This window comes from Sutcliffiella sp. NC1 (genome assembly GCF_027594365.1).
GTDB lineage: Bacteria > Bacillota > Bacilli > Bacillales > Bacillaceae_I > Sutcliffiella > Sutcliffiella cohnii.
The window spans coordinates 3,545,522-3,660,864 of the sequence record NZ_CP115153.1 but is presented as its reverse complement, the minus strand read 5'-3'; the positions used below and the strand labels follow the sequence as shown (position 1 = coordinate 3,660,864).

The window sequence follows — 115,343 nt, the reverse complement described above, 5'->3', positions numbered from 1 at the left end:
CAGGTTTCCGTGTAGACTACGGCTGTGCGCAAGGCTATTTTGGTGTAACACCTGATTTAACTTGTTTAGGAAAAGTAATCGGTGGCGGGCTACCTGTTGGTGCTTACGGTGGAAAATCAGAAATTATGGAACGAGTTGCTCCAGCTGGGGACATTTATCAAGCTGGTACATTGTCGGGTAATCCGTTAGCAATGACAGCTGGCTATGAAACATTAGCACAACTAACTCCTGACACATACAAAGAATTTGCGAGAAAAGCAGATCATCTAGAAGATGGACTACTTTCGTTAAAAGCAAAATATGATATGCCATTAACAGTTAATCGTGCAGGTTCTATGATTGGTTTCTTCTTCACAAACGAAGAAGTTACAAACTATGAAAAAGCAAAATCATCTAACTTAGAATATTTTGCAACCTACTATCGTGAAATGGCTAATAATGGTGTATTTTTACCACCTTCCCAGTTTGAAGGATTATTCCTTTCTACTGCCCATTCCGATGAAGATATCGAAAAAACATTACAAGCAGCGGAAAAAGCATTTGCTGTTATAAAAGGTTAAATAAAAAATGCCAGGTACTTTTTCATTTAAGTATCTGGCGTTTTTTTTGTGGATGATTTGAAAGGAAATCATGGCACATCTAGTCTCGAACATGATGCAACGAGCGGTTAAAAGTCAGCATCTTAGACCTAGTGGTGCAATGAAGTCCATAGTTGGTGCAACTCGACCCTTAATTTGGTGCAACATCAAAGCGAAATGGTGCAATGCCTGTTCAAAAGTCAGCAAAAAAGACACTGTGGTGCAACGAAGACCAAAGTTGGTGCAACTCGACCCTTAATTTGGTGCAACCCGCACTTAATTTGGTGCAACACCCATCCAAAAGTCAGCAACCGACAAAGACACCGTGGAACCACGAAACTGATCTTCCCCTTCAGACGTGTTTAAATAAAATCAGAGTTTTTTTCTCTTCTAATCAAACATGATTTCGTATTTTATTCATATTTTTCAATATTCCTTCATACATCTTAAATGACATAGTAAAATTTTTTTAGGTTGGAAAGGAGGAACCCCTTTGTCTTCAGAACAACAATCGTGCTTACGCTTTTCAGTAGAAGAATCGGTTTGGTTTCAAAAGGGACAGGAAGTTCGCGAGCTTATATCGATATCATTAGATCCAGAAATTCAAATCTATGAACAAGACCAATACGTTTCCATCAGGGGAGCTTTATATTTAACTGGTGAATATTATTCAGAAACGGAAGCGGATGATGATGAAAATGAGACGTTTGCACAGGCTCGTTACGTGGAAGGAGTAGTGGAAAGAGAGGATGGCACATTTGAATTAGAACATCGCTTTCCAGTAGATATAACAATCCCGCGTAATAGAATTCAAAATTTAGATGACGTGTACGTTGCCATCGATTCATTTGATTATTCCACTCCTGCGCGAGGATGCCTTCAATTAGATGCAGAGTTATCCATATCGGGTATTTATGGTCAGCAACAAACTGTTCCACCGGTAGAAGAAAAAGAAGAAGAGCCACAACAATTTCACCGTGATGGACAAGAAGAAGAGGAAGAATATGATCCATTTAAATATTACTTAGAGGATCGCGCTGAAGAAGAGGTTCAGGTAACGAACGAAACTGCATATGATACTACAGATTTCCAGGAAGAAGCAGTAGTGTCCGAGCAAACAACGGAACAGGACCAAGATGAAGACGATGATGTATATGAGCCATTTCAAGTAGAAGTAAGAAAAGATCCTACTTTAGAAGAGGAGCCGGTAGAAGAAGTGGTGGAGCAAGAAGCAGAAGCAGAGGAAGAAAGAGACGAGGAGGAAGAATCTTCGTACACTGAAAATGTCGTTCAATCCCCAGTTGTTGCTCTTCAGGCTAGCTCTGCGGAAGAACCAAAAGATGAAAATAAAAACATCGTATCTTTTTTTGCTAAAAAAGAAGAGCGTGAAGATGTAGAAGAAAAAGCACCTGTAGCAAAGTTTGATGGAAAACAGGAAGAGGATGAGGAAAAAGTACGCGATGAAAACAACCTTTCTCTTACAAAAATCTTTGCAGAAGAAGATGGATCAGACTTTACTCGTTTAAAGATTTGTATCGTACAACATGGCGAGACAATTGATTCAATCGCGGAAAGATACGACGTAACCATTCAACAACTAATTCGAATGAATGGCCTAGCATCAGATGCTGACGTCTCAGAAGGCCAATTAATTTATGTACCAGCTGCGGCTTACTCTAATTCTTAACAGTACATTTTCAAGTGAGTGAGGATTTCCTTCCTCACTTGTTTTTTGAAACAACTATACAAATAAAATGATTTAAGCTGTACACAAAAACTAGCTTGAAAGAAAGTGAGTTAAGTGTTATGCAAACAACGAATGAACAATATGCTGAAAGTATTTTAAGGCAATATGGGGTAGTGCCAGAACTTTTACAATCATATAGTCATAACGTTTGGCGTGTTGGAACAAAAGAAGGCAATTATGCTTTGAAAAAAATTAATAAAAATCGAGCGTATGCACTCTTTATGAACATTCATTCCCTATCACAACGAGGGGTTTCTTCTGTTGTTCCTATTTATAAAACACAACAAGGTTTTTATTTCATAGAGAATCAAACAGATTCCTACTATTTAATGCCTTGGGTCGAACATCAAGAGGAAAGAGAAGCTGATTTTAAAGATAGTCTAATGTTTAAAGAATTGGCAAAGCTTCATAACATAACCGTTAAAGAAAAAGATTACGAGCTTGATGATATTACTTCTTTCTATGAAAAAACAAAAATAGATTGGAGACAAGACGAAGAGCGCCTAAACCAATTTGTAGACGATTGTGAGAAGAAAATTTACATGTCACCATTCGAGCTACAAGTATGTTCCTTCGCAACGGAGATAGGAAGTGCGTTAAGGTTTGCTCTGCAGAAGCTAGATAGTTGGTATGATGAGATTAAAGAAGCAAAAAAGCACCGTACTGCCATCACTCATGGTGCAGTATCCTTTCATCATTTTTTAAAAGACAAAGAAGGTCGTGGATATTTTATTAGCTGGGAGAAAGCCCGTAAAGCAGCACCAGCCAACGATTTAATTGCTTTTTACCATCGTTACTTACGAACATATCCGATGTTTTGTGACGATTGTGTTGACTGGTACTTTGAATATAGCAATGCTTTTCCGTTAAAAGACCATGAAAAAGCATTAGCCCTAGCATACTTAGCGTATCCGCGCCAATTTATTTCAGTGCTAAATAAGTATATAGAAGAGAAACGATTAAAAAGAAGAAAAGGGGAGCGCAAACACGTGACCCACATTTTAGAATCGTATTGGCTCGCGAAAAACATTGAATATGTAGCAGGTCGCATAAGTCAAATTGAAGAACAGAAAAAAATGCAAAGTACCCAGTCGTCATCATAGTGACGCTGGGTACTTTTTCGTTAAAGCCATTCAAGATGAAAACAGACAGCTAATGTTATACATAGTGCTAATATAAGGACGTCAAAGGTAGTTGGTAAAAAGATTGTTCGAATACCTTGAAAGATCGAAATTGGAATAATAAACTGGGCGCAAACTGCCCGAACTTGACGCAACCACGGTGGTAACGAGTATGGATTGTATTTTCTCATCAATTCTTCCCCTTTCGTTGTTTCCTACTACTATGTTAGAGGTGGAAGAGGGAGTTAGCATTAGCCCCCAGCCAATGTGCCTGATATTACAACGTATGATATTAGGCGATAAATAGTGCCCATTTTGACACGAAATTGTTTTGATTTGAATAAATTATGAAAAAGATGGAGAAGCTTATTGACGAAATCATTACTTATTAGGTAACATATATAAGTAAATAAATTAAACGAAATACAGTGACAGGGAAGAGTACAATCGAAACCCCTTCAGAGAGAGAAGCCCAAGGCTGAGAGGCTTCTTAGGAAACGTTTCATTGGAATGTCGCCCTTGAGTAGCTTTGGTGAAGTAAAAGTAGTCAAAGCCGGTGAAGAGCCGTTACTTCATTTAAGAGTACTAGGAGTAGTCTATCTATTTCTAGTAAAAAAAGGTGGTACCGCGAAACTAACTCCTTTCGTCCTTTTATTGGATGAGGGGAGTTTTTGTATTTTTCAGGAATTTTTCAGCACCACCATTTAACAGTTCTTAAGATAGTCCACATAAAGGAGGAAACAAAATGGAATTAAAAGAAGTAAATTTACCGACGAAGTACGATCCGAATGCAGTTGAAGCGAACCGTTATCAATATTGGTTAGATGGCAAGTTTTTTGAAGCGACAGGAGACAAGGAAAAACAGCCTTACACAATCGTTATTCCACCCCCAAACGTTACAGGGAAACTACATTTAGGTCACGCTTGGGATACAACATTACAAGATATTTTAACGCGAATTAAACGTATGCAAGGTTATGACGTTCTTTGGTTACCTGGGATGGACCACGCAGGTATCGCAACACAAGCGAAAGTAGAAGAAAAACTACGCAGTAACGGTGTATCTCGTTATGATTTAGGTCGTGAAAAGTTCGTAGAAGAAACGTGGAAATGGAAAAAAGAGTATGCAGGACATATTCGTGAGCAGTGGTCAAAACTAGGTTTAGGAGTAGATTACAGTCGCGAGCGTTTCACATTAGATGAAGGTCTTTCTAAAGCTGTTCGTGAAGTATTCGTTTCTCTTTACAAAAAAGGCTTAATCTACCGTGGTGAGTACATTATTAACTGGGACCCAGCTACAAAAACAGCTCTTTCTGATATTGAAGTTATTTATAAAGATGTTCAAGGTGCTTTCTACCATATGCGATATCCGTTAGCAGACGGTTCTGGCCATATTGAAGTTGCTACAACTCGTCCAGAAACGATGCTTGGAGATACAGCGGTTGCCGTTCATCCAGAAGATGACCGTTATAAACATTTAATCGGTAAAACAGTTAAGCTACCAATTACTGGCCGTGAAATTCCTATCGTTGGAGATGACTATGTTGATATGGAATTCGGTTCAGGTGCAGTCAAAATTACACCAGCTCACGACCCGAACGACTTTGAAATTGGAAATCGTCATAACCTAGAAAGAGTTTTAGTTATGAACGAAGACGGTACAATGAACGGTAACGCTCTACAATATAAAGGACTAGATCGTTTCGAATGCCGTAAACAAATTGTAAAAGACTTACAAGAGCAAGGAGTTCTTTTCAAAGTAGAAGAGCACATGCATTCTGTAGGTCATAGTGAGCGTAGTGGAGCGGTTGTAGAGCCTTACCTTTCTACACAATGGTTCGTAAAAATGCAACCACTTGCGGACGAAGCTATTAAGCTACAACAAGGTGAAGATAAAGTAAACTTCGTACCGAACCGTTTTGAAAATACGTACTTACGCTGGATGGAAAACATTCGTGACTGGTGTATTTCCCGTCAATTATGGTGGGGACATGGTATTCCAGCTTGGTACCATAAAGAAACTGGAGAAGTTCATGTTGATCATGAACCACCAGCAGATATCGAAAACTGGGAACAAGATAATGACGTATTAGATACTTGGTTCAGTTCTGCATTATGGCCGTTTTCTACAATGGGCTGGCCTGAAACAGAATCGATTGACTATCAACGTTACTACCCAACTTCTGCATTAGTAACAGGGTATGATATCATCTTCTTCTGGGTATCTCGTATGATTTTCCAAGGTATTGAATTTACTGGTCAACGTCCATTCCAAGACGTACTTATTCACGGTCTCGTTCGTGATGAGCAAGGACGTAAAATGAGTAAGTCACTTGGTAACGGTGTGGACCCGATGGATGTTATCGCACAATACGGAGCAGACTCCTTACGTTACTTCTTATCAACTGGAAGCTCACCAGGTCAAGATTTACGTTTCAGTATGGAAAAAGTAGAAGCGACTTGGAACTTTGCCAATAAAATTTGGAACGCATCTCGTTTCGCATTAATGAACATGGGCGATATGGCTTATGAGGATATTGATTTAACAGGTGAAAAATCTGTTGCAGATAAATGGATTTTAACTCGTTTAAATGAAACAATCGAAACAGTGACAAAGCTTGCAGATAAATATGAGTTCGGTGAAGTAGGTCGTGCCCTTTATAACTTCATTTGGGATGATTTCTGTGACTGGTATATTGAAATGGCGAAAATTCCATTATACGGTGAAGACGAAGCAGCAAAGAAAACAACTCGTTCTATCCTTGCTTACGTATTAGACAACACAATGCGTCTATTACATCCGTTCATGCCATTTATTACAGAAGAAATTTGGCAACAACTTCCTCATGAAGGAGAGTCTATCACAGTTGCAAAATGGCCAGAAGTTCGCCAAGAGCTAACTGATCAAGAAGCAGCAAGTGATATGCGTTTATTAGTAGATGTGATTCGCGCTGTACGTAACGTTCGTGCAGAAGTGAATACTCCAATGAGTAAGCAAATTAAAATGTTTATTAAAGCAAAAGATGACAGCATCGTAGAAAAATTAGAAAGAAATCGCTCCTACTTAGTTCGTTTCTGTAACCCAAGTGAATTAGAAATTGGTACGAACGTTCATTTAGAAGAAAAAGCGATGACTGCGGTTGTAACTGGAGCAGAAATCATCCTTCCACTAAAAGGATTAATTAATATTGACGAAGAAATTGCGCGTTTACAAAAAGAATTAGATAAACTTGATAAAGAAGTAGAACGTGTACAGAAAAAACTATCGAACCAAGGTTTCCTAGCAAAAGCACCACAAAACGTAATTGATGAAGAAAAGGCAAAAGAACAAGACTATGTTGAAAAGCGTGATAAAGTTCGAGCGCGTATAGAAGAGTTAAAAGGTTAAAATATGTAAGGAGGATGACAAACTTGTCATCCTCTTTCCCTGTTAAGGTTGGATGGAGAGGAGAATACAAATTGGTAAACACATATGAAGAAGCAGTAGATTGGATACATAGCCGTCTTCGATTTGGCATTAAACCAGGGGTAAAAAGAATGGAATGGATGATGGAAAAGCTTAATCATCCTGAAAGAAGATTAAAAACCATTCATATAGCAGGAACGAACGGAAAAGGTTCCACTGTGACATATGTTCGGAACATTTTACAAAAAGCCGAGTATAAAGTTGGGACATTTACATCCCCTTATATTGAACAATTTAATGAACGAATAAGTGTTAATGGGCAGCCGATAGGGAATCAAGAACTTGTCGATGTAGTTAATATAATAAAGCCGTTAGCAGAACAATTAGAAGAAACAGACTTAGGCAGTCCGACAGAATTTGAAATAATAACGGCAATGTCACTTTATTATTTTGCACACATTAATATAGTAGATGTTGTTGTATATGAAGTAGGGCTAGGTGGTCGTTTAGATTCTACTAACATTATTTATCCACTCGTTTCTGTTATTACAAATATCGGTTTTGACCATATGGCTATTTTAGGAGAAACAGTAGAAGAAATTGCCTCTGAAAAAGCGGGTATTATTAAGCCGGGAGTTCCTGTTATTACTACTGCCTCCCAAGAGAATGCTTTGCGGGTCATACGTCAAATTGCAAATGAGAAAAAAGCAAAGATGTATGAACATAATATGCAGTTTACAGTGACGGACTATAACCAGTTAGAGACGGGCGAACAATTTACGATACAAACTCCTTTTATCACGATCGAAAATATCGAACTATCGATGAAAGGAAAGCATCAAGTAAATAATGCTGCACTAGCGATTATGACAGTAACATATTTAAAAACCTTTTATTCCTTTTTAATAGAAGAGCATCATATAAAGGCAGGATTAAAGGATGCTTTTTGGCCGGGAAGAATGGAGGAAGTAGTAAAAACTCCTTCTATTTATTTAGATGGTGCTCATAATGAAGAAGGAATTGCTACTCTAGTGGATACGATTAAAACTAGATTTACTAAAAATAGAGTTCATATTTTATTTAGTGCACTATCAGATAAACCGTTAAATAAAATGATTACAGAACTAGAGTCTGTTGCACATTCGATTACGTATACAACGTTTGACTACGAAAGAGCATTATCAGCAAGGCAATTAGCGGAATTAAGCACGCATAAAAATCATTCGTATGATGAGAGTTGGGAAAATACTCTTAAAAATATAAAAGCTTCTCTTACAGATGAGGATGTTCTTATTGTAACAGGATCGCTTTATTTCATCTCAACTATTCGATCGTTTCTTAAACAATAGGCTAACTTATAGGTACAATGTAAATTTTACTAGATAATAATGACAAAAGTTAGAAAATTTGATAAAATGAATGTACCAATTTATAGTACTAAAGTACGTTGGAGGGGAGGGCGAAAAATGGGATATCGCGGAATAAGTTTTCAGAAAAATGTGTACGTTTGGCTTTTATTTGCTATTTTCTTTCCGTTATTAATATGGGGAGGTTATACAATATCTCCAATAAGTTTACATGATATCCCTACCTCTCACATCGTAGCTTTTCTCATATTAATCGTTGCACTCTCATTAATGCCTATGGTCGTCGGCGATATTCATATCTTTCTTGCCCAAGGTATATCATTAGCGATTTTCCTTTCCTTTGGTTTGTTTGCTGAAATGGTGATCACGTTAATTTCTGTCATCACACTCATTTTATATGTTCGACTTAGTAAGCATGAATTGTACCGATTGCCTATTAATCTATTAATGTTCTCGACAGCTTCTTTTATAAGCGGATTTGTATTTTACCTTTTAGGTGGGGAGCATGGAAATACGAACCTATTATCACTGCAAGGAATACTACCAATTTTAATGTATGTCGTCTGTTATTTTGCCGTAAACCAAGTATTCTTATATTCGATTTTTAGGTATTTACATAATAGCAAACGTGGTCTTATCACTTCCGATACGAAATGGGATGCTGTTACTAGTATTCTTACATTCCCAGTCGGGCTCATCATGTTTATGTTATATGAACAAGTTGGTTTAGTTGCCGTATTATATGTTGGTATCCCATTCCTCATCTTAACACTCATCTTGAAGCTTTATCATGCAAGCCAAAAGGTGAACAATTACTTACAGCGTGCAGCCGATGTCGGGCATGATTTAACAGAACGGTTAAATGTTTCCAGTGTTATTGATGTATTTTTAGAAAGAGTATCAACGCTATTTCCAGTAGATTATGCAGCAATTATTGATATTAAAGAAGATAGATTTCATTTATTGAGACAAAAGTTTAAAGGTGGAAACGGTGAATTAATCGTTCATCCTGAAGATGAAATATGTAAAATGGTCAAGAAACAGAAACGTGGGGTAAGCTTTAGAACGAGAAAGGAATATAGCTATTTACCGAATATACATATTCCACCAGGTATTGAAAGTGTGATGTGTGTCCCGGTTATTCGTAACCAAATAGTAGAAGGATTTGTAGTTGTAGGTACATCGAAACGACGTGCTTACGACAAATCACAATTGATGATTATGGATATATTAGCCTCCCATTTCGGTGTAGCATTAGTAAAAGCGAAACATTATGAAGATACGAAAAACAGAAGTGAGCGCTGTGCGTTAACAAATCTTTATAACTTTAGATTTTTTGAAACAGTGTTAGAAAAAGAATATGAAAAGCTAGAAGTTGGAGAGAGCGAATCTCTATCATTAATACTGTTAGATTTAGATCATTTTAAAAGCATCAATGATACATATGGGCATCAAAGTGGAAATGAAATATTAAAACAAGTTGCCGATCGATTATCGCTCCTTATCGGTGAAAACGGTATCGTAGCTAGATATGGCGGAGAGGAATTTGTAGTGTTACTTCCAAATGTAGACCGGAAGAAATGCTACGACTTCGCAGAAAAAATTCGTGTAAATCTAGCGAATCGATCGTTCACATTAAAACAACATATAAGAGATACAGTTAAACCACAACTAGTAAAAGTAACAGCTAGTATCGGCTTTGCAACAGCACCAGAAGATGCCGAAGATTCACTAGACTTAATTCGCCATGCGGACCGCGCGATGTATGTTGGAGCGAAGCAGGCTGGAAGAAATAAGGTTGCGGAGTATCGGAAAATATCCTGAAAAGTAGTGACTAATCTATAGTAGAGGTTACTGCTTTTTTTATATAATTTTCTCCAAAAAGTTTTTGAAAGTTACAATTACATACATTTCCTGTGAAGTTTATGTAGTAGATTATCTTTGTCTAATGATATAATCATCTTGAAATATGATACTAATTTACTATTTGAATTGATTAGAGGTTTTAAAATGAAAGTATTTAATGATAGCAATAGTGAAACAGGATTAACCTTGTTAGAGGTACTTTTATCAATTGTCATTTTAAGTGTAGTGGTAATTGGACTTTTAGGTTTTTTTGCTCAGACTATTTTACTATCTTCTAGAGTAGAGGATCGAATGACAGCTTTGAATATTGCAGAAGAAGTACTGCTAGAATATAAATTGAATAAAGAATATCAAGAAGAAGTTATTATTAATAATAAGACATATTACTCAAGAGTATTTGAATTAGATAATACCTCTTCTCTTGGGCTTACTCCACTTAAAGTAGAAGTATATTCAATGAATGATTTTTCCTCTTCCTCTTATATTACGGGTGTCTATGGGTATTTCGAGGAGGATGAAGAATGAAATATGTAAAAAAAGATGAAGGTTACGCTTTATTATTAGTATTACTAATTATTGTCTTAATAGGTTTGTTTTTACCTGTTATATACTCATCATTAACAACTAATTCTTTACAAATAAAAAAAACAGAAGAGACTATCCAACATAATAATTTAAAAAATATGGGAACGCTTCTTTTTGAAAAGAAAATAATAGATACAATAGAAAATTGGAAATTACCTGAAGAATGGGTGCCACCTGTGGAGTGGAAAGATTTAAACGAAACCTTAAGAAATAACCAGTATATAAAACCCTTAATATATCAATCCTTACAAGCAGAACTTTCACAATTAGTATCTATACATCCTCAATTTAGTCATGAGGGTTATGAATTTGGATTTACATCTTTTAATATAAATTCATCTACTAACAAAATTGAACTGAACATTTATACTACAATTGATGACGGAAACCACTCGGAATCACATTTTGAGGTGATTGAAATACCTGTTATTAATTTTAATTATCAAGTAAGTAATTAAATTAAATATTCAATAGGGAGTATGTGTTATGTTGAAGAGAGTGAATATTAATAATGAATCAGGTATTACCTTAATCGAAGTCCTAGTAACACTGTTAATAGTCACTATTGTTTCAGGTCTAGTTACAGGTGTTATGATAAGTTCGGTAAACTATAACAAAAAAGCTCATTCACATATAAATTTAAGGCAAGAAGCAAATTTAATCATTTCATCACTGCGAGAAAAATTAAAAGAAGAAGAGTTTACACTGTGCTACCAAGACTTATTAGGACAAAGTGATATCACTTTTGAGGATATATCATTACAAAACCAAACTATAGAAATAGACAAAGAAACTCCGTGTGGTACTATAAAAACGGATCAAGACTTAATAATTGAATTTACATTGAAAGATAACTTGAATAATAGCTTTGATGTAGATATGACTATACAAGGAAAAGAGTCACTTACTTCTTCTAAAGAAATAATAGTTGAAATACCAGAATTTACGGAAGAAGATGATTATTACGATATTATAAAAAATGAAAACGTTTTTGTTGCGAGCAAACAATTTGAATTTGCAGGGAGTACTATTAATGGAAATGGATCTACGATGCTAATAAAAGGAAACTTGTTAGGAAATAAAATTAATGGTGGGGCATTAATTAATGTTTCAAATATATATGTTGAGGGAGATGTCGATGTAGATGGTGGATCAGCTGGTTTAGGTTCTGAAACCAACCCTGGAATTATTGTAGTTGGTGGAAACTTAAATCTTTGGAATGGGACACGCCCTATAAATGGTGACGTATATGTTAAAAAAAATATGAAGTTAAAAGATGGGAAAGTCAATGGTAATGTTTATGTAAAAGAAAACCTTGAGTTAGGTTGGACGCCTCAGCTTGTTGGTAATTCTAAAATTTTTTACGGTGGTTCCTTAACACATCCAAATAATTATAATCAAAGTATATTGTCGAAAGTCATTAATCAAAATCATATAGAATCACAGGAAATGATTAAGTATGACATTCCTCCATTAAAAGATGACCATTGGTTTGTCCAAAACGGATATAATTTAAATATTGTACCAAACAATATGAAACTATTTGGAAATAATATAAATATATCAAGCGGTAATATACCTAATCATGGCTACGTAAGTAATTTTCATAATGCAATAATTATAAGTAAAGGCGATGTTACGATAAGAGGCGGTGACTTAAAATTTAGTGGGGTTGTCATTGCTCCCTTTGGAAGTGTCACTTTTCATGGATCTACCTTTGAAGGAACTGTAATTGCTAGAGATGGCTTCTATGTAACAAGTGGAGGCTCAACTGTCACTTTTAAAAATATAGATAATTATATTAATAATAAGAATGATTCACCTTTTAATGAAAACTTTTAAGATAAAGCTTCTTTTATTTTGATCTTTTTTATTATTGTCTTAAACAAAAAATGTAGCACTAACATTAAAATATAAGGTGCTACATTTTTAATTACACAATGATTTATATACTACCAACAATAATTTACAATTAATAACATAATTTCGTTTTAAAACTGTTAGATTTATTATAAAATAGCACTAAGGCTATAATTATAGTGAAAATGGGTTGCCTTGTATAAATACGCCTATATATTAAACTATTCATTGAGTATATTTTAATATTAAATCTATTTCTATAAATATTAAAAATTACTTGAAAAGTAAACATGTTAAGCTTTATTAATAGATTCCGTTGGGGGTTAAAGAATGCAGGGGATGAAATGGTTAGGAGTTTTTGTTGTAGGTGCCTCGTTAATGTACGGAGGGGTAAAGGGGTACGATCATTTTTGGGGAGAAGAAAGGTTCACTCATGAGACGATGATTGCTAATCAAGTAGTGGCAAACGTATCAAAATCAAATGCCGAGGAGCAATTAGTCCAAGCGATATCTGATTGGAAAGAAGATGGTTTCCTGTACGTGGAATGGGCAGGACAATTAAATGTTGTCTCAAAAGAAGACTTTGAATTTGATTTACCTTCCTCAATAAATGCAGCTCAAGATGGTACTAGTAATACGTTACAGGTAGCACTTCCGTTACAAGTAGTGACTAGTGCGATTCAAACGATTACGGATGATTCCTTTATTCAACAAGTAGATGTACCAAAACTTCAGGAACATCTTGTGGACGTCGCCACTTCGTTAGAAAATGGCACTTTTACTTTTTCATTACAAGACTACTTTAACGAAAGTGCAACTGTCGAAACAATTGAAGAAACAGTCATTCAGAATGGTTTATCCTTTTCAGTACAGCAAGAACTTCGCGAACTATTTAACACCGACAGGGAAATAAATGTGTTACCAATGGATATTACTTCTTTAGCTAATTGGTTAATGAGTGAAGAAATAGAAATTTCCGATGAAAGCGCAAGTGTCATCGCTTCTTTAGTCAATCAATTAATCGCTGCCACCAATTTTGAAATAAAAGAACGACATATTTCTCCAACACTACCTACATACGCCACTTTAGGTTATGAAGCAAGATTTGAAAAAGAGCGTATGGACTATAAGTGGTTAAATCCGAATAATTCGAAGTACGTTATAACCCTTTCATTTGTTAACAATATGCTTAGAGCAGAATTAGTAGGTGCTGCCCTTCCAACAGAGATTACAGTGGAAACGAATAGAAACGAAACGTTTGCTCCGAAAAAAATTGTCCAATATTCGCCAACCGTACGCACAGGTCAGACAACTGTGAAAGAAGTTGGAGAACAAGGGAAAATAATTGAACTAGTACGTACGGTGAAGGATAGTTCTGGTGAAGTAATAAAAAAGGAGACTATATCATCCGATTTTTACCCACCAGTACATCGAGTGGAAGTAAAAGCCTTGGTTGCTTCTACTAGCACGACACCACCAGGGAACACTGACAATACGAATAACACAGGCGAGCAGCCCAATAATACTGGCAGTAATAATCCGAACGGTAATAATACAGGGACTAATCCACCACCGAACAATAATAGTGGAACAGGATCCCAACCGCCTACAGGTGGCACGTCTAATGATAATAGTAATAAACAAGAAGAAAAATCGGATGCTGATAAAGAAAGAGAATCTCCAGAAGGCTTATACGAAGGGAAATAATGATGAAAAAGGATGAACGTAAATGGCTGTAATTAGAAAGCGTTTAGGGGATTTATTAGTAGAAGCAGGAATTATTACAGAAGAACAATTGCAAAAAACGCTAGAAGAGAAAACTTCTTCTCAAAAACTAGGGGATGCACTTTTACAAAAAGGATTAATTACCGAACAACAGTTAATTGAAGTTTTAGAGTTCCAGCTTGGAATTCCACACGTTAGTTTATTCCGTTATCCATTTGATGAAAATTTAATGCATGTTGTCTCAAAAGATTTTGCTAAACGTAACGTGCTAATTCCGCTAAAAAAAGAACATGAAAAACTTTACGTTGCAATGGCGGATCCAATGGACTTTTTCGCAATCGATGATTTACGATTATTTACTGGGTTTGATATTGAGCCGGTTATTGCGACAAAAGATGATATATTACGTTCTATTAATAAATATTACGAATCTACAGACCCGATGGATGAATTGCTAGATGGGTTCGAAAAAGTAGAGCAAGTGAATATAAGAGATGAACGAATAACCGAAGACGACTCACCTATCGTTCGGTTAGTAAATCAAATGTTACAAGCTGCAGTTGAACAACGGGCTAGTGATATTCATATTGACCCACAAGAAACGAAAGTAGTTATCCGGTATCGTGTGGATGGCGTGTTAAGAACGGAACGAACATTACCGAAGCACACGCAAAATGTGTTAATTGCTCGTATAAAAATTTTAGGAAGTATGGATATTACGGAACATCGTATTCCACAAGATGGTCGAATTAAAACGACGATTGATTATCTCCCAGTAGATGTTCGTGTTTCAACATTACCAACTGTTTTTGGTGAAAAAGTAGTAATGCGTATTTTAGATATGAGTAGCTCTCTTAATAATATCGAGCAATTAGGTTTTCACGATAAAAACTTCGGTCGCTTTAAAGATTTAATTCATCGTCCAACAGGAATCATTTTAATTACGGGACCAACAGGATCAGGAAAATCTTCTACTTTATACGCTTCGTTAAATCATTTAAACGAAGAAGCGGTTAACATTGTGACAGTAGAAGACCCTGTGGAGTATCAGTTAGAAGGAATTAATCAAGTACAAGTGAATAGCGGAATTGGAATGACTTTCGCGAAAGGATTACGGGCCATTTTACGACAAGACCCTAACATTATAATGGTAGGAGAGATTCGAGATCGTGAAACGGCAGAAGTGGCGATTCGAGCTTCGTTAACAGGACATTTAGTATTAAGCACGCTGCATACGAATGACTCAATTAGTACGATTACGCGTTTAATGGATATGCAAGTAGAACCGTTTTTAGTAGCTTCCTCTTTAAATGGAGTATTGTCTCAAAGGCTTGTGCGGAAAGTGTGCCGTGATTGTATGAGTATGGAAGAAGCAACTGAACGTGAAAAAGAAATTTTTGCAAATCGTGGGCTGGATGTGGAGAAAGTAGCTAGAGGAAAAGGCTGCGGTACGTGTAATATGACTGGATATAAAGGTCGACTTGCCATTCACGAGCTATTAGTATTAACGAGTGAAATGAGAAAATCGATTATGAATAACGAGCCGTTTTCACGTATAAGAGAGCTTGCAATCGAGAATGATACTGTATTTTTAATAGATGACGGTTTAAATAAAGTTTTAAAGGGACTAACAACTACAGAAGAAGTTCTTCGAGTAGCACTGCAAGGATAAGGGGCTAAGTGTAATGATTAATGAATTTCAGCAATGGCTATATGATGCATATTCCTTGAAAGCTTCGGATATCCATTTATCGGTAGGAGTTCCTCCGGTATTCCGTGTTAATGGGGAACTTAAGCGGCAAGGAGAAACGATATTACTTCCTGACGATACGAACGAAATTGCTAAACATATGATCCCTACGCACCTTTGGGAAGTTTTTCAGGAGCGAGGAGAATTGGATTTCTCGTACAGTTTACCAGGAGTTTCAAGATTTCGTGTTAATGCATATCGGCAACGTTCATCGATCGCATTAGCGATTCGGATTATCCCAACTAGTGTTCCATCAATTGAGGAACTTCAACTACCGCCAACAATTAAAAAGTTAGTGGAACAACCTCAAGGTTTAATACTAGTAACAGGGCCTACTGGTAGTGGGAAATCTACTACACTAGCTTCGATGATTGACTTCATGAACCGAACGAAGAAAAAGCATATTATTACGTTAGAAGATCCAATAGAATATTTACACAAACATAAGCTATGCATGATAGATCAGAGGGAAATTGGATTTGATACAAAATCGTTTGCTAACGGATTACGTGCGTCGTTACGACAAGATCCTGATGTCATTTTAGTAGGAGAGTTACGTGACTTAGAAACGATTCAAACTGCAATTACAGCTGCTGAGACCGGACATCTTGTGCTAGGTACACTTCACACAACGAATGCGCCAAGTACGATTGACCGAATTATCGATGTGTTTCCAGGTCATCAGCAGGCACAAATCCGTCTACAGCTTGCATCTGTTTTAGTTGCAATTGTTTCGCAACGATTGTTTCCATCTATTGATAAGCAAAGTAGAAAAGTAGCAACAGAAATACTCATTAATAATGCAGCGGTTGCTAATCTCATCCGTAACGAGAAAATTAATCAGATTCAAAATGTGATGCAGACAAGCCGTGCGCAAGGTATGCATACATTGGCTATGAGTATACAAGAACTTGTCCAAGCAGGTCTCGTATCATCTCAAGATGTTCAAAGTTATTTACAGGAGTCGGTGTAGACGATGCCAAAGTTTAAATATACAGGTCGTGACCGTACTGGGAAAAAAGAGGGGGCTGTCACAAGTCCTAATAGACGGGAAGCCATTGTAAAGCTAAAAGAAGATGGAATAAAAGTTATTAATATCGAAGAGATGCCAGAGTCTTTTCTAACGAAAGAAATAACGATAGGAAATCCAGTAAAGCAACAAGATCTCGTTATTTACTTACGTCAGTTCGCCACGTTAATTCGTGCTGGAATTTCAGTTGTAGAGTCAACGAAAATATTAGCAGCACAAACAGAAAGCAAACCGTTAAAACGAGTATTAACGGAAGTAGAATACGAACTGCGCCAAGGAAATCCATTATCAGTAGCGGCGTCTAATCACCCAAAAGTGTTTAGTTCGATGTTTATTAACATGATTCGTGCTGGTGAGGCGAGTGGAACGATGGAAGAAACGTTAGATAACCTTGCTACTCAATACGAGAAACAGCACGAAACGAAACAAAAAATCGTTTCTGCCTTAGCTTACCCTCTCGTATTAGCGGTCGTCGCGCTAGGTGTTACGATTTTCTTGTTAGTAGGAGTAGTTCCTACCTTCGTGTCCATGTTCTCAGACTTCGGTGCAGAATTACCGGTTATTACAAAATTTGTCCTAGCGATGAGTGAATGGATGCAATCGTTTTGGTGGGTCATTATATTATTAATGATTTTATTTGCCAGTTCTATAAGTGTCATAAGATCAAGAAGAGAATGGAAATATTATTTAGATTATTTTCTATTAAAGATGCCAATTTTTGGTGGTCTTTTAAAGAAAGCTGCGATTGCTAGACTAACGAGAACGTTAAGTTCCCTATTTTCTAGTTCGGTGCCAATCTTACAGGCAATATCGATTGTAGAAAAAATAGTCGGTAATGAAGTCATCGCTAAAGTACTTGTAAGCTCAAGAGAGTCGTTAGAACGAGGAGAATCACTAACAACTCCAATGAAGGAACATTGGGCATTTCCGCCCCTCGTTACCCAAATGATTTCAGTCGGGGAAAGTTCTGGGTCTTTAGACATAATGCTAGAAAAAGTAGCACACTTTTATGAAAAAGAAGTCGACGCAGCGACAGATCGATTAAAGAGTTTAATAGAGCCGTTAATGATTGTCGTACTAGCTGTTGTAGTTGGGACTATTGTCACATCGATACTAGTTCCAATGTTCGATATTTTTAACCATATTCAAATGTAAAAAATTGTAGAATAGTATTGTATTTAGTAAAATAGTATAATATGATTATGCTAGAAATTGAAAAAAATAGGATATTTGGAGGAGATAATGTATGTTAAAAAAATGCCGTAACATTTTACGCAACGAAAAAGGTTTAACTTTAATCGAATTACTTGCAGTAGTAGTAATTTTAGGGATTATTGCAGCGATTGCTATACCGAGTATTGGGAATTTGATACAAAATTCTAAGAATGATGCGCATGTTGCAACTGGTCAACAGGTAATGAGTGGTGCTAGACTGGCTATTCTAGGAAGTACTGAATTAAGTTCATCTGAAAAAACACTAGATTGGGACGCTTTAGAAGATTACGTTGAAATTAATACAAATAAATATGATACTACTGGTATTATGGTTTACATTAAAGATGGTTCTGTAGTTGGTGTTAAAGTAACACCGAGTGGTGGTTCCGCTTTATTCTTTGATTCAAATGGTGATGTTTCTAATGAGACAGCATTAAAAACAGCAGCAGGTATAACAGATTAATTTATGATATGGTTTATTCTATTGATTTACGCCCTCCTCCTCGGCTCCTTCTACAACGTAGTAGGCTTACGAGTACCAAAAGGGATGTCGATTGTCACACCGAGGTCGCATTGTACAAATTGTAAACAGACACTGACGGGAATTGATCTAATTCCCGTTCTTTCATATGTTTGGCAGCGAGGAAAATGTCGATATTGCGGAGTGAAAGTTTCTCCGATTTACCCATTTTTCGAGCTCCTTACCGCTATTCTTTTCGTCCTAGCGCCACTTCAATTAGGCTGGTCATATGAGCTAATTGTCGCATGGACTTTTATCTCGATGCTTATTATTATAGTAATTACAGACATACACTATATGTTAATACCTAATAAAATATTACTATTTTTCTTTATCCTTTTTATCGCGGAAGCGGTTTTAATACCTTATTCGAGTTGGACCGGCCATTTTTTAGGGGTCGTTGTCGGATTTTTAGTTCCTTTCCTAGTGGCACTTCTTTCCAAAGGTGGAATGGGAGGCGGAGATGTGAAGCTATTTGCCGTTATCGGTTTTGTGATAGGGTGGGAGCTTGTTCTCTTAACGTTCTTCCTCGCATCTTTCATTGGAACTGTAGGGGCGTTAGTCGGAATGAAATTAGGAAAAGTAGAAAAAGGGAAGCCATTTCCGTTCGGTCCGTTTATCGCTATTGCAGCGTGGATCGCCTATTTTTATGGTGAACATTTACTAGATTTATATATATCTTTCTTTTTACTGTAGAATTTAGCCCATTGAAGGAGCTCTCATTATGGATTTATCGTTCTTACCTTCGAAAAACAATTATATCAATTTAATTATTCGTGACCATTGTATTCGGTTAGTAGAATTAAAAAGTACGAACCCCTTACAAATAAAAAAGTATCATGAACGTTTTTTGCCACCAAACATTATAAAAGACGGCAAAATAGAAGATGTTACGACACTTAAAATTATTTTAGAGCAATGTGTCGATGAATGGGGATTAAAACGGAAACAAGTTCGTTTTGTCGTTCCAGACTCTGTTTTAGTGACGAGAAAATTATCGATTCCTGCTGATATTATGGACGATGAAATAATCGGTTACTTATATTTAGAGTTAGGTTCAACCATTCATTTACCGTTTGAGGACCCTGTGTTTGATGTGCATGTGTTAAACAGGTCGGAAAAAACGGACATTATCCTTTTCGCTGTGCCAGAGGAAGTAGTAGCAAGTTATTCTTCTTTACTTGAAGATGTGAAGCTTAAACCTGTAACGGCAGACATTTCTCCACTTTCCTTATATCGTCTCTACTATGAAAATGGCCAACGAAATGAACACGAACATTTATTAGTCGTCCATTTTGATGTAACAGGGATTACGTTAAGTATTTTTGTTCGTCACGTGCCGATGCTTGTCCGTACCGTTGCACTTACTCCAGATTTGAAGCATTGGGAAGTATCGGAAGGAAACAGTCGATTACAATGGTCTGGTGATATTGTTCAGTTTAATCTGTTCGTAGAAGATTTTATTACAGAGGTAGAACGAGTAATGGGCTTCTTTCAATATTCCATGCACCAAGGGAACGAAAGAGTGCAAAAAATATTATTGTACGGAGATCACCCTAATCTTCCATTAGTGACGACAAAATTAAAAGAAAAGCTAGAAGTGAAAATAGATACAATTGAGCAAGCGATAGAAACGATAAATGGAGATACGTTACCAAATTCTTATTATTTAGCATTAGGTTTAGCGTTAAAAGAGGGGCGATAATATGTTAGTAGAAATAGATTTATTACCAAAGAAACAAGCCCGAAACGTAACCGTACCTATCGTTATTGCCATTTCAATTGTTTTAGCTTTAATTGTAACTATTTCATTATTCGTTTTTCAATCTACTTTAAACAAAGAGATTAGTGAAGTAGAGTCTGAATTAACGGTAGTATCGCAATTAAGAGAGGCAAAGGAAGTTAATATGCGTTCGCCACAACAAACTACTTCAGCTCAAAAGTTAGAGACGACTGTACAATGGGCAGAAAGTTATCCGACAGAAATGGTTCCTATTTTAAACCACCTTGTTGGTTTACTACCAGATCGTGGATTAGTTCAAAACTTTTCCTATAATGAAGACAGTTCCGTTAATGTAGCTGTTCAGTTTGATTCTTCTAGAGATGCTGCTTATTATTTAAATCACTTAAATGAATCGGACTATTTCAAAGAAGTAAATCTTTCCTCAATATCTACAACGAACTTACAAAATGAAGAGAATAATGACGTATTACCACGATACGTTGGTCAATATTCGATTATTTTAAATAAAGAGTATGCGAAGGAGCAGCAAGGGCAGGAGGATGAGGAATGAATATTGAACTACAAAAAATACATTACATCATTCTCGGCTCGGTTGTAGCTGCTCTCTTACTTGCTATTTTATTATTTTATTATGCTCTATACTCACCAAAGCAAGTAGAATTAAATAGTTTACAGTCTCAGCTTCAAGTGGAAGAGCAATTATTACAAGTGCTAGAAGAACAAGAAAGAAATATCCTTGCTAATCTTCTAGATAGTACGGTTGAGCTACAGCGTAAAGTTCCGGTTGCACCTTTTGTGGAGCAAATGATATTAGAGCTAGAAAAAGCAGAAACGATTTCAGGAGCGTTAATTACGAATACGACCTTTGGTGAAGAAGCAGTAACTACTTCGACTTTAGATGAGTACGTACAATCGGAAGAACTAGCTGAAGAGCTACCTGGTATTCCGTTACCAGAAGGGCTTAAAAAGCTTACGATGAACTTAACTGTTCAAGCAGAAACGTACGAAGATTTAAAAGCGTTTCTATCAGAAGTAGAAAACTTAACGAGAATAACGCAAATAGAATCAGTTACTTTCTCAGGAACACCGGAAGTAACGTCTCTAGAGCAAGAAGCATCTACTCTTACGTTTTCTGTTTCACTATCCGCTTTTTATCACCCAGAATTGCAAGATTTAATAGAAGATTTACCGCCAATTTTCGTGCCAGAGCCTAGCAATAAATCGAACCCGTTTCGAGGCTCTTGAAAAAGCGAAAAATATGTCGGAAAACAATTAGAACAAGACGACAAAAGTCTTGTTCTTTTTTTTTATCAGTATGATAGGATGGAAAAAATCGACATAGTATGTGGAGGTGAAACTTTCGTGAAAGAGCAAGAAGTAAAAATTAATATAAACGGAAAAAAAAGAGTTGTGGAAGAAAAGAAAAATATGAAAAAAAATGACGCACCGACTTTACAAGACGAAACCGACGAAGGAAGACCAATTATTATCGTCGATGAAACAGCTGCAGCGATCGAAAAGGAAGAAGAATTTGATTGGGTTCTCCCTGATAAAGAAGTAATCGAAAAAAAAGAAGAGAAGGAACAGAATAGTACTTCTACCTCTTACATAGAAGATTTACGTGCATTAAATCAAGGAAAACCTAAAGGGGGGAAGCCTTCCAAATCTAGTTGGAAGAAAAAGTCCTCATTTTCCCCATCGAAACAATGGATTATTTCTATTATGTTGGCAATCGGAGTAGGTTTAGGATTTGGTGGTGTCATACTGTATGCGATGAACATTGCATCAACTCCTACAGAACCGAGTGCCCCAGTATTTAATCCGATTCCAGATGGAGAAAAAACAAACGATAATGAAGGTGGCGATCCTCCAGCGGGAACTGGGCAGTATACGTTTCCTGCCCTTCCGGTTGCGGTCCTACAAGGTGGAGTGTTTTCTTCAAAAGATGGTGCGAATGAAGTGGCTCGTACTTACGAACAAAAAGGAATGGCAGGAGTTACGATAGAAGATGATAACGTTCGTGTATATGTTGCGATTGGTGACAGTGTAGGTGTGATGAAAGCAATTGGTGATAGTATGGAGCAGATTGGAACAGAGAAAGAGTATGCAAAGGATTTTCTTATTCCAGAAAAGTCTTGGACTGGTTTAACAGAGCAAGACGTTACGATGATGGAAGAGGCACAGCCTTTATTTGCTGAACTCGTAACTCTATCTTCCAAGCTACTTTCAGGCAGCTCTGTAGACGAACAAGCATTAGCAGCCTCAAGAGCTCGTGCAGAAAAGATTGCGAGTGTTTCCAATGAATCATTATCAGAAAGTATGGTAAAAATAAAAGAAGATATCGTTGGAGCTTTTACAAACGTTCAAACATTTGCATCTAGTCAATCAAAAGAAGAACTTTGGAAAGCACAACAAAAATTATTAAACATAACATCCATACTAACAAATTAAGGGAGCTTCTTTTCGCTCCCTTTTTTGGCTATTATAAAAGGGTAGATACCCATCCTAATAAAAATTAACTGGGTTAAGTTTTTTCTATTCACGGTCCAGAATTGTGAGTGGAACGGAGCGGAAGACACTTGACTCCAGCGGGAGGTAGAGGGAAGGTCGAGACCCCACAGGCGAAGCCGAGGAGGCTCGACTCCCTCCCCGCGGAAAGCAAGTGTCTGTAGCGAAGTGCAACGGACTAACTAAAAACGTATAATAAAATAATAATTGATGTGTACCTCATCACACTGACCTGTAAAAAGCAAATATTCTAATGAAAATATTATCCATAATTGTCCAATACTTATTTTTTTGGTACGATAGATATGTATCTCTCATTTCTGAAACTAATCCCAATATAGAAAGGTGAACAAACAGATGAAACGCCTCATTTTAGCCTCAGGGTCTCCACGAAGAAAGGAATTGCTCCAACAAGTAAATCTCTCCTTCGAAGTGAAAGTCAGCTCTATTGAAGAAACATTTGATCCAAACGAATCTCCAGAAAAACTTGCAATGAGTTTAGCTTTACAAAAAGCAAAAGATGTATGGAAAGATGAAAGTGATGCAATTGTTATAGGTGCAGATACAATTGTTGTCCTAAAAAATAATATTTTAGGAAAGCCTAAAAACGAAGCGGATGCTTATGAGATGCTATCTAGTTTAAGTGGACAAACGCACCACGTTATTACAGGTGTCGCAATATGTTCTGCACAACAAGAAAAAGTCTTCTACGAAAAAACTTCTGTTACGTTTTGGGAATTATCCAGTCAAGAAATTGAACAATATATAGAAAGTAAAGATCCGATGGATAAAGCAGGTGCATATGGAATTCAAACGTTAGGTGCTTTATTCGTGAAAAAAATTGATGGTGATTATTTTTCTGTTGTTGGACTACCTTTGGCTAGAACAGTGCGTGAATTATCTCAATTTTAAATGGACGTCTTGCCCTTATCATCGTATGTAAGGAGGATAAGAGTTGAAAGCTTTACCATTAATGATAAGGGATTATCCAGAAGATGAAAGACCGCGAGAACGACTTATTAAAGAAGGGCCGAAAAGCCTATCTAACCATGAACTACTTGCCATACTACTTCGAACCGGCTCACAAAAAGAATCCGTCATTCAACTAGCAAACAGGTTATTAACGTCTTTTGAAGGTCTTCGGCTATTAAAAGATGCATCAATTGAAGAGATGACCAATATTAGAGGAATCGGAGAAGCGAAAGCTGTACAAATTTTAGCTGCGGTAGAACTCGGAAGACGTATACATCGTCTACAATATGAGGACCGTTACGTTATCCGCTCTCCACAAGATGCAGCAAACTATGTAATGGAAGATATGCGATTTTTATCCCAAGAGCATTTTGTATGTTTATATTTAAATACAAAAAATCAAGTGCTTCACCAACAAACGATATTTATCGGAAGCTTAAACGCATCGATCGTACATCCTAGAGAAATATTTAAAGAAGCTTTTCGTCGCTCCGCTGCTTCTTTTATTTGTGCTCATAATCACCCGTCCGGAGATCCAGCACCAAGCAGAGAAGATATCGAAGTAACAAAACGTTTAAATGAATGTGGGAAATTAATCGGTATTGAACTGTTAGATCATATTATCATTGGTGATCAAAAATTCGTTAGTTTAAAAGAAAAAGGGTACGTGTAATACTATGATTTTTTGCTACTGTACGCTATAATATTATTCATGAGTTTTGAGAGGAAAAGTCCTCATATATATTTTTAAATTGGAAAGTATAATTAGAACGTATTGTGGATGAACGCATGAGTCCACATTCTCAATTCTTTTTGTTTTTACCATCATTAAAAAACAACATGGAACGAACAATATAGATGGGCAATTTCGTCCATACATGATCACCTCTCAAAAATATCAGTCATCAAAGAAATAATGGAAATAGTATCAGAAAGGGAGATACAATAATATGTTTGGTACGAGAGATCTTGGTATAGATTTAGGAACAGCTAATACGTTAGTTTTTATAAAAGGTAAAGGTATCGTTGTAAGGGAACCGTCTGTTGTCGCTTTACAAACAGATACAAAAAACATTGTCGCAGTCGGTAATGATGCAAAAAACATGATTGGTCGTACGCCAGGAAATGTAGTAGCATTACGTCCTATGAAAGACGGTGTTATTGCTGATTACGAAACAACTGCAACGATGATGAAATATTACATAAAAAAAGCGCTCAAAAACAAAGGAATGTTTGCTCGTAAGCCGTACGTAATGGTATGTGTACCGTCAGGCATTACAGCTGTAGAAGAGCGTGCAGTAATCGATGCAACGAGACAAGCAGGAGCACGTGATGCTTATACGATTGAAGAACCATTTGCTGCAGCAATCGGTGCTAACTTACCGGTAATGGAACCAACAGGGAGTATGGTTGTTGATATTGGTGGAGGTACAACAGAAGTAGCAATCATCTCTTTAGGTGGTATCGTTACGAGCCAATCGATTCGCGTTGCTGGAGATGAAATGGATGACGCGGTTATTTCATACATCCGTAAGCATTACAACTTAATGATTGGTGAACGAACAGCTGAGCAGTTAAAATTAGAAGTAGGCTCTGCTGGCGACACGGAAGGCATTGAACCGATGGATATTCGTGGACGTGACCTATTAACTGGTTTACCGAAAACGATTGAAATTTCTGCTGATGAAGTGGCAGATGCATTAAAAGATACAGTAACAGCTATTGTTGACTCTGTAAAAGCGACGTTAGAACGTACACCGCCAGAATTAGCAGCAGATATTATGGACCGTGGAATTGTCCTAACTGGAGGCGGTGCGCTACTACGTAATTTAGACAAAGTAATAGCAGAAGAAACAAAAATGCCTGTTTTAATTGCAGAAAACCCATTAGATTGTGTTGCAATCGGAACTGGTAAATCGTTAGATTATATTGATCAATTTAAGAAAAAAGCAAAAGATTATCGTTAAATAAAGAAGGTGTGAAAAAGTGCCACAATTTTTCCTTAACAAAAGATTGATCATCTTGTTAGTGAGCTTAATTTTTCTAGTGGCATTAATAGGTTTCTCTTTAAAAGAACGGGACGGATTAACATGGCCTGAACAATTTTTAAAAGATACGACCGGTTTTGTCCAAAACATTTTCTATAAGCCCGCACATTACGTCGCGGGTTTCTTTGAGAATGTTGATCAACTGAAAAACACTTACGAGGAGAACAAAATTCTTCGTGCTAGACTAGAAGAATACACGCTCTTAGAGACGCAAGTTCAACAGTTAGAAAAAGAAAACAGTGAATTTAGAGAGCTAGTTGGTGAAGTAGAAACGTTGCGTGATTACGATCCTACTCCAGCAACCGTTATTGGGCGTAACCCAGACCAATGGCGCGAGCAAATTATTATTAACAAAGGGAAACAAAACGGCATCGAGCAAAATATGGCCGTAATCACGGCAAACGGACTAATTGGTAAAGTAAAAGCTACCACACCATTTACTTCTACTGTTCAACTGTTAAGTTCGTTAGACCCGCAAAATAGAATCTCTGCCTACGTTCAAACAGAGGGAGAAACGGTTTTCGGTTTAATTGAAGGCTGGGACGAAGAGCGAGGGGCTTTACTATTAAAACGAATTAAGCATGATATGGATATTGAAGAAGGTCAAAAAGTATTAACGTCAGGTCTTGGTGGGATTTTCCCAGAAGGGTTATTCATCGGTGAAGTGTTAGAAGTAGTTCCGGATGAGTACGGTTTAACAAAAATGGCATACGTGCTTCCAGCTGCAGATTTTTACGATATTAGACAAGTGATGATTGTGAAAAGAAACATGGTATCAGAACTTGATTCGTTTGAGGTTGAAGAAGAAGTTGAGGAAGAGGAAGAAGACCTAGAGGAGGAAGCGGAGTGAGGAAATATTTCTTACCACTTATCATCCTATCGCTGTTCATCTTAGATAGTATTTTCATTGATGTCACTCCTCTCCGTCAAATGAATGAAGAATGGATTATCGTTCCAAGATTAATCATTATTTCTCTTATACTAGTAACCATTTTTGCTAACGAGTCGTATGGACTTGTATATAGCTTTCTTTTCGGTTTATTGTATGACGTTGTATATACCGACATTATTGGAATATATATGTTTGCTTTCACCGTTATGTCTTATATTGTTTCTAAAATAATGAAAATCGTACACGCAAACGTTGTCGTTGTGTTTTTTGTAACACTAATAGGGATTACACTTGTCGAATATTTTGCATATGGAGTTCATTCCATTATTGGTAGTACAAGGATGGTACAGCAAGAATTTTTGCTATTACGTTTAGTACCAACATTAGCGTTTAATGGAATAGCGACAATTCTCCTAATGTATCCTTTAAAGAAATTTTGTGAAAAACTTATTTATTATGAAAATGAAGATTAATATTATTTAGTTTAAAACGAAGTCTTTCTTTTTTTTATTTTTTCTATACAATTAAATTAGGAGTAGGAAAAAGGATTTACGATTCCTTGTGTCGAATTGGTTATACGTTGAGGTGAACGTCGTGAGTAAACAAAAACAACAGTATGTAACAATAAAGGGAACAAAAGAAGGACTTACGTTGCATCTCGATGATACGTGCTCGTTTCAAGAATTAGTAGAAGAAATAGAACGGAAGCTAACATCGAATAGCAACCAAGATGATTCTCCATTGCTAGGAGTCCGGCTGAAAGTCGGTAACCGATATGTAACAAATAAACAAAAAGAAAAACTACGAGATATTATACGCAGCAAGAAAAATCTTATTGTAGAATCAATTGAGAGTAATGTCGTAACAAAGGAAGAAGCATTAGCGTGGAAGCGTGAATCTGAAATTGTTACTGTCGCGAAAATGATTCGATCGGGGCAAGTTCTGGAAGTGGAAGGAGATCTTCTATTAGTAGGAGATGTAAATCCAGGAGGAACGGTGAAAGCAGGAGGAAATATATTTGTAATGGGCTCCTTACGAGGAAGTGCCTATGCTGGACAAGCTGAAAAAGATGATGCCATCATAGCAGCAAGTATTATGAAGCCAACACTGCTTTCCATTAGTGATACGATTAATCGCGCGCCAGACTTATCGGAACAGCTAGAAGGATCGAATGAGATGGAATGCGCCTATATTCTAGATAAGAATATTGTCATTGACCGCTTACAAATGCTTTCGCATCTAAGACCGATGTTAACAAGGCTTGAAAGGAGAATGTAACAAGTGGGAGAGGCTATTGTAATTACTTCTGGTAAAGGTGGAGTCGGTAAAACGACGACAAGTGCAAATATTGGAACAGCTCTAGCATTATCGGGAAAAAGAGTATGTTTAATCGATACAGATATAGGATTACGTAATTTAGACGTAGTCATGGGGTTAGAAAACCGCATTATTTACGATTTAGTAGACGTAGTAGAAGGACGATGCAAAACACATCAAGCCTTAATTACAGATAAACGTTTTGAATGCTTAAAGCTTTTACCAGCAGCCCAAACTAGTGATAAAACTGCTGTAAAACCGGAGCAAATGAAAAAATTAATAGACGAATTAAAGCAAGACTATGATTATATTATTATTGATTGCCCAGCTGGTATCGAACAAGGATTCCAAAATGCTATCGCTGGAGCGGACCGTGCCATTGTTGTAACAACGCCAGAAATATCTTCTGTTCGTGATGCGGATCGAATTATCGGTTTACTAGAAAAAGAGGACCGTATCGAACCTCCAAAACTAGTAATCAATCGTATTCGTAACCATATGGTAAAAAATGGCGAAATGTTAGATGTAGACGAAATCGTTTCTATTTTAGCAATTGATATTATTGGAATTGTCGCTGATGACGATAGTGTTATTCGTGCATCTAATAGCGGGGAGCCAATTGCAATGGACCCAACGAGCAAAGCGTCCATCGCATATCGAAACATCGCAAGACGCATTTTAGGTGAATCGGTTCCACTACAATCGCTAGAAGACGACAATAGAGGCGTTATGTTCAAACTCAAAAAATTCTTTGGTGTACGATAATACAAAAACAATTAAAAGCGACTTTCACATTTTGTGAGAGTCGCTTTCTTTACGTCCTGTAAAGGCAATTATTTAAAATGGATAGGTGCAAGAGAAAGAATAGCATGCCGTGAATAAATTTGCATCAGGCGAGATGAAATAGGTGGTTCGATGTGAATTAAAACAGCGAGTGAAACGGACTAGCTAAACGTATAACAATAATCAATGTTGTCTATAATTAAATGCTATTTTTCTAAACACGTCTATTTTCAGCTAGACCCTCATCCAAACAAAACAAAATTTCCTCCAAGGCTTGGTCATATTAGAGCCGGACAAGTCATATGATGGTACAAACAAAGCGGGGGGAAGGGGTCTATATGAACGATCGAGTTAAAGAATTTAAAAAAAGAGCGGCGAAACGAAAACACGATCGCTTAAACAACCGTGTCAAACAAAAACAAATAACGTCATACGTCATGAAAGAAGACGAAAAATATGGAGGACAAACATCGTACACTTCCGTATACGAAGGTGGAGGCTCGAACGAACATCCGCTCTTTCATAAAGAAGTCTTTTTATTTAAAGTATTAGCTTCCGCAATTTTAGTACTAGTTATTGCTATTATGTTCAAACAACCACAAGCAGTATTAGATAAACCACGTCAATTTGTGGAACGTTCCATGGAAGAAAGCTTTCAATTTGCAGCCTTTACGAATTGGTATGAAAATCAATTTGGTGATGCTTTAGCACTCTTTCCTGGAACAGGTTCCAAGTCAAGTAACGAGCAAACAGACATTCAATATGCCGTGCCAGCATCAAGTAGAGTGATGGAAAATTTTGAAACGAACGGTCAAGGCATTATGGTCGAAACAGACGTGCATGCTCCCGTAACTGCTATGAACGAGGGCTGGGTTACATTTGCAGGCAATAAATCAGATACAGGAACAACGGTTATTCTACAACATGTCGACGGCTCTTACAGCTGGTATGGACAGTTAGGAAGTGTCGATGTAAAACTATTTGACCTTGTACCAAAAGGAACAGAAGTAGGAAGAACGAGCGCATCAGAAGATGGAACGAAAGGTGTTTTTTATTTTGCCATTCAAAAAGACGATCAATTTATCGATCCTACACAGGTGATATCATTTGAATAGATACGTTAACGTATTACGAAAAATTCATATTCATCCGGTTTTTTGGGCGATTATCGGATTATCCATCTTAACTGCGAAGTTTTGGGAACTACTTCTTTTGTTTTCAATCGTTCTTGTTCACGAACTAGGACATGGGTTTGCAGCAGCTCATTTTAAATGGAAAATAAAACAAATATTACTATTACCTTTCGGCGGTGTCGCGGAAATGGAAGAACACGGGAATAGACCAGTTAAGGAAGAAGTTATTGTTATCTTAGCTGGTCCATTTCAGCATGTGTGGCTTGCTATTCTCGCATATTTCCTATATATCGGGGAAGTCATTACCCTACAAACATTTGAAATGTTTTTTAGTTTTAATGTGATGATTCTCGTCGTAAACTTATTGCCAATTTGGCCGCTAGATGGTGGAAAGCTATTATTTATTCTCTTAAGCAAGTACTATGCCTTTTCGATTGCACATGAAAAAGCATTGCGCTTTTCTTTTTTCTTTCTAATTGCTTTTTCTATTTTATATTTAATCGTTGCACCGCTACACTTAAACGTTTGGATTATCGTAGCCTTCCTTCTTTTTTCATTAATTCAAGAATGGCGACAGCGTCATTACGTGTTTATTCGTTTTTTACTTGAAAGGTATTACGGAAGGAAAAATGAGTTTACGAGCTTAAAGCCAATTGTTGTAGATGAAAAGGATAAGTTATTGCAAGTGCTGTATCAGTTTAAACGTGATTGTAAACATAGTATCGTCGTTATGAAAGGAAACGCGAAACAAGAACCACTTGATGAAAATGAATTATTACACGCTTATTTTGCGGAAAAGTTGACGTCGATTAATATTGGAGATATTCTGTATTCATATTAATCGAGGTAGTGAGGAACTATGGAAAAAGAAATTTGGATGAACGTAAGTGGAACGGAAAAGCGTATTGCAATAAAAGAAAAAGATAAAGTGGTAGAATTTTTCATCGATCGACCAACGTTAAAAAAGACAGAAGGAAATATTTATATAGGTCGGGTCATAAAAGTATTGCCAGGGATGCAAGCAGCCTTTGTCGACATTGGGGGCAAGGACCCTGGCTTTCTTTATCGTGATCATATCGCATCCTATCAAGTTTCTACTCTTAAAAGATCTGAGAAGGAAAAGACGAGTATTTCAAAATGGATACATGAAGGAGAAGCGGTTGTCGTTCAAGTTGTGAAAGAGGGAGAAGGAACGAAAGGCCCTAAATTAACTGGGTTAATTGAGTTTCCTGGGGAATATATCGTTTACCAACCATTTGGACGATTCAAATCAGTTTCTAAAAAAATGAATAAGGATGAACGAGAAAAGTGGCGATTGCTAGCTAATTCTTGGTGCACGAAAGAAGAGGGCATCATTATTCGAACTTCATCTGAGGGGAAACAAGTGAACGTTGTGGAACAAGAGCTACAACAGCTTCAACAGGAGTACATAGAAATTCAAAAGAAGGCGGACTATCCTTCCAAAGTGCCTCAACTTTTAAAAGAAGACCAAAATATCGTAAAAAAGGTTATTCGTGATGTCCAAAAGGAAGAGATTAGCCGAATTGTAGTCGATGACAGTGACACGTTTCAATGGTTAAAAAAGCATGAATACAATGTCCAGTTTTATTCTGGCAAGGAAAATATTTTTTCAAAACATGGAATAGAGGAAGAGTTAAATAAAGCACTAAAGCGAATCGTTTGGTTGCCGAGTGGAGGCTACATCATTATTGAACATACGGAAGCGATGACGGTAATTGATGTTAACTCTGGAAAGTATACTGGAAAAACAGAGCGAGGGGCGACCTTTTTAAAAGTAAACGAAGAAGCCGCTCGAGAAATCGCCAAGCAGCTTCGTTTACGTAATATCGGTGGGATTATTATTATCGATTTTATTGAAATGAAACATGAAAGTGAACGGGAAAAGGTGTTAGCTGCTTTTAAAGAAGAAATAAGAGCAGATCGCGCAACGGTCATTCCTGTCGGTTTTACACAGTTAGATTTATTACAAGTTACGAGAAAAAAAATTCGCGAACCGTTAACCCAGCTGTTAATGGATAAATGTAACTGTTGTAATGGTGCTGGAATGGTTAACTCCGTAGAGACCGTTGTATATAAATTAGAACGGGAAATTGCAGAGCAAAAAGGAAAAGATATAGAGGCGTTTGTTATTGAAGCATCAACAGACGTAATTAAAATGCTTCCTAAACAAGTTCTACCGTACCAAATTTACTTTCACCCAGTGGAAAAAAATCCGTTTTACAACATTCGCTTTGTTGGTAGTGAAGAAGAAGCAAAGAATCGAATACAATCGTTGAAACATATTGACTAAAAGCTTTATATTATGCTATGATGTTCTTTGTTAGTTTGTAGCGCACCGTGCTACAACCGCTCAGTTAAGGTTTACAAGGATAACATTCGTGTTAGACACCTGACACTGGCGAGTCTGAGTCTATGAGGAGGTGCAAGTATGTACGCAATTATCGAAACTGGTGGTAAGCAAATCAAAGTAGAAGAAGGTCAAGTAGTCTACATTGAAAAGCTTGATGCTGTTGAAGGTGATACAGTTACTTTTGACAAAGTTCTTTTTGTTGGTGGCGAAAACGTTAAAGTTGGTAGTCCAGTAGTAGAAGGAGCTTCTGTAACGGCTAAAGTTGAAAAACAAGGTCGTGCGAAAAAGATCACTGTATTCAAATACAAAGCGAAGAAAAACTACCGTAAAAAGCAAGGTCATCGTCAACCATACACGAAAGTTACTGTTGAAAAAATCAACGCGTAATGTGGTGTAACTAATGGTTAAAGTAAAGATTAGACGAAACGAACATAATGAAATCGAATCGTTTACAATCAGTGGACATGCTAATTTTGCGAAAAAAGGATCAGACATCGTATGTGCTGGAGTATCTGCTGTTTCATTCGGAGCAGTAAATGCTATTATCTCCTTAACCGGAATAACTCCTGCCATTGAGCAAGGAGCAGACGGATTTCTTCACTGTTTGATTCCTACAGATTTAGATGAATCAACAAAAGAAAAAATTCAATTGTTACTTGAAGGCATGCTTGTCTCTCTAGAAACAATTGAACGTGATTATGAAAAATATATAACCATTTCTAAATAGGAGGTGGATCTCAATGTTAAGATTAGATCTTCAGTTCTTCGCTTCCAAAAAGGGAGTAGGTAGTACTAAAAACGGTCGTGACTCTATCTCTAAACGTCTAGGCGCTAAGCGTGCAGACGGTCAGTTCGTTTCTGGTGGATCAATTTTATACCGTCAACGCGGTACTAAAATCTATCCAGGTGAAAACGTAGGACGTGGTGGAGACGATACGTTATACGCTAAAGTTGACGGCGTTGTTAAGTTCGAACGTTTAGGTCGTGACCGCAAACAAGTTAGCGTATATCCTGCAGCTCAAGAAGCTTAAACACTATGATAAAACTCTAGCCGTTTTGGTTAGAGTTTTATTTTTTGCTCTGCGAGATTGTACAGGGGTATATGCAAAGGGTTGAGATGATAAGGCACAGCTAGCGCAATGAATAGTTGTATAGCTAGTTTAGAAAACGAACAAAGGGCTACTATTCTTATAATACATATATTTTTCTTCCCCTTTCTTTGTTATAATTTGAATATACATAGACTTCGAAAAAAGTAGGAGAAATTTTATAATGACTAAACGGGATACAATAGAAATATTGCGCCATACAAGGCACGATTGGTTAAATAAAATCCAATTGATTAAAGCTAATTTAACGCTACAACGATTTGAAAGAATAGATGAATTAATTGAAGAGATCGTGATGGAAGCGCAGCATGAATCATCACTGTCTAACATTAATGCTCCAAAGTTAGCGGAGTTGTTTTTGACGTTTCATTGGGACCCTAAAATGTTCAAGCTAGAATATGAAGTATGGAATAGTGATATCAATCTTGGAGAATTTGATGAAGCGCTATATTATACGTTTATTTCCATGTTTGATATGCTAGAAGAAGTTTTGGACGAAATAAACGATAATAATCTTTTAGTAAGTATTCAAAAGGATGAAAACATAATCCGTTTCTTTTTTGATATAAGTGGAATAATAAAAAAGAAAGCTTCAGTAGAGAAGTGGTTTGCTGAGCAGTCTTTATTCAATGTAGAAAATAAAACGATAAACGAAAAAGAATGTACGTTTGAATGTATATTACACAGTAAGTAGTTTTTTTAATAGTAGATCGGAGTGAAAGAAATGTTTGTCGATCAGGTCAAGATTTATGTTAAAGGTGGCGACGGAGGGAACGGTATGGTTGCGTTCCGTCGTGAAAAATATGTTCCAAAAGGTGGACCAGCTGGTGGAGATGGCGGAAAAGGTGCGGATGTCATTTTAGAAGTAGAAGAAGGATTACGTACGTTAATGGATTTCCGTTATAAGCGCCATTTCAAAGCACCAAGAGGTCAACACGGGATGAGTAAAGGGCAGCATGGTCGTAATGCGGAGCCGTTAATTGTTAAAGTTCCACCGGGTACGGTTGTACTAGATGAACAAACGAAAGATGTAATAGCGGATTTAACGATTCATGGACAACAATTCGTAGTAGCAAAAGGAGGCCGCGGTGGTAGAGGGAATTCTCGATTTGCAACTCCGGCTAACCCAGCCCCGGAAATTTCAGAAAATGGGGAACCCGGCCAAGAGCGAGATGTTATTTTAGAATTAAAAGTATTAGCGGATGTTGGACTAGTCGGATTTCCAAGCGTAGGAAAATCTACATTGTTATCTGTCGTTTCATCAGCGAAGCCTAAAATTGCTGAATATCATTTCACGACAATTGTTCCTAACTTAGGAGTGGTTGAAACAGATGACAATCGAAGCTTCGTCATGGCAGATTTACCAGGACTAATTGAAGGTGCGCATTCTGGTGTCGGTTTAGGACATCAATTTTTACGTCATATTGAAAGAACACGCGTTATCCTACACGTAATTGATATGGCTGGCACAGAAGGCCGTGATCCATACGAAGATTACGTGACGATTAATAAAGAACTGGAAGAATATAATCTTCGCTTAACAGAAAGACCACAAATCATTGTAGCTAATAAAATGGACATGCCAGATGCTGAAGAAAAATTAGCAGAGTTCCGCGAAAAAGTAGGAGAAGATATAACAATATTCCCTATTTCTGCAATTACTCGTTCTGGTGTTCGTGAATTGTTATTTGCAGTGGCAGATGAACTTGAGGATGCGCCAGAATATCCGTTACATGATTTAGAAGAAATTGAACAACGTGTATTATATAAGCATGAAAAAGAAGCTCCACAGTTTACAATCACGAGAGACCCTGCTGGTATATGGGAGCTTTCTGGATTTGAAATTGAAAAGCTATTCCAAATGACGAATTTCGAACGAGAAGAATCGATTCGTCGCTTTGCTCGTCAAATGCGTGGAATGGGTGTTGATGAGGCACTACGTGGAAGAGGAGCGAAGGATGGCGATATCGTTCGTATCATGGAGTATGAGTTTGAGTTTATAGAGTAGAGAAACAGGAAAGAGGGGAGCTTTTGTCCTCTCTTTTCTTTCATATTGTTTATGAAGGGGGGATGGTCATGCTAGATGAAAAGTTTTACTTAGTACGTGAAGATATTTTACCAGAAGCAATGAAAAAGGCAATCGATGCGAAAGAAATGTTAGCGCGTGGAAAAGTACATTCCGTTGCTGAAGCGGTAAAAAGAGTAGATTTAAGTCGCAGTGCTTTTTATAAATATCGGGACGCAGTATTTCCTTTTCATATGATGGTAAAAGAACAAATTACGACTTTGTTTTTTCATTTAGAAGATCAAAAAGGGGCGCTATCTCAGCTACTATCTATCGTAGCTAACGCAGGCTGTAACGTTTTAACCATTCACCAAACGATTCCATTACAAGGAAAAGCGAATGTGACGTTATCTTTAGATATGTCTGGATTAAATGAAGATATAAATTCATTACTAGGAACATTAAAAAAGTTAGAATTTGTTGATAAAGTAGAAGTTTTGAGCTCGGGTGCTTAAGGATGTACATATCCTTAAGCATTTTTTATATTAATTTCCCTCATAGGAAAATAGAATGAAAAGTAAAAATATTATTGCTTTATTAATAGAATCATAGTAATTTTAATATAGAATGATAGCGTTTGCATAAATATTTTTTTTTTGCTGATAATAGCGGTTTTCTTTTATTACTACAATTTGCGCAAACGTTTTCACGATAATTTAAAAATGGAAGGGGTACACGTATGACTAGCAAAAGGTTTCGTAAAGCTTTCTCGATTTTTTTATCGCTTTTATTGTTAATCTCGATGATTCCAAGTTACATACCTACTGTAACAGCGGAAACAGTAAAGAGTCCTGTTATTAGTGAAGATGGGACGATAAGCTTTTTCTATGAAAATAGTGAAGCCGAAAGAGTTCGAGTCGCTGGCAGTTTTACTAACTGGGCAGCCGACGCAATTGAAATGGAACAAGTTGAAGGTGGAATATGGACGAAAAGTATTCAGCTTCCTCCTAATACGTATGAATATAAATTTATTGTAGATGAAGACGTTTGGATTACTGATCCGTTAAACGAAAGTTATCAAAATGGGAACAGTAAGTTCGTTGTATTAGGAGAAGGAAATGAAGAAGAAGACCCCTCTTTACAACGGTATATCGAATTTACTTATGAAAGACAAGATCAAAACTACGAAGGCTGGAATCTTTGGGTTTGGGGTACTGGTGTAAAAGATGACGAAATTCTCTTTTCAGAAATAAAGGATGGGAAAGCGATTGCTAACATTGCTGTCAGTCCTTCCGCTGATAATGTTGGATTTATCATTCGAAAAGGTAATTGGGAGCAGAAAGACATTGATGCTGACCGAAATATTGTATTAAGCAAAAATGAAAACGTTACGAAAGTTCGTGTGCAGAGTGGACAAGAAAGCTTTTTTACCGTTCCAGATATAGTTGGACCTTCGATTGAGAATGGCGATGCGCATTTCTTTTATCGAGATTCAGAGCTTTTTAAAGCAAATGAAATGGAAAGTATAGAAAAAGTGGAGCTTTCTCTATTAGGCGAACGGTACGAAATGACAAGAGATAGCGAAAATGAGTGGTTTCACTTCATTTATGAAAATATCCCACAAGGGGAGCATGAATACAGCTTTTTTGTCACGAAAGATGGCATAACAGAGGAAGTTCTGGATCCTTATAATACTATTGATGGAAAATCAATTATTACACATGGGCAAGTAGATGTTCAATTGACGGGATCTGTACAACCGGATTCAATTAACTATAACGAAAATGCGGTTATAGCTGTCCAAGTGGAATCCGATGAGGAAGTTACATTTCGTGAAGTTTATGTTGATTTATCTAGTATTGGTGGAAGTAATAAAGTAAAGATTGATCGTGAATTAATGGAGATCTCGATTGCGGTGGATCAACATGTTACAGCTGGCACGAAAACATTGCCGATAGTAGCAACAGACCAATTTGGAAACAAACATGAAGCAGAAGTAACACTTGAAGTGAAAGCAAGAACTTTTACAGGTGAAGAAGCTGACTTTGATTGGGATGAGGCAGTTATTTACTTTTTATTAACAGACAGATTTTTTGACGGCGATTCCTCTAATAACGACCCGTACGGAATTGGGTACGATACATCCAAACGAGGAACGTTTCAAGGTGGAGATTTTAAAGGAATTACCCAAAAGCTAGATTATTTAGATGAGTTAGGTATTAATACGATTTGGATTAATCCAATAGTAGAAAATATTAAGTTTGATGTGGGGACTCCAGTGCCAGGAGAACCGTATTATGGCTACCATGGTTATTGGGCTAGTAACTTTAGTGAGTTGAATCCACATTTTGGTACAATGGCTGACTTCCATGAGTTAATTGATGAGGCACATGCACGTGGAATAAAAATTATGGTGGATGTTGTATTGAATCATGCCGGTTACGGGTTAAAGCAATCGGATGCAAAAAATAGTAGTATACCACATTATCCAACAGAAGAAGACCGTGCTCGATTTAGCGGGATGCTCCGTGAAGGGGATAATGTAGGTGATGCAACGGTACGTGGGGAACTGGCTGGATTACCGGACTTTATTACAGAGGATGCGGCTGTAAGAGAACAAATCATTCAATGGCAAGTAGATTGGATTAATAAATCAAGAACAGTTAATGGAAATACGATTGACTATTTCCGTGTCGATACGGTCAAGCATGTAGAAAATACGACATGGCAGGCTTTTAAAAATGAATTAACGAAAGATATGCCACAGTTTAAATTAATTGGAGAATCGTGGGGCGCACATATTAACGATGACCAAGGATATTTAAAGAACGGCATGATGGATTCGTTACTAGATTTTGATTTTAAAAATTATGCTCGTGATTTCGCGAACGGCCAGTTAGAAGCTGTACAAAATCAATTGGAAAATCGTAATAATAAACTATCCAACACAGCTACTTTCGGTCAATTTTTAGGAAGTCATGATGAAGATCGCTTCTTGAAATTAGTAGATGGTGATTTAGGTAAATATCAAGTAGCAGCATCTCTACAAATAACAGCAAAAGGTCAACCAGTTATTTACTATGGAGAAGAGCTTGGCTTACCAGGTGAAAATGATTACCCATACTATACAAATCGACCAAACATGCCTTGGGTTGAAGTAGAAGGTAATGAAGTATTAGAACATTATCAAAAGTTGCTATCCTTCCGAAATGTTAACTCGCAAATTTTCGCAAAAGGTGATCGACAAAAAATAGCAGGGTCTGATCGTGACAAATATTTAATGTTTTCTCGAACTTATAATGATGAACACGTCTTAGTAGGCTTAAATGTTGATAATACGGAAAAACAAGTAGCTCTTCATTTCGACTCAAGTGAAGCTGTCGTAACAGACCATTATGCGAATAAAACGTATACAGCTTCCGAGGAAGGTACTGTAACGATCCCGATTCCAGCTAAAGAGGATGGCGGAACGGTGTTACTTACTTTTAATGGTGACGAATTACCAGTTCCTCTACCGAACGATGCAGGGGAAATAGGTGAAAATACACTTCGTATTCACTATCAACGAACGGACAATAGTTATGAAAACTTAGGGTTATGGTTATGGGGAGATGTACAATCCCCATCTGATAATTGGCCATCTGGTGGGACACCGTTTTTTCCAAATAACGTAACGGACTATGGAGTTTATGTAGATGTACCGATAAAGAGTGATGCGTCTAATATAGGGTTCTTAGTTCTAAATAGAACAAATGGGGATAAAGATGGTGGAGACAAAATAGTACAATTATTCTCATCTGAAATAAATGAAATTTGGATTAAAGAAGGCTCTGACGAAGTATTTTTATACGAACCAGTTGACTTACCAGCAAACACTGTTCGAATTCACTATGATAGAACGAACAGCGACTATGATGGTTGGGCAATGTGGAATTGGGGAGATGTTACTATCCCTTCAGAATCTGCAGGTTCATGGCCGAATGGTGCAACTGATGCAGCTGGTGTAAATAAATATGGTGCATATTACGATATTTCATTAGTGGAAAATGCAGAAACGATTGGCTTCCTTTTTGTTAATAAGGAGACAGGAGCTCAAACTGGTGATATGTCGTTTCAATCACTCGCTCAGCATAAAATGCTCTTCGTAAAAGAAGGAGAAGATGCAGTTTTCACTGACCCTTACGGTGCTATTCCAATTACCCTACAGTCGGGTGAAGTAATTTCTGATAAAAAGATTTCTTTAACGTTCTCTAAAACGGAAGGTCTTGATGTAGAAAAACTTGCGGAAGAGTTGAAGATAAAAGATAACGAAGGAAATGAAGTCTCTTTCACACATATTACGGTTGTAGATAGTAGACGTGTAATCGTGCATGGAGAATTTGATTTAGAAAAAGTTCCGTACGAAATCACATACGGTGAACGTACAATCATCGCAAAAACAGGTTGGCGTCTAATCGATGAGATGTATGGATATGAAGGTAACCTTGGCGCGACATTATACGCCGACGGAACAGCGAGACTAAAAGTATGGTCACCAAAAGCAGATGATGTAACAGTAGTGTTATACGACAAGGATGATCAATTTGAAATAGTAACAGAAATACCGATGGAATTAGGTGACCGAGGAGTATGGTCTATTACTCTATCAAGACAAAATACAGGCCTCAGTAGTCATAAAGGGTATTACTATCACTATCGAATTACACACGGCGAGGAGGCTAAATTAACATTAGATCCTTACGCAAAATCGATGGCTGCATGGAGTCACGAAATGGACTATCCAGTCGGAAAGGCTGCCATTGTGGATCCATCTAACATTGGTCCAGAATTAGACTATGCAACTATTTCAGGATTTGAAAAACGTGAGGATGCGATTATTTATGAAGTTCACGTTCGTGACTTTACGTCTGATCCTAATATTGCTGACGAATTAACTGCACAATTTGGTACATTTGCGTCATTCGTGGAAAAATTAGATTATATCGAATCGTTAGGGGTAACACATATTCAATTGTTACCGGTAATGAGTTACTTCTTTGGTGATGAGCTTAGTAACTATGAAAGAATGTTGCAGTACGCTTCGACAAACACGAATTATAACTGGGGTTATGACCCACATAGTTATTTCTCCTTATCCGGTATGTATTCTGAAAATCCGAATGATCCAGAACTAAGAATAAGAGAGTTTAAAAACTTAATAAACGAAATTCATAAGCGTGACATGGGTGTTATTTTAGATGTAGTATACAACCATACTGCGAGAGTTTCTATTTTTGAAGATTTAGTGCCAAACTATTATCATTTCATGGATGCAGATGGTACTCCGAGAACAAGTTTTGGTGGTGGACGTTTAGGTACGACTCATCAAATGGCAAGAAGAGTGTTAGTAGATTCTATTTTATATTGGGTAGATGAGTTTAAAGTAGATGGCTTCCGCTTTGATATGATGGGAGACCATGATGCAGAAAGTATTCAAATGGCTTTTGATAGAGCAAAAGAATTAAATCCTAACATTGTAATGATTGGGGAAGGTTGGGTAACGTATGCAGGAGACGAAGGAGAGCCTGTTCAAGCCGCTGACCAACAGTGGATGCAATATACAGAGGCAGTAGGAAGTTTCTCCGATGAATTTAGAAATGAGCTCAAGTCTGGTTTTGGAAGTGAAGGACAACCAAGATTTATTACGGGTGGTGCTCGAAACGTACAACAGATCTTTGATAACATAAAAGCACAGCCACATAACTTTGTTGCTGATCAACCAGGTGATGTAGTTCCTTACATTGAAGCTCATGATAACTTAACGCTATATGATGTTATTGCTCAATCTATAAAGAAGGACCCAGATATTGAAGAAAACAATTTAGAAATTCATAAACGTATTAGAATAGGAAATGCAATGGTATTAACTGCACAAGGAACAGCATTTATCCATGCTGGTCAAGAATACGGACGTACAAAACAATGGAGAGCAGAAGCAACAGAGGCTCCGTATAAATCGACTTATATGGTGGACGAAAGTGGTAACCCATTCCTATACCCGTATTTTATTCATGATTCTTACGATTCGTCGGACATTATTAACCGTTTCGACTGGGAGAAAGTAACGAACGATGAATTGTATCCAGTTAATACGGAAACAAAAGATTATACTGCTGGGTTAATTGCTTTACGTAGATCAACGGATGCTTTCACACTCGGTTCAAAAGAGTTAGTAGATGAAAAAATTACAATGGTCGATGCTCCTGAAGTAAGAGAACATGATACTGTTATTGCGTACCGAAATGAAGCAACAAACGGAGATGCGTACTATGTATTTGTTAACGCTGATACCGATGTTAGAACGTTGTCGCTATCTGAGGATTTAACGGGTGGAACTGTACTTGTAGACGATGATGAAGCTGGAATAGTTGAAGTTCCACAACGTTCAGGTTTTGAACTGACGGACCAAAATATTGTATTAGATCCACTTACTACGGTTGTCATAAAAGTAAGTAAACTTAACGATGAAGAAGAGGAAGAAACACCTCCGGGAGAAAATCCGGGGAATGGAAACAATCCAGGGAACGGGAATAATCCGGGTAATGGAAACAACCCAGGAAACGGGAACAATCCTGGTAATGGAAACAGTCCAGGAAACGGGAACAATCCTGGTAATGGAAACAGTCCAGGAAACGGAAACAAACCTGGTAATGGAAACAAGCCAGGGAAAGGTAAAAATGGTGGAGAGACTCCAAAAACAGAAGGTGCAAAACTTCCTAAAACTGCTTCATCCATTTATAACTGGCTTTTTATAGGTGCTATTCTTTTAGCTAGTGGTGGCGGTAGCATTTTTTATCAAAAACGTAGAAAAAATATTTAATAAGTGTACCAGTTAGAAAGTCGTTTAAAACTAGCGACATTGAGGTTGAGTTTTATGTTTTATGGAAAGTAAAAAGAAGCTGATTTTAGAATCAGCTTCTTTTTTATTCCATCAGCAAATTAGCTTCTTTTAGCGACTTTATTGCCGCTTCCATTTGTTCTTCACTATCGGCCTCTAACGTGTGTAAATGTGTTCCGTCTGTTAGCTGTGAAAGGTAAGACGCGTTTGTTTTTTCAATTTTTTTAATAAAATCGTCTACTTCTTTTCGATTTCTTACCATAACTGAAGCGGTTAAATCACCATAAACGGGATGTTCTATGATGACATCCTTTACAGTTACACCGTGATCGACAAGTAAATAAAGCTCTTCAATTGTTTGCTCTGGGGTATGATGAGATACAATAATTCTTTCAATTTTCTCTACTGGACCTGGTGGGTGCAAATAAACATACCCTTGACTTGTAGCTAATATCGGTTCCTTTTTCGCTTTTAACAGGGAAATGTCCTGAACAATCACTTGTCGACTAACGTTTGTCCGTTTTGCGAGTTCACTACCAGTTAATGGTGCTGCTTCTGTCTTCAACCAGAATAGTATTTTTTGCCTTCGGTCATCTCCTAATATTTTTTTCTCTTTATTCATAGGGTTTCGCTACTCCTTTACAACCATGTATTTACAATTTTTTCTAACGTTTGTACAGTAAATTTAATATCGTCTATCGTCGTATGTTTTCCAAAAGAAATTCGAATAAGTTCTCTTGCTTCTTCATCTGATAAACCAATTGCCTTCATGGATCGACTCGGGTTTTGAGCCCCTATTTGGCATGCACTCCCTGTCGAAATAGCAATTTGCGCTCGATTACATTCTAGCATAATATGCTGACCTTCTATACCAGCAAATCTAAGTGCGACAATGTTTGGTAATGATTCTGTCATACTTCCTTCTATTGTGACAGAATTTATTTTCTCTTTTAGTATATGAATGAAATATTGTTTTAACGTTGCTAGTCTATCCATTTCTTGTACTCTTTCTTCCTTCATTAGCTGAGCTGTAGTAGTAAAAGCTGCAATCCCTGGAACGTTTACCGTCCCTGGACGCATTCCGCCTTCATGAGAAGCTTCTTCATAGATGGAAGACCACGGAACTTTAGGGTTAATGTATAAACACCCTACACCTTTAGGGCCATACAATTTATGAGCAGAGATGGACAGACTATCTAAATGAAAATCATTAACATCAATAGAAAGCTTATTATACGTTTGAACACAATCACTATGAAAAAGTATATTTTTTTCTTTTAAAAGTTGCCCAATTTCTCGAAGTGGTTGAATGGTACCTGTTTCAGAATTGGCGTGCTGGATAGAAACGAGACACGTATTAGGTCGAATAGCTGACCCTAAATGCTCCATCTCTACTTGACCTTCTTTATTAACATCCAAAAAAGTAACGTCGTACCCATTTTTTTCAAGCTTCTTAAACAAATGATAAATAGAAGCATGTTCCACTTTCGTAGTAATAATGTGCGTTCCTTTTCTTTTATTACCATTAAGCAATGTTTCAATAGCTAAAATATTTGCTTCACTACCACTACCAGTAAAGTAAATGCCATCACGATGACCACCAATGTCTTTTGCTATTTCAGCTCGGCAATTATTTAATAAATCCTGTGCAGTCGTTCCTAAATCATGTAAACTACTAGAATTTCCATACATCTTCATTGCAACATGACTAAACACTTCTACTGCTTCTTTTCTCATCGGAGTTGTTGCTGCGTAGTCTAAATATATCATGTGAAATCCTCCTAATATCTTTTTGATTTCTCGTTAAAATATAAAATTATTAAATTAAAACTATATGAAAGTAAAAAACTCTTGTTATTATTTTAAATTTATGTAAATATAGGTGTCAAGACACCTATATTTACAGGAGGCCCAAAATGGCTAACAAACAGATAGACGTTATAGTTGTTGGAAGTGGCTTAGCTGCTTATATGACAGCTAAACATTTAAGTGAGCGTATGAATGTGATGATTTTCACAAAGTTGACGAAACAAAACAATAATTCAAATTTAGCCCAAGGTGGAATTGCAGCAGCAATCCGTTCTGATGACCATTGGGTACATCATTTTGAAGATACGATAGAAGCAGGAGTACACCATAATAACCGTGATGCCGTCACCATATTAACGATGGAAGGTTCACGAGCAGTTCAATCGATCATTGATGAAGGAATGGAATTTGATTATGAACCTTCTGGAAAATTATCGTTTGGGCACGAGGGAGCACATAGTCATAGACGTATTATTCATGCTGGTGGTGATCAAACAGGAAAAAAAATAATGGAGTTTGTACAAAAAAGAGTAAATGTTGAAATGAAAGAAAATGAAACAGTCGTTCAACTGCTTGCTCATGATAACACAATATACGGGGTCCAAACTATTGCGAATGATGGTAGTCGTAACGTCTATTATGCACCTTCTGTTGTACTTGCTACTGGAGGAGCAGGAGGATTATTTTACTATACTTCTAACGATCCTTCTATAACTGGAACTGGGTTAGCGATGGCATATGATATTGGTGCTAAGCTAGTCGATTTAGAATTTATGCAATTTCATCCAACGCTCTTATCGATTGGTGGTAAAGCGGTTGGCCTTATCTCGGAAGCTGTCCGTGGAGAAGGTGCCTATCTTGTAAATAATGCTGGGGAACAGATAATGAAAGGGAAGCATCGCCTCGAAGATTTAGCTCCAAGAGATGTTGTTGCGAGAGTCATTTACAAAGAAATTCAAAAAGGAAATCGTGTATTTCTGAACATAAGTCTTGTTGAAAACTTTATGAGCAGGTTCCCTTCTATTACTTCTTTATGTAAGCAGTACGGAATTTCTTTAGTGAAGAATTTAATTCCGGTTGTACCAGGAGCACATTTTTTTATGGGTGGAATTGAGACGAACATCCAAGGCGAAACGAGTGTAGAAGGACTTTACGCGGTTGGAGAAGCAGCGTGTAATGGTGTACATGGAGCCAATCGACTGGCAAGTAATTCGTTATTAGAATGTCTCGTTTTTACGAAAAGAGTAGCAGAATGCATCATGCGTAAAGGGTCAGTTGTAGAGAATATCCAACTTGTAAGTAATAACAAAAACACTCCCTATTCACCGTATTTTCCATTACCAAAAAAGCGGGAGATTCAACAAAAAATGATGGACTACGCTGGGATTGTACGAACGGAAGAAGGTTTATTAACGTTAAAAAGATGGTTGCAGCAATATGAACGGGCTTGGGAATTCCCGTTACAATACGAACAAAAGGAAGATATAGAAATAGCACAAATGTTACAGCTTTGTTTCTTAATTGTTCAAAGTGCATTGGCAAGAGAAGAAAGTCGTGGAGCTCATTACCGAGCAGATTTTCCATATGTGAAAAATGAATGGGAACAAAAAAAGGTCATCACTTGTAAATATGAAAGTCAACTAGTGTAAGAGGGGGATATTCATGAATCGAATACAACTGAAGAAAATGTTAGAACAATTTTTTATAGAAGATATCGGTAACGGAGATTTGTCCGTGCAGTTTTTATTTTCTAACACAATTGGCTCTGGAAAGCTAATTGCAAAAGAGGATGGGATATTCGTTGGAGAAGCGGTTATTTCGGAAGGATATCAATTATTAGACTCTAATGTAGAATGCACTTTTTTTCGTAAAGATGGAGAGGTGGTCCAAAAGGGTGACGTAATTGCATCTGTTCAAGGAAAAATGGAAGCTTTATTAACAGGGGAAAGAGTAATTTTAAATGTTATTCAACGGTTAAGCGGGATTGCAACCTTAACCAATAAAGCAGTTCAGCTGCTAGAAAATAGTGAAACAAAAATATGTGATACGAGAAAAACAACACCAGGACTTCGAATGCTTGAAAAGTATGCAGTGAGGTTAGGCGGTGGTCATAATCATCGTTACGGATTATATGACGGTGTCATGATTAAAGATAATCACATTGAATTTTGTGGTGGGATTACAAATGCAGTCCAAACCGTTCGAAACCACGTAGGTCATATGGTGAAAATAGAAGTGGAAACAGAAACACGTGAACAAGTACTAGAAGCAGTTGAAGCTGGGGCAGATGTGATTATGTTTGATAATCGTTCCCCAAAAGAAATTCTCGAATTTAAAAAACTAGTACCTCCTCATATCGTAACAGAAGCATCAGGGGGAATTTCGCTTGAAAATTTAGCACAGTATGGAGAAACGGGTGTGGACATTATTTCATTAGGATTTCTAACCCATTCTGCTCGTGCATTAGATATTAGCTTTAATGTAGGAAATAAAAATACAAACTAAGAAGGTGAGTCGGATGAATATTTTAGACACGATTAAACTAGGTGGTCAAACATTACCAGATCGCTATCGAAATATGACGGTTGAGGAATTAGAAAATAGGGTGCGAGCGATAAAAGAACGATTAGGAGAAGAATTGTTTATTCCTGGTCATCATTATCAAAAAGATGAAGTAATTCAATTTGCAGATGCAACAGGAGATTCGTTACAGCTTGCTCAAGCAGCTGCAAAAACAACAGCAAAATATATCGTCTTTTGTGGCGTTCATTTTATGGCTGAAACAGCAGATATTTTAAGTACAGATGAACAAACTGTCATCTTACCAGATATGAGAGCAGGCTGTTCAATGGCTGATATGGCAGATATTCACCAAACAGAACGTGCTTGGGAAGAACTGCAAGCAATCTATGGAGACACAATCTTACCATTAACTTATGTTAATTCAACGGCTGCGATTAAAGCATTTTGTGGAAAAAATGGAGGAGCAACTGTTACAAGTTCCAACGCGAAAAAAATGGTAGAATGGGCATTTACTCAAAAAGAGCGTTTATTATTTTTACCTGACCAACATTTAGGAAGAAACACTGCGTTTGATTTAGGGATTCCTTTAGATAAAATGGCAGTTTGGGATCCAATTGCCAATCGTTTGGAGTGGGAAGGTAATATAGATGAGATTCTAGTGATTCTTTGGAAAGGTCATTGCTCTGTACACGAAAAATTTACAGTAGCCAATATTGAGCACCTTCGAAAAACAAAGCCTGAAATGAACATTATCGTTCACCCTGAATGTACGAGAGAGGTCGTTAGCTTAAGTGACTATGCTGGGAGCACCAAGTATATTATCGAAACAATTGAAAACGCAGCGAGTGGAACTTCTTGGGCAATTGGTACAGAAATGAATTTAGTAAATCGTATCATTCAACAACATCCCGATAAAGAGATCATCTCATTAAACCCATATATGTGCCCTTGCTTAACGATGAATCGAATTGATCTTCCTCATTTACTATGGGCACTTGAATCAATAGAAGAAGGAAACATAACGAACGAAATAACGGTTCCAAAAGACATCACTCAACAAGCAACCGCAGCATTAGAGAAAATGCTAGCCCATGCATAAATGGATAAAAGCGACATTAAAAATATAGTATTACTGGTTAAATAACAATATTTAATAACAGTGGAGAAAACAATTCGTTTTTTCCACTGTTTTTGTTTGTCGGATATTAAACCAGTATAGCTTACAATTATGTATTATTTGTAAACTCCATATTCATCACTTTTATTTTAGTACGCTGTTTCGAAGAACAATCCAACAATCTAAAAAGTCTGTCACTACAGACTTTTTAGTTATCCCCCGTTCTTTTTATTTAAAAAATGCATATGTTGTTGTGAGAAATAGTGGCAAAATGCCCAGTCCGTTCATAGACTATAAAGACTTTGCTAAGGAGGGAAGACCCTTGAAAATCCATATCGTACAAAAAGGAGATACTTTGTGGAAGATTGCCCAGAAATATAATGTGAACTTCGAACAATTAAAGGGTGCGAATTCACAATTAAGCAATCCTGACATGATTATGCCCGGAATGAAAATTAAAGTACCAACTGCGAGTGTTCCTGTTAAAAAGGAGGCTCCGCAAGTTCAAGGTGTTACTAAAGAAGCACCGATCATGAAGGAAGCACCAATCATGAAAGAGGCGCCAATTAAGAAAGAAGCACCAATTATGAAAGAAAAGCCGGTAGTAAAAGAAGCACCTAAGAAACCTTATGTGCCGAAACTACCGCAAATTAAACCATATTTTCCAGATGTGGACGTTAATAATTACTATTTCAACGTTCCGATAACACAACAAGCTGCTCAAATAAATATTCCTCAAGCTCCTCCAGCACCAATTTTGCCAATGGATATTGAGGAAAGTGAGGATTTTCCAGAAGAAATCAAACCAATTAAAATGCCTAAGCAGCCAGAAATGAAAATGCCTAAACAACCAGAAGTGAAAGGGGTTCAACAACCTATGTATCCACAAGCACCACTTCCTGCAGAATATTGCGTACCAACATCACCAGTTTTACCTGGTACTGGATTACATGGATATCCACATATGGCAGCACCAGCTGCCCATGGATATCCAATGATGCAAGCGCCAGCAACACATGGTTACCCAATGGGGGGAATGCCAACAGCACCAGCACACGGCTACCCAATGGGAGGAATGCCAACAGCACCAGCACAAGGATATCCGATGGGAGCAATGCCAACTGATCCAACTCAAGTAGCTGGGGTACAAGGAATGTATGAATCACCTGACTTTGATATGAATGATATGCATGATTTCCATGAAGGTAGTGGTTATATGCCGTTTGAAGGAGATCATACTGCAGTAGCAGGTGTTCAAGATATGGCAGATATGCAATGGTCCCCTGATATGACGGGGCAACAACAAATGGGTATGCCTGATATGACGTATGGAGGAGTCCCAGGAGCAGCACCATACGGAGGAATGCCAACAGGTGTACCGTACGGAGGATTCCCAGGAGCAACTCCATATGGCGGAATGCCAGGCGGTGTACCATATGGTGGAGTACCAGCTGGAATGCCTTACGGGCCGATGGGGGGATACCCTTGTGTTCCAACATCACCAGTATTACCAGGCACAGGTTTAGCTCCAATGCACGGTGGCTTTCCTCATGGAGGAATGCCAATGATGCCACAGCATCCTCAAGCAGTAGCTGGGGTACAGGATTGTGGATGTGGACCTGGTCCGCAAGCTAGCCCATATGGAATGCCAGGACACTATGGTTATGGCTATTATCAAGCTCCTCAAGGAGAAAGAGCAGAAGAAGATTTTAACGGTCCAAACGATAACGAAGATGAAAAATAAAAATTATTTAATGAGAGGCGATTTAAATTCTAATCGTCTCTTCTTCTATTTAACGAAGGTAGAAAAATTGCAAATTAACCACGTAGATAAGAGAAAGGAAAATTTATTTAAGGTAAAAACGTTTGATACAACCTTTATTTTAAAAGGATTTAAAGACGAGTTGACTGTCCGAATGAATGTAGCCATTAGCCAGCATTTACAACAAGAACGTTTTTTTCAATGTGTTAGCTACTACAAGTTTGTTAATGGTAACTACTACATCGAGCTAGATAACATGTTTTGGGCGATGACGACTTATATCCCACAAAGGAGGAACGTATCTTTTACTTACAAAAGGGACAGAGAAGCAGGACTCATGCTATTAAAAGCTCTTCACGATACGTCTAAAGATTTGTCTTTGTTAAAACAAATCGTCCCAACTGAACGAAACGTAGAAAATTGGCTTATTCGATTACGAAGATTTGAACAAAATGGTGCATTATTAATTGAACTATTTGATGAACATACTATAAAAGATATCGTTAGTTACAGTAAACAATCGTTATTAGCGCTGCAACAATTACCTTTACCGGAAGAAAAACAAGTATTATTACATGGTGATGTAGCTAGTCATAACTTTCTAAAAGGTAAAGATGAGCAGTTTTACATTATTGACTTTGATTTAGCTTCTATCGGGCATAAAGAATGGGATTATGTTCAATTTACTAATCGGATATTACCATCGATAGGTTGGGATGAGAAAAAGTTTTTACAAATGCCGATACTTCCTAATCTTTTAAAAAGCAATCAACTCTTTAGGGTTGCCATAACATTTCCAATGGATATTTTGCGTGAAGGAAACAAATTTATTAATGGTCAATCAATCTATGCGGCTCATTTTCTTTCCTATTATGCTAAAACGTGGCAGTTGAGGAAGAAATTTTTGACGAATATAATCAAAGTGATAAAATAATAATTATTGATGTATAGGAGGAAACGAGCAATGGAAGAGAAAGTGACAAAGCTGGTAAAGTGGCTACAAGAAAAAGTGAAGGAAGCTGGATTAAACGGTGCAATAGTTGGGGTCAGTGGTGGAATCGATTCAGCTGTTGTCGCTCATTTGATTAAACGTGCATTTCCAGACAACTCTTTAGGACTAATAATGCCTTGTAAAAGTAGTGAAAAGGATGCGGAAGCAGCATTAGAAGTAATTAATAGTTGTGCTATTAACTATATGGTTGTTGATTTAACACAAACACATGAAATCATGTTTTCTGCAATAGAAAATGAATTAAAAGAAAAAGGAACATGGAATGAAGAAGCTGCTAGGTTAGGGGATGCTAACACAAGAGCACGTCTACGTATGACAACACTATATGCTGTAGCGAATAACTTCGGTTATTTAGTTGTTGGAACAGACAATGCTGCTGAATGGCATACAGGTTATTTTACTAAGTTTGGTGACGGTGGAGTTGATTTAGTTCCACTAGTTCACTTAACTAAAGGTGAAGTAAGAGAAATGGCGAAATATTTAGGCGTTCCAAATTCAATCATTACGAAACCACCTAGTGCCGGACTTTGGGAAGGGCAAACAGACGAAAATGAAATGGGTACAACATATACAATGATTGATAAATATTTAAAAGGCGAAGAAATTCCAGTTGAGGATAAAGAAATTATAGAGCGACTGCATAAACGTTCTGAACATAAACGTCAGCTAGCATACGCTCCACCAAAATTTTAAAATCGGTATTTGTTAACGTTCTTGGACGTATCTGACATTATAAAAACCCCTCTAACAAGTCATCATAAGAAAGAACACTACTTAGTGTTTAGGACTTGTTAGGGGGGTTATCGCATTGAAGAAGACATTGTTAACTTTATCGTCTGCAGCAATTATGCTTGGTGGCTTAACTGGATGTGGTGCTGGAAACCAAGCTACTGGTAATCCAGGAACAGATAACCGTACGGAGAACACAAGGCCAATCGGTTATTACACAAGTGAGAACAATCCGTATGCAACGAATGTAAACAACCGTACAAACCGTTACACGGATCATAGTGGTAACGCATACGAGTTAAGAGACAATGACGGTCCTATTATTGAGATGATGGACAGAGCCATTATAAATGGTGACCGTAATGCTCAAAGAAACAATACACTTACAAACCGTACAGGAAATAATGATCGAGGATTATTTAATGTAACAAATAGAGGTCAGAATCAAGCAAATAGAGGTTTGTTTAACGATACAACTACTCGAACAAGGACTCAAAACGATACAGGTATGTTTAATAGAAATCATAATCAAAACGATGCGGGACTATTTAACGTAACGAATCGTAATAACAATCAGAACATTGGGTTTAACAACAGATACACACCTAGAGCGAATGAAGGCAGAGGATTATTTAATGTTAATACCCGTAATGACCAATATGCAGATACAAATTACCACCGACACCTAAACTCCACTGCATCTCGTGGAAAACCATCTTACTATAACAATTACCAAGGTGAGTTGACAGAGCAAATAGCAGCTCGTGCTTCTCGAGTGCGTGGTGTTCGAGACGTTAGAGCGGTAGTGTACGGTAATGACGTTCTTGTTGCTGTTGATACAGAAGCGAATGCAAGTGAAACGCAAGTAACGAGAGATGTACGTAGAGCCGTCGATCCTTTAGTAAGAAATAGTGATGTTCGTGTAGTTACGGATGAAGGTACATTTAATCGCGTGCGTAATGTTGACAACGATATTCGTGATGGTGGCCCGATGGAACGTCTAAATGAAGACATTCGTTCCCTATTCCAAACTGTAACACCAGGACGATAAAGACAAAGGAGCAATCCATAAAGTGAGTGAATCTTACTTTATGGGTGCTCTTTTTTTAGGCGCAAGCACCCAACTATTAATTTTAAAGCTAGACAACCATGCAAGTGATTTGCATCATGTCAATGAAATTGGGTGGTTAGATTTTGAACAGTTACAATTTTTTACCTTTCCAGATTAAGCACCGTGAGTGGAACGGAGCGGAAGACACTTGACTCCTGCGGGATGTAGAGGGAAGGTCGAGACCCCGCAGGCAAAGCCGAGGAGGCTCGAATCCCTCCCCGCGGAAAGCAAGTGTCTGCAGCGAAGTGAAACGGACAAACTTAAAACGTACATTATTACCAAAACGATGACTATATTGAAATGCTATTCCCTAAAACACGTATATATTCAAGGTAAATCTATGTACGATGAATGTCTACCTTATTAACAAATGCCACACATAATAAAACTAATTACTTTTCTGAAAATTACGCCTTTAATAACTACCCTCTTTTTTTGGTTAAAACTTCTATGTTTGGTCAAAATAGAAAATGAAAATATAGTTATTAACCAAAAAAAAGAATGTGAGGGGAGTCCTATGAAACCCATCATTCCGAAACAGATCATCATTATTTTTTCATCTTTCTTCATTTTTTGTACAATTTTGTACACAACCCTTGAAATAAAAGGGAATGCAGAAGTAAATAAACGAAATAATGACCAATTGATGGAAGAGCTAGATGAAGCATACGAAGTAAACGGTCCTTTAAAGCTAACAGTCGTTTTGGAAAGAATATACGTAGACGGTGAAGTTAGTGAAGAAGTGTTAGAAGAGACTATTTGGGCAATGGAAGACTTTTGGGCTGATTATGAGGATTGGCAATTAGTTACTCAAGATGAGGAACAAGTCGTTTTTCAAATGCATATAGATGATATTTCACCTTTACTTAAATCGAATGGATATTTTGGCATTACAGAAGAAGGAATATTAACGATATTTGATGGAAAACCAGATGCAAAATCTAAAATAATACAATCCTTTTACCAAATAGATGTAGAAAAATTAGAAAGCCATAAACATAACCTATTAAAAAATGGGATTAAAGTGTTCTCAAAAGATGAATATGAACAAGTACTAGAAGCGTTTAAAGCGTATTCGGCACAGCCTCATTAGACTAGCTATCTTTAGCTAGTCTTCTTTCATTTAAGAAACTGGAAAGTAATCTTTTCTCTTCCCGTACGAATGTTCTTCTTTTTATGGTAAAATAGTAGTTGATTGCTAATGATAGGAGAGTATTAAGTTGATTGAATTTTTAAAAGGATATATCGATTACGTTAGTCCAGAATATATAGTGTTAAATGTAAATAATGTAGGCTATCAAATTCATACGCCAAATCCGTTTATATATCAAGTTCGTGAAGAAAAGGTAGTAACTATTTATACATATCAACATGTAAGGGAAGATGTTTTAGCTCTTTACGGTTTTCAAACTCGTGAGGAAAAGAACTTATTTCTGAAATTATTAAATGTTACTGGAATAGGACCTAAGGGTGCGCTAGCAATTATTGCAACAGGTGAGCCAACTCAAGTAATTCATGCGATTGAAAATGAAGATGAAAAGTATTTAACGAAATTCCCTGGCGTTGGAAAGAAAACGGCACGCCAAATTATTTTAGATTTAAAAGGGAAATTGCAAGATGTTGTACCAGAAGCATTCCCTAGCCTTTTTGAACCGGATATTAATGTTGCCACTTCGAGTAGTAATACTGCATTTGAGGAAGCGGTAGAAGCATTAAAAGTATTAGGGTATGGGGACAGAGAAATCAAAAAAATTACCCCAACTCTAAGCAAAGAAACTTTAACAACCGATCAATATGTGAAGAGAGCTTTACAACTTCTTCTTCAATAGGTGGTGAAACTTGTGGATGAACGAATTATTTCTCAAACTGAAAATGCTCAAGACCAAGAGTGGAGTTTACGCCCTCAATCTTTAAAACAATATATTGGGCAAAATAAAGTAAAAGAAAACTTAGAAGTGTTTATTGAAGCTGCAAAGATAAGACAAGAAACACTTGATCACGTTTTGTTATATGGCCCTCCAGGGTTAGGGAAAACGACACTAGCTGCCATTATAGCAAATGAGATGGGTGTACAATTGCGGACAACGGCTGGGCCTGCTATTGAAAGACCGGGTGATTTAGCTGCTATTCTTTCTTCACTCGAGCCAGGAGACGTTCTTTTCATTGATGAAATACATCGTCTTCATCGTTCTATCGAAGAAGTGCTATATCCAGCTATGGAAGACTTTTGTTTAGATATTGTAATAGGTAAAGGTCCAAACTCTCGCTCCGTTCGATTAGATTTACCACCATTTACATTAGTCGGTGCAACAACGAGAGTAGGACTTTTAACTGCCCCGTTACGGGATCGTTTTGGTGTGTTAAGTAGATTAGAGTATTATAATGAAACGCAATTGACGACAATAGCTTTAAGAACGGCACAAATATTAGACATTGGTTTAGATGAATTAGCAGGATTGGAGATTGCAAGGCGTTCTCGTGGGACTCCTCGAATTGCTAATCGTTTATTACGAAGAGTACGTGATTTTGCTCAAGTTTTAGGGAAAGATATTATAACGGAAAACTTGGCCAATGAAGCACTTGACCGCCTTCAAGTCGATCGACTTGGCCTAGATCATATCGATCATAAGTTTATACTCGCTATTATTGAAAAATTTCGGGGTGGTCCAGTAGGGCTTGATACTATTTCCGCAACAATCGGAGAGGAATCTCATACTATTGAGGACGTATATGAACCGTATCTTTTGCAAATTGGCTTTTTGCAACGAACACCGAGAGGAAGAATCGTAACAGATTTAGCATATCGACATTTTAACTTGGAGGTGCCAACAGAATGACTGAGCTTCCTAAAATGTTAATGATTTTAGGTGGAGTGTTGCTTTTAATCGGTTTATTGTGGCAGGTAGTCGGGAAAATTCCTGGAGATATCGTCGTGAAAAAAGGGAATTTTACTTTCTTTTTCCCTATCGTTACGTCTATTATTATTAGTGTTGTTTTAAGTTTAGTTTTTTATTTCATCGGTCGGTTTCGATAAATTTTTAAAAAGGAAGTTTTGTGTATGAAAGTAGATTTATTTGATTTTCATCTACCAGAGGAGTTAATTGCTCAAATACCACTAGAAAATAGGGAAGCTTCTCGGTTAATGGTATTAAACAAAGAGAATGGGAACGTTGCGCATGAGCCATCTTTTCGCTCCATTTTACAATACGTGCAAGCTGGGGACTGTCTTGTATTAAATGATACGCGAGTTTTACCGGCCCGTTTATTTGGAATGAAAGAAGATACAGGTGCAAAGGTTGAAGTGCTACTTCTAAAACAAGAAGAAGGAGACGTTTGGGAGACACTTGTTAAACCAGCAAAACGCGTAAAAAAAGGAACCATTATAACATTTGGAGATGGAAGGCTCAAAGCTGTTTGTGTGGAAGAAAAAGAACACGGTGGCAGAATGCTTGAATTCCAATATGAAGGTATTTTTTATGAAGTGCTAGAAGGTTTAGGTGAAATGCCACTTCCACCGTACATAAAGGAACAATTAGATGACCAAGAAAGGTATCAAACTGTTTTCGCTCGGGAACGAGGCTCTGCAGCTGCTCCAACAGCAGGCTTGCATTTCACGGAAGAGCTACTAGAAGAGATGAGAACGAAAGGTGTACATATCGCTTTTATTACTCTTCATGTCGGATTAGGTACATTCCGTCCAGTAAACGTCGATAATATTGAAGAGCACGACATGCATGCGGAGTTTTATCAAATGACAGAAGAAACAGCGAATGAGTTAAATACTGTCCGTGAAAATGGTGGGCGTATTATTACGGTTGGCACAACAAGTACTCGCACGCTAGAAACGATTGTAAGCGAACATGGAATGTTTAAAGAAGCAAGCGGTTGGACAAACATATTTATATATCCAGGTTATACGTTCAAAGCAATTGATGGAATGCTAACGAACTTTCACTTGCCGAAATCAACATTAATTATGTTAGTAAGTGCGTTAGCAGGAAGAGACAATGTTATTCACGCGTATGAAGAAGCAGTAAAAGAAAAATATCGTTTCTTCAGCTTCGGTGATGCGATGTTAATTTTGTAAAAGAGATGAGTATAAGGAGTTTCAAAAATGACAGCAATTAAATATGAGCTTATTAAAACTTGTAAACAAACGGGCGCAAGATTAGGGCGTGTTCATACACCACACGGTTCTTTTGAAACACCAATTTTTATGCCTGTAGGAACATTAGCAACAGTAAAAACAATGTCTCCTGAAGACTTAAAGCAAATGGGAGCAGGGATTATATTAAGTAACACATACCACCTCTGGCTTCGACCTGGGCATGAGATTGTCAAAGAAGCAGGTGGCTTACATAAATTTATGAACTGGGACCGCGCCATTTTAACAGACTCAGGTGGATTCCAAGTATTCTCCTTAAGTGAATTTCGTAAAATTGAAGAGGAAGGCGTTCACTTCCGTAATCATTTAAATGGAGACAAGCTATTCCTATCCCCTGAAAAAGCGATGGAAATCCAAAACGCACTAGGTTCTGATATTATGATGGCATTTGATGAATGTCCGCCATATCCGGCAACGGAAGAATATATGAGACGTTCCGTTGAGCGTACTTCTAGATGGGCAGAAAGATGCCTAACTGCTCATAAGCGTCCAGAAGACCAAGGTTTATTTGGTATTATTCAAGGTGGAGAATTCGAGCATCTTCGTAAACAAAGTGCGAAAGATTTAGTTTCATTAGATTTCCCTGGCTATGCTGTTGGTGGATTGTCAGTAGGGGAACCGAAAGATGTCATGAATCGTGTGTTAGAGTTCACAACTCCATGGATGCCTGATAATAAGCCTCGCTATTTAATGGGAGTAGGCTCACCTGATTCATTAATTGATGGTGCTATTCGTGGAATTGATATGTTTGATTGCGTGTTACCTACACGAATTGCTCGTAACGGTACATTAATGACAAGTGAAGGCCGTCTCGTTGTAAAGAATGCTAAATTCGCTCGTGATTTTGACCCAATTGATCCAGAATGCGATTGCTACACATGTAAAAATTATAGTCGTGCGTACATCCGACACTTAATAAAATGTGACGAAACATTCGGAATACGACTTACAACTTATCATAACCTGCATTTTCTGTTAAAATTAATGGAGAATGTCCGCCAAGCGATTCGAGAAGATCGTCTTGGGGATTTTCGAGAAGAGTTTTTTGAGAAATATGGTTTTAATAAACCGGGGGCAAAAAACTTCTAACTTTAAAAGTATAGAAAAGGGATAAAGGAAAGGAGGTTGAGACAATGGGTGATATTTTTAGTTTAATTTGGCCATTACTATTAATGTTCGCTATTTTTTACTTCTTACTAATTCGTCCACAACAAAAACGTCAAAAAGCGGTTCGTGATATGCAAACGAGCTTAGAAAAAGGCAACAAAGTTGTGACAATTGGAGGTCTTCACGGTATCATCGATGCACTTGATGAAGATAAAGTTGTTATCAAATGTGGAGATGGTTCACGCCTTACATACGATCGTCAAGCGATCCGCGATGTAAATAACGACTAATATAAAAACCGCAAGTTCTATTTTTAGAACTTGCGGTTTTTACTATGCTTTCGCTGCAGTTAAGTTAACTCCGATAATTCCACCTAAAGTAGCGATACCAACAAAAGCTCCGTGATAAATTAATTGTTGTAACGTAAATAAAGAATCACTACCTAAGTATTGAAATAAGAAAATGATCATCGTATATAAGCCACCAGTAGCGGCTCCTAATAACCAGCCTTTTTCTTTTCCTTTCCCACCCGAGACGAAACCACCAATAAATAATGCTAAAAAAGATAGTGCTAACACTACCCAAGCGATAGACCCTTCTTGTAATGTTGTAAACTTAAGTAGGAATGAAAAAATTAAACTTGTTGCCACAGCAATTAAAAAGATTGTAATAAGACCATACATGACGGCCAAACTAAGACGTTTTGATTCCATCGTGAAACACTCCCTTCTCATTCTTGTACATGCTTTGTAATACAAGCATATTCACGGACAATAAATTTAGAATCAGAACCTGTGTCGGACAAGCTAAAATTTTTTCTCCATTGCAAAAATTTAATCTCCTTATGTTTGTATAAAAACTGCACATACTAAATCGTAACGATTGTTTAGTGTGGGGGAGAAATGAAATGATAGAGGAATATTTCGTTATAATTACAAGAACCATTTTTTTATATGTCGTCATTCTGGCGATTTTTCGTTTAATGGGAAAAAGGGAAATTGGTGAATTGAGCATTTTAGACTTAGTCGTCTTCATTATGATCGCCGAGATGGCAGTTGTTGCGATTGAAAATCCAAGTGATGAGATGGGTCATACTTTAATTCCAATGTTAACGTTAATGGCAATTCAAATATTGCTCGCATATATTTCACTCAAAAGTCAACGTTTTCGCAGTTTTATAGATGGAGAACCAACCGTAATAATTAATAAAGGAAAAATAAATGAAAAGGCGATGCGAAAACAAAGGTATAATTTTGATGATTTACTGGTTCAATTAAGAGAACAGCAAGTTAAAAATGTGGCAGACGTTGAGTTTGCTATTTTGGAGCCTTCGGGTAAACTTTCTGTTTTTGAAAAAGATAAAAAGAAATCGAAGAAAAAAGAAGCAACATTAAATTTACCGTTAATCGTTGATGGAATTATTCAAACAGATCATCTAGAGCTTGTAGATAAAACAGAAGTTTGGTTACGACAAAATTTACGAAAACGAGGCTATCAAGACTTTAAAAAAATCTCCTTTTGTAGTTATGATAACGGAGAATTTTTTATTGACTTAATTGATGAAGAATAAGTAAAATCGACCTCACCATTTTAGAGGTCGATTTTGTCACTTTAACAGTTTGTTCAAAAATGGGATTCTTGCAAATTCTTCTCGTTTGACAAGCCCAAACACTGTTAACAATAGTGTGTAAATAATAGTTAAAATCGAAATGAATATTAAAGTTCGGCTTATTGTGCCGAAAGTTAATAGTAGATGATCCATCATCCAATTACCGAGTAAAACACAACCTACAATGATGACTATTCCTTTTGCGTATTCGCGAACATATATAGTGTACGATAGTACTTTCATAATCGTACTCATATGCAATAACGTAACTAAAACAAATCCAATAACGATTGCTAACGCTGCTCCCATTATACCTAAGCCTGGTTGAGATGCTAGTAAAAAAATCGCACCAGTTTTAACAAATGCTCCAATGAAGCTATTGATCATTGCCGCTTTCGCTAAATCTAAAGCTTGTAAAGTTGCTTGCAGTGGACCCTGGAAGTAGTAAAATAGTATAAAAGGGGCTATTACTTTAATATATATAGCCGAATTACTATTGCCATACATAAGTAGCATTAACGGTTCCGCAAAAACGTATAAAACTACTAACGCAATACCACCTGTCGCAAAGCAAAGTCTCAATGCTTGTTGAAGACGATGTTCAATTAATAACGTATTTTTTTTTGCTGCTGCCTCACTAATAGCAGGAACTAGCGCAGTCGATAAGGAATAAGTAATAAAGGACGGTAAAAATACAAGTGGAAGAGCAAACCCTACTAATTCTCCATACTGTCTCGTAGCAAGGCTCGTTGCAACACCGGCTAAGGCTAAACTTTGCGCAACAACGATCGGTTCAAAAAACCAAGCAATGGAGCCAATCATTCTACTACCAGTAGTAGGGACAGCAATTCTCATTAAATCATTAAATGTTTGTTTCCCTTCACCAATATAATGGAAAAATTTTGAACGTAAACGAAACCGTTTTTTAAATTTAAACATGAAAAGCATGTAAAGTAAGGACATTAATTCACCGATGACAGCTGATAACATAGCGCCTGCAGCAGCATATTCAATCCCATAAGGTAGGAAGGCTTTCGTGAATGCAGCTACGAGCGTTATTCGGACAACTTGTTCAATTACTTGGGAGATAGCAGCAGGTTTCATATTTTGTTTTCCTTGGAAATATCCGCGAATTACCGAGGATATCGCAACAATTGGCACAACAGGAGCAATCGCGAGTAATGGATAATACGTTCTCGCATCTGTAAATAGCGTTTCTGATAGTAGTGGTGCTAATAGGATTAATGCAGGTGTAAAAATAATACTTAACGTACCAGTTACTGAAAGAGAAACAATTAATATTTTTTTAACTCTACGTTTATCTCCAGTTGCTTCTGCCTCTGCCACGAGCTTGGAAATAGCAACAGGTAAACCAAACTGAGTAATCGTAATCGCCAATACTAGAGTTGGAACGGCCATCATATAAAGCCCGACACCTTCTTCACCGATTAGCCTAGCAACGACAATTCTATTAATAAAGCCAAGTATTTTCGTAATAAAGCCTGCAACTATTAAAATTAACGTTCCTTTAATAAAGGTTTGCTTCGTCATTTAGTCTCTGCCTCACTTTTTGCACGTGTCTTTTTCCTATGTATATGCTTGTACATAGTCCGAGCATGACAAGAAGAGGAGAAATAATCTATTAATGGGGGTTTATGAAAATGAAAAAAGAAAAAGAGCATGCATATGATCTTTACCGTTTTGACTTAGAACCTGTTTTAAAAAGTAAAGTAGATGAATTTCACATGCTAGGATATGACAGTGTAACAGTAGATGGGTTGTGGGAATGCTTAACGAACAAAACATGGAGAAAGCCGTCCGATAAGAGGCTCCATGAACTAGTTTCCGACGTTTATCACTTAAAAGTAGCAGAATACATGAGCTACATCACAATAGAGGCATACAAAGCACCAAACTTTTTTGGGGAGAAATTATAAAAATAACATTACATTAAAAGGGAATTTATAAAAAATGTAGTTCTGGCTAAATTGGACTATTGTTTTGTACGATGAGTGAAACGTAGCGGAAGGTGTGAGACTCCCTCCCCGCGGAAAGCGAACACCTGCAGCGAAGTTCAACGGACTAACTTAAAACCTATAACAACAATCAATGTTGTAAATAATGAAATGTTATATTCCGTAAACACGTATTTGTAAGGTGGGAATTTTGAAAGCTTCGTTATCATTATTCCAGTAAGAATATAATAAAGACGAGAATTGACAGGTATAATTTGTTGTTTCATAATAAACGTATTGCCTATTAAATAGAAAAACTTTTTGCAATAATACATATGTTTTTTCTGATTACCCGTAGGTCAGACAGCTTTTGTCATTCAAAAGGAGGATTTTTTATTCATGGTAAAAAGAGGCCGAATAGTTGCATTCTTTCTAGTACTTGTTTTAATTGCAAGTATGATCGGTTCATCAACGAACTGGATTACAAATAATATGAAGCTTGGTTTGGACTTACAAGGGGGCTTTGAAGTACTTTACGAAGTGAAATCTGTAAGTGGAACCGACATTGATCGTGAAATGCTCGTTAGTACAGTAAGTGCTTTAAACAAGCGTGTTAACGTATTAGGGGTAAGTGAACCACGAATTGATATCGAAGGTGAAAACCGGATTCGTGTACAACTTGCAGGAGTAGAAGATCAAACAAACGCACGTGAACTGTTATCAACAGAAGCAAAACTAACATTTCGTGATATTAACGACAACCTTTTAATGGACGGAACAGACCTAGTTGAAAATGGAGCAACGCAATCGTTTGATCAGTCAAATAGACCAAGTGTTGCTTTAAAAATTAAGGATGCTGAGAAGTTTAGAGAAATAACGAGAGAACTATCTTCTAAATTATATCCAGAAAATATGATGGTAATCTGGTTAGATTTTGAAGAAGGTGTCGATTCCTTTGCAGAGGAAAGACAAAAAGATGAACCTAAGTATTTATCTGCAGCTACAGTAGAGCAAGTCTTTCACCAGCCAGAAGTTCAAATTCAAGGTCCGACCTTTACTGTTCCAAGTGCAAAAGAACTTGCAGACCTTTTAAATGCAGGTGCTTTACCAGTTGAATTAGAAGAAATATATTCTACGTCTGTTGGAGCACAATTTGGTGAAACAGCATTGCAAAAAACAGTATTTGCAGGTGCAGTTGGGATTGCGATTATATTCTTATTCATGCTAATCGTTTATCGTGTTCCAGGATTTGTTGCAGTTGTAACGTTAAGTTTATATATTTTCCTCGTTTTAGTAGTATTTAACGCAATGAATGCTGTGTTAACATTACCAGGAATCGCCGCGCTTATATTAGGGGTCGGTATGGCTGTTGACGCAAACATTATTACGTATGAACGTATAAAAGAAGAACTGAAACTAGGAAAATCGATGATGTCGGCATTCCGTTCAGGAAATCGAAATTCATTAAGTACCATTTTAGATGCAAATATTACAACTTTGTTAGCAGCAGCGGTTATGTTCGTTTACGGGACAAGCTCTGTCCAAGGGTTTGCGACGATGTTAATTGTCAGTATTTTAATGAGTTTCTTAACAGCAGTTTTAGGTACTCGCCTATTGTTAGGGCTATGGGTACATAGTCGTGCGCTAAACAATAAGCCACACCTCTTCGGATTGAAAAAAGAAGAAATCATGGATATTAAAGATACGAAAGAAGATACAGTTCCACCGAACAAATTTGAAAATGTAGACTTTATTAAACACCGTAAAAAGTTCTTTATTTTCTCTACTGCAATGGTTGTTATTGGTATTGCACTATTAAGTACGCTGAAGTTAAATTTAGGGATTGATTTTGTCAGCGGAACTCGAGTAGAAATTATGGGTGAAACGACGATTTCTGCCGAGGAAGTCCAACAAGAATTAGCGTCTATTAACTTTGAACCGCGAGATGTAGTGTTGTCAGGGGCTAATAAAGAAATCGCAGTAGCAAGATTTTTAGATGAATTAAATCAACAAGAAATTGCAACTATTAAAGAGCATTTATCGGCAAAATATGGTTCAGAGCCTAATGTAAGTACTGTTTCGCCGATAGTTGGCCAAGAAATTTCTCGAAACGCCTTTTTTGCTGTTTTAATAGCGGCACTAGGTATTATTATTTACGTAACAATCCGTTTTGAATGGATTTTTGCAGCGTCAGCTATTATTGCACTGTTCCATGATGCCTTTTTCATCATTGCGTTTTTCAGTCTCGTTCGACTAGAAGTTGATTTGACGTTTATCGCCGCCGTATTAACGATTGTCGGTTATTCCATAAATGATACAATTGTAACGTTTGACCGGATACGCGAAAATTTGAAGAAGAAAAAACGTGTGAAAACATACGAAGATTTAGCAGAAGTTGTAAACTTAAGTTTACAACAAACATTTACTCGATCTATTAATACGGTGGTGACTGTATTATTCGCGGTTATTGCTTTATTAATCTTTGGAAGTGAATCGATCACAAACTTCTCGGTAGCGCTTCTTGTGGGGCTAGTTGCAGGTACGTATTCCTCCTTATTCTTAGCTTCTCAGCTATGGTTAGTATGGAAACATAAACAGTTAATGCGTCCGAAAAAAGTAACACCTGAAGATGATTTAGAGCCAGAAGTATAAGTTATTGAAAAAATGTCGCTATGAGTAGCGGCATTTTTTTTATGTTAACGAAAATAGTCTTTGTTAAAGAGCTCCAGGGAATGAAAAAGTACTTCCAGTTTTAATGTACAAACAGATTTATAATACGTGAATAAACTAGTAATAGAAGAGGTTGTTTAAGAAAACGTTGAAATATTTAGCCTCATTTACGGAAAAAAGGGTACAATATATAGAGTAGAAAAGACAAGAAGGGATCGAGTGATATTGGATCAAAACGAAAGGTTTAAAAAAGCCGAGTTTGCAGCGATGGTTGGTATCGTTGGTAACATCATACTAGCGATTTTAAAAGCAATAGCAGGAGTGCTAGGGAATAGTAGAGCGTTAGTAGCAGATGCTGCTCACTCTGCCTCAGATGTAGCCGGATCCATTGCTGTTTATGTCGGATTAAAAGCTGCAAAACGACCGCCTGATGAAGACCACCCATATGGACATGGAAAAGCAGAAAATATCGCAGCGATTATCGTTGCTGTATTATTATTTTTTGTAGGAGTAGAAATTGGTAAATCTTCATTTGCAGCCTTCTTTGAGGAAATAGAAGCTCCAAAAATGATTGCTGTCTATGCTGCGATCATCTCCATCATTGTGAAAGAATGGATGTTCCGATATAAATATAACCTAGGTAAAAAAATAAAAAGTGACGCCATCATTGCAAACGCTTATGAACACCGTTCGGATGTATTTTCATCCATTGCAGCTTTAATTGGGATCAGTGGAGCGATTATCGGTGGAATGATCGGATTAGATTGGCTCGTATATCTTGATCCAGTGGCTGGGTTGTTTGTGGCCGCGTTAATTATTAAAATGGCTTGGAATTTAGGAAAAGAGTCGATTCATAATACGATGGATCACGTTTTACATGATGAAGATGCAGAACACTTTAAACAAATAGTCGTTACAGTTCCTGGAGTATTAAAGATAGATGAGCTTCACGCGAGAGAACACGGTCATTATGTTATTGTGGATTTGAAAATTTCAGTTGACCCATATATTACTGTCGAAGAAGGGCATAAGATCGGAAAGAATGTTAAGCAAAAACTCATGGAGACACAAGAAGTACAAAACGTTTTTGTTCACATAAACCCTTATAACGACGATTCAGACAGTTCAAATGGAAGTGGGGCATCATGAAGGGCCAATGGTATTTACTAGCAGGGATTATTTTTGCCATCATTATTGCTATCTTTGCTGTATTGAATGTGTCACCTGTTGAAGTAAACTTTTTATTTGGAACAGCCCACTGGCCTCTAGTACTGGTCATTCTTTTTTCCACTCTTATGGGCGGAGTTATTGCTGGATCATTAGCGATATATCAAATTGTCGTGCTTAAAAAACAATTAAAAAAAGTCCAAGCAGTAAACGGAGAAAACAAACTTTCCGAAAACAACCTAGAACCCCACGAATAAAGAGTCGCTCACACCGAGCACTCTTTTTTTGTGCGTACGCGATGCTTTATCAACAACATCAAACCACCATCCTATTTTCAAGGCAAACATAATTGAAATTGAATTTGCTCCATGGAGAGTAAGAATAGTTGGTCTAGAACTGCTACAATATAAAAATTAGGACCGAGAGTGGAACGGAGCGGAAGACACTTGACTCCAGCGGGAGGTAGAGGGAAGGTCGAGACCCCACAGGCGAAGCCGAGGAGGCTCGACTCCCTCCCCGCGGAAAGCAAGTGTCTGTAGCGAAGTGAAACGGACTAACTTTAAACGTAAATAACAAAAAGCAATGCCTTAGTTCTAATTGCGATTTCCTTTCTCCCAACTATTTTTCATTGAACGCCTAATTCCTCTCTAGTATAATAATGAAGGTTGGGGGGAGTTTCGGTGTTATTATCAAAATCTCGTTGGAATATAAAAAAGCCAAATGAAGAAAAAGTGAAAGAGCTAGTAGACACATTAAAGGTAACACCTCTAATTGCTACTCTTTTAGTCAATAGAGGCATTGAAGATGTAGAAGAAGCCTCATCTTTCCTTAATATTAATGAAATGGATTTTCACGATCCATTCTTATTAGAAGATATGGAAAAAGTAGTAGAAAGAATCAAAACCGCTGTACAGAAAGAAGAAAAAATTCTTGTCTTTGGTGACTATGATGCTGATGGTGTAAGCAGTACGACAGTTTTATTAACAGCACTTCAAGAAATCGGGGCAAGAGCGGACTTTTATATACCTAATCGTTTTACAGAAGGTTATGGACCAAACGAAACAGCCTTTCGATGGGCAAAGGAACAGAATTATACGTTAATCATAACAGTTGATACAGGTATTTCTGCTCACCATGAAGGGGAAGTTGCGAAAGAGTTAGGTCTTGACTTAATTATTACTGACCACCACGAACCAAGTCCAACATTACCTGAATCGTATGCTATTATTCACCCGAAAAAAACAACATGCTCTTATCCTTATAAAGAGCTTGCTGGAGTAGGAGTCGCCTTTAAAGTAGCTCATGCACTACTCGGTAGAGTACCAGAACATTTAATAGAAATTGCAGCGATAGGGACAATTGCTGATTTAGTCCCTTTAACTGGGGAAAATAGATTAATTGCGTATCGTGGTATTCGTCAAATGAAAAGTACGACAAGACCAGGACTACGTGCTTTATTTCAAAAATGCGGTGTGGATATGGCCAATATTACAGAAGAAACAATTGGCTTTACAATCGGTCCTAGAATAAACGCAGTTGGTCGTCTAGCAGATGCGGATCCTGCTGTTCATCTATTAATGGCAACTACTTATGAGGAAGCTGTTGCGTTAGTAGATGAAATAGATGGTTATAATAAAGAAAGACAACAAATTGTTGCTAAAATTACAGAAGAAGCGATAAAACAAGTAGAAGAAAAATATCCTCCTGAAGAGCATTCTTTCATAATTGTGGAAGGTAATGATTGGAATGCGGGGGTTATCGGAATTGTTGCTTCAAGATTAGTGGACAAGTTTTATCGTCCAACGATCGTGTTAAGTCTTGATGATGAAACTGGTTTAGCAAAAGGTTCAGCTCGCTCTATTAAAGGTTTTGATCTTTTTGAGAATTTATCTGAATGCCGTGATATACTACCGCATTTCGGCGGACATCCAATGGCTGCTGGAATGACGTTAGAAATTAAAAATGTTCATGAATTACGCAATCGAATGAATAAAAAAGCTAGTGAAATATTATCAGAAGAAGATTTCATTCCTATTACAGATGTTGATATGCAATGCGAACTAGAAGACATTTCGCTGCAAACGATTGAACAACTGGATAGACTCGCTCCATATGGAGTTGCTAATCCTAAGCCAAAAGTAGTTGTTCCGAATGCATCTCTTCAACAAATACGACAAATTGGAAGTAATAATACACATCTAAAATTGATGATTGAAAAAAATAACGAATCGTTAGATTGTGTAGGCTTTGGATTTGGGGATGCATATCATGAAATATCACCAAGTTGTGAAATTCATGTTTTAGGTGAGTTATCTATTAATGAATGGAATAATATAAGGAAACCACAGTTGTTTATTCAAGATATCAAAATAGACGAATGGCAGCTATTTGATATCCGTTCTAGTAAACAGTTATCCAATACGTTAAAACAATTAAATAAAGAAAAAGCAAGGTTAGTTCATTTTTCGAGTGAGGCGTTACACGACTTACCTATTGCAGAAGAGTGGAAAAGCAATTCATTGCATATAGCTGATATAGAAAATTATCGTTTTTCAGAGGAGACGCATTTAATATTATTAGATTTACCAACTGATGAAGAACAGTTAATTTCGTTAATTAAACTAGCTAAACCAACGCGAATCTATGCTAGCTTTTATCAAAGAGAAAATCACTTTTTCTCCACAATTCCTACTCGTGACCATTTTAAGTGGTTTTACAGCTTGATTATGAAAAAAGGATCAATCGATTTAAATCGATATGCAGAAGATATTGCAAAAACAAGAGGTTGGTCAAAAGAAACAGTAGATTTTATATCACAGGTGTTTTTTGAATTAGAATTTGTTACAATAGACAATGGCTTTATTTCACTAAATAGTGGGTCCATGAAACGAGACTTAACAGAATCACGAACCTACCAAAAGAAACAAAAGCAAATAGAGTTGGAAAATAAATTTTTATACTCAACGTATCACCAATTAAAAACGTGGTTTGATGAGCATGTAAACGAACTACGAACCGTTTATTCATAGGAGGAATAAAGAAGATGGATTTAAAGAAATATGTAACGATAGTACCTGACTGGCCAAAACCGGGCATTCAATTTAAGGATATTACAACATTAATGGATAATGGTGAAGCATATAAGTATGCTACCGATAAAATTGTTGAATATGCTCGTGAAAGAGAAATTGATTTAATCGTTGGGCCAGAAGCAAGAGGGTTTATTATCGGATGTCCTGTTGCTTACTCTTTAGGTATTGGTTTTGCGCCAGTACGTAAAGAAGGAAAACTACCTCGAGAAGTAGTAAGAGTTGAATATGGTCTTGAGTATGGTAAAGACGTATTGACGATTCATAGAGATGCAATCAAACCAGGTCAACGCGTATTAATTACAGATGACCTATTAGCGACAGGTGGTACGATTGAAGCAACAATTAAGCTCGTGGAAGAACTAGGTGGGGTAGTGGCAGGTATTGCTTTCCTTATCGAACTATCATACTTAGACGGTCGCAATAAATTAGACGGCTATGACATTTTAACGTTAATGAAATATTAATAATTTACAACTAGAGTGGAAAATTTCACTCTAGTTTTTTCTATATACCTCTAGGAAAGAGTGTTTTTACTATTTTTTACACTGTTGCCTTAAAAAATTTGTCGACAAATTTTTATTTTCTTTGCAGAAGCCCTTTACATTGCGTTAAAATTTAATGATAATAATTACAATATACAATTATTTATAAAATACAAAGATTGGTGTTTATATATAAATAATAATAAAAAATAGATGGTTAAAAGGTGAGTATAAAAATGGCCAATGAGCAAGTTTTAACTGCAGAGCAAGTAATTAATAATGCGAGACGTTATTTGCGAGATGAAGATATTATATTTTTAGAGCAAGCATACAACTTCGCAAAAAATGCTCATGCAGAACAATACCGTAAATCGGGTGAGCCTTATATCATTCATCCGATTCAAGTCGCTGGTATTTTAGTCGATTTAGATTTAGATCCATCCACGATAGCAGCTGGATTTCTTCATGATGTAGTGGAAGATACAAGTGTAACGTTAGAAGAAATAAGCGATGCTTTTAATGCGGAAGTTGCAATGCTAGTAGATGGTGTAACAAAGCTTGGTAAAATAAAATTTAAATCAAAAGAAGAACAACAAGCGGAAAACCATAGGAAAATGTTTGTTGCGATGGCTCAAGATATTCGTGTTATTTTAATCAAACTTGCTGACCGCCTTCATAATATGCGTACGTTAAAACATTTACCTCAAGAAAAACAGCGTCGTATTTCTAATGAGACGTTAGAAATATTTGCGCCACTAGCTCACCGCTTAGGGATTTCAAAAATAAAGTGGGAATTAGAAGATACTGCACTAAGATATTTAAATCCTCAACAATATTATCGAATTGTTAACTTAATGAAGAAAAAGCGTGCGGAACGTGAAGAATATGTGGAAGAAGTAATGCAAGAAGTTCGTGACCGTTTAGGAGAGGTTAACATTCGTGCGGAGCTTTCCGGTCGACCAAAGCATATTTATAGCATCTATCGCAAAATGGTTCTTCAAAATAAACAGTTTACAGAAATTTATGATTTATTAGCTGTTCGGATTATCGTAAAGAGTATAAAAGATTGTTACGCAGTACTAGGGATTATTCATACGTGTTGGAAGCCAATGCCTGGTCGTTTTAAAGACTATATTGCGATGCCTAAGCCAAATATGTACCAGTCTTTGCATACGACTGTTATTGGACCAAAGGGTGACCCATTAGAAGTACAAATTCGAACAGAAGAAATGCATCAAATTGCAGAGTTTGGTATTGCTGCACACTGGGCATACAAAGAAGGAAAGCCAGCAAATGAGCGAGCTTCTTTTGAAGAAAAATTAACTTGGTTCCGTGAAATTTTAGAATGGCAAAATGATGCAACAAATGCAGAAGAATTTATGGAGTCGTTAAAAATTGACTTATTCTCCGATATGGTATTTATTTTTACTCCAAAAGGAGATGTAATCGAGCTACCTTCTGGTTCCGTTCCAATTGACTTTGCCTATCGAATACATTCGGAAATTGGAAATAAAACAATTGGTGCAAAAATTAACGGCAAAATGGTCACGCTTGATTATAAATTAAAAACGGGCGATATTATTGAAATATTAACATCTAAACATTCTTATGGACCAAGTCAAGATTGGTTGAAATTAGCGCAAACATCACAAGCGAAAAATAAAATAAGACAATTTTTTAAGAAACAGCGTAAAGAAGAAAATGTGGAAAAAGGCCGTGACCTTGTAGAGAAAGAAATAAAAAATCAAGATTTTGACGTAAAAGAAGTATTAACTGCTGAAAATATTAAACGTGTAGCAGAGAAGTTTAATTTTGCAAACGATGAAGATATGTTTGCTGCGGTTGGATATAATGGGATTACTGCTTTACAAGTAACAAACCGTTTAACGGAAAAATTACGTAAAAAACGTGACCAAGAACAACAGTTAACGGATTTAGCTGAACCAATCGAAAAACGCAGGCCTGATACGAAAAAGAAAAAAGATGCGGGTGTCGTTGTTCAAGGAATTGATAGTCTGTTAGTACGCCTTTCCAAATGTTGTAACCCTGTGCCAGGAGATAATATTGTTGGTTTTATTACGCGAGGTCGAGGAGTCTCTGTTCATAGAGACGATTGTCCTAATGTAGTTAGTCCAGATGCAAATGAGCGTTTAATTGAAGTGCAGTGGGAAAGCGATGTTAAATCAAGTAGAGAGTATAATGTTGAAATTGAAATCTCTGGATATGATCGCCGTGGTTTATTAAACGAAGTACTACAAGCAGTAAATGAAACGAAAACAGACATTACGGCTGTTTCAGGTCGTTCTGACCGCAATAAAATGGCTACAATTCATATGGCTATTGCAATAAAAAATGTCAGCCACCTCCAAAAAGTTGTGGACCGTATTAAGCAAATATCAGATATTTATTCAGTTAGAAGACTAATGCATTAAAAGAGGGAATTGGAATGAAAGTTGTTGTACAACGAGCAAAACGAGCAAAAGTAATTGTTGAAAATGAAGTAGTAGGAAGTATTGATCATGGATTAATGCTACTTGTTGGTGTGACACATGATGATACAGTAGAGGATGCAGCATATCTCGCTGACAAAATTGTTAATTTACGTATTTTTGAAGATGAAAATGATAAAATGAATTTATCGTTGCTTGATGTGAAGGGTGGAATACTTTCTGTTTCGCAGTTTACGTTATATGGTGATTGTCGTAAAGGAAGAAGACCTAACTTCATGAGTGCGGCGAAACCAGAGCATGCAACGGTTATTTACGATTCTTTTAATAAAGAACTTCGTGAAAAAGGAATAACAGTAGAAACTGGTACATTTGGTGCAATGATGGAAGTCGACTTCGTCAATGACGGGCCAGTTACCCTCATTGTAGAAAGTAAAGAAAAATAAAAAGCAAGTTTCCCTTCATTGGGAAGCTTGCTTTTTTTCTAATTTGATTAATTGGATTTGAAATATTGTGCTAATCCTTGATAAATACCAGTAGTAGCTCTCTCTTGGTAATCGCTAGATTGTAATGTTAGTTCCTCTGCACGATTACTAATATAACCTAATTCAAGTAAGATAGAAGGTTGTCTATTTTCTCTTAATACAAAAAAGCTTTGCTGACGAACATTTCGGTCACGCAATTTCGTTGATTGAATGAGCGAAGAATGAACAGCATCGGCTAGCTTTTTATTGCTAGCATGATGATAGTAAGTTGTTGTTCCAGTTACACTAGGGTCGTTTATGCTATCGTAGTGTAGTGATAGAAATGCGTCCGCTTTATGATAGTGAGAAGTTTGTACACGTCCTTGAAGTGATAGGAATGTATCGTTGCTTCTCGTTAAGTGAACATTAGCACCTGCAGCTTTTAATTTGTCAGCAAGTAAATTAGCAGTTCTCATCGTTAAATCTTTTTCATATCGACCACTAACCCCGATTGCACCAACATCTCTACCTCCATGACCAGGATCGATTACAATTGTCTTCCCTTTTAAATATTGCTCACTTCCAGGTCTAGTAATAGATTGGGTTGTTCCAGACGTACTTACAATCCATCCAGCAATGTAAGCTTCTTTCCTGTTAGAAAGCTTTATTTTGTACCAATCATTTACGACAGAAACAATTTGAAATGTGTCTCCTTCATTTGCTCTCGCAACGACAGAGGAACTTGTATTTGCTTGGGAGCGAATATTTGTCCCATTATGTAAAACGACAACATTTCCAGTTGTGTTAGCTTGAGGTTTTACAGTAGATGCTGCCTTTTTCTCTAAGTACCAGCCGGCTACCCAACCTTTTTTGCCACCACTATACTCAATTTCTGCCCAGCTATTTTGTTCATTTACGATCGTGACATTTGCCCCTCTAGTTAAACTCCCTACAACTTTTCCGTTCAGTGATCCTTCACTTCTAACATTTAAACTAGAAGCAGTAACGACTGCATTTGTTTTTTGTGAAGATGAATTGGAACTAGGTGTACTAGTTGTTTTCACGTATTCGCTACTAACCCAAGCTTGCTGATTGGAGTGTTGAATTTTATACCAACTTCCTTGCTGGCCTAAAACTGTTATTTGCTGTCCTTTTTTTACACTTCCAACAACTTTACCTTGTGAGGAAGGTTCGCTACGTACGTTTAAGCTCGTTGCTGTAACTTCACCAACAAAACTATTACTTGAATTGGAGGTGGAAGGAGTCGTTGACGTTTTCGAAATAGATGCATATTGCTTAGAAACCCAACCATCTTTTCCATCAACGCGAATCTTTACCCAATTCTCATTTTCTTCTATGTACGTTACGTTGCTGCTTTTATGAACAAAAGCAACTATGGAAAAGTTTGTTCCAGGGCCTGAACGAACACGTAGTGAATCAGCTAATATTTTTACCCCATTATTAGCATTTGAAGAAACAGAATTTGTTTCAACAACAAGATAAGAGGCAACCCATCCTTCTTTATTTCCGACTTTAATTTTGTACCATTCTTTTTGCTTCGTGACGAGTGGGTATGTTTCTCCACGTTTTACTTTTGTCACAATGGCAGAACTAGTCGACGGCTGCTCTCGAACATTTAATACATCTGTAGCAACTCTAACGGCCTGGCTCGCTTCTACTTTGTTACTGGAAAGCGGATATAAAAAGGACGTTAAAATGATGGCTAAGGCGATGATTACTTTTAACTTTCTATACAAAGCTGTTTACCTCCTAATCTGTTTGTAAAGCATCAGTTAAATGTAATTCGACAATGAAAGGAGATATCCTTCTTTTTTTGAAAGAAAAATAGGTTGTTTGGCCATAATAAAAGTTATAGCACTTAGTCGAGGAAAAGGAGCGTTACACCATGAAATTTAGTGAAAAACATAACCAAAGTATAAATGGAAATAACATATTCGGGGTAAGCTTTCACAACTTTTTAGAAAAAGAGAAAGATTCTACATATGTAGAGCTTGCGTCAGAGTTTGGAATTACGGTTAGAGATGTGAAAGCATTAAAAAAACAGATTAATCGGATGTAATACTATTGACATTTCCGATTTGCGGTGTATATACTAGCAAATATCAAACTTTAATTATTATAAGAAAATATTGTCCGTTTGATGGGGAAGAGTAATAAAGATCCATTTGGAAAGAGAGGAAATGTCGTAGGCTGAAAGCATTTCTCCAACATGACTTTATGAAAGAACACCCCGTAGGATTCTTTCTGAAAAGACGTACGTTTTAGTAGGAAATGAACGTTGCAGGCGTTAACTGCTTAAGTGGAGGCTTTTTTTAAAAGCTTCAATTAGGGTGGCACCACGGGAATTTAACTCTCGTCCCTTGTTTTTATAACAAGGGATGGGGGTTTTTTGTATATTTACATATATTTTCATTCCTTGACTTTACGGAGAAAAAACTTTAGGAGGGCTATTAATGTCAATTCAAATACCTAGGGGAACGCAAGACATTTTACCTGGTACAGTAGAAAAATGGCAATACATCGAAGAAAAAGCAAAAGAAATTTGTAAATTATATAACTATAAAGAAATTAGAACGCCAATGTTTGAGCATACGGAATTGTTTTTAAGAGGTGTAGGGGATACGACTGATATTGTTCAAAAGGAAATGTATTCTTTTGAAGATCGTGGTGGAAGAAGTATTACACTACGTCCAGAAGGTACTGCTTCTGCTGTTCGTTCTTTCGTAGAAAACAAATTATATGGCAATCCGCAACAACCTACGAAACTTTTTTATATCGGTCCAATGTTTCGTTATGAACGCCCACAAGCAGGCCGTTTTCGCCAATTCGTTCAGTTTGGTGTAGAGGCATTAGGAAGTAATGATCCAAGTATTGATGCGGAGGTTATCGCACTAGCAGTTGATTTATATAAAAGCTTAGGGCTGAAAAATTTAAAGGTAGTGATCAATAGCTTAGGTGATAAAGAAAGCCGTGATGCACACCGTCAAGCGTTAGTAAATCACTTTAAACCAAGAATTACTGAGTTTTGTGGGGACTGTCAGTCTCGATTAGAAAAAAATCCTTTACGTATTTTAGATTGTAAAAAAGATAGAGACCACGAGTTAATGGGTACTGCTCCATCCATCTTAGAATATTTAAGCGACGAATCAAAACAATATTTTGATAAAGTAGTAAAGTTTTTATCTGATTTAGGTATTCAATACGAAATTGATGCGAACTTAGTACGAGGCTTAGATTACTACTACCACACAGCTTTTGAAATCATGAGTACTTCTGAAGGCTTCGGTTCTATTACAACATTATGTGGTGGTGGACGCTATAACGGACTCGTTCAAGAAATTGGTGGACCTGAAACACCTGGTATCGGTTTCGCATTAAGTATTGAACGATTACTCTCAGCGATGGAAGCAGAAAATGTTTCATTTCCATTTGAAGATAAGATTGATTGCTACGTTGTGGCGTTAGGAGAAGAAGCGAAAGAAGCTAGTGTAAAAGTGCTCTACGATTTAAGAAAAGCTGGTATTGTAGCGGAAAAAGACTATCAAGATAAAAAGCTAAAAGCGCAATTTAAAGCAGCAGATCGTCTTCAAGCAAGTTACACAGTTGTTTTCGGCGATGATGAATTAAATAAAGGTGTAGTTTCAGTAAAAACGATGGAAACAGGTGAACAAGAAGAAGTATCCTTCAGTGAGCTTGTCACATATATATCGGAAAAGAAAAGTGGGGAGAGATAAAAATGCAAGGAAGAACATTTTATTGCGGCGAAGTTCCAGAAACATCGATTGGACAGCAAGTGGAATTAAAAGGTTGGGTTCAAAAGCGACGTGATTTAGGTGGGCTAATTTTCATTGACCTTCGCGACCGTACTGGTATCGTTCAAATTGTATTTAACCCGGATGTTTCTAAAGAAGCATTAACGATAGCGGAATCTGTCCGTAACGAATACGTACTTTATATCAAGGGAACAGTGTTAGCTCGTCAAGAGGGAACAATTAACCCTAATTTAAAAACAGGCAAAGTAGAAGTTGCAGCTGATGAGGTTCAAGTTTTAAATGCAGCCAAAAATCCACCTTTTGTTATCGATGATAAAAGTGATGTTAATGAAGATGTTCGATTAAAATATCGCTACTTAGATTTACGACGTCCAGTAATGTTTAATACATTAAAAATGCGTCATGAAGTAACAAAGTCTATTCGTGAATTTTTAAACGAAGAAGCGTTTATGGAAGTTGAAACCCCTATTTTAACGAAAAGTACACCAGAAGGAGCTCGAGACTATTTAGTGCCGAGCCGTGTGCATCCAGGTGAATTTTACGCATTGCCGCAATCTCCACAAATTTTTAAGCAGCTACTAATGGTATCTGGAGTAGAGAGATATTACCAAATCGCTCGTTGCTTCCGCGACGAAGATTTACGCGCTGATCGCCAGCCTGAATTTACTCAAGTCGATATTGAAACTTCTTTCTTATCACAAGAAGAAATCATTGGCATGATGGAAAGCATGATGATAAAAGTAATGAAAGAAACAAAAGGAGTCGATATTGAAACACCGCTTCCACGTATGACATATGACGAAGCAATGAGTCGCTACGGTTCCGACAAACCAGATACTCGCTTTGAAATGGAGCTTATCGACCTTTCTGAACAAGTGAAAAATAGTGGGTTCAAAGTATTTAGTGCTGCGGTTGCCAATGGTGGTCAAGTAAAAGCTATTAATGTAGTTGGTGGCGGTGCTAAATATTCTAGAAAAGATATTGACGCTTTAACAGAGTTTGTTAGTCGTTACGGTGCAAAAGGATTAGCTTGGATGAAAGTAGAAGAAGATGGATTGAAAGGTCCAATTGCAAAATTCTTTAACGAAGAAGAGCAATCAAGCTTTAAACAAACGTTACAGGCGAATGTAGGGGATTTACTACTTTTCGTTGCTGATAAAATAACAGTAGTCGCCGATGCGTTAGGAGCACTACGATTAAAGTTAGGGAAAGAGCTAGGGTTGATTGATGAGTCTAAATTTAACTTCCTTTGGGTAACTGATTGGCCGTTATTAGAATACGATGAAGAAGCTGGTCGCTACTTTGCAGCACATCATCCATTTACAATGCCAGTTAGGGAAGATTTAGAACTGCTTAATACTGACCCAGGCAAAGTTCGCGCACAAGCGTATGACTTAGTATTAAACGGATATGAGCTAGGTGGAGGATCACTTCGTATTTACGAGCGTGAAATTCAAGAACAAATGTTTAACGTATTAGGTTTTAGCCAAGAAGAGGCACAAGAACAGTTTGGCTTCCTACTAGAAGCATTTGAATACGGTACACCTCCACATGGTGGAATTGCTCTAGGTTTAGACAGACTAGTAATGTTACTCGCTGGTAGCACGAACTTACGTGATACGATTGCGTTCCCTAAAACAGCAAGCGCAAGCTGTCTATTAACGGAAGCGCCAAGTCCAGTAGCTACTAGTCAATTAACGGAACTATCGTTGTCGTTAAATGTAGAAAAAGAGTAAAATTTCCCATACGAACGTACCTTGCAGACGTTTTTTCTGTATGATATGATACAAACAACAAGTTATTCAAGTCCTGATGTGTTCGTCGTATAACCTATTGTTTTGACCGAACAATAGATTATACGGGAGCTCGGAGTTTTCAAAAGCTGCGTACATGCCTACCTACGAGTAGGACGTACAAATGCTTGAAACAGAGCACCCACCTGCTTGTAGCGGGTTCAAAACGAAGGCATCGACGACGGCACTATTGGGACTTGCATACATACGACTACTAACACATGATTTGGAGATAGAATCATGTGTTTTTTTATTTTCATAACATTACTAATAAATTGGAGTGAGCAAGATGAAAATTAATCATTTATTATTTTCAGTCTCTAATTTAAATACATCGATTACTTTTTATGAACAAGTTTTTCGAGCAAAGCTACTTGTAAAAGGAAATGAATATAAGGAAGCTAAACCACATATGAAATTTTATGATGAAAAGAACTAAAAAAATCCTATCGGCATACTTACATTTAATAAAAAGTATGTTATATTCATTTTCGGGAACAATTCAAACATAGATATGAAATTTGGAGTTGAGGATATTTTATGTTACATCAGTTTTCTCGTAATGAATTAGCAATAGGTAAAGAAGGAGTAGAAATATTAAAAAACAGTACAGTTGCTGTTTTAGGTATCGGCGGAGTTGGGTCATTCTCTGCTGAAGCACTAGCACGTTCCGGTGTTGGCCGTTTAATATTAGTAGATAAGGACGATGTCGATATTACAAATGTCAATCGTCAAGTTATTGCTTTATTGTCAACAGTTGGGCAGCCGAAAGCTGATTTAATGAAGGCGCGTATTGCAGATATAAACCCAGAATGTGAAGTTATTTCGTTAAAAATGTTCTACACAGAGGAAACGTATGAAGACTTTTTTAACTATAAACCTGATTTTGTTATTGATGCATCAGATACTATTTCGTACAAAATTCATTTAATGAAAGAGTGTTTGAAACGAAAGATCCCGATTATTTCTAGTATGGGAGCTGCCAATAAGATGGATCCTACTCGTTTCCAAGTTGCAGATATTTCAAAAACACATACAGATCCAATCGCAAAGGTTATTCGTGTTCGTCTTCGAAAAGAAGGAATTAAAAAAGGAATTAAAGTAGTGTTTTCCGATGAGAAGCCAATTGTTACCCGTGAAGATATAAATGAAACAGTTGGAAAAAAGGATGCACCAATTCGTAAAGCAAAAATGCCACCGTCCTCGAACGCATTTGTTCCGTCTGTTGCAGGACTTATTATGGCTGGACATGTCGTAACGGAATTACTTTCAGACGTGAAAATTCATCGTGTAGGCGAGCAATAAAAACAAGAAGGGAGGTTGCTAAATGCAACCTCCCAATTTTTTTAGACTAATTGCTTTGTACGAGTCAGAGCGGTGCGCCTCCGCTTTTGACAGTCTAGCTCTGGCGCATTGACCCTATCAAACTTCCCGTTCCATCCGTACGATAAGTCAACATCAACTCGCCTCTGGCTCCCAAAGCGTTTCCTTTATCTCCTACTGGAACAGTCCAGTTTGTACGGGTCAGAGCGATGCGCCTCCGCTTTTGTTATCGTCTAGCTCCGGGCGTTAGCGGCTAGCAAACTTCGCTTTCCTTCTGTACGATAAGTCAACATCAGCTCACTGACGTTCGCTGTGTTTCCTTTATCTCCGCCAGGAAAGCTCCAGTTTGTACGCCGCTGCCCAAACGCCCTCCGCTTTTGTATTTACATTACTTCGTCTTCTAGTACTGTTAGTTTTCTTGCGCGTTCCATTATTTTCACTAACATTTGGTAATCTTCTTGTATGACATCTTGCTGTTTTTCTAGTTTTTCTAGATGTTGCTGTAACTCCATATTTTTTTGTTGTAATGCTTGATTTTCTCTCTTTAATCTTTCATTTTCTAATTGCATCGTATCTTGATACGAAGACTCTTTTTGATAGGTTTGTAAAAATTGTATACAGTCGTCTAAAGTTAGTTGGTTAGTAACGGCGCTATATTTAACTGGAGCCACTTCTTCTGACAATTCAATCGTTAAAAGCGGTTCTTCTTTTTTCGGCCTCTTTATAGCACTATTAACTGCAGGAATTAATTCCACTTCCATAGAATTGGCGTCAGTTGATTGCTGAGATTTTTTCATTTTATCTAACGCACGCTTCTTTTCTTTTCGTTGTTTTTTGGCAACTGCAACAGCGTGTTCATATTTTTTACGAACTTCTGCATTCCAACGAAAACCACAAGCAGCAGATGTTCTGTTTAATTTATCTCCTACTTCTTCAAAGGCACCTAATTGTGTACCACCGTCACGTATATATCGTAATACTGTTTCTGCTAATAACAAATCTTCTTCATGAGACCATGCGTCTTGACGTACTTTCATTTTATGAAACTCCCTCCCAAAAACGGACAATTTTTTCAATAGTATTTCCAAATTGAAGGGAGAATATACGGAAATTTACATTTCTTTCGGAGCTTGGATTCCTAGTAGTCGTAAACCTTCCTCTAGAACAATTGTTACCGCTTGAACAAGTGCTAGACGACTTGCGATTTGTTCATCTTCCGTTAATACTTTCACATGACTATAATATTTATTAAATTCACGAGCAAGGTCTATCACATATTTAGCAACTTGGGAAGGTTCATAGTTTATGAAACTTTTTTCTATGACAGAAGGGAACTCTATTAATAGTTTCACAACATTCCAGCTATGTTCATCTTGTAAGCCAGTAAGAGCCGCCGCTTCTTTAAATGATGATCCTTTTCTTAATATCGAGCAAGCACGTGCATGAGTATATTGAACATAAGGTCCTGTTGAGCCTTCGAACTTTAACATTTCCTCTAACGAAAATTCAATATTGTTCATTCGTTCATTTTTTAAATCATGAAAAATGATAGCTCCAACGCCGACTATTTTTGCGACTTCTTCTTTTTCGGGAAGGGAAGGGTTTTTGGCTTCAATGCTTTTAGCTGCAAGTTCAATAGCATCGTTAATAACTTCCTCTAGTAAAACAATTTTCCCTTTACGAGTGGACATTTTTTTACCGTCTTTTAATATAAATCCAAACGGAACATGTACCATTTCATTAGCCCAATGGAACCCAAGCTTTTTTAACACGTTAAATATTTGTTGAAAATGTAGACTTTGTTCATGACCTACAACATAAACAGCTTTTTGGAAGCCGTAATGTTGTTGACGATAAAGCGCAGCCGTTAAGTCTCTCGTCGCATAAAGGGTTGCGCCGTCTGACTTTTTAATTAAACACGGAGGAAGGGAATATTCTTCTAACGAAACTACTTCTGCTCCATCAGAACTTTCTAGTAGATTTTTCTCTTGCAATAAATGAATTGTCTCTTCCATTTTGTCATTGTAAAAAGCTTCACCGTTATAAGAATCAAATTTAATTTGGAGAAGCTCGTAAATTTTGTTGAATTCCTTTAGCGATTCATTACGGAACCATTCCCAAAGATGAGTAGCTTCCTCATCATAGTCCTCAAGCTTTTTAAACCATAAGCGTCCTTCATCTTCTAAAGAAGTGTCTTTTTCTGCTTCTGAATGAAATTGAACATATAATTTTAGTAACTCTGTAATCGGGTTTTCTTTAACTGCCTGTTCATTTCCCCACTTTTCATAAGCTACAATTAGTTTACCGAACTGTGTACCCCAATCACCTAAATGGTTAATTCGAATTGGTGTATATCCACATTTTTCGGAAATGTTCGCAATCGCATTTCCGATAACAGTCGATCGTAAATGACCCATCGAAAATGGTTTCGCAATATTAGGTGATGATAAATCAATCGTAATGTTTTCCCCTTGACTTAGAGGCACTTTGCCGTAATTTTTTCCTTCTTTTAATACAGTCGTTAACACAGTTTTACTTACCTCTTGTTTATGTAAAAAAAAGTTAACGTATGGACCGTCAGCTACTATTTTTTCAAATAAAGGATGGTTCAATTTTTTGGCTAATGTTTTCGCAATTACGTTCGGAGCTTTTTTCAAATGCTTCGCAAGTGTAAACGAAGGAAAAGCAATATCGCCTTTATCTACATACTTTGGCTTTTCTATTAAACTTTCCACTTCATCAAGGGTTACGTATTGTTGAATGTGCGGATAAATTTGTTCTGCTACTAACTTTTTATACATCTTTTATAACCTCCATCTTTTTCATTCTTTTTTGATTTTACTCAACTGTTGTTGCTCGTTCATGTTCGAAGTAAATTTAAAGGACAACAAAAAAATCCCGCCTCTAAATATATAGAGACGAGATTCACCCGCGGTACCACTCTCATTGTTCATACGAACCAGCTTTATTTGTTAACGAGGTAAAATCCCCGGCTATCCATACTAAACTTCAAGATAGCTTCTCAGAAGTGCGCTTCCTTTTACAAGAGCTGTTAGGCTTCCACCATCCCTAACTCGCTATAAGCTTTTCAAGTAAAAGTACTCTCTTCCTCATCGAACAAAATATTTCATTTATTGTAAAAGATTTAGAAATAATTATCAATACTTTTTATTTTTTAATTCTTTCAATTTATGATAAACCGCATAATAATTTTTCTCTTGCCCATTTTGCTTCGGCACGAAATATTCTTTACTTTTTAATTTATCGGGTAAATATTGTTGATTGACCCAACCAGCATCGTAATCGTGAGGATATAAATAATCAATTCCTCTACCTAGATCTTTAGCCCCTTTATAGTGAGCATCTTTTAAATGTAGTGGTATATCGCCAACGTTACCACTTCGAACATCGGCAAGTGCTGCATCTAACGCTTTATAAGCAGAATTAGATTTAGGAGAGAGGCATAACTCTACAACCGCATTAGCTAAAGGAATTCTTGCTTCGGGGAAACCGACTCTTTCTGCTGCCTCTATTGCGGAAAGCGTCCGGGCTCCTGCTTGAGGACTCGCTAAACTAATATCTTCATAAGCGATAATAAGTAACCTTCTAGCAATACTAACAAGATCTCCTGCTTCGATTAATCGAGCTAAATAGTGAAGAGCAGCGTTCACATCACTACCTCGTATCGACTTTTGGAAGGCAGATAATACATCGTAATGTCCGTCACCATCTTTATCATGGTAGAAACTTTTCTTTTGTAAACATTCTTCTGCACTTTCGAGCGTTAAATGGATAACTCCGTCTTCGTCAGGTTCTGTAGATAAGACGGCTAGTTCTAAACCATTTAAAGCAGAGCGAACATCACCACCGCAGGAGAATGCAAAATGATTCATTGCTTCGTCTGTTACTTTTACATTATAGTTTCCTAACCCTCGTTCCTTATCTTGGAGAGCATAGTGTAGGACAGTTAGTATTTGTTCTGGTTCAAGTGGTTTTAGTTCGAAAATTTGACATCTGCTTCGTATGGCAGGGTTTATCGCATGGTACGGATTACTAGTCGTTGCTCCAATCATCGTAAGCAATCCACTCTCTAAATGAGGTAGTAAAAAGTCTTGTTTTCCTTTGTCCAATCTGTGAACCTCATCTAATATTAAAATGACTTTACCAGACATTTTTGCTTCTTCTACGACAATTTCCATATCTTTTTTGTTATGTACAACGGCATTTAACGTACGGTACTTATAATTTGTACTCCCAGCAATGGCCGTTGCGATGGAGGTTTTCCCAATTCCAGGTGGTCCATATAGAATCATAGAAGATAAGTGCTTAGCTTTTACCATTCTATTAATAATTTTCCCTTCTTGTACGAGATGCTCTTGTCCAACAATCTCCTCGATAGATCGAGGTCGCATGCGAAACGCTAACGGTTTATTATTCATCTATTTCACCTTCTTGCGGTTAATATTATTATTTTAATTGCTAATTAAATGGTATTTTCCATTTCTGTTTTTCTATATTCAATAAGTCAGCAGTGCTTGGGCAAAATAATTGATATTTGTCCTACATTCAATGTATCATATATTACTGTTTTATTAGAAATGTAATGTTCCTATAATTGTGCTATAATAACGGAGATTTCATATAAGTAACGGATGTTATTGAATATATATAAGTGAATTTAAGGGGTGTGGCTTTGTGAAAATCTCAACAAAAGGAAGATACGGCTTAACGATTATGATTGAACTAGCGAAAAACTTTGGTGAAGGACCATTATCTCTAAAATCGATTGCGCAAACTCATGATTTATCGGAGCATTATTTAGAACAATTAATAGCACCATTACGAAATGCTGGTTTAGTAAAAAGTATTCGTGGTGCATACGGCGGATATATTTTAGCGGACGAGCCATCTAATATAACAGCAGGAGATATAATTCGTGTACTAGAAGGACCTATTAGTCCGGTAGAAGTATTAGAGGATGAAGAGCCTGCAAAGCGTGAACTATGGATTCGTATTCGGGATGCTGTTAAAGATGTATTAGACAGCACAACGTTAGAAGACTTAGCAAATCATGATGGCGGAGATCAAGAAGCTTATATGTTCTACATTTAAAGCTCATAATGAATATAAAAGTACGTAGGAAAGGAGGTTTCACATATGGAACCTATTTATTTAGATCATGCAGCAACATCGCCTATGCATCCATTAGTTGTTGAAAGTATGGTGGAGGTAATGAATGACACGTTTGGTAACCCATCAAGCATTCATTCATTCGGTAGAAAAAGCCGTCATCTAGTGGATGAGGCGAGAAGTATTGCAGCGAGAAGTATAGGTGCCCAGGAAAATGAGATTGTTTTTACTAGCGGTGGAACGGAAGCGGACAATTTAGCGATTATCGGTGCCGCTAGAGCAAATGCAACACGAGGTAAACATATCATTACAACAACTGTTGAGCATCATGCTGTTTTACACGCGTGCGAACAACTGGAACGGGAAGGCTTTACCGTTACGTATTTACCCGTCAATGATAACGGGATAATTTCCATAACAGATTTAAAAAAGGCACTTACTAACGAAACGATTCTTGTGACGATCATGTACGGAAATAATGAGGTTGGTTCGATTCAGCCTATTCATGAAATAGGAGAGCTGTTAAAAGACCATCCTGCTTATTTTCATACAGATGCTGTCCAAGCGTTCGGTCTAGTAAATATAGATGTTCAAGATCTAAAAATTGATTTTCTTTCAATGTCCGGGCATAAAATTAATGGCCCTAAAGGTGTTGGCTTTTTATATGCTAGAGCCGGTATAAGCTTTTTACCACAAACGTTCGGTGGCGAGCAGGAACGAAAACGTCGCGCTGGAACAGAAAATGTACCAGGTATTGTAGGTTTAGCAAAAGCTATACAGCTTTCTATGAAAGAAAGTGAAGAGAAGCAAAAGCAATTTGAAAGCTTTAAGCAAGAAATGACACGGATTTGGAATGAAGAAGAACTTTCTTTTACTATAAATGGCAGTGAAAGTCACTCCCTACCACACGTGTTAAATGTACATTTTCCGGGAACAAATGTTGAGTCGATGTTAGTGAACTTAGACTTAGCGGGCATTTCAGTTTCTAGCGGGTCTGCATGTACGGCAGGGTCCATCGATCCTTCCCACGTATTAGTGGCAATGTTCGGTAGTGATTCAGAAAAAATAGCATCCTCCATTCGATTTAGTTTCGGTTACGGAAACGATATGGAGCAAATACAAAAAGCTGCAAAAGAAACCGCAAAAATAGTAAAAAGACTTTACAACAAGAAAGTAGGTGGAAACATTGGAAGAAAGAGCAAATAGTGATATTCGAGTTGTAATAGGAATGTCAGGAGGAGTAGATTCCTCTGTAGCCGCATACCTACTTAAACAACAAGGTTATGATGTAATCGGAATTTTTATGAAAAATTGGGATGACACCGATGAATTTGGAGTATGTACTGCAACAGAAGATTATAATGATGTAATCCGCGTTTGTAACCAAATTGGCATTCCGTACTATGCTGTTAATTTTGAAAAACAGTACTGGGATAAAGTATTCCAATATTTCCTAGATGAATATAAAGCAGGTAGAACGCCGAACCCAGATGTAATGTGTAATAAAGAAATAAAGTTTAAAGCATTTTTAGAGCATGCACTAGACCTAGGTGCGGACTATTTAGCAACAGGCCATTACGCGCAAGTAGAGTATCGTGATGGTGAATATAAAATGTTACGTGGTTTAGATGAAAATAAAGACCAAACATATTTCTTAAACCAATTAACACAAGAACAATTAAGTAAAGTTATGTTCCCAATCGGCACTATGGAAAAGAAAAGAGTGCGTGAAATTGCTCATGAAGCAGGTTTAGCTACTGCATCGAAAAAGGACAGTACAGGAATTTGCTTTATTGGAGAAAGAAACTTCAAAGAATTTTTAAGTGGCTATCTTCCAGCGCAACCTGGAAACATGTTAACGCTCGATGGTGAAGTAAAAGGGAAACATGACGGATTAATGTATTACACAATCGGTCAACGTCACGGTTTAGGAATTGGTGGTAGTGGTGACCCTTGGTTTGTAATAGGAAAAGACTTAGAAAAAAATGTCTTATATGTAGGACAAGGCTTCGATAATGAGCTGCTGTTTTCTGATCGCATTACTGCCACAAATATAAGCTGGGTTTCAGATGTTAAACCGACAGACGATATAAAATGTACGGCGAAATTCCGTTATCGTCAACAAGACAACGGTGTGACAGTAAGAAAGCTAGATGACGACAAAGTAGAAGTAATTTTTGACGAGCCAATTCGTGCGATTACTCCAGGACAAGCTGTTGTGTTTTACAATGGCGATGAGTGCCTTGGTGGAGCTACTATTGATGAAGTTTACAAAAATGGCGAAAAGCTTTGGTATGTAGGATAAATGATTGTAAGTAGAACTAAGAGTGGATAAACGTCCTTTGATTTCGAAACAGTAACGGACGCTATGAAAATAGAGGGGATGACGGGAAATTCCTAAGTGTCATCCTCTTTCTTTATGCTATAATGGAAAAAAATAATAATGAAAAATGGAATTTACATAGAGGTGCTATCATGAAGGACAATAATGCAATTGGCATTCAATACTTACAAGATGGAAAATATGAATTAGCGATTAAAGCATTTACGGAAGAAATTGAAAACAATCCGACTAATGCAGTTGCTTACGTGAACTTTGGAAATGTTTTAAATGCAGTTGGCGAAAAAGAAAAAGCGATGAATTTTTACAAAAAAGCACTACAGTTAGATGAGAAAATGGCCGCTGCTTACTATGCTTTAGGCAACAACTACTTTGAGCATGAAGATTGGCAACATGCGAAGGAAATGTTTGAAGCAGCTATGAAAAACGGTTTACAAAACGACGGAGATACGTTGTTTATGTTGGGGATGACTTTACTAAAGTTTGATCAACCAAAATTGGCACTTCCTTATTTTCAGCGAGCGGTAGAATTAAAACCAACCGATATGGAAGCACGTTTTCAATACGGATTATGCCTTGCTCAACAAGGGCTATTAGAAGAAGCAATTGAACAACTAGAAGAGGTTGTTAAGCATGACGATCAACACGCAGATGCTTTTTATAACTTAGGAGTTGCATACGCGTATACAGAAAACAAAGAAAAATCATTAGAAATGTTAGATAAAGCAATAGAAGTGCAACATGACCATATTTTGGCGGCACATGCGAAAAAAATTATTTTAGAAAACTAGTAAGACGGAGGGATAGAACATGCACCAAAACTCCCTTGATTTGTTTCAAGAAAATGAACTTTATATGAAAGGAACACATCTCGTTACAATCTTTCATAACGAGGATAATCTGTATTCGGTTGTTAGAATAAAGGTGAGCGAGACGAATGTTCCTTATGAGGAAAAAGAAGCAATTGTAACTGGATATTTCCCAAAAATTCATGAAGATGAAACGTATACTTTTTTTGGTGCATTAAAAGATCACCCTCGTTTTGGATTACAGTTTCATGTTGAGCATTTTCGTAAAGAATTACCGCAAACAAAACAGGGGGTTATCCAATATTTATCTAGTGACATATTTACCGGCATTGGGAAAAAGACTGCAGAAAATATAGTGAATGCTATAGGTGAAAATGCAATCTCAAAAATATTGGAAAACCCTTCTATTTTAGCTGAAGTTCCTAAGTTGTCTACTGAAAAGGCGAAAGATGTGTATAAAACATTAATGGAACATCAAGGCCTAGAAAGAGTAATGATTGCCCTTTCACAGCTTGGATTTGGACCGCAACTTACAATGAAAATTTATCAAACATATAAAGATGAAACACTCCAAATTATTCAAACGAATCCATATCAATTAGTAGAGGATGTGGAAGGAATTGGTTTTAGTCGTGCGGATGAGCTAGGAAAACAAATAGGTATTACTGGCACAGATCCAAGTCGTATTAGAGCTGGTTGTATGTATACGCTTGAACAAGTTTCACTTCAAGAAGGACATTGTTTCGTAACGAAGGAACAGTTAATGAAAAGTGTTTTTTCGTTACTAAATAGTTCCAAATCAGAAAAAGTAACATTAGACGACATTTCTCGGGAAATATTGCATGCGATAGAAGAGGGGAAAATAATGGGGGAAGATGAACGTATTTATCTACCTTCGTTATATTTCTCTGAAAAAGGGTTAGTAAAAAATATTAAGCGAATATTGGAGCAAACTCAGTATGAAGAGCAATTTCCTGAATCGGAATTTTTAAAATCACTTGGTCGGTTAGAAGAAAGATTAAAGGTTCAATATGCTCCTTCGCAGAAACAAGCAATACAAAAAGCGTTATTGTCCCCAATGATGCTATTGACTGGTGGACCAGGTACAGGTAAAACAACTGTTATAAAGGGTATAGTAGAGCTATATGCTGATTTACATGGTTGCTCGCTCGACCCAAAGGATTATGATAAAGATGATCCTTTTCCGATTCTTTTAGTAGCACCAACAGGACGTGCTTCTAAACGGATGAGTGAAGCAACAGGATTACCTTCCTTAACTATTCATCGCCTTCTCGGATGGAATGGCTCTGAAGGATTTCAATTTGATGAAGAAAATCCAGTTCCTGGTAAATTGTTAATCGTTGATGAAGTATCGATGGTAGATATTTGGCTTGCTCATCAGCTTTTTAAATCTTTACCGAACGATATTCAAGTTATCTTAGTTGGTGACGAAGATCAGTTACCTTCAGTTGGTCCCGGACAAGTTTTAAAAGATTTGTTAGCTTCAAAGGCAATTCCAACTGTTGCGTTAACTGACATATATCGTCAAGAAGATGGATCTTCCATTATTGACCTTGCACATGATATGAAAAACGGGATGATCCCACGAGATATCTCGACACCTAAAGTAGACCGTTCTTTTATAAAGTGTCAATCTGGACATATATTAGATGTTGTAAAGAAAGTGTGTGCCAACGCGATGAAAAAAGGATATACGGCACGTGATATTCAAGTGTTAGCACCGATGTACCGAGGTAACGCTGGAATCGATAAATTAAACGAGACTCTTCAAGAATTGTTTAATCCGAAGTCAGAGCAACGACGTGAAATAGCGTTTGGTAATGTAGTTTATCGGACAGGTGATAAAGTATTACAACTAGTTAATCAACCAGATAGTAATGTTTTTAATGGCGATATGGGAGAGATTGTTTCCATTTTTTATGCTAAAGAAAACACCGAAAAACAAGATATGGTGATCGTTTCTTTTGACGGAAACGAAGTAACGTATACGAAACAAGACTTGGGACAGATAACTCATGCATATTGTTGCTCTATTCATAAATCACAAGGAAGCGAATTTCCTATTGTCGTCCTCCCTGTTGTAAAGAGTTATTACCGAATGCTTCGTCGTAATTTACTTTACACTGCTGTGACACGTAGTAAACGATTTTTAATTCTTTGTGGAGAAGAAGAAGCGTTGCAAATTGGAGTGAATCGAACAGACGATCAACTTCGCCAAACTTCCTTAACGGAAAGACTAAAGAGTGATGCAACACATGCTCAATTAGAGGATGAAGATGATGAACTATTAAAAGAAGTGCCATTTGCAAAAGATGCATTAATTGGGATGGAAGGTATATCTCCATACGATTTCATGGAAAAATAAAAATAATTCAAAACTGACTTTGGACAAGTCAGTTTTTTTAAACCTTTAACATACCGATAAAAGTCAGATCCTAAACTATTACTTAAAGTTAATCTTTTACATGGAAATGGTTTTGCAGTATTTATGATAGCAGGCTTGCAAAAGATATAAATGTTCGAAAAGAGGTGGTTCCTTTTGCGAACATTTTCTAGAACAATTGGGATGCACGCGTTTGATTCAGAAACAGCTGTAACAGTAGGTCGAGTCGTTGACTTTTGCATCGAGGAACCTGGACAAATTAAAGGACTACTAATAAGTGGAAAAGGTTTATGGAAGCGAAATAAATTTCTTCCGTTCGAACACATTTCTTCATTTGGAGATACAGGGGTTATGATATGTGGCAACAACCTCATGTCGGTACAGAAAGAAGCAAGAGGCCAAGTTTTTTTCGACCATTTCCATGGTGTTAAAGGGAAAATGTTCCTTTCTGAAGAAGGCGATAAGCTTGGTTTATTAGATGACGTATATTTTGATGAAAAGCAGGGCACAATCGTAGGGTATGAAGTAACGGACGGTTTTTTTGCAGATATAACAGAAGGTAAGAAAATAATTCATTATCCTTCAGACCTCATAATTGGAAAAGATGCCGTCGTTGTTACCGTAACATCATAAACACGAGAGGTGTCTAATAAAGTGGAACTTGTTTGTCCTAATTGTAAAAGTAAAGACGTCGGCAAAATTGGTGTGAATCAATATTATTGTTGGGGCTGTTTTATTGAGCTTTCTGTTTCAAAAGGAATTGTGCATACTCATCAAGTGGAAGAAGATGGTACGCTAAGTTCACTGGATGATTTGTTTCATGAGGACGATCGCCGTATCAGTATGTAAAATTAAAAGGAGTGAGTCGCATGAACAGAGCTATGACTTCATTGTTACTAATTGGGTTAGGTGCAGCTGCAACTCAACTTGGGAAAAATGAGCAAGTTAAAGGATTTGTTGGAGATATGACTTCAACTCGTAATATGAAAAGAATGAGGAAGCAAATGAAACGTGTGTTTTCTTAATATATGAGAAGCCGTCCTAATTGGACGGCTTTTTCTTTTTTTGGTAAAAGCACGATTATCCTATTTTACGGACTGTAGTTTTGTTCCTCTGTTTGGGAAGAATAAAAGTGGTAATCTCCCTTCAACTCCTTAAACACTATAAAAATAATGTAAGCATACCGTACATAGTTTTATTTTTACACGAATAAGATTTCATAACAACCTTTGGAAAGGGGCTATCTGAATGGAATACGAGTTACGTTGTAAAGAAAGTGCGTACCCTTGTGAAGTGACAATTGATGAGGATAATTGGCGTTTTACAGTTCGTAAAGCTGATACTAGTGGAGAATACTTTAATTCTCCGGAAGAGTTAATTAGCTGGGTAGAATCCAATTGGAGTACGAAAGATTTTCATGACGAAGAGCAATTTTTAAAAATGCTTCAAGAAATAAAAAGCTATTACGCAAGATGAACGGTTTTCTATTAATATAAGACATTTGGAATAAGATGTGTTGGAGGGAGATTACGGTGGTAAAAACAAGGGAAGATTTACTTGCAAGTGACACGAAAAATGTTTGGCATTCTATGAAGCCATTCCAACCAAATAGCACAGTGGTAATGAAGGAAGCGTCTGGTGCATGGGTAACAGATATTGATGGAAAAAGATATTTAGATGCAATGTCAGGCTTATGGTGCGTGAATGCGGGGTACGGCAGAACAGAGTTAGCAGAAGCAGCATACAGTCAATTAAAGGAGTTAGCCTATTATCCTTTAACGCAGAGTCACATCCCCGCGATTAAGTTAGCAGAAAAATTAAATGAATGGTTAGGGAATGAATACGTATTTTTCTTCAGTAATAGTGGTTCTGAGGCAAATGAGACGGCGTTTAAAATCGCTAGACAATATCATTTGCAAAAGGGAGAGAATAATCGATATAAAATTGTATCACGATATCGCTCCTATCACGGAAACACTCTCGGTGCGATGGCAGCCACTGGCCAAGCGCAAAGGAAATATAAATACGAACCGTTAGCAACGGGTTTTCTTCATGTCCCACCTCCAGATACATATCGAGTGGAGGAAGGAAATGGGGAGCTCTTAAAGTCTGTGCAAGCAATTGACGATGCAATGACTTGGGAGCTTAGTGAAACGATTGCAGCAATGATAATGGAACCAATCATAACGGGTGGGGGTATTTTAACTCCTCCAGAAAATTATTTACAACAAGTGAAAAAAACATGTGAAAAGCACGGTGCACTACTAATTGTAGATGAAGTAATTTGTGGCTTTGGTCGAACAGGGAAGCCGTTCGGATTTATGAACTATGGTGTAAGGCCAGATATAATTACAATGGCAAAAGGAATTACGAGTGGTTATATGCCGCTTGCTGCTACAGCTGTTAAAAAGGAAATTTATGAAGCGTTTAAAGGTTCGGAGGAATATGACTATTTTCGTCACGTTAATACGTTTGGTGGAAGTCCAGCCTCTTGCGCCGTTGCATTAAAAAATTTAGAGATTTTCGAACGAGAAAATTTAGTTGAACGTTCCGCACAAAAAGGGAAACAATTATTATCGGAGCTAAAGCAACGACTAAGCGATCATCCTTTTGTTGGAGATATTAGAGGAAAAGGATTGCTCATTGGTATTGAGCTAGTTTCCGATAAACAAACAAAAACACCGTTAGATGTTGAAAGAGTCAATAAAGTTGTAACTCGCTGCAAAGAAAAGGGAGTATTAATCGGAAAAAATGGTGCCACTGTAGCAGGTTACAATAACGTAATTGCCCTAGCACCCCCTCTAAACTTAACGGATGACGATTTGACCAAAATTATTGAAACAGTTTCAGCTAGTTTTGTGAATTTATAGGTAGAAGAGGCAGAGGCTGAGACAAAACTAAAATAATCATGATGAAAAACGAACAATCGCCAAACTAGCGAAGTATATTTCCGGAGCGGGTTATTTCCGCTCTACTTTTTTTGTTCGTTTTTTACTTTGATAAAAAATAGTTATGTCCCAACCTTCTATTTTTAAGCCTTTATTTCTTCTTTCCCCTCGTTCTGTATAAATTTAGCAATCCGATTAACAATAAGAACAGGGGGGAGTTATCTTTGACTAAACAATGGAAATGGATATATCGACTAGCTATCACGTTACTCGTTTTTATTATCCTATTTGTTTTAATGAAACTTAGCCCACTATGGCAACCAATCTTAAAAGTTATAGTTGCAGTTTTTATTCCGTTTATCATCAGTGCTTTTATTGCTTATTTACTACATCCGTTTGTTGAAAGAACCCACGACGCAGGGTTACCCCGTCCATACGCTATATTAATTATCTATTTTTTATTTTTTGGCGGAATAGGACTCGCAATATATAAAGGCACACCTTTAATTATTTCTCAGCTTAAGGAACTTGCCGATAATTTCCCTGAAGTTGCAAATACATACCGTGGATGGATAGAAAGGATACATTCTAGTACTTCACGATGGCCAGATGGTATTCACGAGCGGATTGAACTTCTAGTTACCGATTTTGAGGCATTAATTGCTGATTATACGGCGAAAATTATTAATGGCATAAAAGGATTACTAAATTCTATATTCGTAATAATAGTGATACCTTTTGTAGTTTTTTATTTATTAAAGGATTATGACTTAGTAAAGCGAACCGCATGGTATCTCACTCCAAGGAAATGGAGAAAAGGTGGCATTGCCTTTTTAAAAGATGTTGATATATCACTCGGAAATTATATACGTGGTCAATTATTAGTTTGTTTAGTAATTGGGCTTTTGGCAACTATAAGCTTATGGCTAGCAGGAATGGAATATCCATTAGTACTAGGTATTATTATAGGGGTTACAAATATCATCCCGTATTTCGGACCGTTTATTGGTGCCTTACCTGCAGTTATTATTGCGGCAACGATATCAGTAAAGATGGTAATCATTGTTGCAATAATAATTTTTGCATTACAATTTACAGAAGGAAACATTTTATCGCCGTTAATAGTAGGAAAAAGCTTACACATACATCCTGTTATTATTATTTTCGCATTATTACTAGGCGGAGAAATTGGTGGTATTATAGGCTTAATTGTAGCCGTCCCTATATTTGCTGTTTTAAAGGTAACTATTATGCATATTAGTAAGCATTTCATCTAAATTGGCAAGGATACCCCCACTTCAATCGTGTGAAGGGCCGTGTGAAGGGCGTAGTCCAACGATAAGTGGGGTGGAATTGCCGTCAGATACGGTATGGTACAGTAAATCGTAAGGTTTTGTACCATAATAAGTATCTGAAACATCAGCCTTGCCCTCCTTTCTCTTTTTTCGTTATGTACCTTCCACTAAAGTTTTTAGTATAATTTAGTTAGTGAAAGGTGGTGAAAATAATGTCTACCATTACTGCAAAAATACAAATCTATGTTTCTGATAGTCAAGCTGATAGTCTAAAAATAACAACTAATGCTTATCGTAAGGCTTGTAACTGGTTATCGAAACACATATTCGAAACGAAAAATCTAAATCAAGTAAAACTTAACGACTTATATTATTTTGATTTACGAAATCAATTTGGACTAAAAAGCCAAATGGCTCAATCTGTGATGAAAACTGTAATCGCCCGCTACAAGACAGCAAAATCGAATGGACATGAATGGTCTTTGATTGGATTTAAACTTCCAGAATATGACCTTGTGTGGAATCGTGATTACTCACTAACCCAAAATCAATTTAGTGTGAATACACTGGATGGTCGTTTAAAGCTAAATTATGAGCGAAAGGCTATGAAGAAATACTTCAATGGCACTTGGAAATTCGGTACTGCTAAATTAGTTAATAAGTACAAGAAGTGGTTCTTACATATTCCGATGACTAAAGAGTATCAAAAGCTAGATTATGTAAATGTAAACAATATCGTTGGTGTTGATTTAGGTATTAACTTTCTTGCGACTACTTATGATAGTCAAGGTAAAACCACTTTTTACAACGGAAATGTTGTTAAGCATAAGCGTGGTGTATTTAAAGCTACCCGCAAACAGTTACAAATGCGACAGACACCATCTGCTCGTAAGAAACTAAAACAAATCGGTTCAAGAGAAAACCGTTATGTAACGGATGTAAACCATCGAATTACAAAGGCACTCGTTGATCTATACCCTAGAGGTACGATGTTTGTTTTAGAAGACTTAACAGGTGTTCGTTCTGCAACAGAAAAAGTGCGTGTGAAAAACCGCTATGTTTTTGTATCTTGGGCATTCTATCAGTTCCGTCAAATGCTTAAATACAAGGCGGAATTAAATGGTCAAACAGTAATAGCAGTAGACCCCAAATATTCTTCTCAAACTTGCCCTAAATGTGGACACATTGAAAAAGCAAATCGCAATAAAAAGTTACACACTTTTTCATGTAAAAATTGTCAATATCAATCAAATGATGACCGTATTGGTGCAATGAATCTACACCGAAAAGGAATTGAACATATTGGTGTAGTTACCACAGGAGTATAACTCTTGCGGTAGGGGCGAAGTCAACCGTCCTTATGTTCCGCCACGCTAAGGTAGGAGAGCATAGCTCGTTCGCACTACTGGGTAGGAATAAGCGTAGTTGTTCTCTGCAAGGGCAGAAACACTGTCAAACTCTTACAGACGCAAGCCCCCACTTCAAACAGCCCGCAAGGTCGTTAAGTGGTGGGTTGTTGACTGAACATTGACAAAGGGATGTTCGTTAAAATATAATCAAGTCAAAAGCTTACATAAGATGAAACACTATGAAAGATCGAGTACGTTACAGCCCATCTTAAAAGAGAAGAATTCCTAGGCTGAAAGAATTCTAAGATGAAGAGTAACCGAACGCTAATCTGGAGTGCAGCGTAAAACCTGCCGGCGTGCGCCGTTAATGCATCTGAGAGATGGTAGAAAATGATTCTATCATAATCAGGGTGGTACCGCGAGAGATACTCTCGTCCCTGTTTTGGGGACGGGAGTTTTTTGTTTGTAAAAAAGATTTTGCCGAATGCTTTATGCGAGTTCCATTCTGTAAAGCTAATATTTCTAGGAGGTTAAGGAAAATGAAAAAATTAACTTCAGCTCAAGTTAGACAAATGTATTTAGACTTTTTCCAAGAAAAAGGACATGCTGTAGAACCGAGTGCTTCATTAGTACCTCACGAAGACCCGTCCTTACTTTGGATTAATAGTGGTGTAGCAACATTGAAAAAATATTTTGACGGACGTGTTATTCCACAAAACCCACGTATTTGTAATGCACAAAAGTCCATTCGTACGAACGATATTGAAAACGTCGGGAAAACTGCACGTCATCATACATTTTTCGAAATGCTAGGAAACTTCTCCATCGGCGATTATTTCAAAGAGGAAGCAATTGAGTGGGCTTGGGAGTTCTTAACGAGTGATAAATGGATTGGGTTTGACCAAGAAAAATTATCTGTTACCATTCATCCAGAAGACGATGAAGCTTATCGTTATTGGCACGAAAAAATCGGTGTTCCAGCTGAGCGTATTATTCGACTAGAAGGGAACTTCTGGGATATCGGAGAAGGACCAAGCGGACCGAATACAGAAATTTTTTATGACCGTGGCGAAGCATATGGAAATGACCTTAATGATCCAGAGCTTTATCCAGGTGGGGAAAATGAAAGATATTTAGAAGTATGGAACTTAGTATTTTCTGAATTCAATCATAACCCTGATGGTACATATACACCATTACCAAAGAAAAACATTGATACAGGTATGGGATTAGAGCGTATGGTATCTGTTATTCAAGACGTACCAACAAACTTTGACACAGACTTATTTATCCCAATTATTAATGCAACAGAGCAAATTTCTGGACAAAAATATCGTCAGGAAGCAGAATTAGATGTTGCTTTTAAAGTAGTTGCTGACCACGTACGGACAGTAACGTTTGCCGTTGGTGATGGGGCGTTACCTTCCAATGAAGGACGCGGATACGTTTTACGTCGACTTTTAAGAAGAGCTGTTCGTTATGCAAAAAAATTAAATATTAATCGTCCTTTCATGTTTGAACTTGTACCTGTCGTTGCAGAAATTATGGAAAGCTTCTATCCGGAAGTAAAGGGAAAACAAGAGTTTATCCAACGAGTGATTCGTACGGAGGAAGAGCGTTTTCATGAAACATTAAATGATGGGCTTGCAATTCTTTCAACTATTTTACAAAAGGCAAAAGAAGAAGGAAAAGATGTTATTTCCGGAGTGGATGCATTCCGTCTTTATGACACTTACGGATTCCCAATTGAGCTAACAGAGGAATTTGCTGAAGAAAATGGAATGACTGTTGATCACGAAGGGTTCGAAAAAGAAATGGAGCTTCAGCGTGAACGTGCACGTGCAGCTCGTCAAGATGTTGATTCTATGCAAGTGCAAGGTGGAGCATTAGGTGAGATTAAAGAAGAGAGTAGTTTTGTTGGCTATGATACGTTAGCGAATGAGACAGTATTGTCTGTAATAGTGAAAAATGGCGAAGTAATGGAAGCAGCAACTGAGGGCGAAGAAGTACAATTTATACTTAAAGAGACTCCGTTCTACGCTGAAAGTGGAGGACAGATTGCTGATACAGGACTGATCATTAGCGACACCGGTAAAGCAAAAGTGAAGGACGTTAAAAAAGCTCCTAATGGTCAAAACTTACACACAGTAGTAGTTTTAGATGGAACTATCAAGAGTGGTGTTACTGTTTCTACAGAGGTAGACCGTGGAAACCGTGAACAAATCATTAAAAACCATACGGCAACTCACCTTTTACACCAAGCGTTAAAAGATGTGCTTGGTGGTCACGTTAACCAAGCAGGTTCACTAGTAACTTCTGATCGTTTACGTTTCGACTTTTCACACTTCGGCCAAGTAACACAAGAGGAAATAGAAAAGATTGAATCACTCGTAAACGAGAAAATTTGGGCAAATATCGATGTGAACATTGATTATAAATCTCTTAAAGAAGCGAAAGAAATGGGAGCTATGGCTTTATTCGGTGAAAAATACGGCGATGTTGTACGTGTTGTACAAGTTGGAGAATACAGTTTAGAGCTCTGTGGTGGTTGTCATGTTCCAAACACATCCGTAATCGGACTATTTAAAATCGTATCTGAATCTGGAATTGGTGCTGGAACGCGTAGAATGGAAGCTGTAACAGGTGAAGCTGCATACCGTTTATTAAATGACCAAGTTCAATTATTAAAAGACGTGTCTGCAAAATTAAAAACGAAGCCGCAAGATGCTCCAAGTCGTATTGACGCTTTAATGCTAGAAATTAAAGAACTACAAAGAGAAAAAGAATCTCTATCAACGAAACTAAGCAATATTGAAGCGCAAAATGTGCTCAATAATGTTAAAGAAGTTAATGGGGTTTCTATGCTCGCTGCAAAAGTTCCTGCTACTGATATGAACAACTTACGTTCCATGGTTGATGAATTAAAAGTCAAGATTGGTTCTGCAGTAATTGTTTTAGCTAGCGTTCAAGGTGACAAAGTGAATATTACGGCAGGTGTGACGAAAGACCTGATTGAAAAAGGACACCACGCTGGAAAGCTAGTGAAAGAAGTTGCTACTCGCTGTGGTGGTGGCGGTGGTGGCCGTCCAGATATGGCTCAAGCAGGCGGAAAAGATGCAAGTAAAGTGGACGAAGCATTACAATATGTCGAAGAATGGGTAAAATCCGTTTAACATTGATGGTAAATGGTGTACAATAGAGGTAACTATTGACAAGCCAGATTTCAAAAGAAATCTTAAAGTGAGGTGCATGACATGAGCTCCTTTGATAAAACGATGAAATTTAATTTTCAGGATGACTCAATGGAAACAAATGTGGAAGAAGTATTATTCACTGTTTATGAAGCATTACAAGAAAAAGGGTATAATCCGATTAACCAAATTGTCGGATATCTTTTATCTGGTGACCCTGCATATATCCCAAGACATAAAGATGCAAGATCATTAATTCGCAAATTAGAACGTGATGAATTAATTGAGGAACTAGTTAAGTCCTATTTAGAACATCATCGTAAGGAGTAATACATGCGCATATTAGGATTAGATGTTGGTTCCAAAACGGTAGGAGTTGCCATTAGTGATGAATTAGGATGGACTGCACAAGGTTTGGAAACGATAAAGATTGATGAGGCAACCAATAATTTAGGATTTAAACGCCTAAAGCAAATTATTGCACAATATGGTGTAGAACTCGTCGTTGTTGGTTTACCGAAAAATATGAACGGTACAATTGGCCCTCGTGGGGAGGCAAGCCAGCAATATGCAGATAAATTAACTGCTAAAACTGGTCTCCCTGTCGTACTATGGGACGAGCGTTTAACAACGATGGCCGCTGAAAAGATGTTAATTTCCGCAGATGTTAGTAGACAAAAACGAAAGAAAGTAATTGATAAGTTAGCTGCTGTCATGATCTTACAAGGTTATTTAGACAGCAAAACATCAATATGAGGTGAATGAAATGGAACATGGTCAAAATCAAATTACAGTAGTAGATGAACAAGGAAACGAACAACTTTGTGAGATCTTATTTACGTTTGAATCGGAAGAATTCGGCAAATCATATGTATTGTATTACCCTGTTGGAGCAGAAGAAGATGATGCTGATGATATAGAAATCCACGCATCAAGCTTCATTCCTGGAGAAGGGGACGAAGGTGGAAACCTAGACCCAATCGAAACAGATGAAGAGTGGGACATGATTGAAGAAATGTTAAACACGTTTTTAGAAGAAGACGAAGGCGGAGAATAAACGGAAAAAGCACCGAATATGGTGCTTTTTTTTGTTATGATACATTATCCAAATAGAGAGTGAAGTTATCGTAATTAAACAGTAATTTTCCACCCACAATTAAAAATACCTGTCCAAGATGAATTATCACATTTTACAATTAGCAGAAACCAATATACTCCTATTCGCCACACACTCTTCAAAATTTCAATCAATTACCAATTCTATTCAACATACTCCACTGCAATAAAGAAAAAGATAATGATATATTTGTCGAAGTTTTTTGTCAAAAAATAGAGAGACTTGTTGTATAATATATATTTGAGCGAGAGGAGGGGTTTTTTTGGCAGAACAGAGAAAAGAGAAAGAAACTGATATAAAAGAAAAACTGTTAGAAAAGCATCATGAAGCGAAATTAGTTCGTCGCATCGTGTTTATCGTCTTTATAATACTTATGCTAAGTTTAACTGCGATAGTTGCTGGTGGGTATAGTTTTGTTAAAAATTCTTTACAACCAGTAGATGAAAATGCAGAAGAAACGACAGTTGTCGAAATTCCGATAGGTTCTTCCGTAACGGCAATTGGAAATATATTAGAAGAAAATGGAATAGTTCACAATGCGAAAATATTCCGCTACTATGTTAAATTCAAAAATGAATCAGGCTTTCAGGCTGGTGAGTATGCACTAAGCCCTGCCATGACATTAGACGATATTATGGAAGAATTGAAACAAGGGAAAATAATGCAAGAAGTAGTGTTCCAAGTAACGATTCCAGAAGGTCGTCAATTAACCGAAATTGCAACTATTCTTTCGAATCGAGCAAACGTTAACGAAGAAGAATTTTTAGAAACAGTAAATGATCCTGAGTTTGTTGAAAAGATGATGGCACGCTTTCCTGTGTTATTAACAGAGGAGATATTAACAGAAGATGTTATGTACCCGTTAGAAGGATACCTATTCCCTGCAACATATCCTTTCTATGAGGAAAATCCGTCAATAGAAACAATTGTCGAAACAATGTTGATAAAAACGCAAGAAGTCATCATACAGTATTCTGCAGAGATGGAAGAAAAAGAAATGACTATTCATGAAGTATTAACGATGGCAAGTTTAATTGAAGAAGAAGCAACCGCTCAAACCGACCGTGAAAATATTTCTAGTGTTTTTTATAATCGACTTGAAACAGGCATGCCTTTACAAACAGACCCAACTATCGCTTATGCTTTAGGGGAGCATTTAGACCGAACGTTATTCGTTCATTTAGAGGTAGAATCACCTTACAACACGTATAAATACCCAGGTTTAACACCCGGACCAATTGCAAATGCAGGTGAAACTTCTATTATTGCAGCATTACGCCCTGCAGAAACAGATTATTTTTACTTTTTAGCAACACCAGATGGAAAAGTGTTGTTTAACCGAACATTAGAAGAACATAATCGGGATCGTGCAACTCATATAACAGGTTCTGGTGAATAATGGATAATGGAGGGGGTGTGAATTGTATTCGCATTCCCTCTCTTTTTATGATAAAATATATCAAGTTGTCGTATGGACAGAAATACACTATTATTTATTATGCGTTAGTCTACTATAAATTTACATCTTAAAAAGTGTTAACAATAAGTTTTACAAGAAAAAATGAAGGCATTATTAGTACCACTATAGATGGTTTAATCGCCTAACAACAGAGTTCTCCTTATAAGAGTAGAACTCTCTTTTCTATGATAAAAATTGGGAAAGGAGCCGGAACGTGGATATACAAAAACAAGAAGTTGTTTCGTACTTACAATCCCTTATTGCTCCTCGGAATGAATTAATTACGAAAATGGAACATTTAGCAGAAGAAAAAACGGTACCAATAATGGATATTGTCGGAATGGAAACATTACTTCAACTGTTAAGGCTTCACCAACCAAAAAAAATCCTTGAAATAGGCACGGCAATTGGATATTCAGCGATAAGAATGGCAGAAGCGATTTCGGATGTAACAATTGTTACTGTGGAGAGGGATGAAGAACGTTATAATTTAGCCGTTCAATTTGTGAAGGAAGCAACCTTGCAAGACCGAATCCATTTAGTATTAGGAGATGCATTAGAGGAGCACTCTGATGTAACGAACGCTGCACCTTATGATTTTCTTTTTGTTGATGCAGCAAAAGGACAATATGAACGATTTTTCAAAATGTATGAAAAGCTTTTAAAACCTGACGGCGTCATCATTACAGACAATGTCCTCTATAAAGGTTTAGTTGCTACAGATTATAGCAACCTTCAGCCACGTAGAAAAAAAAGTTTAGTAAAAAAAATTGACCATTTTAATCAGTGGTTAATGAATCATCCAGATTATATTACGACTATTTTACCAGTTGGTGATGGTATTGCTATTAGTAAAAGAAGAGGTGAAATGAAATGAAAAAACCTGAATTATTAGTAACACCAATAGATGTTGCACATATGAAAGAATTAATTGATGCAGGCGCAGACGCTTTTATCATTGGAGAAGAGCGTTATGGGCTACGTCTTGCCGGGGAATTTAACCGTGATGAAATAAAAGAAGCAATAGAACTAGCACATGCGAACGGAAAAAAAGTGTATGTTGCAATGAATGCTCTTTTCCATAACGAAAAAGTGGACGAGCTCGGAGAATATTTAACATTTTTAGCTAGTGTAAACGCCGATGCAGTTATGTTCGGAGACCCAGCTGTATTAATGGCAGCAAAAGAATCTACACCAAACTTAACGTTACATTGGAGTACGGAAACTACTGGTACAAACTACTACACATGTAACTATTGGGGTCGTAAAGGTGCGAAACGTGCGGTGCTAGCTCGTGAAATCAATATGGAGAGTATCGTAGAAACGAAAGAAAATGCAGAAGTTGAAATTGAAGTACAAGTTCATGGAATGGTTTGCATGTTCCAATCTAAACGTTCCTTATTAGGAAACTACTTTGAATATCAAGGAAAAGCGATGGAAATAGAAAATCGTAAGCTTGGTAAAAACATGATACTTCATGATAAAGAGCGTGGAAATAAATATCCAATCTTTGAAGATGAAAATGGAACACATATTATGAGTCCTAATGATATGTGTATTATTGATGAGTTGGGAGAAATGATTGACGCTGGGGTTGACAGCTTTAAAATAGATGGTATTTTACAAACACGTGAATACATTGTCGATGTTACGAGAAGCTATCGCCAAGCCATTGATTTATGTGTTGATGATCGTGATCAATATGAAGATGTAAAAGAAGATTTATTACAACAAATAGAAGAAAAGCAACAGCCACACCGCCCGTTAGATACAGGATTCTTCTTTAAAGAAACAGTTTACTAAAAACAAGGGAGGGTTACAGAAATGACAACGATTATTAATGATAAAATATCAAAAATAGTTGACGGAAAACGTGTAATTGTGAAAAAACCTGAGTTACTAGCACCAGCTGGTAATTTAGAAAAATTAAAAATCGCCGTTCGTTACGGTGCTGATGCAGTTTTCATTGGTGGACAAGAATATGGCCTCCGTTCAAATGCTGATAACTTCACATTTGAAGAAATGGCAGAAGGTGTTCAATTTGCTAGTAAATATGGTGCAAAAATATATGTAACAACTAATATTTTTGCCCATAATGAAAACATTGATGGTTTAGAAGATTATTTACGTGGTATTGAAAAAGCAGGAGTACACGGAATTATTGTAGCCGACCCACTAATTATTGAAACATGTCGTCGTGTTGCACCGAGTATTGAAGTTCATTTAAGTACACAACAATCCCTCTCAAACTGGAAAGCGGTTCAGTTCTGGAAAGAAGAAGGATTAGAGCGTGTCGTACTAGCACGTGAAACAAGTGCAGAAGAAATTCGTGAAATGAAAGAAAAAGTAGACATTGAAATTGAGACTTTTATTCACGGTGCAATGTGTATTGCATACTCAGGACGTTGTGTATTAAGTAATCATATGACTGCTCGTGACTCTAACCGTGGTGGTTGCTGTCAATCATGTCGTTGGGATTATGATCTTTATACAATTGATAACGGTACTGAAAATCCATTATATACCGAAGAGGATGCACCTTTTGCGATGAGTCCGAAAGATTTAAAACTTATCGAGTCTATTCCGAAAATGATTGAACTAGGCATTGATAGTTTAAAAATTGAAGGTAGAATGAAATCGATTCATTATATCGCCACAGTTGTAAGTGTTTATCGAAAAGTAATTGATGCATATTGTGCCGACCCAGAAAATTTTGTCATTCAACAAGAATGGCTAAAAGAGCTTGATAAATGTGCGAATCGTGACACTGCGACAGCATTTTTTGAAGGAGTTCCTGGGTATAAAGAGCAAATGTTTGGTAATCATAGCAAAAAGACGACGTTTGATTTTGTCGGTTTAGTGCTTGATTATGATCAAGAAACGAAAATGGTTACGTTACAACAACGTAATTACTTTAAACCTGGTGATGAAGTAGAATTTTTTGGACCGGAAATTGAAAACTTCACACAAAAAGTAGAAAAAATTTGGGATGAGGACGGTAATGAGTTAGATGCAGCTCGTCACCCGCTTCAAATCGTGAAATTTAAAGTGGAACAGCCAATATACCCATACAACATGATGCGAAAGGAGCAATAACTGCTAATGGGTAAAAAACCAATTGTTATTGGTGTAGCCGGTGGGTCTGGCTCGGGGAAAACAAGTGTTACAAAATCAATTTATGAACATTTCCAAAACCAATCTATATTAATTATTGAACAAGATTATTATTACAAAGATCAATCAGAATTACCTTTTGAAGAACGGTTAAAAACAAACTATGACCATCCACTTGCTTTTGACAATGATTTATTAATCGAGCATATAAAACAATTACTAGAGCATAAAACTGTTAATAAACCAGTTTATGATTATACGTTACACACACGTTCAAATAAAGTAATTGAAGTGGATCCGAAAGAAGTTATCATTTTAGAAGGAATTCTCGTATTAGAGGACGAAAGATTAAGAAACTTAATGGATATTAAGTTATTTGTTGATACCGACGCAGATATTCGTATTATCCGTCGCCTTTTACGAGATATTAAAGAACGTGGTCGTACTATCGACTCGGTCATTGATCAATATGTGAATGTGGTACGTCCAATGCATAATCAATTTATTGAACCTACGAAACGTTATGCAGATATTATCCTTCCTGAAGGTGGACAAAATCATGTAGCAATTGATTTAATGGTAACAAAAATTCAAACAATTCTTGAACAAAAGGCGATTATGTAATAATATATGGGAAGTTAGAGATTTTTCCAATAGTGGAAATGAATGTTTGATGTATTCCATTTTATGGGTACATCTTTTTCCACATATACATAGAAGACCCACTTTTTTGAATATGGAAGATACAACAACCTCTTACCAAAAAGGGAAAGTGAATACTAGAAGGAGTGAATATAAATGGCACAAGAAAAAATTTATCCAATGACATTAGCGGGGAAAGAAAAATTAGAAAAAGAATTAGAGGAATTAAAGACGGTACGCCGTAAAGAAGTAGTAGAGCGTATTAAAATAGCACGTAGCTTCGGTGACCTTTCCGAGAACTCTGAGTACGATTCTGCAAAAGAAGAGCAAGCGTTTGTGGAAGGACGTATCACTTTATTAGAGCAAATGGTTCGTAACGCAAAGATTATTCAAGAAGATGCAAATAGCGATGTTGTAACTCTAGGTAAAACGGTTGTATTTAAAGAGCTTCCAGATGAAGAGGAAGAATCATATACGATTGTTGGTAGTGCAGAAGCTGATCCTTTTGAAGGTAAAATTTCAAATGAATCTCCAATGGGCAGTTCTTTAATGGGTAAAAAAGTTGGCGATGAAGTGACGATTCAAACTCCAGGTGGAGAAATGAACGTTAAAATCGTTAACATAAAATAATATAAGATTAAAAAAGAAACACCTCGTCCAAAATGAAGATGAGGTGTTTTTTATGCATCAAAAGATGAAAGGCCGAATCCAAACTTTAAGTGTTTTCTTAATTGTATTATTTGTAATCCTTACTGGTAGATTAATGCAAATTCAACTGATAAGTACAGAATCTTTTTCAACGAAACGAATTAATTTAATAGAAAAAAGCGTAGAACAGCGTACGCAAAGTTTAGTTGTCGAGGAAGGTAGAGGTCATTTCGTAGACCGACATGGAAAAGCTCTTACCCACGATTTTTATCCAACAGTAATATTGTTCCCCTTCTTAAAAAAATTAGATTGGCCGAAGGAAGAACTCGCGTCTATTTTACATGTTCCATCATATACATTAGAGCGGGTAGTGGAGAGTATTACTACTCCAGTATTGCTAGAGCAAAACGGTCAGGCAATTCAATTAACGGAAAAGCAGATGCAAGAGATAACAGACTTACAGTTTCCAGGAATCATTTCGATGGTTCGTTCATTTCGAATTGATGATAAAAAAGCGGAACATTTAATTGGCTTAACAAGTGAAAACGAACGAGAATTTATGAATCGGTACGAAGATAAAATAAAAGTGGATTATTTTTCCAAAAAAACTCCTATTGGTGTCACCGGATTAGAGTTAGCCTTTGATGAATTTTTATTACCAGAAGGTTCAACAAAACTGTTGTACCACGTTGATCGAAACGGTGGTCCTCTTTTTGGATTAGATGTGAGGTATAGTGCACCAGCTAATCCGTATTACCCATTAACAATTCAAACGTCTATTGATCGAGAAGTGCAACAAATTGCCGAAGAGATAGTAGAAAAGGCAGGGATAAAAAAAGGTGGAATCGTACTGTTAGATATCGATACAAATGAAGTTCTTGCAATGGTTTCAAAGCCGGATATTAATTGGAATGACCCGTTCGGAGACAATGGGACAAAAAACTATATGTTGGAACGTCAATTCCCTGGCTCTGTATTCAAAACAGTCATTGCCGCAGCCGCTATTGAAAAAAATTTAGTGAAGGCTAATCGTCCATTTGACTGTAATTTAAATTTATACGGTGAAAGAGGAGAGCGGCAGGGCGCGTTATCCTTTGAAGAGAGTTTTGCGCAAAGCTGTAATTATACTTTTGCATCATTAGGTTATGAATTAGAACAGAAAATGCCTGGTATTATCGAAACATATGCTAGTAGACTTGGTCTAATTGAGCCAAGCGGCTGGAAAGGTAATGTCTTTCATTTAAGGGACTTTAAACAAATTCCACAAGAGGAAACAGGAATTATATGGGGTGATGGTCAGCGCAGCCAAAAAGAAATCGCGCAAACTTCAATAGGACAGAAGGAAGTGCGCGTAACACCGTTAGCGATTGCTAATATGATGGCCACAATTGCTAGAGGAGGAAAAGCAATGGAGGTAAAGGTAGTGAAGGGAATTCATTACCGTACCGGTTCGCCACTTTATGAATTTCCATCCCATTCTTTAAAGGTGGAAGGAGTCTCTAAATATACAACTATTAAATTGCAACATTTATTGAGAGAAGTTGTTCAAAACGAAAAAGGAACTGGTCATAGTTTTCATAAGTTACCATACGCTGTAGCTGGAAAAAGTGGAACAGCGGAAACCGGTCTACGAAATAGTAACGGAGTTCCTTTAGTTAACCGGTGGTTTGCAGGTTACTTTCCGTTTGAGAAACCTAAATATGCACTAGTTGTAGTAGATTTAGAAACGGAGAACAGTAGGAAGGCGATGGCAAATGCTTTTTATCAAATGGTAGAAAATATTTTTGAAAAGGATAAGCACAATGAAACTTTAAAAGAGGGGAGAGCCCTGTTACAATAATAAAAAAAGATAAAGAAAAACGGAGGAGAAACTATTGTCTTACGTAAGCGGACCAAGATATAGTCGTACAGCTAGAAAAAAGAAATCTAATAAAATTTATAATATTTTAATTGCGATTGTGTTTTTATTAATCATTTTCTTTTCCGTAAAACTTTTTTTCGGAAGTAGTTCAACTGCACCAGCAACAACGAACAACGATGAGAACCCTGTTGTAGGAGATTCACAAGAGAATAAGGAGCCTGAAGAAGAGGAAACAGGTGTAACGGAAGAAGAGCCTGAAGAACAAGCGAACGAATCAGAAGAGCCACCAGCTACTGAGGAAAGTAATGAAGAAGAAGAACCAGTTACAATGGAAGAGGAAGTATCGGATGATGAAACTATTATTCGAACGTTAACTGGTAATTGGGCACCAGTTGGTACTAACCAGCAAGAGCCACATGCTTCGGTTTATGATCCAAATCATGTAGATTGGTCGGAGAAAATTCTTGCGATTAATCGTGCATTAGGTGTACAGGAAAATGATTATACGTTATGGTTTTTAGGAAACGGTGGAAATGAGCATGCTGCAATTGCTCGAGTAACGGTGAAAGCTTCTAATGAGCATTACAGAGTGTATTTACAATGGGTCACAAATGAAGGTTGGAAGCCTGTTAAGCTAGAGCAAACGGTTGATAAGGATATGTAAGATACGAAAAAAAGTGCATCCGGATAAATGGGTGCACTTTTTTGTATGTCTAACCATCCTTAAAGTAGGATTGCAGATATAAGCTTGTTCGTTTCACTTCGCTACAGACGCTTGCTTGGTCGACCGTACCGCTTTCGTCTGTCGCACGGTCGACACTAGCACGTCCTGTGCGTCCCCGCGGGGAGATGTCTAGCTTCGGCGGCTAGGTCAAGCTCAAACTTCCCTTTTCCTCCGATTGCCAAATTACTAAATGTTTTTCTTTAATTTAAAATGAACGACTGCGCTATAAAATGTTTTGCCTTCTTCTGTTACATGCATTTGGTGTGAGACAGAATGTACAGCTAAAAGTATCGCTCGGTTATGTTCAATTTGTTCGTCGATTTTTTTTTGTAATTCTTTTATATTTGCAGCTTCAAAAAATTCAATTTTATCCTCTAACAGTTGAAAATCTAAATTCATTATTAGTCCCTCCAAAACAAATCCTATTAGCCTATCCTACCAAATAATCTATAAGAAGAAAACAATGGAATCAAGTACATTTTTATTGATGAAATGGTGTATGTATGGTAGATTAAGAACAGTTATTATTTTAATTCATACTATACTTATAGGAATTATATAAATTATTCGGAGTGATGAAAATGGGCAGAGAGTTTATCGAGCTTTTTGAAGATTGGGCTAACTATTACGATGCAACAGTTTCTGGTCAAGATGTTGAATATACGGAAGTATTCCGTGGATATGAGGATATATTAAAAAATGTAGCAAATAAAGCGATAGGTAACGTATTAGAATTTGGTGTAGGTACTGGAAATTTAACGCAACATTTATTAAATAAACATTTACCTGTTTATGGTATAGAACCATCACCTTCCATGAGAGAAATTGCGGAGGAGAAGCTTTCGAATCATGTAAAAGTAATGGACGGAGACTTTTTACAGTTTCCACCTATAGACGAAGAAGTTCATTCCATCGTAAGTAGTTATGCTTTTCATCATTTAACAGACGAAGAAAAAGAGAAAGCGATCGAGCTTTATAGCAACATGCTTAGTAAAAATGGTAAAATAGTATTTGCTGACACAATGTTCGAAGATAAAAATGCTTATCAAGTAACAATTACTCATGCAGAAAAAAATCAATTCCTAAACCTAGCAGAAGACTTAAAAACGGAATACTATACAACCATCCCCGTACTGAAGCAGATTGTAGAAAAATACGGATTTTCTGTTCAGTTTACGAGGTTTAATCATTTTGTTTGGGTGATGGAAGCGACGAAAAACTAAACGTTTAAAGCGAGGGAATTATACATGAACGTAGCAATAATCGGAGCAATGGAAGAAGAGGTAACAATTTTACGAGACAAAATAGAAAACATGGAGCAAACAACAATTGCAGGCTGTGAATTTTACAGCGGAACATTAAATGGTGTTCAAGTAACATTATTAAAATCAGGTATCGGAAAAGTAAATGCAGCGTTAAGTACAACGATTCTGCTAAATAATTTTAAACCAGACGTTGTTATTAATACTGGTTCTGCAGGTGGCTTTTTATCTTCTTTAAATGTTGGAGATGTAGTTATTTCAACAGAAGTTCGTCACCATGATGTAGATGTAACGGTGTTTGGTTATGAATACGGTCAAGTGCCAGGTCTACCAGCTGCTTTTGTAGCAGACGAAAAGCTAATGGAAGTTGCGAAAAAAGCAGCAGAACATGTTTCTGGAATGCAAGTAGTTGAAGGGCTAATTGCAACTGGAGATTCGTTTATGAATGATCCTGTTCGCGTGGAGGCTGTACGTGAAAAAATGCCGAACCTATATGCAGCTGAAATGGAAGCCGCAGCAATCGCTCAAGTATGCCATGCATTTAAAACTCCATTTGTCGTCATTCGTGCCCTTTCCGATATTGCCGGAAAAGAGTCGAATGTGTCATTTGAACAATTTTTAAGCAAGGCAGCTCTTCATTCTTCTCAGCTCATTGAAAATATGTTAACCGAATTAAAAGGGTAAACAATCTGGAGGAAAAGGTCTTGAAAGTATATAAAAATGTCCATCAACTTATTGGTAATACGCCTATCGTAGAATTAACGCAATTCGAATTACCAGAAGGAGTACGACTTTTTGCGAAGTTAGAGTTATATAACCCAGGTGGTAGCATTAAAGACCGTCTAGGCAGAGAATTAATCGAGGCTGGAGTTCGTTCTGGAAAGTTAAAAGAAGGTGGAACAATTATTGAGCCGACTGCTGGTAATACGGGAATTGGCTTAGCGTTAGCGGCAGTTGGTACAAACTATAAAGTGATCGTTTGTGTTCCTGAAAAATTCAGTATCGAAAAACAGGAATTAATGAAAGCGCTAGGTGCTGAAATTGTCCATACACCAACTAGTGAAGGTATGAAAGGGGCAATTGCGAAAGCGCAGGCACTATTAAATGAAATTCCAAACTCCTATTGTCCGCAACAATTTGGAAATCCAGCAAACCCAGAAACGTATTTTAAAACACTAGGTCCAGAAATGTGGGAACAACTAGATGGACAAATTGATGTGTTCGTAGCTGGAGCTGGTACAGGTGGAACGTTTATGGGGACTGCGAAATATTTGAAACAGCAAAAGAGCGAAGTGAAAACTGTTATTGTAGAACCAGAGGGTTCGATTTTAAATGGTGGCGAAAGTGGACCTCATAAAACAGAAGGAATTGGAATGGAGTTTCTACCAGGCTATATGGATACGGCGTACTTTGATTCGATCCATACTGTATTAGATGTAGATGCCTTTGCAAGGGTAAAAGAACTGGCCACAAAAGAAGGACTATTAGTAGGTAGTTCATCTGGCGCAGCGCTGCATGCAGCATTGGAAGAAGCAAAAGTGGCAAAACAAGGAACGAACATCGTTACTATTTTTGCAGATAGCAGTGAACGATATTTAAGTAAGAAGATTTATGAAGGGGGAATTTAAACATGCATAAAAAGACAAAGCTTATTCACGGAGGGATTGTTGGTGATCCTCATACTGGTGCGGTAAACACACCAATTTACCAAGTGAGTACGTACAAACAAGAAAAAGTAGGAGTATTTAAAGGGTACGAATATTCTCGAACAGGTAACCCTACACGTTATGCTTTAGAAGAATTAATTAAAGACTTAGAAGGTGGAAAAGCTGGTTTCGCGTTCGGTTCAGGAATGGCTGCTATCACTGCAGTAATGATGTTATTCAATAGTGGTGACCATGTTGTGTTAACGGATGATGTGTACGGCGGAACTTACCGTGTAATGACAAAAGTATTAAACAGACTTGGGATTGAGTCTACTTTTGTTGATACTAGTAACTTAAAAGAGCTAGAAGCAGCTATTCAAGATAATACGAAAGCTATTTATATTGAAACACCTACAAATCCGTTATTAAAAATTACAGACATTCAGCAAGCATCGTTAATAGCTAAACGTCGTAACCTTTTAACAATCGTAGACAATACATTTAGTACACCATACTGGCAAACACCAATTTCACAAGGTGCAGATATTGTACTTCATAGTGCAACGAAATATATCGGTGGACATAGTGATGTAGTGGCAGGTCTTGTTGTAGTTAACTCCGACAAACTAGCGGAAGACATGCATTTTGTCCAAAACTCTACAGGTGGTGTGTTAGGACCACAAGACTCTTGGTTACTAATGCGTGGAATTAAAACGCTTGGTTTACGTATGGAAGCAACAGAAAAGAACACTCGTCGTATCGTCGAGTTCCTAGAAAGTCATCCTTTCGTACAAAAAGTATATTACCCAGGATTAGAAGATCACCCAAACCACGATATTGCTAAAAAGCAAGCAGGCGGTTTCGGTGGAATGGTTTCATTCGATGTTGGTAGTGAAGAAAGAGCGGATCAAGTATTAGCAAACGTAAAATACTTCACGCTAGCAGAAAGCTTAGGAGCGGTAGAAAGTTTAATTTCTGTTCCAGCACGTATGACACACGCATCTATCCCTGCTGAACGTCGTGCAGAGCTCGGAATTACAGATGGGTTACTTCGTATCTCAGTTGGAATTGAAGATGTTGAAGACTTAATTGCAGATTTGAAAAATGGGTTAGAGGCATAAAAAAAACGAGCTAGTTTCTTTCTAGCTCGTTTTCTTGTTTATTTCCAGCTCAAATGCTCATTTTCATAGTTGAGAAGAGAAGCGAGTTGAATTAAATCGTCCTTCATTAATTGTATTCCCTCATCTGAAGAAGTCTTGATAGTAAGGTCGTTATAAATATAAAAATAATAAATAAAATTTTCTGTTACAACTTGTAAATGTACTCCACCATATTCTTGGTTGGATTGTGTCAATACTCCTCTCTCATTACCAATCTGAATTTCTTCCGATGTATAGGAAGTGGCTGGAAATTTTTTATGAGGAAGTAATAGCTCCATAGTTTCATCAACGGTTCTTTCATTTTTTTGCGTGTGTATACTTATGCTACCACCTAAAGCATACATATAAACTGCTTGACCGGTTAATGTTTTATCTTCTGTAAGGTACATGGATAATTCAGGAGCTCCAATAATACGTTCCATATGTTTTTCCGCATCCACTGGAAATACAGTACGCTCTAATCCTTTATCCGTTAAAATAATTCTGTCGTTTTCTTCGTAATAAAGGGCAGTTGAACTACCGCTCATATTTAAAAACGAACTAGTAGTATCTTTAATAGTCTGTACATTAGATACAATAAAAAATGCAATGAGGGCCACAGAAGAGAGAATAGATGCAACATAAAACCTTTTAAATATGTTAGCCTTTCGTTTTTGAACAGCTATATCACTTTTTAATCTTTGTAAAGTAACTTCCGCTCGGTCGATGTCCCACTCTGTATCATACTCCAATCTTTTTAAGGTTCGATCTAAAACATTCTCATCCGTATTCATAAAATGTTACCTCCTTTTTTAATTTTTCCTTTAATGCTTTCAGCGCTCGGAACATCGTTGCTTTTACTTTGCTTTCGGAACAATTTAAAATCAATGCCGTTTCTTCAATCGAAAAACCTTTTACTTTTCTAAGTAAGATCACTTGTTTATATGAGTCTTTTAGTTCACTTAATGCTACAAAAAGTTCTTCAGAGTTTTCCTTAATAATAAAAATCTCTTCCGCAGATAAGCCTTGTTCTCCTTTATTCCGAAATACTTCTTTAAATAATTGAATCGGTTTCATTTTTCTTATATAATCGACCGTTACGTTATGTGCAATTCGAAATAACCACGTTTTGGGAGAAGAATCTCTACGGAATCTATCGAAATTTTTATACGCTTTGACAAACGTTTCATGTGTTAAATCTTCAGCTTGTTGTGGATCTTTTACAAGTACCACTATGTATTTATAGATCGTTTGATGGTACTGGCGATACCATTGTTCTATTTCAGATTCTCGTTTATCTATCAATACGTTCACTCCTCTCTTTTAAAATTATCACTGTTTAGACGGCTAGCTAAAGGAAAAGTTGTGAAAAATGTAAAATTAATTTTTTATGTCAAAACGTTATTCCTCGTTTACCGAAATAATCCGTGATATAATATTTTTCAGGATACATAATATTCATAAATTTCATATTTGGGGGAATACGATGACAACTTCACCTGCACTAGATGCAAAAGTTCAATCTGCTTTAGAAACATTTAATCTTTTAGATGAAAAACTATGCCATTATAGTGATGTGCTAGGCTTATTAGGTTGGGATTCTAAAACGGTGGCTCCAAAAAAAGGGAGAAAGTTCTTCTCTAAAGCGATCGGAACACTGTCAACCGAATCTTTTAAACTTTCGATTTCAGAAGAAATGGGTAACTGCTTACAAGTATTAACAGAGGAAGGCGTATACGAGCAGTTGGATGATGTAACAAAGGCTTGTATTAGGGAGAGAAAAAATCAATACGAAAAATCCAAAAAAATTCCAACAGCTGAATATCAAGAGTATGTCATTCTTGTAAACAATGCGAACCAAGTTTGGGAAGAAGCTCGAGCTAATAATAATTTTTCTTCCTTCGCACCAGTGTTAGAAAAAATTGTTACAATCAAAAAGAAGTTTGCTGAATATTACGGGTATGAAGGACATCCGTATAATGCGTTATTAAACGAGTTCGAGCCGGGGTTAACAGTCGAAAAACTCGATCCATTATTTAAAGAGCTTCGTGAAAAATCAGTAAATCTATTAAACCGTATTCAGCAATCTAGTTCTCAACCGCGTAAAGATATTTTTGCACAAAAATATGATATTGACGCACAAAAGAAATTTAACCAGTATATCCTTCCGTTATTAGGCTTTGATATGAACGGCGGTCGTTTAGATGAGACGGTACATCCTTTCGCGCAGTCAGTTAATACTGGAGACGTTCGTATTACAACTCGTTATCTAGAGGAAAATGTTCGCTCAGCAATCTTCGGAACGATTCATGAAGCTGGTCATGGAATGTATGAGCAAGGGGTAAATGAAGAGTTTGAAGGAAAAGTAATTCGTCGTGGAACGTCTTTCGGTATTCATGAGTCTCAATCTCGTTTCTTAGAAAATATGGTAGCTCGTAGTAAAGAGTTTTGGACTTACTTTTATGGGGATTTACAGGATCATTTTCCAACACAATTACAAGATGTATCACTTGAAGATTTCTATCGTTCCGTTAACCTTGTAGAGCCTAGTTTTATTCGTGTCGAAGCGGATGAATTAACCTATAATCTTCACATAATGATTCGCTATGAGATTGAAAAGGCGTTAATTGGTGGAGAAATTGAAGTGAAAGACTTGCCAAAAGTATGGAATGAAAAGATGAAGGACTATTTAAATGTAACACCGGATACGGATACAGTTGGGGTGTTGCAAGATATTCACTGGTCATTTGGTGGTTTCGGCTACTTCCCATCGTATTCCTTAGGCAACCTATATGCTGCTCAAATGTTAAATACTATATTAAAGGAAATGCCGGAATTTTACACTCACATTGAAACTGGAAACTTCTCGGAAATTCGTGAGTGGCTACGTGAAAACTTCCATCAATATGGGAAACTGTATACTCCAAACGAATTAATCGTAAAAGTAACAGGAGAAGAACTTAACGCGAAATATTTAGTAGAGTATTTAGAAGAAAAATATACAGCAGTATACAATATTTAAGATGAAAAGAGGTGACTTCCATGGAGGTCATCTCTTTTTTTTTACAATATTTACAAACAGAGAATAACAGCTATTTATGATAAAGTAGTAGATACAGAGGTGATTTTAGTGGATATTCAAAAACTAAAAACTAGAATGAAAGATTATCAAAGATATGCAATGATTTTAATGACTGTGAGTGTATTTTTATATATTGGTGTAGCATTTCAACATGCAGGCAAAGAGCCACTTCAAATTTATTTAATGATGGGTACAACATCTCTTTTCCTTGCTCTAGCAATCTTCTTTGTATTTCAAACGAGAAAGTTAAAAAAACTAATTAATGAACAACAAGAAGATTAAGACCGTTCCTATTAGTGGATGGTCTTATTTTTTTTTGCTTTTGTTTATGCAAAAGAATTTGACCTTATAGCTCCAGAGCCTATCATCCAGGGCGAGTTGCCTACGCAAGTCAACATCAGCTCCCCTTTGCTCCCAAAGTGTTTCCTTTATCTCCTGCGGAAAAGCTCCAGTTTGATTGGACCTAAGCAAGCCGCATCCACTTTTGATCGAACGCCCTTCGCTTTTGGATTCGTCTAGCTCCGGCGGCTTGGCCCTATCAAACTTCCCATTCCGTCCGTACGATAAGTCAACATCAACTCC

General features: G+C 37.0%; 106 protein-coding genes, 1 other RNA gene, 1 pseudogene and 5 other annotated features (1 of these 113 cut by a window edge). Of the genes and pseudogenes, 96 read left to right on the top strand and 12 right to left on the bottom strand.

Annotated elements, in window-relative coordinates; translation table 11 throughout:
* The 3 genes from hemL to ysxE form a co-directional block, all read left to right on the top strand.
* Positions 1-560: the final stretch of a glutamate-1-semialdehyde 2,1-aminomutase gene (hemL, locus tag O1A01_RS19155; RefSeq protein WP_270064767.1), read on the top strand. 730 nt of this gene lie to the left of the window's left edge; only the last 560 of its 1,290 coding nucleotides appear in the window; its start codon lies beyond the left edge, outside the window; its stop codon occupies positions 558-560.
* Between the two features lie 511 nt (positions 561-1,071).
* Entirely contained in the window at positions 1,072-2,265 is a 1,194-nt protein-coding gene (gene spoVID / locus O1A01_RS19150) for a stage VI sporulation protein D (protein WP_270064766.1), read from the top strand.
* 119 nt (positions 2,266-2,384) lie between these two features.
* Positions 2,385-3,428 carry a spore coat protein YsxE gene (gene ysxE / locus O1A01_RS19145; RefSeq protein WP_270064765.1) on the top strand — a complete coding sequence of 348 codons (1,044 nt, stop codon included), beginning with the start codon at positions 2,385-2,387 and terminating at the stop codon, positions 3,426-3,428.
* 20 nt (positions 3,429-3,448) lie between these two features.
* On the opposite strand, the gene O1A01_RS19140 is transcribed toward ysxE, so the two are convergent.
* On the bottom strand, positions 3,449-3,637 hold the full coding sequence (locus O1A01_RS19140; protein ID WP_084380318.1) for a hypothetical protein: 189 nt from the start codon (positions 3,635-3,637) through the stop codon (positions 3,449-3,451).
* 228 nt (positions 3,638-3,865) lie between these two features.
* Positions 3,866-4,100 (top strand) — a binding site (T-box leader).
* Positions 4,101-4,191: 91 nt separating this feature from the next.
* Between O1A01_RS19140 and O1A01_RS19135 the strand changes: the two genes are divergently transcribed.
* The 33 genes from O1A01_RS19135 (at position 4,192) to O1A01_RS18975 (ending at position 42,511) form a co-directional block, all read left to right on the top strand.
* Positions 4,192-6,834: a valine--tRNA ligase gene (locus O1A01_RS19135; protein ID WP_270064764.1), complete on the top strand. Its 2,643-nt coding sequence runs from the start codon at positions 4,192-4,194 to the stop codon at positions 6,832-6,834.
* Positions 6,835-6,905: 71 nt separating this feature from the next.
* Positions 6,906-8,201 (top strand): bifunctional folylpolyglutamate synthase/dihydrofolate synthase, encoded by a 1,296-nt coding sequence (locus O1A01_RS19130; RefSeq protein WP_270064763.1) that lies wholly within the window; start codon positions 6,906-6,908, stop codon positions 8,199-8,201.
* A 117-nt stretch (positions 8,202-8,318) separates the two neighbouring features.
* Complete coding sequence (locus O1A01_RS19125) at positions 8,319-10,043, top strand: sensor domain-containing diguanylate cyclase (protein WP_066414398.1); 1,725 nt, start codon at positions 8,319-8,321, stop codon at positions 10,041-10,043.
* A 186-nt stretch (positions 10,044-10,229) separates the two neighbouring features.
* Positions 10,230-10,610, top strand: coding sequence for a type IV pilus modification PilV family protein (locus O1A01_RS19120; RefSeq protein WP_270064762.1), 381 nt, complete (start codon positions 10,230-10,232; stop codon positions 10,608-10,610).
* Positions 10,607-11,128, top strand: coding sequence for a hypothetical protein (locus tag O1A01_RS19115; RefSeq protein WP_270064761.1), 522 nt, complete (start codon positions 10,607-10,609; stop codon positions 11,126-11,128). The genes O1A01_RS19120 and O1A01_RS19115 overlap by 4 nt, the downstream gene beginning before the upstream one ends.
* A 28-nt stretch (positions 11,129-11,156) precedes the next feature.
* Positions 11,157-12,512 (top strand): type II secretion system protein, encoded by a 1,356-nt coding sequence (locus O1A01_RS19110; RefSeq protein ID WP_270064760.1) that lies wholly within the window; start codon positions 11,157-11,159, stop codon positions 12,510-12,512.
* A gap of 348 nt (positions 12,513-12,860) precedes the next feature.
* Complete coding sequence (locus O1A01_RS19105; RefSeq protein ID WP_270064759.1) at positions 12,861-14,237, top strand: VanW family protein; 1,377 nt, start codon at positions 12,861-12,863, stop codon at positions 14,235-14,237.
* A 22-nt stretch (positions 14,238-14,259) separates the two neighbouring features.
* Positions 14,260-15,927 (top strand): GspE/PulE family protein, encoded by a 1,668-nt coding sequence (locus O1A01_RS19100; protein ID WP_066414388.1) that lies wholly within the window; start codon positions 14,260-14,262, stop codon positions 15,925-15,927.
* Between the two features lie 13 nt (positions 15,928-15,940).
* Positions 15,941-16,978: a type IV pilus twitching motility protein PilT gene (locus O1A01_RS19095; RefSeq protein ID WP_066414386.1), complete on the top strand. Its 1,038-nt coding sequence runs from the start codon at positions 15,941-15,943 to the stop codon at positions 16,976-16,978.
* Positions 16,979-16,981: 3 nt separating this feature from the next.
* Complete coding sequence (locus O1A01_RS19090; protein ID WP_270064758.1) at positions 16,982-18,190, top strand: type II secretion system F family protein; 1,209 nt, start codon at positions 16,982-16,984, stop codon at positions 18,188-18,190.
* Positions 18,191-18,281: 91 nt separating this feature from the next.
* The gene (locus O1A01_RS19085) at positions 18,282-18,713 is read left to right on the top strand and encodes a type II secretion system protein (protein ID WP_270064757.1); all 432 of its coding nucleotides are present in this window, start codon (positions 18,282-18,284) and stop codon (positions 18,711-18,713) included.
* A gap of 3 nt (positions 18,714-18,716) precedes the next feature.
* Positions 18,717-19,466, top strand: coding sequence for a prepilin peptidase (locus O1A01_RS19080; protein ID WP_270064756.1), 750 nt, complete (start codon positions 18,717-18,719; stop codon positions 19,464-19,466).
* 28 nt (positions 19,467-19,494) lie between these two features.
* Positions 19,495-20,475 (top strand): type IV pilus biogenesis protein PilM, encoded by a 981-nt coding sequence (pilM, locus tag O1A01_RS19075; protein WP_270064755.1) that lies wholly within the window; start codon positions 19,495-19,497, stop codon positions 20,473-20,475.
* 1 nt (position 20,476) lies between these two features.
* Positions 20,477-21,064: a PilN domain-containing protein gene (locus O1A01_RS19070; RefSeq protein ID WP_270064754.1), complete on the top strand. Its 588-nt coding sequence runs from the start codon at positions 20,477-20,479 to the stop codon at positions 21,062-21,064.
* Positions 21,061-21,759 carry a pilus assembly protein PilO gene (locus tag O1A01_RS19065; RefSeq protein WP_270064753.1) on the top strand — a complete coding sequence of 233 codons (699 nt, stop codon included), beginning with the start codon at positions 21,061-21,063 and terminating at the stop codon, positions 21,757-21,759. The genes O1A01_RS19070 and O1A01_RS19065 overlap by 4 nt, the downstream gene beginning before the upstream one ends.
* Before the next feature lie 117 nt (positions 21,760-21,876).
* Positions 21,877-22,965: a hypothetical protein gene (locus O1A01_RS19060; protein WP_270064752.1), complete on the top strand. Its 1,089-nt coding sequence runs from the start codon at positions 21,877-21,879 to the stop codon at positions 22,963-22,965.
* Positions 22,966-23,379: 414 nt separating this feature from the next.
* Entirely contained in the window at positions 23,380-23,934 is a 555-nt protein-coding gene (locus O1A01_RS19055) for a Maf family protein (protein WP_066414369.1), read from the top strand.
* Positions 23,935-23,995: 61 nt separating this feature from the next.
* Entirely contained in the window at positions 23,996-24,667 is a 672-nt protein-coding gene (gene radC / locus O1A01_RS19050; RefSeq protein WP_066414427.1) for a RadC family protein, read from the top strand.
* A gap of 277 nt (positions 24,668-24,944) precedes the next feature.
* Positions 24,945-25,961, top strand: coding sequence for a rod shape-determining protein (locus O1A01_RS19045; protein WP_066414368.1), 1,017 nt, complete (start codon positions 24,945-24,947; stop codon positions 25,959-25,961).
* A gap of 19 nt (positions 25,962-25,980) precedes the next feature.
* Entirely contained in the window at positions 25,981-26,892 is a 912-nt protein-coding gene (gene mreC / locus O1A01_RS19040; protein WP_270064751.1) for a rod shape-determining protein MreC, read from the top strand.
* Entirely contained in the window at positions 26,889-27,407 is a 519-nt protein-coding gene (gene mreD, locus O1A01_RS19035) for a rod shape-determining protein MreD (protein ID WP_066414363.1), read from the top strand. The genes mreC and mreD overlap by 4 nt, the downstream gene beginning before the upstream one ends.
* 121 nt (positions 27,408-27,528) lie before the next feature.
* On the top strand, positions 27,529-28,212 hold the full coding sequence (minC, locus tag O1A01_RS19030) for a septum site-determining protein MinC (protein WP_157076618.1): 684 nt from the start codon (positions 27,529-27,531) through the stop codon (positions 28,210-28,212).
* Between the two features lie 3 nt (positions 28,213-28,215).
* Positions 28,216-29,016 (top strand): septum site-determining protein MinD, encoded by an 801-nt coding sequence (minD, locus tag O1A01_RS19025; RefSeq protein WP_066414360.1) that lies wholly within the window; start codon positions 28,216-28,218, stop codon positions 29,014-29,016.
* Positions 29,017-29,372: 356 nt separating this feature from the next.
* Positions 29,373-30,149, top strand: a complete 777-nt coding sequence (locus O1A01_RS19020) for a M23 family metallopeptidase (RefSeq protein ID WP_066414358.1) — start codon at positions 29,373-29,375, stop codon at positions 30,147-30,149.
* Positions 30,142-31,008 carry a M50 family metallopeptidase gene (locus tag O1A01_RS19015; RefSeq protein WP_066414356.1) on the top strand — a complete coding sequence of 289 codons (867 nt, stop codon included), beginning with the start codon at positions 30,142-30,144 and terminating at the stop codon, positions 31,006-31,008. The genes O1A01_RS19020 and O1A01_RS19015 overlap by 8 nt, the downstream gene beginning before the upstream one ends.
* 18 nt (positions 31,009-31,026) lie before the next feature.
* Positions 31,027-32,478 (top strand): Rne/Rng family ribonuclease, encoded by a 1,452-nt coding sequence (locus O1A01_RS19010; protein WP_270064750.1) that lies wholly within the window; start codon positions 31,027-31,029, stop codon positions 32,476-32,478.
* 44 nt (positions 32,479-32,522) lie between these two features.
* Positions 32,523-32,604: a sequence feature (ribosomal protein L21 leader region), on the top strand.
* Positions 32,605-32,616: 12 nt separating this feature from the next.
* A complete protein-coding gene (rplU, locus tag O1A01_RS19005; protein ID WP_066414352.1) occupies positions 32,617-32,925 on the top strand; it encodes a 50S ribosomal protein L21 in 309 nt (102 codons plus the stop codon).
* A gap of 13 nt (positions 32,926-32,938) precedes the next feature.
* Positions 32,939-33,265 carry a ribosomal-processing cysteine protease Prp gene (locus O1A01_RS19000; protein ID WP_066414349.1) on the top strand — a complete coding sequence of 109 codons (327 nt, stop codon included), beginning with the start codon at positions 32,939-32,941 and terminating at the stop codon, positions 33,263-33,265.
* 13 nt (positions 33,266-33,278) lie between these two features.
* The gene (gene rpmA / locus O1A01_RS18995; RefSeq protein WP_066414347.1) at positions 33,279-33,569 is read left to right on the top strand and encodes a 50S ribosomal protein L27; all 291 of its coding nucleotides are present in this window, start codon (positions 33,279-33,281) and stop codon (positions 33,567-33,569) included.
* 241 nt (positions 33,570-33,810) lie between these two features.
* Positions 33,811-34,341 (top strand): Spo0B C-terminal domain-containing protein, encoded by a 531-nt coding sequence (locus O1A01_RS18990; protein ID WP_066414345.1) that lies wholly within the window; start codon positions 33,811-33,813, stop codon positions 34,339-34,341.
* 30 nt (positions 34,342-34,371) lie between these two features.
* Complete coding sequence (gene obgE / locus O1A01_RS18985; RefSeq protein WP_066414340.1) at positions 34,372-35,655, top strand: GTPase ObgE; 1,284 nt, start codon at positions 34,372-34,374, stop codon at positions 35,653-35,655.
* 62 nt (positions 35,656-35,717) lie between these two features.
* Complete coding sequence (locus O1A01_RS18980) at positions 35,718-36,167, top strand: ACT domain-containing protein (RefSeq protein ID WP_094366333.1); 450 nt, start codon at positions 35,718-35,720, stop codon at positions 36,165-36,167.
* Positions 36,168-36,391: 224 nt separating this feature from the next.
* Complete coding sequence (locus O1A01_RS18975) at positions 36,392-42,511, top strand: pullulanase (protein ID WP_270064749.1); 6,120 nt, start codon at positions 36,392-36,394, stop codon at positions 42,509-42,511.
* Between the two features lie 103 nt (positions 42,512-42,614).
* On the opposite strand, the gene O1A01_RS18970 is transcribed toward O1A01_RS18975, so the two are convergent.
* A complete protein-coding gene (locus O1A01_RS18970; protein WP_066414336.1) occupies positions 42,615-43,151 on the bottom strand; it encodes a transcription repressor NadR in 537 nt (178 codons plus the stop codon).
* 17 nt (positions 43,152-43,168) lie between these two features.
* Complete coding sequence (locus O1A01_RS18965) at positions 43,169-44,299, bottom strand: IscS subfamily cysteine desulfurase (RefSeq protein ID WP_270064748.1); 1,131 nt, start codon at positions 44,297-44,299, stop codon at positions 43,169-43,171.
* Positions 44,300-44,445: 146 nt separating this feature from the next.
* Here O1A01_RS18965 and nadB point away from each other — a divergent pair, with 146 nt between their 5' ends.
* From nadB to yajC, 15 genes are all read left to right on the top strand, one after another.
* Positions 44,446-45,987, top strand: a complete 1,542-nt coding sequence (nadB, locus tag O1A01_RS18960) for an L-aspartate oxidase (protein ID WP_270064747.1) — start codon at positions 44,446-44,448, stop codon at positions 45,985-45,987.
* A gap of 13 nt (positions 45,988-46,000) precedes the next feature.
* Positions 46,001-46,843 (top strand): carboxylating nicotinate-nucleotide diphosphorylase, encoded by an 843-nt coding sequence (gene nadC / locus O1A01_RS18955; protein WP_270064746.1) that lies wholly within the window; start codon positions 46,001-46,003, stop codon positions 46,841-46,843.
* Between the two features lie 13 nt (positions 46,844-46,856).
* The gene (nadA, locus tag O1A01_RS18950; RefSeq protein ID WP_270064745.1) at positions 46,857-47,960 is read left to right on the top strand and encodes a quinolinate synthase NadA; all 1,104 of its coding nucleotides are present in this window, start codon (positions 46,857-46,859) and stop codon (positions 47,958-47,960) included.
* Between the two features lie 340 nt (positions 47,961-48,300).
* Positions 48,301-49,722 carry a SafA/ExsA family spore coat assembly protein gene (safA, locus tag O1A01_RS18945; protein ID WP_270064744.1) on the top strand — a complete coding sequence of 474 codons (1,422 nt, stop codon included), beginning with the start codon at positions 48,301-48,303 and terminating at the stop codon, positions 49,720-49,722.
* Positions 49,643-50,674, top strand: coding sequence for a phosphotransferase (locus O1A01_RS18940; protein ID WP_270064743.1), 1,032 nt, complete (start codon positions 49,643-49,645; stop codon positions 50,672-50,674). The genes safA and O1A01_RS18940 overlap by 80 nt, the downstream gene beginning before the upstream one ends.
* Positions 50,675-50,704: 30 nt before the next feature.
* Positions 50,705-51,445 carry an NAD(+) synthase gene (gene nadE, locus O1A01_RS18935; protein ID WP_270064742.1) on the top strand — a complete coding sequence of 247 codons (741 nt, stop codon included), beginning with the start codon at positions 50,705-50,707 and terminating at the stop codon, positions 51,443-51,445.
* 115 nt (positions 51,446-51,560) lie between these two features.
* A complete protein-coding gene (locus tag O1A01_RS18930) occupies positions 51,561-52,532 on the top strand; it encodes a YhcN/YlaJ family sporulation lipoprotein (RefSeq protein WP_270064741.1) in 972 nt (323 codons plus the stop codon).
* 22 nt (positions 52,533-52,554) lie between these two features.
* Positions 52,555-52,710: a hypothetical protein gene (locus tag O1A01_RS18925; protein ID WP_270064740.1), complete on the top strand. Its 156-nt coding sequence runs from the start codon at positions 52,555-52,557 to the stop codon at positions 52,708-52,710.
* 399 nt (positions 52,711-53,109) lie between these two features.
* On the top strand, positions 53,110-53,685 hold the full coding sequence (locus O1A01_RS18920) for an intercompartmental signaling factor BofC (protein ID WP_270064739.1): 576 nt from the start codon (positions 53,110-53,112) through the stop codon (positions 53,683-53,685).
* A 127-nt stretch (positions 53,686-53,812) separates the two neighbouring features.
* Positions 53,813-54,421 carry a Holliday junction branch migration protein RuvA gene (gene ruvA, locus O1A01_RS18915; RefSeq protein WP_066420851.1) on the top strand — a complete coding sequence of 203 codons (609 nt, stop codon included), beginning with the start codon at positions 53,813-53,815 and terminating at the stop codon, positions 54,419-54,421.
* 12 nt (positions 54,422-54,433) lie between these two features.
* Positions 54,434-55,429, top strand: a complete 996-nt coding sequence (gene ruvB, locus O1A01_RS18910; protein ID WP_066420852.1) for a Holliday junction branch migration DNA helicase RuvB — start codon at positions 54,434-54,436, stop codon at positions 55,427-55,429.
* Positions 55,426-55,626: a DUF2905 domain-containing protein gene (locus tag O1A01_RS18905; RefSeq protein WP_066420853.1), complete on the top strand. Its 201-nt coding sequence runs from the start codon at positions 55,426-55,428 to the stop codon at positions 55,624-55,626. The genes ruvB and O1A01_RS18905 overlap by 4 nt, the downstream gene beginning before the upstream one ends.
* Positions 55,627-55,650: 24 nt before the next feature.
* Positions 55,651-56,679, top strand: a complete 1,029-nt coding sequence (gene queA, locus O1A01_RS18900) for a tRNA preQ1(34) S-adenosylmethionine ribosyltransferase-isomerase QueA (protein ID WP_066420855.1) — start codon at positions 55,651-55,653, stop codon at positions 56,677-56,679.
* 27 nt (positions 56,680-56,706) lie between these two features.
* Positions 56,707-57,846, top strand: a complete 1,140-nt coding sequence (gene tgt / locus O1A01_RS18895) for a tRNA guanosine(34) transglycosylase Tgt (RefSeq protein ID WP_270064738.1) — start codon at positions 56,707-56,709, stop codon at positions 57,844-57,846.
* Between the two features lie 44 nt (positions 57,847-57,890).
* Positions 57,891-58,154 (top strand): preprotein translocase subunit YajC, encoded by a 264-nt coding sequence (yajC, locus tag O1A01_RS18890; RefSeq protein WP_066420858.1) that lies wholly within the window; start codon positions 57,891-57,893, stop codon positions 58,152-58,154.
* 42 nt (positions 58,155-58,196) lie between these two features.
* On the opposite strand, the gene O1A01_RS18885 is transcribed toward yajC, so the two are convergent.
* Positions 58,197-58,577, bottom strand: coding sequence for a TIGR04086 family membrane protein (locus O1A01_RS18885; RefSeq protein WP_066420860.1), 381 nt, complete (start codon positions 58,575-58,577; stop codon positions 58,197-58,199).
* Between the two features lie 194 nt (positions 58,578-58,771).
* Between O1A01_RS18885 and O1A01_RS18880 the strand changes: the two genes are divergently transcribed.
* The gene (locus O1A01_RS18880) at positions 58,772-59,434 is read left to right on the top strand and encodes a DUF421 domain-containing protein (protein ID WP_270064737.1); all 663 of its coding nucleotides are present in this window, start codon (positions 58,772-58,774) and stop codon (positions 59,432-59,434) included.
* A 36-nt stretch (positions 59,435-59,470) separates the two neighbouring features.
* Here the strand turns inward: O1A01_RS18880 and spoVB are convergent, their stop codons facing one another.
* The gene (gene spoVB, locus O1A01_RS18875; protein WP_270064736.1) at positions 59,471-61,024 is read right to left on the bottom strand and encodes a stage V sporulation protein B; all 1,554 of its coding nucleotides are present in this window, start codon (positions 61,022-61,024) and stop codon (positions 59,471-59,473) included.
* A gap of 110 nt (positions 61,025-61,134) precedes the next feature.
* Between spoVB and O1A01_RS18870 the strand changes: the two genes are divergently transcribed.
* The 8 genes from O1A01_RS18870 to dtd all read left to right on the top strand — a co-directional run bounded on the left by O1A01_RS18870 (position 61,135) and on the right by dtd (position 71,732).
* Positions 61,135-61,410 carry a post-transcriptional regulator gene (locus O1A01_RS18870; protein WP_066420864.1) on the top strand — a complete coding sequence of 92 codons (276 nt, stop codon included), beginning with the start codon at positions 61,135-61,137 and terminating at the stop codon, positions 61,408-61,410.
* A gap of 417 nt (positions 61,411-61,827) precedes the next feature.
* Positions 61,828-64,080 (top strand): protein translocase subunit SecDF, encoded by a 2,253-nt coding sequence (secDF, locus tag O1A01_RS18865; RefSeq protein ID WP_270064735.1) that lies wholly within the window; start codon positions 61,828-61,830, stop codon positions 64,078-64,080.
* A gap of 243 nt (positions 64,081-64,323) precedes the next feature.
* Positions 64,324-65,247 carry a cation diffusion facilitator family transporter gene (locus O1A01_RS18860; protein WP_066420867.1) on the top strand — a complete coding sequence of 308 codons (924 nt, stop codon included), beginning with the start codon at positions 64,324-64,326 and terminating at the stop codon, positions 65,245-65,247.
* Positions 65,244-65,522, top strand: a complete 279-nt coding sequence (locus O1A01_RS18855; protein ID WP_066420866.1) for a LapA family protein — start codon at positions 65,244-65,246, stop codon at positions 65,520-65,522. Before O1A01_RS18860 ends, O1A01_RS18855 begins: the two co-directional genes overlap by 4 nt.
* Before the next feature lie 423 nt (positions 65,523-65,945).
* Positions 65,946-68,294: a single-stranded-DNA-specific exonuclease RecJ gene (gene recJ / locus O1A01_RS18850; protein WP_270064734.1), complete on the top strand. Its 2,349-nt coding sequence runs from the start codon at positions 65,946-65,948 to the stop codon at positions 68,292-68,294.
* 14 nt (positions 68,295-68,308) lie between these two features.
* Positions 68,309-68,821 (top strand): adenine phosphoribosyltransferase, encoded by a 513-nt coding sequence (locus O1A01_RS18845; RefSeq protein WP_270064733.1) that lies wholly within the window; start codon positions 68,309-68,311, stop codon positions 68,819-68,821.
* A gap of 254 nt (positions 68,822-69,075) precedes the next feature.
* Positions 69,076-71,271, top strand: a complete 2,196-nt coding sequence (locus tag O1A01_RS18840; RefSeq protein ID WP_066420805.1) for a RelA/SpoT family protein — start codon at positions 69,076-69,078, stop codon at positions 71,269-71,271.
* 14 nt (positions 71,272-71,285) lie between these two features.
* Complete coding sequence (gene dtd / locus O1A01_RS18835; protein WP_066420804.1) at positions 71,286-71,732, top strand: D-aminoacyl-tRNA deacylase; 447 nt, start codon at positions 71,286-71,288, stop codon at positions 71,730-71,732.
* Between the two features lie 47 nt (positions 71,733-71,779).
* On the opposite strand, the gene O1A01_RS18830 is transcribed toward dtd, so the two are convergent.
* Positions 71,780-73,507 (bottom strand): N-acetylmuramoyl-L-alanine amidase family protein, encoded by a 1,728-nt coding sequence (locus O1A01_RS18830; protein WP_270064732.1) that lies wholly within the window; start codon positions 73,505-73,507, stop codon positions 71,780-71,782.
* Positions 73,508-73,656: 149 nt separating this feature from the next.
* On the opposite strand from O1A01_RS18830, the gene O1A01_RS18825 reads away from it, so the two are divergent.
* The 6 genes and pseudogenes from O1A01_RS18825 (at position 73,657) to O1A01_RS18800 (ending at position 78,642) form a co-directional block, all read left to right on the top strand.
* Positions 73,657-73,830 carry an RNA polymerase subunit sigma-70 gene (locus O1A01_RS18825; RefSeq protein ID WP_066420800.1) on the top strand — a complete coding sequence of 58 codons (174 nt, stop codon included), beginning with the start codon at positions 73,657-73,659 and terminating at the stop codon, positions 73,828-73,830.
* 68 nt (positions 73,831-73,898) lie between these two features.
* Positions 73,899-74,135 (top strand) — a binding site (T-box leader).
* A gap of 89 nt (positions 74,136-74,224) precedes the next feature.
* Positions 74,225-75,505: a histidine--tRNA ligase gene (gene hisS / locus O1A01_RS18820; protein WP_270064731.1), complete on the top strand. Its 1,281-nt coding sequence runs from the start codon at positions 74,225-74,227 to the stop codon at positions 75,503-75,505.
* 2 nt (positions 75,506-75,507) lie between these two features.
* On the top strand, positions 75,508-77,280 hold the full coding sequence (aspS, locus tag O1A01_RS18815; RefSeq protein WP_066420797.1) for an aspartate--tRNA ligase: 1,773 nt from the start codon (positions 75,508-75,510) through the stop codon (positions 77,278-77,280).
* Positions 77,281-77,347: 67 nt separating this feature from the next.
* Positions 77,348-77,538: non-coding RNA, 6S RNA (gene ssrS, locus O1A01_RS18810), on the top strand.
* 88 nt (positions 77,539-77,626) lie between these two features.
* Positions 77,627-77,728 (top strand): annotated as a pseudogene (locus O1A01_RS18805) (VOC family protein); the annotation flags it as partial.
* Between the two features lie 149 nt (positions 77,729-77,877).
* Positions 77,878-78,642, top strand: coding sequence for a tRNA threonylcarbamoyladenosine dehydratase (locus tag O1A01_RS18800; protein ID WP_066420795.1), 765 nt, complete (start codon positions 77,878-77,880; stop codon positions 78,640-78,642).
* 401 nt (positions 78,643-79,043) lie between these two features.
* Here the strand turns inward: O1A01_RS18800 and O1A01_RS18795 are convergent, their stop codons facing one another.
* The 3 genes from O1A01_RS18795 to O1A01_RS18785 form a co-directional block, all read right to left on the bottom strand.
* Complete coding sequence (locus tag O1A01_RS18795; RefSeq protein WP_270064730.1) at positions 79,044-79,697, bottom strand: RsfA family transcriptional regulator; 654 nt, start codon at positions 79,695-79,697, stop codon at positions 79,044-79,046.
* A 75-nt stretch (positions 79,698-79,772) separates the two neighbouring features.
* The gene (gene argS, locus O1A01_RS18790; RefSeq protein ID WP_270064729.1) at positions 79,773-81,461 is read right to left on the bottom strand and encodes an arginine--tRNA ligase; all 1,689 of its coding nucleotides are present in this window, start codon (positions 81,459-81,461) and stop codon (positions 79,773-79,775) included.
* Positions 81,462-81,571: 110 nt separating this feature from the next.
* Positions 81,572-81,783: a binding site (T-box leader), on the bottom strand.
* A gap of 35 nt (positions 81,784-81,818) precedes the next feature.
* On the bottom strand, positions 81,819-83,099 hold the full coding sequence (locus O1A01_RS18785) for a replication-associated recombination protein A (protein ID WP_066414903.1): 1,281 nt from the start codon (positions 83,097-83,099) through the stop codon (positions 81,819-81,821).
* A 256-nt stretch (positions 83,100-83,355) separates the two neighbouring features.
* On the opposite strand from O1A01_RS18785, the gene cymR reads away from it, so the two are divergent.
* From cymR to O1A01_RS18665, 24 genes are all read left to right on the top strand, one after another.
* The gene (cymR, locus tag O1A01_RS18780; protein WP_066414900.1) at positions 83,356-83,772 is read left to right on the top strand and encodes a cysteine metabolism transcriptional regulator CymR; all 417 of its coding nucleotides are present in this window, start codon (positions 83,356-83,358) and stop codon (positions 83,770-83,772) included.
* A 45-nt stretch (positions 83,773-83,817) separates the two neighbouring features.
* Entirely contained in the window at positions 83,818-84,996 is a 1,179-nt protein-coding gene (locus O1A01_RS18775) for a cysteine desulfurase family protein (RefSeq protein WP_270064728.1), read from the top strand.
* Positions 84,997-85,018: 22 nt separating this feature from the next.
* A complete protein-coding gene (gene mnmA, locus O1A01_RS18770) occupies positions 85,019-86,095 on the top strand; it encodes a tRNA 2-thiouridine(34) synthase MnmA (protein ID WP_270066437.1) in 1,077 nt (358 codons plus the stop codon).
* Between the two features lie 170 nt (positions 86,096-86,265).
* Positions 86,266-86,922: a tetratricopeptide repeat protein gene (locus O1A01_RS18765; protein ID WP_270064727.1), complete on the top strand. Its 657-nt coding sequence runs from the start codon at positions 86,266-86,268 to the stop codon at positions 86,920-86,922.
* Positions 86,923-86,941: 19 nt separating this feature from the next.
* Positions 86,942-89,326 (top strand): SF1B family DNA helicase RecD2, encoded by a 2,385-nt coding sequence (gene recD2 / locus O1A01_RS18760; RefSeq protein ID WP_270064726.1) that lies wholly within the window; start codon positions 86,942-86,944, stop codon positions 89,324-89,326.
* 174 nt (positions 89,327-89,500) lie between these two features.
* Positions 89,501-89,977: a PRC-barrel domain-containing protein gene (locus O1A01_RS18755; protein WP_066414886.1), complete on the top strand. Its 477-nt coding sequence runs from the start codon at positions 89,501-89,503 to the stop codon at positions 89,975-89,977.
* Positions 89,978-89,998: 21 nt separating this feature from the next.
* Positions 89,999-90,193 (top strand): hypothetical protein, encoded by a 195-nt coding sequence (locus tag O1A01_RS18750; RefSeq protein ID WP_066414884.1) that lies wholly within the window; start codon positions 89,999-90,001, stop codon positions 90,191-90,193.
* A gap of 20 nt (positions 90,194-90,213) precedes the next feature.
* Positions 90,214-90,369 carry a YrzQ family protein gene (locus O1A01_RS18745; RefSeq protein WP_084380356.1) on the top strand — a complete coding sequence of 52 codons (156 nt, stop codon included), beginning with the start codon at positions 90,214-90,216 and terminating at the stop codon, positions 90,367-90,369.
* Positions 90,370-90,592: 223 nt separating this feature from the next.
* Positions 90,593-90,820 carry a hypothetical protein gene (locus O1A01_RS18740; RefSeq protein ID WP_066414882.1) on the top strand — a complete coding sequence of 76 codons (228 nt, stop codon included), beginning with the start codon at positions 90,593-90,595 and terminating at the stop codon, positions 90,818-90,820.
* Positions 90,821-90,855: 35 nt separating this feature from the next.
* Positions 90,856-92,214, top strand: coding sequence for an aspartate aminotransferase family protein (locus O1A01_RS18735; RefSeq protein WP_270064725.1), 1,359 nt, complete (start codon positions 90,856-90,858; stop codon positions 92,212-92,214).
* Between the two features lie 242 nt (positions 92,215-92,456).
* The gene (locus O1A01_RS18730) at positions 92,457-93,509 is read left to right on the top strand and encodes an AI-2E family transporter (RefSeq protein WP_270064724.1); all 1,053 of its coding nucleotides are present in this window, start codon (positions 92,457-92,459) and stop codon (positions 93,507-93,509) included.
* A gap of 230 nt (positions 93,510-93,739) precedes the next feature.
* Positions 93,740-94,855 (top strand): RNA-guided endonuclease InsQ/TnpB family protein, encoded by a 1,116-nt coding sequence (locus O1A01_RS18725; RefSeq protein WP_066414877.1) that lies wholly within the window; start codon positions 93,740-93,742, stop codon positions 94,853-94,855.
* A 251-nt stretch (positions 94,856-95,106) separates the two neighbouring features.
* Positions 95,107-95,318, top strand: a binding site (T-box leader).
* A 97-nt stretch (positions 95,319-95,415) separates the two neighbouring features.
* Positions 95,416-98,049, top strand: a complete 2,634-nt coding sequence (gene alaS / locus O1A01_RS18720) for an alanine--tRNA ligase (RefSeq protein WP_066414874.1) — start codon at positions 95,416-95,418, stop codon at positions 98,047-98,049.
* An 81-nt stretch (positions 98,050-98,130) separates the two neighbouring features.
* Positions 98,131-98,397, top strand: a complete 267-nt coding sequence (locus O1A01_RS18715) for an IreB family regulatory phosphoprotein (protein WP_066414871.1) — start codon at positions 98,131-98,133, stop codon at positions 98,395-98,397.
* A 3-nt stretch (positions 98,398-98,400) separates the two neighbouring features.
* Positions 98,401-98,823 (top strand): Holliday junction resolvase RuvX, encoded by a 423-nt coding sequence (gene ruvX / locus O1A01_RS18710; RefSeq protein WP_066414869.1) that lies wholly within the window; start codon positions 98,401-98,403, stop codon positions 98,821-98,823.
* 10 nt (positions 98,824-98,833) lie between these two features.
* Positions 98,834-99,124, top strand: a complete 291-nt coding sequence (locus tag O1A01_RS18705; protein ID WP_066414866.1) for a DUF1292 domain-containing protein — start codon at positions 98,834-98,836, stop codon at positions 99,122-99,124.
* Between the two features lie 322 nt (positions 99,125-99,446).
* The gene (mltG, locus tag O1A01_RS18700; protein WP_270064723.1) at positions 99,447-100,583 is read left to right on the top strand and encodes an endolytic transglycosylase MltG; all 1,137 of its coding nucleotides are present in this window, start codon (positions 99,447-99,449) and stop codon (positions 100,581-100,583) included.
* 280 nt (positions 100,584-100,863) lie between these two features.
* Positions 100,864-101,520, top strand: coding sequence for an O-methyltransferase (locus tag O1A01_RS18695; protein ID WP_412766304.1), 657 nt, complete (start codon positions 100,864-100,866; stop codon positions 101,518-101,520).
* Positions 101,517-102,446, top strand: a complete 930-nt coding sequence (locus tag O1A01_RS18690) for a peptidase U32 family protein (RefSeq protein ID WP_270064721.1) — start codon at positions 101,517-101,519, stop codon at positions 102,444-102,446. Before O1A01_RS18695 ends, O1A01_RS18690 begins: the two co-directional genes overlap by 4 nt.
* A 21-nt stretch (positions 102,447-102,467) precedes the next feature.
* A complete protein-coding gene (locus tag O1A01_RS18685; protein ID WP_066414854.1) occupies positions 102,468-103,739 on the top strand; it encodes a peptidase U32 family protein in 1,272 nt (423 codons plus the stop codon).
* 6 nt (positions 103,740-103,745) lie between these two features.
* Positions 103,746-104,381, top strand: coding sequence for a uridine kinase (udk, locus tag O1A01_RS18680; protein WP_066414853.1), 636 nt, complete (start codon positions 103,746-103,748; stop codon positions 104,379-104,381).
* A gap of 174 nt (positions 104,382-104,555) precedes the next feature.
* Positions 104,556-105,029, top strand: coding sequence for a transcription elongation factor GreA (greA, locus tag O1A01_RS18675; protein WP_066414850.1), 474 nt, complete (start codon positions 104,556-104,558; stop codon positions 105,027-105,029).
* Positions 105,030-105,081: 52 nt separating this feature from the next.
* Positions 105,082-106,887 carry a peptidoglycan D,D-transpeptidase FtsI family protein gene (locus O1A01_RS18670; protein WP_270064720.1) on the top strand — a complete coding sequence of 602 codons (1,806 nt, stop codon included), beginning with the start codon at positions 105,082-105,084 and terminating at the stop codon, positions 106,885-106,887.
* 34 nt (positions 106,888-106,921) lie between these two features.
* The gene (locus tag O1A01_RS18665; RefSeq protein WP_066414847.1) at positions 106,922-107,572 is read left to right on the top strand and encodes a YrrS family protein; all 651 of its coding nucleotides are present in this window, start codon (positions 106,922-106,924) and stop codon (positions 107,570-107,572) included.
* Positions 107,573-107,818: 246 nt separating this feature from the next.
* Here O1A01_RS18665 and O1A01_RS18660 read toward each other — a convergent pair whose 3' ends face one another.
* The gene (locus O1A01_RS18660) at positions 107,819-108,031 is read right to left on the bottom strand and encodes a DUF2536 family protein (RefSeq protein ID WP_066414844.1); all 213 of its coding nucleotides are present in this window, start codon (positions 108,029-108,031) and stop codon (positions 107,819-107,821) included.
* A gap of 182 nt (positions 108,032-108,213) precedes the next feature.
* On the opposite strand from O1A01_RS18660, the gene O1A01_RS18655 reads away from it, so the two are divergent.
* The 4 genes from O1A01_RS18655 to O1A01_RS18640 are packed head-to-tail and all read left to right on the top strand — an operon-like array spanning position 108,214 to position 111,661.
* On the top strand, positions 108,214-108,855 hold the full coding sequence (locus tag O1A01_RS18655; RefSeq protein ID WP_270064719.1) for a class I SAM-dependent DNA methyltransferase: 642 nt from the start codon (positions 108,214-108,216) through the stop codon (positions 108,853-108,855).
* A gap of 24 nt (positions 108,856-108,879) precedes the next feature.
* Positions 108,880-109,578: a 5'-methylthioadenosine/S-adenosylhomocysteine nucleosidase gene (gene mtnN / locus O1A01_RS18650; RefSeq protein ID WP_270064718.1), complete on the top strand. Its 699-nt coding sequence runs from the start codon at positions 108,880-108,882 to the stop codon at positions 109,576-109,578.
* Between the two features lie 20 nt (positions 109,579-109,598).
* On the top strand, positions 109,599-110,522 hold the full coding sequence (locus tag O1A01_RS18645; RefSeq protein WP_066414836.1) for a PLP-dependent cysteine synthase family protein: 924 nt from the start codon (positions 109,599-109,601) through the stop codon (positions 110,520-110,522).
* A 2-nt stretch (positions 110,523-110,524) separates the two neighbouring features.
* Entirely contained in the window at positions 110,525-111,661 is a 1,137-nt protein-coding gene (locus tag O1A01_RS18640; RefSeq protein WP_066414834.1) for a bifunctional cystathionine gamma-lyase/homocysteine desulfhydrase, read from the top strand.
* Between the two features lie 38 nt (positions 111,662-111,699).
* Here the strand turns inward: O1A01_RS18640 and O1A01_RS18635 are convergent, their stop codons facing one another.
* Together O1A01_RS18635 and O1A01_RS18630 are read right to left on the bottom strand one after the other, a co-directional pair.
* Entirely contained in the window at positions 111,700-112,473 is a 774-nt protein-coding gene (locus tag O1A01_RS18635) for a hypothetical protein (protein ID WP_270064717.1), read from the bottom strand.
* Positions 112,460-112,984, bottom strand: a complete 525-nt coding sequence (locus O1A01_RS18630; RefSeq protein WP_066414820.1) for an RNA polymerase sigma factor — start codon at positions 112,982-112,984, stop codon at positions 112,460-112,462. The genes O1A01_RS18635 and O1A01_RS18630 overlap by 14 nt, the downstream gene beginning before the upstream one ends.
* 181 nt (positions 112,985-113,165) lie before the next feature.
* Here O1A01_RS18630 and O1A01_RS18625 point away from each other — a divergent pair, with 181 nt between their 5' ends.
* A complete protein-coding gene (locus O1A01_RS18625) occupies positions 113,166-114,701 on the top strand; it encodes a carboxypeptidase M32 (RefSeq protein ID WP_270064716.1) in 1,536 nt (511 codons plus the stop codon).
* Between the two features lie 108 nt (positions 114,702-114,809).
* Positions 114,810-115,043 carry a YrhC family protein gene (locus O1A01_RS18620; protein ID WP_066414814.1) on the top strand — a complete coding sequence of 78 codons (234 nt, stop codon included), beginning with the start codon at positions 114,810-114,812 and terminating at the stop codon, positions 115,041-115,043.
* Positions 115,044-115,343: the final 300 nt, after the last annotated feature.

Bases quoted from the DNA above. Each gene is read 5' to 3' on its own strand.
- ysxE (WP_270064765.1), top strand. From the start codon at position 2,385: ATGCAAACAACGAATGAACAATATGCTGAAAGTATTTTAAGGCAATAT.
- O1A01_RS19140 (WP_084380318.1), bottom strand. From the start codon at position 3,637: ATGAGAAAATACAATCCATACTCGTTACCACCGTGGTTGCGTCAAGTT.
- O1A01_RS19135 (WP_270064764.1), top strand. From the start codon at position 4,192: ATGGAATTAAAAGAAGTAAATTTACCGACGAAGTACGATCCGAATGCA.
- O1A01_RS19125 (WP_066414398.1), top strand. From the start codon at position 8,319: ATGGGATATCGCGGAATAAGTTTTCAGAAAAATGTGTACGTTTGGCTT.
- O1A01_RS19120 (WP_270064762.1), top strand. From the start codon at position 10,230: ATGAAAGTATTTAATGATAGCAATAGTGAAACAGGATTAACCTTGTTA.
- O1A01_RS19115 (WP_270064761.1), top strand. From the start codon at position 10,607: ATGAAATATGTAAAAAAAGATGAAGGTTACGCTTTATTATTAGTATTA.
- O1A01_RS19110 (WP_270064760.1), top strand. From the start codon at position 11,157: ATGTTGAAGAGAGTGAATATTAATAATGAATCAGGTATTACCTTAATC.
- O1A01_RS19105 (WP_270064759.1), top strand. From the start codon at position 12,861: ATGCAGGGGATGAAATGGTTAGGAGTTTTTGTTGTAGGTGCCTCGTTA.
- O1A01_RS19100 (WP_066414388.1), top strand. From the start codon at position 14,260: ATGGCTGTAATTAGAAAGCGTTTAGGGGATTTATTAGTAGAAGCAGGA.
- O1A01_RS19095 (WP_066414386.1), top strand. From the start codon at position 15,941: ATGATTAATGAATTTCAGCAATGGCTATATGATGCATATTCCTTGAAA.
- O1A01_RS19090 (WP_270064758.1), top strand. From the start codon at position 16,982: ATGCCAAAGTTTAAATATACAGGTCGTGACCGTACTGGGAAAAAAGAG.
- O1A01_RS19085 (WP_270064757.1), top strand. From the start codon at position 18,282: ATGTTAAAAAAATGCCGTAACATTTTACGCAACGAAAAAGGTTTAACT.
- O1A01_RS19080 (WP_270064756.1), top strand. From the start codon at position 18,717: ATGATATGGTTTATTCTATTGATTTACGCCCTCCTCCTCGGCTCCTTC.
- pilM (WP_270064755.1), top strand. From the start codon at position 19,495: ATGGATTTATCGTTCTTACCTTCGAAAAACAATTATATCAATTTAATT.
- O1A01_RS19070 (WP_270064754.1), top strand. From the start codon at position 20,477: ATGTTAGTAGAAATAGATTTATTACCAAAGAAACAAGCCCGAAACGTA.
- O1A01_RS19065 (WP_270064753.1), top strand. From the start codon at position 21,061: ATGAATATTGAACTACAAAAAATACATTACATCATTCTCGGCTCGGTT.
- O1A01_RS19055 (WP_066414369.1), top strand. From the start codon at position 23,380: ATGAAACGCCTCATTTTAGCCTCAGGGTCTCCACGAAGAAAGGAATTG.
- radC (WP_066414427.1), top strand. From the start codon at position 23,996: ATGATAAGGGATTATCCAGAAGATGAAAGACCGCGAGAACGACTTATT.
- O1A01_RS19045 (WP_066414368.1), top strand. From the start codon at position 24,945: ATGTTTGGTACGAGAGATCTTGGTATAGATTTAGGAACAGCTAATACG.
- O1A01_RS19020 (WP_066414358.1), top strand. From the start codon at position 29,373: ATGAACGATCGAGTTAAAGAATTTAAAAAAAGAGCGGCGAAACGAAAA.
- O1A01_RS19010 (WP_270064750.1), top strand. From the start codon at position 31,027: ATGGAAAAAGAAATTTGGATGAACGTAAGTGGAACGGAAAAGCGTATT.
- rplU (WP_066414352.1), top strand. From the start codon at position 32,617: ATGTACGCAATTATCGAAACTGGTGGTAAGCAAATCAAAGTAGAAGAA.
- O1A01_RS19000 (WP_066414349.1), top strand. From the start codon at position 32,939: ATGGTTAAAGTAAAGATTAGACGAAACGAACATAATGAAATCGAATCG.
- rpmA (WP_066414347.1), top strand. From the start codon at position 33,279: ATGTTAAGATTAGATCTTCAGTTCTTCGCTTCCAAAAAGGGAGTAGGT.
- O1A01_RS18990 (WP_066414345.1), top strand. From the start codon at position 33,811: ATGACTAAACGGGATACAATAGAAATATTGCGCCATACAAGGCACGAT.
- obgE (WP_066414340.1), top strand. From the start codon at position 34,372: ATGTTTGTCGATCAGGTCAAGATTTATGTTAAAGGTGGCGACGGAGGG.
- O1A01_RS18980 (WP_094366333.1), top strand. From the start codon at position 35,718: ATGGTCATGCTAGATGAAAAGTTTTACTTAGTACGTGAAGATATTTTA.
- O1A01_RS18975 (WP_270064749.1), top strand. From the start codon at position 36,392: ATGACTAGCAAAAGGTTTCGTAAAGCTTTCTCGATTTTTTTATCGCTT.
- O1A01_RS18970 (WP_066414336.1), bottom strand. From the start codon at position 43,151: ATGAATAAAGAGAAAAAAATATTAGGAGATGACCGAAGGCAAAAAATA.
- O1A01_RS18965 (WP_270064748.1), bottom strand. From the start codon at position 44,299: ATGATATATTTAGACTACGCAGCAACAACTCCGATGAGAAAAGAAGCA.
- nadB (WP_270064747.1), top strand. From the start codon at position 44,446: ATGGCTAACAAACAGATAGACGTTATAGTTGTTGGAAGTGGCTTAGCT.
- nadC (WP_270064746.1), top strand. From the start codon at position 46,001: ATGAATCGAATACAACTGAAGAAAATGTTAGAACAATTTTTTATAGAA.
- nadA (WP_270064745.1), top strand. From the start codon at position 46,857: ATGAATATTTTAGACACGATTAAACTAGGTGGTCAAACATTACCAGAT.
- O1A01_RS18940 (WP_270064743.1), top strand. From the start codon at position 49,643: ATGGCTATTATCAAGCTCCTCAAGGAGAAAGAGCAGAAGAAGATTTTA.
- nadE (WP_270064742.1), top strand. From the start codon at position 50,705: ATGGAAGAGAAAGTGACAAAGCTGGTAAAGTGGCTACAAGAAAAAGTG.
- O1A01_RS18920 (WP_270064739.1), top strand. From the start codon at position 53,110: ATGAAACCCATCATTCCGAAACAGATCATCATTATTTTTTCATCTTTC.
- O1A01_RS18905 (WP_066420853.1), top strand. From the start codon at position 55,426: ATGACTGAGCTTCCTAAAATGTTAATGATTTTAGGTGGAGTGTTGCTT.
- queA (WP_066420855.1), top strand. From the start codon at position 55,651: ATGAAAGTAGATTTATTTGATTTTCATCTACCAGAGGAGTTAATTGCT.
- tgt (WP_270064738.1), top strand. From the start codon at position 56,707: ATGACAGCAATTAAATATGAGCTTATTAAAACTTGTAAACAAACGGGC.
- yajC (WP_066420858.1), top strand. From the start codon at position 57,891: ATGGGTGATATTTTTAGTTTAATTTGGCCATTACTATTAATGTTCGCT.
- O1A01_RS18885 (WP_066420860.1), bottom strand. From the start codon at position 58,577: ATGGAATCAAAACGTCTTAGTTTGGCCGTCATGTATGGTCTTATTACA.
- O1A01_RS18880 (WP_270064737.1), top strand. From the start codon at position 58,772: ATGATAGAGGAATATTTCGTTATAATTACAAGAACCATTTTTTTATAT.
- spoVB (WP_270064736.1), bottom strand. From the start codon at position 61,024: ATGACGAAGCAAACCTTTATTAAAGGAACGTTAATTTTAATAGTTGCA.
- O1A01_RS18870 (WP_066420864.1), top strand. From the start codon at position 61,135: ATGAAAAAAGAAAAAGAGCATGCATATGATCTTTACCGTTTTGACTTA.
- secDF (WP_270064735.1), top strand. From the start codon at position 61,828: ATGGTAAAAAGAGGCCGAATAGTTGCATTCTTTCTAGTACTTGTTTTA.
- O1A01_RS18855 (WP_066420866.1), top strand. From the start codon at position 65,244: ATGAAGGGCCAATGGTATTTACTAGCAGGGATTATTTTTGCCATCATT.
- O1A01_RS18845 (WP_270064733.1), top strand. From the start codon at position 68,309: ATGGATTTAAAGAAATATGTAACGATAGTACCTGACTGGCCAAAACCG.
- O1A01_RS18840 (WP_066420805.1), top strand. From the start codon at position 69,076: ATGGCCAATGAGCAAGTTTTAACTGCAGAGCAAGTAATTAATAATGCG.
- dtd (WP_066420804.1), top strand. From the start codon at position 71,286: ATGAAAGTTGTTGTACAACGAGCAAAACGAGCAAAAGTAATTGTTGAA.
- O1A01_RS18825 (WP_066420800.1), top strand. From the start codon at position 73,657: ATGAAATTTAGTGAAAAACATAACCAAAGTATAAATGGAAATAACATA.
- hisS (WP_270064731.1), top strand. From the start codon at position 74,225: ATGTCAATTCAAATACCTAGGGGAACGCAAGACATTTTACCTGGTACA.
- aspS (WP_066420797.1), top strand. From the start codon at position 75,508: ATGCAAGGAAGAACATTTTATTGCGGCGAAGTTCCAGAAACATCGATT.
- O1A01_RS18800 (WP_066420795.1), top strand. From the start codon at position 77,878: ATGTTACATCAGTTTTCTCGTAATGAATTAGCAATAGGTAAAGAAGGA.
- O1A01_RS18795 (WP_270064730.1), bottom strand. From the start codon at position 79,697: ATGAAAGTACGTCAAGACGCATGGTCTCATGAAGAAGATTTGTTATTA.
- argS (WP_270064729.1), bottom strand. From the start codon at position 81,461: ATGTATAAAAAGTTAGTAGCAGAACAAATTTATCCGCACATTCAACAA.
- O1A01_RS18785 (WP_066414903.1), bottom strand. From the start codon at position 83,099: ATGAATAATAAACCGTTAGCGTTTCGCATGCGACCTCGATCTATCGAG.
- O1A01_RS18775 (WP_270064728.1), top strand. From the start codon at position 83,818: ATGGAACCTATTTATTTAGATCATGCAGCAACATCGCCTATGCATCCA.
- mnmA (WP_270066437.1), top strand. From the start codon at position 85,019: ATGTCAGGAGGAGTAGATTCCTCTGTAGCCGCATACCTACTTAAACAA.
- O1A01_RS18765 (WP_270064727.1), top strand. From the start codon at position 86,266: ATGAAGGACAATAATGCAATTGGCATTCAATACTTACAAGATGGAAAA.
- recD2 (WP_270064726.1), top strand. From the start codon at position 86,942: ATGCACCAAAACTCCCTTGATTTGTTTCAAGAAAATGAACTTTATATG.
- O1A01_RS18745 (WP_084380356.1), top strand. From the start codon at position 90,214: ATGAACAGAGCTATGACTTCATTGTTACTAATTGGGTTAGGTGCAGCT.
- O1A01_RS18740 (WP_066414882.1), top strand. From the start codon at position 90,593: ATGGAATACGAGTTACGTTGTAAAGAAAGTGCGTACCCTTGTGAAGTG.
- O1A01_RS18735 (WP_270064725.1), top strand. From the start codon at position 90,856: ATGTGTTGGAGGGAGATTACGGTGGTAAAAACAAGGGAAGATTTACTT.
- O1A01_RS18725 (WP_066414877.1), top strand. From the start codon at position 93,740: ATGTCTACCATTACTGCAAAAATACAAATCTATGTTTCTGATAGTCAA.
- alaS (WP_066414874.1), top strand. From the start codon at position 95,416: ATGAAAAAATTAACTTCAGCTCAAGTTAGACAAATGTATTTAGACTTT.
- O1A01_RS18715 (WP_066414871.1), top strand. From the start codon at position 98,131: ATGAGCTCCTTTGATAAAACGATGAAATTTAATTTTCAGGATGACTCA.
- ruvX (WP_066414869.1), top strand. From the start codon at position 98,401: ATGCGCATATTAGGATTAGATGTTGGTTCCAAAACGGTAGGAGTTGCC.
- O1A01_RS18705 (WP_066414866.1), top strand. From the start codon at position 98,834: ATGGAACATGGTCAAAATCAAATTACAGTAGTAGATGAACAAGGAAAC.
- O1A01_RS18690 (WP_270064721.1), top strand. From the start codon at position 101,517: ATGAAAAAACCTGAATTATTAGTAACACCAATAGATGTTGCACATATG.
- O1A01_RS18685 (WP_066414854.1), top strand. From the start codon at position 102,468: ATGACAACGATTATTAATGATAAAATATCAAAAATAGTTGACGGAAAA.
- udk (WP_066414853.1), top strand. From the start codon at position 103,746: ATGGGTAAAAAACCAATTGTTATTGGTGTAGCCGGTGGGTCTGGCTCG.
- greA (WP_066414850.1), top strand. From the start codon at position 104,556: ATGGCACAAGAAAAAATTTATCCAATGACATTAGCGGGGAAAGAAAAA.
- O1A01_RS18670 (WP_270064720.1), top strand. From the start codon at position 105,082: ATGCATCAAAAGATGAAAGGCCGAATCCAAACTTTAAGTGTTTTCTTA.
- O1A01_RS18660 (WP_066414844.1), bottom strand. From the start codon at position 108,031: ATGAATTTAGATTTTCAACTGTTAGAGGATAAAATTGAATTTTTTGAA.
- O1A01_RS18655 (WP_270064719.1), top strand. From the start codon at position 108,214: ATGGGCAGAGAGTTTATCGAGCTTTTTGAAGATTGGGCTAACTATTAC.
- mtnN (WP_270064718.1), top strand. From the start codon at position 108,880: ATGAACGTAGCAATAATCGGAGCAATGGAAGAAGAGGTAACAATTTTA.
- O1A01_RS18640 (WP_066414834.1), top strand. From the start codon at position 110,525: ATGCATAAAAAGACAAAGCTTATTCACGGAGGGATTGTTGGTGATCCT.
- O1A01_RS18635 (WP_270064717.1), bottom strand. From the start codon at position 112,473: ATGAATACGGATGAGAATGTTTTAGATCGAACCTTAAAAAGATTGGAG.
- O1A01_RS18625 (WP_270064716.1), top strand. From the start codon at position 113,166: ATGACAACTTCACCTGCACTAGATGCAAAAGTTCAATCTGCTTTAGAA.